General features: G+C 64.7%; 110 protein-coding genes, 1 tRNA gene and 2 pseudogenes (1 of these 113 only partly in view). 55 read left to right on the top strand and 58 right to left on the bottom strand.

Annotated elements, in window-relative coordinates; all coding sequences use genetic code 11:
- The 4 genes in view from P9273_RS25700 to P9273_RS25685 are tightly spaced (each overlapping or abutting the next) and all read right to left on the bottom strand, a layout consistent with a single transcriptional unit that may run on beyond the window.
- Positions 1 to 991 carry the 5' portion of an ABC transporter permease gene (locus P9273_RS25700; protein ID WP_278051287.1) on the bottom strand. The gene continues 146 nt to the left of window position 1, outside the view, so the window shows 991 of its 1137 coding nt (coding positions 1–991); the start codon lies at positions 989 to 991; the stop codon falls past the left edge of the window.
- The gene (locus P9273_RS25695) at positions 988 to 1908 is read right to left on the bottom strand and encodes an ABC transporter ATP-binding protein (protein WP_278051286.1); all 921 of its coding nucleotides are present in this window, start codon (positions 1906 to 1908) and stop codon (positions 988 to 990) included. Before P9273_RS25695 ends, P9273_RS25700 begins: the two co-directional genes overlap by 4 nt.
- The gene (locus tag P9273_RS25690; RefSeq protein ID WP_278051285.1) at positions 1905 to 2858 is read right to left on the bottom strand and encodes an HlyD family secretion protein; all 954 of its coding nucleotides are present in this window, start codon (positions 2856 to 2858) and stop codon (positions 1905 to 1907) included. Before P9273_RS25690 ends, P9273_RS25695 begins: the two co-directional genes overlap by 4 nt.
- Entirely contained in the window at positions 2855 to 3559 is a 705-nt protein-coding gene (locus P9273_RS25685) for a CerR family C-terminal domain-containing protein (protein ID WP_278051284.1), read from the bottom strand. The genes P9273_RS25690 and P9273_RS25685 overlap by 4 nt, the downstream gene beginning before the upstream one ends.
- Before the next feature lie 89 nt (positions 3560 to 3648).
- Here P9273_RS25685 and P9273_RS25680 point away from each other — a divergent pair, with 89 nt between their 5' ends.
- Entirely contained in the window at positions 3649 to 4122 is a 474-nt protein-coding gene (locus P9273_RS25680) for a CYTH domain-containing protein (protein WP_278051283.1), read from the top strand.
- Positions 4119 to 5051 carry a CHAD domain-containing protein gene (locus P9273_RS25675; RefSeq protein WP_278051282.1) on the top strand — a complete coding sequence of 311 codons (933 nt, stop codon included), beginning with the start codon at positions 4119 to 4121 and terminating at the stop codon, positions 5049 to 5051. The genes P9273_RS25680 and P9273_RS25675 overlap by 4 nt, the downstream gene beginning before the upstream one ends.
- A gap of 39 nt (positions 5052 to 5090) precedes the next feature.
- Here P9273_RS25675 and P9273_RS25670 read toward each other — a convergent pair whose 3' ends face one another.
- Positions 5091 to 5870, bottom strand: coding sequence for a helix-turn-helix domain-containing protein (locus P9273_RS25670; RefSeq protein WP_278051281.1), 780 nt, complete (start codon positions 5868 to 5870; stop codon positions 5091 to 5093).
- A 113-nt stretch (positions 5871 to 5983) separates the two neighbouring features.
- On the opposite strand from P9273_RS25670, the gene P9273_RS25665 reads away from it, so the two are divergent.
- Both P9273_RS25665 and P9273_RS25660 read left to right on the top strand, forming a co-directional pair.
- Complete coding sequence (locus tag P9273_RS25665) at positions 5984 to 6841, top strand: SMP-30/gluconolactonase/LRE family protein (RefSeq protein ID WP_278051280.1); 858 nt, start codon at positions 5984 to 5986, stop codon at positions 6839 to 6841.
- Between the two features lie 101 nt (positions 6842 to 6942).
- On the top strand, positions 6943 to 7869 hold the full coding sequence (locus tag P9273_RS25660; RefSeq protein WP_278051279.1) for a DMT family transporter: 927 nt from the start codon (positions 6943 to 6945) through the stop codon (positions 7867 to 7869).
- Between the two features lie 78 nt (positions 7870 to 7947).
- On the opposite strand, the pseudogene P9273_RS25655 reads toward P9273_RS25660, so the two are convergent.
- The 3 genes and pseudogenes from P9273_RS25655 to P9273_RS25645 form a co-directional block, all read right to left on the bottom strand.
- Positions 7948 to 8153: pseudogene (locus tag P9273_RS25655) on the bottom strand (helix-turn-helix domain-containing protein); the annotation flags it as partial.
- Positions 8154 to 8160: 7 nt separating this feature from the next.
- The gene (locus P9273_RS25650) at positions 8161 to 8862 is read right to left on the bottom strand and encodes a phosphatase PAP2 family protein (RefSeq protein WP_278051278.1); all 702 of its coding nucleotides are present in this window, start codon (positions 8860 to 8862) and stop codon (positions 8161 to 8163) included.
- 18 nt (positions 8863 to 8880) lie between these two features.
- Positions 8881 to 9219: a hypothetical protein gene (locus P9273_RS25645; protein ID WP_278051337.1), complete on the bottom strand. Its 339-nt coding sequence runs from the start codon at positions 9217 to 9219 to the stop codon at positions 8881 to 8883.
- A 243-nt stretch (positions 9220 to 9462) separates the two neighbouring features.
- On the opposite strand from P9273_RS25645, the gene P9273_RS25640 reads away from it, so the two are divergent.
- Positions 9463 to 11460 (top strand): PhoX family protein, encoded by a 1998-nt coding sequence (locus P9273_RS25640; RefSeq protein ID WP_278051277.1) that lies wholly within the window; start codon positions 9463 to 9465, stop codon positions 11458 to 11460.
- Positions 11461 to 11719: 259 nt separating this feature from the next.
- Here the strand turns inward: P9273_RS25640 and P9273_RS25635 are convergent, their stop codons facing one another.
- Positions 11720 to 12400: a GNAT family N-acetyltransferase gene (locus P9273_RS25635; RefSeq protein ID WP_278051276.1), complete on the bottom strand. Its 681-nt coding sequence runs from the start codon at positions 12398 to 12400 to the stop codon at positions 11720 to 11722.
- Complete coding sequence (locus tag P9273_RS25630; protein ID WP_041000121.1) at positions 12397 to 12888, bottom strand: MarR family winged helix-turn-helix transcriptional regulator; 492 nt, start codon at positions 12886 to 12888, stop codon at positions 12397 to 12399. Before P9273_RS25630 ends, P9273_RS25635 begins: the two co-directional genes overlap by 4 nt.
- A 235-nt stretch (positions 12889 to 13123) precedes the next feature.
- On the opposite strand from P9273_RS25630, the gene P9273_RS25625 reads away from it, so the two are divergent.
- Positions 13124 to 14161, top strand: a complete 1038-nt coding sequence (locus tag P9273_RS25625) for a phosphatidylglycerol lysyltransferase domain-containing protein (RefSeq protein ID WP_278051275.1) — start codon at positions 13124 to 13126, stop codon at positions 14159 to 14161.
- Positions 14162 to 14477: 316 nt separating this feature from the next.
- Here P9273_RS25625 and P9273_RS25620 read toward each other — a convergent pair whose 3' ends face one another.
- The 7 genes from P9273_RS25620 to P9273_RS25590 form a co-directional block, all read right to left on the bottom strand.
- The gene (locus P9273_RS25620; RefSeq protein ID WP_041000126.1) at positions 14478 to 15257 is read right to left on the bottom strand and encodes an ABC transporter permease; all 780 of its coding nucleotides are present in this window, start codon (positions 15255 to 15257) and stop codon (positions 14478 to 14480) included.
- Entirely contained in the window at positions 15254 to 16180 is a 927-nt protein-coding gene (locus tag P9273_RS25615) for an ABC transporter ATP-binding protein (protein ID WP_278051274.1), read from the bottom strand. The genes P9273_RS25620 and P9273_RS25615 overlap by 4 nt, the downstream gene beginning before the upstream one ends.
- Positions 16181 to 16479: 299 nt before the next feature.
- Positions 16480 to 18183: a phospholipase D-like domain-containing protein gene (locus P9273_RS25610; protein WP_278051273.1), complete on the bottom strand. Its 1704-nt coding sequence runs from the start codon at positions 18181 to 18183 to the stop codon at positions 16480 to 16482.
- 680 nt (positions 18184 to 18863) lie between these two features.
- Complete coding sequence (gene msrA, locus P9273_RS25605; protein WP_278051272.1) at positions 18864 to 19601, bottom strand: peptide-methionine (S)-S-oxide reductase MsrA; 738 nt, start codon at positions 19599 to 19601, stop codon at positions 18864 to 18866.
- Positions 19602 to 19958: 357 nt separating this feature from the next.
- The gene (locus P9273_RS25600; RefSeq protein WP_278051271.1) at positions 19959 to 20246 is read right to left on the bottom strand and encodes a hypothetical protein; all 288 of its coding nucleotides are present in this window, start codon (positions 20244 to 20246) and stop codon (positions 19959 to 19961) included.
- Positions 20247 to 20336: 90 nt separating this feature from the next.
- A complete protein-coding gene (locus tag P9273_RS25595; protein WP_278051270.1) occupies positions 20337 to 21023 on the bottom strand; it encodes a DUF1223 domain-containing protein in 687 nt (228 codons plus the stop codon).
- 202 nt (positions 21024 to 21225) lie between these two features.
- Positions 21226 to 22326 (bottom strand): TadE/TadG family type IV pilus assembly protein, encoded by a 1101-nt coding sequence (locus tag P9273_RS25590; RefSeq protein ID WP_278051269.1) that lies wholly within the window; start codon positions 22324 to 22326, stop codon positions 21226 to 21228.
- 356 nt (positions 22327 to 22682) lie between these two features.
- Here P9273_RS25590 and lepA point away from each other — a divergent pair, with 356 nt between their 5' ends.
- The 11 genes from lepA (at position 22683) to P9273_RS25535 (ending at position 34694) form a co-directional block, all read left to right on the top strand.
- Positions 22683 to 24488: a translation elongation factor 4 gene (lepA, locus tag P9273_RS25585; protein WP_127252994.1), complete on the top strand. Its 1806-nt coding sequence runs from the start codon at positions 22683 to 22685 to the stop codon at positions 24486 to 24488.
- A 65-nt stretch (positions 24489 to 24553) separates the two neighbouring features.
- Entirely contained in the window at positions 24554 to 24799 is a 246-nt protein-coding gene (locus P9273_RS25580) for a hypothetical protein (RefSeq protein ID WP_278051268.1), read from the top strand.
- A gap of 257 nt (positions 24800 to 25056) precedes the next feature.
- Complete coding sequence (locus P9273_RS25575; protein WP_278051267.1) at positions 25057 to 26862, top strand: RNA-directed DNA polymerase; 1806 nt, start codon at positions 25057 to 25059, stop codon at positions 26860 to 26862.
- Between the two features lie 97 nt (positions 26863 to 26959).
- The gene (locus P9273_RS25570; RefSeq protein ID WP_278051266.1) at positions 26960 to 27175 is read left to right on the top strand and encodes a hypothetical protein; all 216 of its coding nucleotides are present in this window, start codon (positions 26960 to 26962) and stop codon (positions 27173 to 27175) included.
- A 9-nt stretch (positions 27176 to 27184) separates the two neighbouring features.
- On the top strand, positions 27185 to 27691 hold the full coding sequence (locus P9273_RS25565) for a hypothetical protein (RefSeq protein ID WP_278051265.1): 507 nt from the start codon (positions 27185 to 27187) through the stop codon (positions 27689 to 27691).
- 237 nt (positions 27692 to 27928) lie between these two features.
- Positions 27929 to 28276, top strand: coding sequence for a hypothetical protein (locus P9273_RS25560; protein ID WP_278051264.1), 348 nt, complete (start codon positions 27929 to 27931; stop codon positions 28274 to 28276).
- Between the two features lie 125 nt (positions 28277 to 28401).
- Positions 28402 to 28773 carry an endonuclease domain-containing protein gene (locus tag P9273_RS25555; RefSeq protein WP_278051263.1) on the top strand — a complete coding sequence of 124 codons (372 nt, stop codon included), beginning with the start codon at positions 28402 to 28404 and terminating at the stop codon, positions 28771 to 28773.
- Between the two features lie 158 nt (positions 28774 to 28931).
- Complete coding sequence (locus P9273_RS25550; RefSeq protein ID WP_278051262.1) at positions 28932 to 29558, top strand: CDGSH iron-sulfur domain-containing protein; 627 nt, start codon at positions 28932 to 28934, stop codon at positions 29556 to 29558.
- A gap of 100 nt (positions 29559 to 29658) precedes the next feature.
- The gene (locus P9273_RS25545; RefSeq protein ID WP_278051261.1) at positions 29659 to 30033 is read left to right on the top strand and encodes an endonuclease domain-containing protein; all 375 of its coding nucleotides are present in this window, start codon (positions 29659 to 29661) and stop codon (positions 30031 to 30033) included.
- Positions 30034 to 30199: 166 nt separating this feature from the next.
- On the top strand, positions 30200 to 32221 hold the full coding sequence (locus P9273_RS25540) for a hydantoinase/oxoprolinase family protein (protein WP_278051260.1): 2022 nt from the start codon (positions 30200 to 30202) through the stop codon (positions 32219 to 32221).
- Between the two features lie 298 nt (positions 32222 to 32519).
- Positions 32520 to 34694, top strand: a complete 2175-nt coding sequence (locus P9273_RS25535) for a malate synthase G (RefSeq protein WP_278051259.1) — start codon at positions 32520 to 32522, stop codon at positions 34692 to 34694.
- Positions 34695 to 34867: 173 nt separating this feature from the next.
- Here the strand turns inward: P9273_RS25535 and P9273_RS25530 are convergent, their stop codons facing one another.
- The 6 genes from P9273_RS25530 to P9273_RS25505 all read right to left on the bottom strand — a co-directional run bounded on the left by P9273_RS25530 (position 34868) and on the right by P9273_RS25505 (position 40783).
- The gene (locus P9273_RS25530) at positions 34868 to 35383 is read right to left on the bottom strand and encodes a GNAT family N-acetyltransferase (protein WP_278051258.1); all 516 of its coding nucleotides are present in this window, start codon (positions 35381 to 35383) and stop codon (positions 34868 to 34870) included.
- Between the two features lie 88 nt (positions 35384 to 35471).
- On the bottom strand, positions 35472 to 37001 hold the full coding sequence (locus tag P9273_RS25525; RefSeq protein WP_278051257.1) for a YifB family Mg chelatase-like AAA ATPase: 1530 nt from the start codon (positions 36999 to 37001) through the stop codon (positions 35472 to 35474).
- Between the two features lie 128 nt (positions 37002 to 37129).
- Positions 37130 to 38080 carry a glycosyltransferase family 8 protein gene (locus P9273_RS25520; RefSeq protein WP_278051256.1) on the bottom strand — a complete coding sequence of 317 codons (951 nt, stop codon included), beginning with the start codon at positions 38078 to 38080 and terminating at the stop codon, positions 37130 to 37132.
- A 200-nt stretch (positions 38081 to 38280) separates the two neighbouring features.
- Entirely contained in the window at positions 38281 to 39222 is a 942-nt protein-coding gene (gshB, locus tag P9273_RS25515) for a glutathione synthase (protein ID WP_278051255.1), read from the bottom strand.
- Positions 39223 to 39301: 79 nt separating this feature from the next.
- Complete coding sequence (locus P9273_RS25510) at positions 39302 to 39676, bottom strand: GtrA family protein (protein WP_278051254.1); 375 nt, start codon at positions 39674 to 39676, stop codon at positions 39302 to 39304.
- A gap of 102 nt (positions 39677 to 39778) precedes the next feature.
- Positions 39779 to 40783: a glycosyltransferase gene (locus P9273_RS25505; RefSeq protein ID WP_278051253.1), complete on the bottom strand. Its 1005-nt coding sequence runs from the start codon at positions 40781 to 40783 to the stop codon at positions 39779 to 39781.
- A 129-nt stretch (positions 40784 to 40912) separates the two neighbouring features.
- Between P9273_RS25505 and P9273_RS25500 the strand changes: the two genes are divergently transcribed.
- From P9273_RS25500 to P9273_RS25470, 7 genes are all read left to right on the top strand, one after another.
- Complete coding sequence (locus P9273_RS25500; protein WP_278051252.1) at positions 40913 to 42712, top strand: GtrA family protein; 1800 nt, start codon at positions 40913 to 40915, stop codon at positions 42710 to 42712.
- A gap of 250 nt (positions 42713 to 42962) precedes the next feature.
- Positions 42963 to 44312 (top strand): putative bifunctional diguanylate cyclase/phosphodiesterase, encoded by a 1350-nt coding sequence (locus P9273_RS25495; RefSeq protein ID WP_278051336.1) that lies wholly within the window; start codon positions 42963 to 42965, stop codon positions 44310 to 44312.
- A gap of 152 nt (positions 44313 to 44464) precedes the next feature.
- Positions 44465 to 45232 (top strand): SDR family NAD(P)-dependent oxidoreductase, encoded by a 768-nt coding sequence (locus tag P9273_RS25490; RefSeq protein WP_278051251.1) that lies wholly within the window; start codon positions 44465 to 44467, stop codon positions 45230 to 45232.
- Positions 45229 to 46164 (top strand): 2-dehydro-3-deoxygalactonokinase, encoded by a 936-nt coding sequence (locus P9273_RS25485; protein ID WP_278051250.1) that lies wholly within the window; start codon positions 45229 to 45231, stop codon positions 46162 to 46164. Before P9273_RS25490 ends, P9273_RS25485 begins: the two co-directional genes overlap by 4 nt.
- A complete protein-coding gene (locus P9273_RS25480) occupies positions 46161 to 46796 on the top strand; it encodes a 2-dehydro-3-deoxy-6-phosphogalactonate aldolase (RefSeq protein ID WP_278051249.1) in 636 nt (211 codons plus the stop codon). The genes P9273_RS25485 and P9273_RS25480 overlap by 4 nt, the downstream gene beginning before the upstream one ends.
- 2 nt (positions 46797 to 46798) lie before the next feature.
- Positions 46799 to 47671: an SMP-30/gluconolactonase/LRE family protein gene (locus P9273_RS25475; RefSeq protein ID WP_442920260.1), complete on the top strand. Its 873-nt coding sequence runs from the start codon at positions 46799 to 46801 to the stop codon at positions 47669 to 47671.
- A 104-nt stretch (positions 47672 to 47775) separates the two neighbouring features.
- Positions 47776 to 48828: a D-alanine:D-lactate ligase-like protein gene (locus tag P9273_RS25470; protein ID WP_278051247.1), complete on the top strand. Its 1053-nt coding sequence runs from the start codon at positions 47776 to 47778 to the stop codon at positions 48826 to 48828.
- On the opposite strand, the gene P9273_RS25465 is transcribed toward P9273_RS25470, so the two are convergent.
- The 9 genes from P9273_RS25465 to P9273_RS25425 form a co-directional block, all read right to left on the bottom strand.
- Complete coding sequence (locus tag P9273_RS25465; RefSeq protein WP_040999368.1) at positions 48825 to 49112, bottom strand: DUF1330 domain-containing protein; 288 nt, start codon at positions 49110 to 49112, stop codon at positions 48825 to 48827. The two genes, P9273_RS25470 and P9273_RS25465, sit on opposite strands and share 4 nt — an antisense overlap.
- Before the next feature lie 33 nt (positions 49113 to 49145).
- The gene (pyrF, locus tag P9273_RS25460; RefSeq protein WP_278051246.1) at positions 49146 to 49856 is read right to left on the bottom strand and encodes an orotidine-5'-phosphate decarboxylase; all 711 of its coding nucleotides are present in this window, start codon (positions 49854 to 49856) and stop codon (positions 49146 to 49148) included.
- On the bottom strand, positions 49853 to 50449 hold the full coding sequence (locus P9273_RS25455) for an NADPH-dependent FMN reductase (RefSeq protein ID WP_278051245.1): 597 nt from the start codon (positions 50447 to 50449) through the stop codon (positions 49853 to 49855). Before P9273_RS25455 ends, pyrF begins: the two co-directional genes overlap by 4 nt.
- Before the next feature lie 118 nt (positions 50450 to 50567).
- Entirely contained in the window at positions 50568 to 51173 is a 606-nt protein-coding gene (gene pmtA, locus P9273_RS25450) for a phospholipid N-methyltransferase PmtA (RefSeq protein ID WP_040999362.1), read from the bottom strand.
- A gap of 142 nt (positions 51174 to 51315) precedes the next feature.
- On the bottom strand, positions 51316 to 52443 hold the full coding sequence (gene dnaJ / locus P9273_RS25445) for a molecular chaperone DnaJ (RefSeq protein WP_040999359.1): 1128 nt from the start codon (positions 52441 to 52443) through the stop codon (positions 51316 to 51318).
- Between the two features lie 201 nt (positions 52444 to 52644).
- On the bottom strand, positions 52645 to 54561 hold the full coding sequence (gene dnaK, locus P9273_RS25440; protein WP_040999357.1) for a molecular chaperone DnaK: 1917 nt from the start codon (positions 54559 to 54561) through the stop codon (positions 52645 to 52647).
- Between the two features lie 456 nt (positions 54562 to 55017).
- On the bottom strand, positions 55018 to 55986 hold the full coding sequence (locus P9273_RS25435) for a substrate-binding domain-containing protein (RefSeq protein WP_278051244.1): 969 nt from the start codon (positions 55984 to 55986) through the stop codon (positions 55018 to 55020).
- A gap of 18 nt (positions 55987 to 56004) precedes the next feature.
- Positions 56005 to 57255, bottom strand: coding sequence for an ABC transporter permease (locus P9273_RS25430; protein ID WP_278051335.1), 1251 nt, complete (start codon positions 57253 to 57255; stop codon positions 56005 to 56007).
- Positions 57256 to 57296: 41 nt separating this feature from the next.
- On the bottom strand, positions 57297 to 58892 hold the full coding sequence (locus P9273_RS25425) for a sugar ABC transporter ATP-binding protein (protein WP_278051243.1): 1596 nt from the start codon (positions 58890 to 58892) through the stop codon (positions 57297 to 57299).
- Positions 58893 to 59109: 217 nt separating this feature from the next.
- Here P9273_RS25425 and P9273_RS25420 point away from each other — a divergent pair, with 217 nt between their 5' ends.
- Positions 59110 to 60129 (top strand): LacI family DNA-binding transcriptional regulator, encoded by a 1020-nt coding sequence (locus P9273_RS25420; protein WP_278051242.1) that lies wholly within the window; start codon positions 59110 to 59112, stop codon positions 60127 to 60129.
- On the opposite strand, the gene P9273_RS25415 is transcribed toward P9273_RS25420, so the two are convergent.
- The 5 genes from P9273_RS25415 to P9273_RS25395 all read right to left on the bottom strand — a co-directional run bounded on the left by P9273_RS25415 (position 60119) and on the right by P9273_RS25395 (position 65231).
- Positions 60119 to 60919, bottom strand: coding sequence for an inositol monophosphatase family protein (locus P9273_RS25415; protein ID WP_278051241.1), 801 nt, complete (start codon positions 60917 to 60919; stop codon positions 60119 to 60121). The two genes, P9273_RS25420 and P9273_RS25415, sit on opposite strands and share 11 nt — an antisense overlap.
- 62 nt (positions 60920 to 60981) lie before the next feature.
- A complete protein-coding gene (locus P9273_RS25410; RefSeq protein ID WP_278051240.1) occupies positions 60982 to 61980 on the bottom strand; it encodes an LLM class flavin-dependent oxidoreductase in 999 nt (332 codons plus the stop codon).
- Positions 61981 to 61983: 3 nt separating this feature from the next.
- Positions 61984 to 62805: an arylamine N-acetyltransferase family protein gene (locus P9273_RS25405; protein WP_278051239.1), complete on the bottom strand. Its 822-nt coding sequence runs from the start codon at positions 62803 to 62805 to the stop codon at positions 61984 to 61986.
- An 89-nt stretch (positions 62806 to 62894) separates the two neighbouring features.
- Positions 62895 to 64064, bottom strand: a complete 1170-nt coding sequence (locus P9273_RS25400; RefSeq protein WP_278051238.1) for an AI-2E family transporter — start codon at positions 64062 to 64064, stop codon at positions 62895 to 62897.
- Between the two features lie 105 nt (positions 64065 to 64169).
- On the bottom strand, positions 64170 to 65231 hold the full coding sequence (locus P9273_RS25395; protein WP_278051237.1) for an LLM class flavin-dependent oxidoreductase: 1062 nt from the start codon (positions 65229 to 65231) through the stop codon (positions 64170 to 64172).
- Positions 65232 to 65465: 234 nt separating this feature from the next.
- Between P9273_RS25395 and P9273_RS25390 the strand changes: the two genes are divergently transcribed.
- On the top strand, positions 65466 to 65894 hold the full coding sequence (locus P9273_RS25390; RefSeq protein WP_040999338.1) for a DUF6481 family protein: 429 nt from the start codon (positions 65466 to 65468) through the stop codon (positions 65892 to 65894).
- 168 nt (positions 65895 to 66062) lie between these two features.
- Here the strand turns inward: P9273_RS25390 and sugE are convergent, their stop codons facing one another.
- Both sugE and P9273_RS25380 read right to left on the bottom strand, forming a co-directional pair.
- Positions 66063 to 66377 carry a quaternary ammonium compound efflux SMR transporter SugE gene (gene sugE, locus P9273_RS25385; protein ID WP_278051236.1) on the bottom strand — a complete coding sequence of 105 codons (315 nt, stop codon included), beginning with the start codon at positions 66375 to 66377 and terminating at the stop codon, positions 66063 to 66065.
- 196 nt (positions 66378 to 66573) lie between these two features.
- On the bottom strand, positions 66574 to 66699 hold the full coding sequence (locus P9273_RS25380; RefSeq protein ID WP_082953831.1) for a hypothetical protein: 126 nt from the start codon (positions 66697 to 66699) through the stop codon (positions 66574 to 66576).
- A 218-nt stretch (positions 66700 to 66917) separates the two neighbouring features.
- On the opposite strand from P9273_RS25380, the gene P9273_RS25375 reads away from it, so the two are divergent.
- Both P9273_RS25375 and P9273_RS25370 read left to right on the top strand, forming a co-directional pair.
- Positions 66918 to 67877, top strand: a complete 960-nt coding sequence (locus P9273_RS25375; protein ID WP_278051235.1) for a cation diffusion facilitator family transporter — start codon at positions 66918 to 66920, stop codon at positions 67875 to 67877.
- Between the two features lie 35 nt (positions 67878 to 67912).
- Entirely contained in the window at positions 67913 to 68317 is a 405-nt protein-coding gene (locus P9273_RS25370; RefSeq protein WP_040999333.1) for a GFA family protein, read from the top strand.
- A 126-nt stretch (positions 68318 to 68443) separates the two neighbouring features.
- Here P9273_RS25370 and P9273_RS25365 read toward each other — a convergent pair whose 3' ends face one another.
- Entirely contained in the window at positions 68444 to 68767 is a 324-nt protein-coding gene (locus P9273_RS25365; RefSeq protein WP_040999331.1) for a hypothetical protein, read from the bottom strand.
- A 179-nt stretch (positions 68768 to 68946) separates the two neighbouring features.
- Between P9273_RS25365 and mbfA the strand changes: the two genes are divergently transcribed.
- Complete coding sequence (gene mbfA, locus P9273_RS25360) at positions 68947 to 69930, top strand: iron exporter MbfA (RefSeq protein WP_278051234.1); 984 nt, start codon at positions 68947 to 68949, stop codon at positions 69928 to 69930.
- A 42-nt stretch (positions 69931 to 69972) separates the two neighbouring features.
- Here mbfA and P9273_RS25355 read toward each other — a convergent pair whose 3' ends face one another.
- Both P9273_RS25355 and P9273_RS25350 read right to left on the bottom strand, forming a co-directional pair.
- Positions 69973 to 70317: an antibiotic biosynthesis monooxygenase family protein gene (locus P9273_RS25355; RefSeq protein WP_278051233.1), complete on the bottom strand. Its 345-nt coding sequence runs from the start codon at positions 70315 to 70317 to the stop codon at positions 69973 to 69975.
- Positions 70314 to 70682 (bottom strand): NIPSNAP family protein, encoded by a 369-nt coding sequence (locus tag P9273_RS25350; protein ID WP_278051232.1) that lies wholly within the window; start codon positions 70680 to 70682, stop codon positions 70314 to 70316. Before P9273_RS25350 ends, P9273_RS25355 begins: the two co-directional genes overlap by 4 nt.
- Positions 70683 to 70851: 169 nt before the next feature.
- Between P9273_RS25350 and P9273_RS25345 the strand changes: the two genes are divergently transcribed.
- On the top strand, positions 70852 to 71526 hold the full coding sequence (locus P9273_RS25345) for an ArsR/SmtB family transcription factor (RefSeq protein WP_278051231.1): 675 nt from the start codon (positions 70852 to 70854) through the stop codon (positions 71524 to 71526).
- Positions 71527 to 71889: 363 nt separating this feature from the next.
- Here P9273_RS25345 and ligD read toward each other — a convergent pair whose 3' ends face one another.
- From ligD to P9273_RS25330, 3 genes are all read right to left on the bottom strand, one after another.
- Positions 71890 to 74394, bottom strand: coding sequence for a DNA ligase D (gene ligD, locus P9273_RS25340; RefSeq protein WP_278051230.1), 2505 nt, complete (start codon positions 74392 to 74394; stop codon positions 71890 to 71892).
- Positions 74395 to 74403: 9 nt separating this feature from the next.
- On the bottom strand, positions 74404 to 75264 hold the full coding sequence (ku, locus tag P9273_RS25335) for a non-homologous end joining protein Ku (RefSeq protein WP_278051229.1): 861 nt from the start codon (positions 75262 to 75264) through the stop codon (positions 74404 to 74406).
- Between the two features lie 105 nt (positions 75265 to 75369).
- A complete protein-coding gene (locus P9273_RS25330) occupies positions 75370 to 75876 on the bottom strand; it encodes a YciE/YciF ferroxidase family protein (protein WP_040986518.1) in 507 nt (168 codons plus the stop codon).
- Between the two features lie 396 nt (positions 75877 to 76272).
- Between P9273_RS25330 and P9273_RS25325 the strand changes: the two genes are divergently transcribed.
- Positions 76273 to 76419 (top strand): hypothetical protein, encoded by a 147-nt coding sequence (locus P9273_RS25325; RefSeq protein ID WP_108702809.1) that lies wholly within the window; start codon positions 76273 to 76275, stop codon positions 76417 to 76419.
- A gap of 178 nt (positions 76420 to 76597) precedes the next feature.
- Positions 76598 to 77044 (top strand): thiol-disulfide oxidoreductase DCC family protein, encoded by a 447-nt coding sequence (locus P9273_RS25320; protein WP_278051228.1) that lies wholly within the window; start codon positions 76598 to 76600, stop codon positions 77042 to 77044.
- 27 nt (positions 77045 to 77071) lie between these two features.
- Here P9273_RS25320 and P9273_RS25315 read toward each other — a convergent pair whose 3' ends face one another.
- The 3 genes and pseudogenes from P9273_RS25315 to P9273_RS25305 all read right to left on the bottom strand — a co-directional run bounded on the left by P9273_RS25315 (position 77072) and on the right by P9273_RS25305 (position 80731).
- Positions 77072 to 77449, bottom strand: coding sequence for a DUF1850 domain-containing protein (locus P9273_RS25315; RefSeq protein ID WP_040999312.1), 378 nt, complete (start codon positions 77447 to 77449; stop codon positions 77072 to 77074).
- Positions 77446 to 79543 (bottom strand): annotated as a pseudogene (locus P9273_RS25310) (TRAP transporter permease). The gene P9273_RS25315 and the pseudogene P9273_RS25310 overlap by 4 nt, the downstream one beginning before the upstream one ends.
- A 228-nt stretch (positions 79544 to 79771) precedes the next feature.
- A complete protein-coding gene (locus P9273_RS25305; protein ID WP_278051227.1) occupies positions 79772 to 80731 on the bottom strand; it encodes a TAXI family TRAP transporter solute-binding subunit in 960 nt (319 codons plus the stop codon).
- 304 nt (positions 80732 to 81035) lie between these two features.
- Here P9273_RS25305 and P9273_RS25300 point away from each other — a divergent pair, with 304 nt between their 5' ends.
- Together P9273_RS25300 and P9273_RS25295 are read left to right on the top strand one after the other, a co-directional pair.
- Positions 81036 to 81404 (top strand): YciI family protein, encoded by a 369-nt coding sequence (locus tag P9273_RS25300; protein ID WP_278051226.1) that lies wholly within the window; start codon positions 81036 to 81038, stop codon positions 81402 to 81404.
- A gap of 11 nt (positions 81405 to 81415) precedes the next feature.
- Positions 81416 to 82663 carry an RNA polymerase sigma factor gene (locus P9273_RS25295; protein WP_278051225.1) on the top strand — a complete coding sequence of 416 codons (1248 nt, stop codon included), beginning with the start codon at positions 81416 to 81418 and terminating at the stop codon, positions 82661 to 82663.
- Here the strand turns inward: P9273_RS25295 and P9273_RS25290 are convergent.
- The 6 genes from P9273_RS25290 to hrcA all read right to left on the bottom strand — a co-directional run bounded on the left by P9273_RS25290 (position 82660) and on the right by hrcA (position 88455).
- Entirely contained in the window at positions 82660 to 83289 is a 630-nt protein-coding gene (locus P9273_RS25290) for a glutathione S-transferase family protein (protein WP_278051224.1), read from the bottom strand. The genes P9273_RS25295 and P9273_RS25290 overlap by 4 nt on opposite strands.
- Before the next feature lie 109 nt (positions 83290 to 83398).
- The gene (cysK, locus tag P9273_RS25285; RefSeq protein ID WP_278051223.1) at positions 83399 to 84379 is read right to left on the bottom strand and encodes a cysteine synthase A; all 981 of its coding nucleotides are present in this window, start codon (positions 84377 to 84379) and stop codon (positions 83399 to 83401) included.
- Between the two features lie 324 nt (positions 84380 to 84703).
- Complete coding sequence (locus tag P9273_RS25280; protein ID WP_278051222.1) at positions 84704 to 85321, bottom strand: LysE family translocator; 618 nt, start codon at positions 85319 to 85321, stop codon at positions 84704 to 84706.
- 356 nt (positions 85322 to 85677) lie between these two features.
- Positions 85678 to 87018, bottom strand: a complete 1341-nt coding sequence (locus tag P9273_RS25275; RefSeq protein WP_278051221.1) for a PQQ-dependent sugar dehydrogenase — start codon at positions 87016 to 87018, stop codon at positions 85678 to 85680.
- 117 nt (positions 87019 to 87135) lie between these two features.
- The gene (locus P9273_RS25270; RefSeq protein WP_040999298.1) at positions 87136 to 87333 is read right to left on the bottom strand and encodes a hypothetical protein; all 198 of its coding nucleotides are present in this window, start codon (positions 87331 to 87333) and stop codon (positions 87136 to 87138) included.
- Between the two features lie 24 nt (positions 87334 to 87357).
- Entirely contained in the window at positions 87358 to 88455 is a 1098-nt protein-coding gene (hrcA, locus tag P9273_RS25265) for a heat-inducible transcriptional repressor HrcA (RefSeq protein WP_040999296.1), read from the bottom strand.
- A 156-nt stretch (positions 88456 to 88611) separates the two neighbouring features.
- On the opposite strand from hrcA, the gene rph reads away from it, so the two are divergent.
- From rph to P9273_RS25230, 7 genes are all read left to right on the top strand, one after another.
- Positions 88612 to 89328 carry a ribonuclease PH gene (gene rph / locus P9273_RS25260; protein ID WP_112098165.1) on the top strand — a complete coding sequence of 239 codons (717 nt, stop codon included), beginning with the start codon at positions 88612 to 88614 and terminating at the stop codon, positions 89326 to 89328.
- 6 nt (positions 89329 to 89334) lie between these two features.
- A complete protein-coding gene (locus P9273_RS25255; protein WP_278051220.1) occupies positions 89335 to 89745 on the top strand; it encodes a VOC family protein in 411 nt (136 codons plus the stop codon).
- The gene (gene rdgB, locus P9273_RS25250) at positions 89745 to 90416 is read left to right on the top strand and encodes an RdgB/HAM1 family non-canonical purine NTP pyrophosphatase (RefSeq protein ID WP_278051219.1); all 672 of its coding nucleotides are present in this window, start codon (positions 89745 to 89747) and stop codon (positions 90414 to 90416) included. Before P9273_RS25255 ends, rdgB begins: the two co-directional genes overlap by 1 nt.
- Entirely contained in the window at positions 90413 to 91585 is a 1173-nt protein-coding gene (hemW, locus tag P9273_RS25245) for a radical SAM family heme chaperone HemW (RefSeq protein ID WP_278051218.1), read from the top strand. Before rdgB ends, hemW begins: the two co-directional genes overlap by 4 nt.
- Before the next feature lie 175 nt (positions 91586 to 91760).
- The gene (locus P9273_RS25240) at positions 91761 to 91904 is read left to right on the top strand and encodes a hypothetical protein (RefSeq protein WP_278051217.1); all 144 of its coding nucleotides are present in this window, start codon (positions 91761 to 91763) and stop codon (positions 91902 to 91904) included.
- A 193-nt stretch (positions 91905 to 92097) separates the two neighbouring features.
- Positions 92098 to 93021 (top strand): 16S rRNA (cytidine(1402)-2'-O)-methyltransferase, encoded by a 924-nt coding sequence (gene rsmI / locus P9273_RS25235; protein ID WP_278051216.1) that lies wholly within the window; start codon positions 92098 to 92100, stop codon positions 93019 to 93021.
- 60 nt (positions 93022 to 93081) lie between these two features.
- Complete coding sequence (locus P9273_RS25230; RefSeq protein ID WP_278051215.1) at positions 93082 to 93459, top strand: YraN family protein; 378 nt, start codon at positions 93082 to 93084, stop codon at positions 93457 to 93459.
- A 230-nt stretch (positions 93460 to 93689) separates the two neighbouring features.
- On the opposite strand, the gene P9273_RS25225 is transcribed toward P9273_RS25230, so the two are convergent.
- The gene (locus P9273_RS25225; RefSeq protein ID WP_278051214.1) at positions 93690 to 94496 is read right to left on the bottom strand and encodes an undecaprenyl-diphosphate phosphatase; all 807 of its coding nucleotides are present in this window, start codon (positions 94494 to 94496) and stop codon (positions 93690 to 93692) included.
- A 320-nt stretch (positions 94497 to 94816) separates the two neighbouring features.
- On the opposite strand from P9273_RS25225, the gene P9273_RS25220 reads away from it, so the two are divergent.
- The 12 genes from P9273_RS25220 (at position 94817) to P9273_RS25165 (ending at position 106772) form a co-directional block, all read left to right on the top strand.
- Complete coding sequence (locus P9273_RS25220; protein ID WP_040986376.1) at positions 94817 to 95509, top strand: glutathione S-transferase family protein; 693 nt, start codon at positions 94817 to 94819, stop codon at positions 95507 to 95509.
- Positions 95490 to 96635: a tRNA epoxyqueuosine(34) reductase QueG gene (queG, locus tag P9273_RS25215; protein WP_278051213.1), complete on the top strand. Its 1146-nt coding sequence runs from the start codon at positions 95490 to 95492 to the stop codon at positions 96633 to 96635. The genes P9273_RS25220 and queG overlap by 20 nt, the downstream gene beginning before the upstream one ends.
- 13 nt (positions 96636 to 96648) lie before the next feature.
- The gene (locus P9273_RS25210) at positions 96649 to 97551 is read left to right on the top strand and encodes an SDR family oxidoreductase (RefSeq protein WP_278051212.1); all 903 of its coding nucleotides are present in this window, start codon (positions 96649 to 96651) and stop codon (positions 97549 to 97551) included.
- 143 nt (positions 97552 to 97694) lie between these two features.
- Entirely contained in the window at positions 97695 to 98777 is a 1083-nt protein-coding gene (mepA, locus tag P9273_RS25205) for a penicillin-insensitive murein endopeptidase (RefSeq protein WP_278051211.1), read from the top strand.
- An 88-nt stretch (positions 98778 to 98865) separates the two neighbouring features.
- The gene (locus P9273_RS25200) at positions 98866 to 99885 is read left to right on the top strand and encodes a glucokinase (RefSeq protein WP_278051210.1); all 1020 of its coding nucleotides are present in this window, start codon (positions 98866 to 98868) and stop codon (positions 99883 to 99885) included.
- 403 nt (positions 99886 to 100288) lie between these two features.
- On the top strand, positions 100289 to 102160 hold the full coding sequence (locus tag P9273_RS25195) for an ABC transporter ATP-binding protein (RefSeq protein WP_278051209.1): 1872 nt from the start codon (positions 100289 to 100291) through the stop codon (positions 102158 to 102160).
- Positions 102157 to 102978, top strand: a complete 822-nt coding sequence (gene dapB, locus P9273_RS25190) for a 4-hydroxy-tetrahydrodipicolinate reductase (protein ID WP_278051208.1) — start codon at positions 102157 to 102159, stop codon at positions 102976 to 102978. The genes P9273_RS25195 and dapB overlap by 4 nt, the downstream gene beginning before the upstream one ends.
- 79 nt (positions 102979 to 103057) lie before the next feature.
- Positions 103058 to 103678, top strand: a complete 621-nt coding sequence (locus P9273_RS25185) for a 2,3-bisphosphoglycerate-dependent phosphoglycerate mutase (protein WP_278051207.1) — start codon at positions 103058 to 103060, stop codon at positions 103676 to 103678.
- 80 nt (positions 103679 to 103758) lie between these two features.
- A tRNA-Leu gene (locus tag P9273_RS25180) sits at positions 103759 to 103843 on the top strand.
- Between the two features lie 95 nt (positions 103844 to 103938).
- Entirely contained in the window at positions 103939 to 104715 is a 777-nt protein-coding gene (locus P9273_RS25175; RefSeq protein WP_278051206.1) for a metallophosphoesterase family protein, read from the top strand.
- Between the two features lie 78 nt (positions 104716 to 104793).
- Complete coding sequence (locus P9273_RS25170) at positions 104794 to 106467, top strand: FAD-dependent oxidoreductase (RefSeq protein ID WP_278051205.1); 1674 nt, start codon at positions 104794 to 104796, stop codon at positions 106465 to 106467.
- Positions 106467 to 106772: a UBP-type zinc finger domain-containing protein gene (locus P9273_RS25165; protein WP_040999275.1), complete on the top strand. Its 306-nt coding sequence runs from the start codon at positions 106467 to 106469 to the stop codon at positions 106770 to 106772. Before P9273_RS25170 ends, P9273_RS25165 begins: the two co-directional genes overlap by 1 nt.
- Positions 106773 to 106797: 25 nt before the next feature.
- Here the strand turns inward: P9273_RS25165 and P9273_RS25160 are convergent, their stop codons facing one another.
- Positions 106798 to 106974 carry a hypothetical protein gene (locus P9273_RS25160; protein WP_128257851.1) on the bottom strand — a complete coding sequence of 59 codons (177 nt, stop codon included), beginning with the start codon at positions 106972 to 106974 and terminating at the stop codon, positions 106798 to 106800.
- A gap of 149 nt (positions 106975 to 107123) precedes the next feature.
- On the opposite strand from P9273_RS25160, the gene P9273_RS25155 reads away from it, so the two are divergent.
- Both P9273_RS25155 and P9273_RS25150 read left to right on the top strand, forming a co-directional pair.
- A complete protein-coding gene (locus tag P9273_RS25155; protein WP_278051204.1) occupies positions 107124 to 107417 on the top strand; it encodes a type II toxin-antitoxin system TacA family antitoxin in 294 nt (97 codons plus the stop codon).
- Positions 107414 to 107920 carry a GNAT family N-acetyltransferase gene (locus P9273_RS25150; protein ID WP_278051203.1) on the top strand — a complete coding sequence of 169 codons (507 nt, stop codon included), beginning with the start codon at positions 107414 to 107416 and terminating at the stop codon, positions 107918 to 107920. Before P9273_RS25155 ends, P9273_RS25150 begins: the two co-directional genes overlap by 4 nt.
- A 215-nt stretch (positions 107921 to 108135) precedes the next feature.
- On the opposite strand, the gene P9273_RS25145 is transcribed toward P9273_RS25150, so the two are convergent.
- Both P9273_RS25145 and P9273_RS25140 read right to left on the bottom strand, forming a co-directional pair.
- A complete protein-coding gene (locus tag P9273_RS25145; protein ID WP_278051202.1) occupies positions 108136 to 108957 on the bottom strand; it encodes a maleate cis-trans isomerase family protein in 822 nt (273 codons plus the stop codon).
- 42 nt (positions 108958 to 108999) lie between these two features.
- Complete coding sequence (locus tag P9273_RS25140; protein WP_278051201.1) at positions 109000 to 110241, bottom strand: D-amino acid dehydrogenase; 1242 nt, start codon at positions 110239 to 110241, stop codon at positions 109000 to 109002.
- Between the last annotated feature and the right edge of the window lie 291 nt (positions 110242 to 110532).

The following is a 110532-nucleotide window of genomic DNA, read 5'->3' as shown; positions in this document are numbered from 1 at the left end:
GCGGAAAGATCTCGCCAAGCGTCTGCGCCCAGCCCGGCATGCCGCGATAGGGGAACATGAAGCCCGACAGCATGATCGAGGGCAGGAAGAAGAAGAAGGTGAGCTGCAGCGCCTGCATCTGGGTGCGGGCGATCGTCGAGATCGTGTAGCCGAGCAGCACCAGCGACAGCACGAACACAAGCACGGTCGAGAGCAGCAGCGACAGCGACCCCATGAAGGGAATGGCAAACAGAAGCTTCGCCGCGGCCAGCACCACCACCACCTGCACGGCGCCCACCACAAGATAAGGCAGCACCTTGCCCAGCATGATCTCCAGCGGGCTCGACGGCATGGCCAGAAGATTTTCCATCGTGCCGCGCTCGGTCTCGCGCGTCAGCGCGATCGAGGTCATCATCACCATCGTCATCTGCAGGATGACGCCGAGCAGGCCGGGAACGATGTTGTATTGCGAGATGCCTTCGGGGTTGTAGCGCCGGTGGACGACGACATCGAGCTGGCCGCGCGCCGCCTCCTTGGCCGCTTCCTGCGTGCCCTGCGCCCGGAGCAGCGCCTGGCTGGCCACGGTGCTGAGCGTCGAGACGGCGCCGCTCGCCACCGCCGGATCGGTGGCGTCGGCCTCGATCAGGATCTGCGGATTGTCGCCGCGCTCGACGCGGCGCGCGAAATCGGCGGGAATGGTGACGACGAAAGAGACATCGCCGCGCGCCATAAGGAACTCGGCTTCCGCCGCACTTTGCGCGACATGGTCGAAGCGGTAGTAGCCGGTGGTCTGCAGCGCCGAGACCATTGCCCGCGTGTAGGGATCGCTGCTGGTCGCGACGAGTGCCGCCGGCAGGCTCTTCGGGTCGTTGTTGATCGCATAGCCGAACAGCACAAGCTGGATCAGCGGCACGCCCAGCATCATGGCGAAGGTGATGCGGTCGCGCCGCATCTGGATGAACTCCTTGATCAGCAGCGCGCCGAGCCTGGCGAAGGAAAAGACCGCGTTCATGCCATATTGTCCTTCGAGCCGGACATGAACTGGATGAAGACATCCTCGAGGCTGGTCTCGCCGGGCTTCACCGTGACGCCCTTGTGCTCCTTCTCGACATCGGCGAGCGCCTTTTCCAGCGCCGCCTTGTCGGAGCCGACGACATGCAGCGTCGCGCCGAACGGCGCCACCTGGTCGACGCCCGGGCGGCCCTGCAGCGCTTCGGCCACCTGGTCGAGCCGCGGCCCCTGCAAGACGAAAGTCGTCAGCCCGGCATTCTTCACCACCTCGTCCACCGTGCCGGTGGCAAGCATCTTGCCGTAGGAGATGTAGCTGATGCGGTGGCAGCGCTCGGCTTCGTCCATGTAATGGGTGGAGACGAGCACGGTCAGCCCGCCGCCGGCGAGGCGATGGATCTCGTCCCAGAACTCGCGCCGCGCCTTGGGATCGACGCCGGCCGTCGGCTCGTCGAGCAGAAGCAGCTTCGGCTTGTGCATGATGCAGGCCGCGAGCGCCAGCCGCTGCTTCCAGCCGCCGGAGAGCGTGCCGGCCAGCTGGTTGCGGCGGCTCGTCAGGCCGAGCTCCTGGAGCGTGCGCGAGACATATTCCTCGACCGGCTTCAGCTGATAGAGCCGCGCCACGAATTCGAGATTCTCGCCGATCGTCAGATCCTCGTAGAACGAGAATTTCTGCGTCATGTAGCCGACTTCGCGCTTGATCCTGAGCGCGTCGTTGCGGATGTCGAAGCCAAGCACGGTGCCGTCGCCCTCATCCGGCGTCAAAAGCCCGCACATGATGCGGATGGTTGTCGTCTTGCCCGAGCCGTTCGGCCCGAGGAAGCCGACGATCTCGCCTTCGGCCACCGTCATCGTCACGTGGTCGACGACGGTCTTGTCGCCGAAGCGTTTGACCAAGCCGCGAACGTCGATGACGTTCATTGCCCGATATCCGCGAGATCGACATCGACGATCTGGCCGGGCTGCAAGGGTCCCGCATCGCCCTCCGGCCGGGCCTCGACGAGATAGACCAGCTTCTGCCGGTTCTCGAGCGAGTAGATCACCGGCGGCGTGAATTCCGGATCGGGCGAGACATAGCTGACCCGCGCCTTCAGCCCCGCCCCGCAACCGTCGCAATGGACATTGAGCTCGGTCCCAACCTTGACCGACGAGAACGCGCTTTCCGGCACATAGACGCTGAGCTTCACGGCGCCGTCGGGCAGCATGGAGATCACCGGCGAGGTCGGTCCGGCCGTGTCGCCGGGGTTGCGGATGACGTCGTTGACGCGGCCGGGCGAGGGCGCCGTCAGCACCCGCTTCGACAGCCGCCACTCGGCCTGCTGCAAGGTCGACTGCGCCTGCTTGACCTGGTTGTCGGCGGCCTTGATGGTCTCGGGCCGCGCCGGCAGGTTGCCGACGGCGAGATTGGCCTCCGCCTGGCCGACCTGGGCATTGGCGGTCTCCAGCGAGGCGGACGCGGTGTCGTACTCGGCCTGGGTGCCGGTGCCGCGCTTATAGAGGTCGCTCGCGCGGTCATATTTGCGCTTGGCGTCTGCCGCCTGGGCCTTGGCCATGTCGACCTCGGCCTTGAGCACGGCGATCTCTTCGGGGCGCTTGCCGACCTGCAGGTCGGCAAGCTGCGCCTGGGCCTGCGCAAGGGCGGCTTTAGCCTGCGCCACTTCGATCCTGGCGTCGGCGTCTTCCAGCGTCGCCACAGCCGTGCCGCTCTCGACGCGGTCGCCGCGCTTGACCGTCACCGTCGCCACCTGGGCCACTTCGATCGGCGCCATCAGCACATATTCGCCTTCGACATAGCCGACGGCCAAAGGCGCGGCCGGCGCGCAGGCGCCGAACAGTTGAGCCGCGAGCGGCAGCGAACAGAGAAAGCTCATGATTTGCCCTTCTTGCCGGCGGTCGCGGCGCGCGCGGCCAGCATTGCCTCGAGATTGCCGGTAGCGACCGCCACCACCTTTGCCGCCTCCTTGTCGCCGATTTCGCGCCAACCCATGCGGCGCATGACCGCCTCGCGGCCGATGCGGAAATAGATGACCTGGCCGATCACGGTGAAGACCGTGAGCTTGGTCGCCTCACTCTCGGCCGGCTCGCCGGTCGCCTGCTCCCAGATCTGGCACAGCCGCCGGTGCGTCGGCTCGAACACGCCGGCATAGATGCGGTCGAGCGCAGCGGTCGGATGCGAGAGCTCGCGAAGTACGAATTGTACGATCTCGCCGGCCTGCGGACTGGCCACGACAAAACCCACCATCCGCTCCAGGGCTGCAAAGAGCTGTGCTCTCGCGGCTTCCGGGCTTGCCGGGGCGGCCGCCTGGGTTGCGCCCAGCGCCTGGCCGGCGATGCCCTGGATGGTTTCGACGATAAAGTCGGCGGCGGCGGCGCGCAGGCCCTCCTTGCCGCCAAAATGATAGGCGATCGAGCCGATATTGGCCTTGGCCTCGGCCGCGATCTCGCGCGTCGACGTGCCGTCGAAACCTTGCCGGCCGAACAGCTTGAGCGCCGCATGCACCAGCGCCGCGCGCGTTTGATCGGCGGTGGTGGCCTCGCGCTGCTGCCTTGTTACGCTTGGTTGCTTGCTCATGCCCGATCTTTAATCAATCGATTGATTAAAGTCAAATGGCCTTCAAGTCGGCTTGCCTTCTCGACCCCCACAGGCTTTAGTGCGCGGCCATGGGCAAGGAAGTCGAGCGTAAGTTCCTGGTCTCCAGTCCCGCCTGGCGCGACGAGGTCGAGGCGGAGGTCCGCATTCGCCAGTTCTATGTCGCCGCCCAGCCCGGCCGTACGGTGCGTGTGCGCATCAGCGACGGGCGCTCCGCCAAGCTGACGCTGAAGTTTGGCGACAGGGCGCGAGAGCGCGATGAATTCGAATATTCCATCCCGCTTGCCGAGGCCGAGGAATTGATGGCCTTTGCCGTAGGACGTGTCATCGAGAAGACACGCCACCATGTTAGACACCGCGGCTATCTCTATGAAGTCGATGTATTCGGCGGAAAGCTCGCGGGGTTGGTGATCGCTGAGCTGGAGACGCCGGAGGACGTACCTGACGAAATGCTGCCCGACTGGCTGGGTCGCGAGGTCACCGGCGAGTCGAGGTTCTACAACGCGTCGCTGGCCCTCGGGGGGATTCCGGAGATCGCCGCATGAGCTTCCGCATCGATCCGCGCTTGCCGCTGACCGGCGAGGTCAGGCGCATATTGGCCGACGAGATCGGCAAAGCAATCGGCCATCTCGAGGCAGCACACGAGAAGCCGGAGCAGGGGCTGCATAAATGCCGCAAGCGGCTGAAAAGCGTGCGCGCCTTGCTGCGCCTGGTTCGTTCCGGAGACGAACCGTTCTGCCAGACCGAGAACGAATGCTATAAGCAGGTCTCGGCGCTGCTGGCCGGCCCGCGCGAGTCGACTGCTTTGATCGAGACGATGGATCGCCTTGCCGATGCCTTTCCGGAACTATCCGCAGGCGGCGGTCTCGAGGCCGTGCGCGAACGGCTGGTGCTGCGCCAGCATGAGCTTCATGCCGGTCCTGGCCTCGACGCCGCCATCAATGCAGCGATAGCCGCGTGCCGGGAAGGACTGGAGCGCATCGACAGGCTCGCTCTGCCCGATCAGCCGGAGCTGGCCGCCGATATATTGGCCGACGGCGCCCGCGCCACCTTGCGGCGGGCGAAGAAAGCGCTCGACAAGGCGCAATCGCGCGGCGAGGATGAGGATTTTCACGACCTGCGCAAGGCGGCCAAGACGCATTCGATGCATCTGTCGCTGCTCGGCCATTTGTGGCCGACGCCGATCAAGGCGCGCCGCAAGGCGGTCGACAGGCTCGGCGAACAGCTCGGCGAATTGCACGACGTCTTCGTCATGCGCGCCCTGCTCGATGCCGAAGGCGAGCCGCTCGGCCCCGCCGACGAGACCGGGCTTCTGCGCAAGCTGTTGAAGCGCTCCGAAAAGATCCTGATCAAGGCCTGCCTTACCGATGCCGCCGAGCTGTTCGGCGATAGCCCGAAACGTTCGGCCAAAAGACTCGCCCGCAAGGCGCGCGACGATCTCGCCGGACCGCAGGAAGAAGCGAACGCGGCGTGACGCTTTTTCCTTCTCCCCTGTGGGAGAAGGAGGCGCCAGCTACGCCGGCAACACTCGCTTCTCCTTCGCCGCCCCCGCATCCCTCGGATGCGGACCGATCGGCATGATAGCGGGAAACGGCGTCGCGCCGAAGGCGAAGGTCCATTTGTAGCCGGTGAGCTGGTCCTCGGGCGTGGTATGCTGGTCGTGGTGGGCAAGCAGCCTGGCGCGTTCGGCGAGCTCGTCGGCCTCGCGCCGCAGCATCTCGGCCGTTTCCGGCCGCATCCGCCGGGAAAAGCTGATGAAGGTCGCGGCCTGTTCCATATGGCCGATCGCCCAGCCGATGAAGTTCTTGTTGGTCATCTCGAAATGCGGCTTCAGCGGTCCCTCGAAATCCCACTGGATCGGCGTGTCGACCAGTAGCCTTGCCGACAGGCCGCGCCCTAGCGCCACCAGCCCGAGTTCCTCGAGGTCGCGCAGATAGAGGAACATCGAGGCTTCGCTCAGGCCTTGCGAACGCATGATGCCTTCGGCCGTGAATTTCTCCGACAGCATGATGAAGACGAAGAGCAGCGCCGGCCGCGCCGCCAGCCTGCGCTCTATCTCCGGCGCGACGCGGTTGGCGGGGCTTGGCCCGCGGGTCATCGCGCCGAGTACGTTCTCCAGCTCGACATCGGCCGCGGCGCAGATCTCCATAAGCCGGTCGAGCTTGCAGTTCCTCTCATGGAAAATGCGCTTCACCGTCGGCTCGGAGATGCCCATGCGTTCGGCGAGCGTCCGATAGGTCAGGCCCTTGGCCTTCAGCGTCCGTTTCAGCGCCTCGAAGATCGGACCGTTCATGGAATGCACCTCGTTCGTGCGAATTCGTATCGAATTACGATACTAGCTCTGTTCCGGCTTCCCGGAAAGTATCGGAAACCCTAGCTCTTCGGCGTCATCCCAGGAGAGCACCTATGAAACATCTCGTCGCCTCGACCGCCTTCATCGCAATTGCCGCCGTCGTGTCCGCTGCGCAGGCCGGCGAACTCTGGCGCTCCACCGGCTTCGAGCAGCCGGAGTCGGCGCTTGTCGATGCCGCCCACAACCGCATCGTCGTATCCAACATCGTCGGCAATCCCGGCGCGGCGGACGGCAATGGCTACCTGTCGCTTCTGTCGATGGACGGCAAGGTCATCACCCGCCACTGGGTGGAGGGCATGGACGCGCCCAAGGGCCTGGCGATTTCGGGCGGCAAGCTCTACGCCGCCGACATCACCAAGGTGCGCGTCGTCGATCTCGCCAGCGGCAGGCTGGTCGAAACCATCGATGTGCCCGGCGCCGTATTCCTCAACGACATGACGCAGGACAGCGCCGGCAAGGTCTATGTCAGCGACATGCTGGCCGACGCGATCTACCGCATCGAGGGCGACAGGCCGGAACTGTTCGTCAAGGATGCGCTGCTCGCCTCGCCCAACGGCGTGTTCGCCGATGGCGACAGGCTGATCGTCGCCTCCTGGGGCAAGGGCATCAACAAGGCCGATTTCAGCACCGCCGAGCCCGGCGGCCTGCTGTCGGTCGACTTCGCCACCAGGAAGGTCTCGCCGCTGCCCGGCGCCCAACAATTCGCCGATCTCGACGGCGTCGTCGCCATCGGCGGCACCATCTTCGCCACGGCCTACATGACCGGCACGCTCTACAGCTACAAGGCCGGCGGCGCGCCGGAAGCAGTGGCGCAGTTCAAGCCGGGCAGCGCCGACATCGGCACGGACGGCAAGCACATCTTCGTGCCGCTGATGGGCGAAGGGGAGATCGTGGCGATTAAGATCGACTGAGAGCATCGTGAACGGCGCCGGTCGGGATTGGACCGGCATATCTGCGGCACTGCCATCTGGTCCTGCCGCTCACTCCGGATTATCCGGCTCCGATCCGTCACATGGGCGAAGCCGTGAAGACATCCAGCCTCAACGGCGCCGTTTCGCCGACGATCCCTGTGCTCATATGCGCGCTCGCTATTTTGCTGCTGTCCGGCATGGATGCGGCCATGAAGTCCCTGGCCATCGCGATCGGCGTCTATAACACGCTGCTGTGGCGCAGCGTGGTTGCCACAGTGGTCGCGGGCGCGGCCTGGTCGGCCGGGCCGCGCGTGAAGCCGAGGCTTCCGGTGCTGGGCCTGCATGCGCTGCGCGCCGCGATTGTCGGCGTCGTCCTGGTCTCGTTCTTCTGGGGCCTGGCCAGGCTGCCGCTCGCCGAGGCGATCGGGCTCAGCTTCGTCGCGCCGCTGTTCGCGCTTTTTCTTGCAGCGTTGTTGCTGGGCGAACGCATAAGGCGGCAGGCGGTCTGGGCGTCGCTAGCCGGAATGGTCGGCGTCGCGATCATATTGGCCGGCCAGTTCGGGGCGGCAGGTTATTCGCAAGATGCCCTGCTGGGCACGGCCGCGGTGCTCGTATCGACGGTGTTTTATGCCTACAATCTGATCCTCTCCCGGCAACAGGCGCTGCTGGCCAAGCCGGTCGAGATCATGCTGTTCCAGAACCTCTTCGTCGCAATCATGCTCGGTCTCGCCGCGCCCTGGCTCGCAGTTGCGCTGCCGAGCGATCTCTGGCTCCCCTTGGCCGGGGTGGCGCTGCTGTCGCTCGCCGGACAATTCCTGATGAGCTGGTCCTATGCCCGCGCCGAAGCGCAATATCTGATCCCGACCGAATACTCGGCCTTCATCTGGGCGATCGCGCTTGGCTGGCTCTTCTTCGGCGAGAAGGTAGCCTGGACCACGCTGGCGGGCGCATGCCTCATCGTCGCCGGCTGCCTGATCGCCGCGCGCGCCAATCCAAAGCTTGCCGAGCCGATCGAAGCGGCGGTGTGAGCAGGGCACGGCATCGGCCGGCAAATCCGGTCGCGGCGGTGCCGGTCCTGTTTCCCTATCGCAGTGGCGGCTCAGCGTTTGCGGGTTCTGCGCCGCGGCGGCCTTGAGGCGCACGCCATTGCCGCCGCACCCGCCGGCCTGGTTCTCGCCGATCAGCTCCACGCCCGCCTCGTCGAGCGCCTGGATGACCTGCATCAGCGTGTCGACGACGCCGTCGCCCGCTTCCATGCGCTGGATCGTCGCAGCGAGAGCCCGGCCCACTCGGCGAGTGTCGATGCCGGCAGCCATCGATCAGTCGCTGTCGGCCACGACTTTGCGCCGCTGCAGCAGGCGCGCCGCAAGCCAGCACAGCATGGCCCAGGCGAAGCCCGCGCACCAGCCGGCAAGCACATCGGACGGCCAGTGCACGCCGAGATAGACGCGGCTCGTGCCGACCAGCACGGTGGTGAGCACCGCAAGACCGAGCACGAAGACCTTCGTCCTGCGGTCCGGCAGGAATCGGGCCGCCAGCGAGCCGAGGGTCAGATAGGTCACGGCCGACAGCATCGCGTGGCCGCTCGGAAAGGACAGCGACGTCTCGTTGACGAGATGCGAGACGAGATCAGGCCGCGGCCGGTCGACCTCGAATTTGAGCAGGCTGGAGAGCACTTGCCCGCCTGCCACCGCCGCGAACATGAACAACGCTGTCGAGGATCTGCGGATCAACAGCAGATAAACGATGGTCGCGGTCGTGACCAGCACCAGCACAACGGTGCTGCCGAGCGCGGTGACGTCGCGCACCGCGCCTTCCAGCCAAAGCGGGCCGATCGGGCTGTCCGGCTGCCCGGCATGACGGAAAGCGAGCAGGATTTCCGTGTCGAAGGCGTGCGGGGTCGTGGCGCGCGCCATCTCCACGAGCTCCACCAGCCCCCACAGTCCACCGGCGATCACCAGCCCGGCAAGCAGCACGGGGAATTCCAACCTGTTGAGGAGCGCGTTGGCGATCGGTTTCATGCCAGCCTTTTGATCCCGCTACAGCCGCTGCATATAGGGCCCAAGCGTGATCAGCGCGACGGCGGCGATCGCCAGCACTATGCCGGTCGCTTGCAAGGCGTTGAGCCGTTCGCCGAAAAAGGCGAGCGCCACGACATTGACCGCGACGAGCTGGATCACCGCCGACAGGCTGAACGACACCGACATGCCGAATTCGCGCACCAGCCTCAGCATGATCAGATTGCCGGCCGTATAAAACGCCAGCGTCAGAAGCAGCTTGGCGAGGCTCGGCGCCAGCCCCCATTGCTTGGCCGCTATCGCCGCCAGCACGAACATCAGGGTCGAAATGCAGAGCTGCGCCAATCCCCAGAAACTCACCGCCGTCCCATCTTTCAAGCGCCGCCGCCGAGCCGGCCGCAGCCCTTGTTTCCGAAGCAGGCGAGGCCGTCAAGCCGATCGCCGTCGACCGCCGGCGTTTCGGGGGCCAAGCCAGCCAGCGGCTGCTCAGCCGGCAAATAGCCATTGCGATTCAATCACGGTAGTGTCACGAAAATGTGATCGGCGCGCTTTAGGGGTCGAAAGGTCGAAATCCCAGCCACCTCAAGAAGCCAGAGGAACACCATGACCGTGACCCCTGAGACCCGTTTCCGCACCAGCCAGCTCGAGGACAATGACGGCCCGCCCGTCAACCCGACCGACAACCGCACCATGGGCGAGATCATCGCCGCGCGTTTCTCGCGCCGCGGCTTCCTCATGGGTTCGCTGGCCGTCTCGGCCATCGCCGCCACCGTCAGCCCGCTGGCGCTCGTCGCCGCCGACGAGGCCCGCGCGGCAGAAGGCTCGGCCTTCAATTTCGACGAGCTCGAAGCCGGCATCGACGACAAGCACCATGTCGCCCCGGGCTATGACGCCGACGTGCTGTTGCGCTGGGGCGATCCGCTGTTTGCCGATTCGCCGGATTTCGATCCGCTGAAGCAATCGGCCGAGGCCCAGGCCAGGCAATTCGGCTACAACAACGACTATGTCGGCTATATCCCGATCGACGGCTCGGCCGAGCACGGCCTTTTGGTCGTCAACCACGAATACACCAACCCGCATCTGATGTTCCCGGGGATCGTTTCGATCGTCGAGAAGGACGGAAAGAAGAAGGCCGAGGTGGCGCCGCTCTCGAAGGAGCAGGTCGATGTCGAGATGGCCGCGCATGGCGGCACCATCGTCGAGATCCGCAAGCAAGGCGGCAAGTGGCAGGTGGTGCGCGACGGCAAGCTCAACCGCCGCATCATGTCCACCACCGAGATGGCGCTCTCCGGCCCGGTCGCTGGCCACGACCGCGTCAAGACCAATGCCGATCCATCCGGCACCAAAGTCATCGGCACGTTCAACAATTGCGCCGGCGGCGTCACGCCCTGGGGCACCTATGTGATGGCCGAGGAGAACATCCACGGCTATTTCTCGGGCGAATTGCCGGAAGGCCACAAGGAAGCGGCCAACTACAAGCGTCTCGGCATCCCGGAAGGCGCCTATGAATGGGGCGCGCATTACGACCGCTTCAACCTTGCCAAGGAGCCGAACGAGCCCAATCGCTTCGGCTGGATCGTCGAGGTCGACGTCAACGATCCAACCTCCACACCGAGGAAGCGCACCGCCATGGGCCGCTTCAAGCATGAGGGCGCCGAATCGATCGTCGCCAAGGACGGCCGCGTCGTCTTCTATCTCGGCGACGACGAACGCTTCGACTATATCTACAAATTCGTCACCGCCGGCACGTTCGACCCCAATGACCGTGCCGCGAACATGAACCTGCTCGACGACGGCACGCTGCACGTCGCGAAGTTCGCCGAGGACGGTTCGGTCGAATGGATGCCGATCGTGTTCGGGCAAGGCCCGCTGACGGCGGAGAACGGCTTTGCGTCCCAGGCCGACGTGCTGATCGAGACGCGGCGCGCCGCCGACCTGCTCGGCGCCACCAAGATGGATCGGCCGGAGGACATCCAGCCCAATGCCGGCAACGGCAAGGTCTATGTCATGCTGACCAACAATTCCAAGCGCAAAGCCGAGCAGGTCGACGCCGCCAATCCGCGCGCCGACAATGCCTTCGGCCATATCATCGAGATCGTCGAGGATGGCGGCGACTTCGCCGCCACCAAGGGTAAATGGGAAGTGCTGTTGAAATGCGGCGATCCGTCGGTCGCCGATGTCGGCGCCACCTTCTCGACCGCGACCACCGCCCATGGCTGGTTCGGCATGCCGGACAATTGCGCCGTCGATTCCGCCGGACGCCTGTGGGTCGCCACCGACGGCCAAGGCCCGAAGGCCACCGGCCGCACCGACGGCCTCTGGGCGGTCGATACCGAGGGCGCGGCACGGGCAACCTCGAAACTGTTCTTCCGGGTGCCGATCGGCGCCGAAATGTGCGGTCCGCTGTTTGCGCCCGACGACCAGACGGCTTTCGTCGCCGTCCAGCATCCGGGCGATGGCGGCGAGGACTGGGAAGGCTTTGGCCGCCCGTCCTATTACGAGGATCCGTCGACCCGCTGGCCGGATTTCAAGCCGGACATGCCGGTGCGGCCGTCCGTCGTTGCGATCACGAAGCAGGGCGGCGGCAAGATCGCGGTGTGATGCGCTGAGGTAGCGCAGACGTTGGGGATTGGCGGAAGGCTCCCCAACGTCGTCATTCCAGGGCGGAGCAGGAGCAAAGCTCCGTCGCGGAGACCCTGGGATCCATTCCGTTACCTCGGACGCAGGGTGCAGCGGCGCAGAATTCTGCACCGCCGCGGCGCTTTGAAGTCACGGCATGGATCCTCGGGTCTGTGCTGCGTCGCTACGCTCCTTGCTCCGCCCGTGGATGACGAAGCGATGGCCCACCGTAGCCCGGCACTCACTCCGCGCGTTGAACCATCGCCATGTTCATCACGCTTCTCAGACGGAAGCCGATGGACTCATAAAGCCTGATCGCCGCGACGTTGTTTTCATAGGCGTGCAGGTATGGAACCTCGCCGCGTGCCGCGATCCGGCCTGCCACGAACAGCGACAGCAGGCGGGCGAGGCCGGCGCCGCGGAAATCCGGATGCGTGCAGACGCCGCTGAGTTCCGAGTAGCCGGGCTGCTTCATGCGCTCGCCGGCCATCGCCCCCAGCCTGCCGTTTATCCTGATGCCCCAGAAATCGCCGAGGCTCAGCGCCTCCAGCGTGAAGGGGCCGGGCTTGGTGAGCGAGGCAAGCGCCAGCATCTCCTCGGCATTGTCTTTTGTCAGTTGCCGGACGCGCTCGTCGGACGCCGCCGGCATCGGCATTTCGGCAACCATCTGCACCAGCGTCGCCGTCGAGATCGCGGAAAGTTCCGGCGGCAAAACGATGTCATCCGCCTGGACCAGGACTGCGGTTTCGCCCGGCGGTAGAAGCCCCGCCAGCGCCCGCAGGCTGTCCGCATCGTCGCCGGCGGTGGCGGCGAAAGGAACGATCGACGGGCGATAGCGCCTGGCAAGGTCGCCGCCTTCGGCGAGAGCCTGGTGCCGCGTCGTAAGCGCGCTCCAGACAGGGCGGTCGAGGACATGTCTCATAAGGCGGCCACCTTGGCGTTTTCGGCGCGGCGGTGGAGCGGCGTCGCGGCCAGACGATCCTCGACGGCGGCAAGCTGGCTAAGCAGCGGGCCGGAAAGATCGGCGCACAGATCCGCCACGGCGTTCTCGATGCTTGGCCAGATGTCGCGCTTGGCCCGGTCGACCAGCCGCCTTCCGTCGCGGCTCAGCGAAACGATCCTGCGCCGCTGGTCGTCTTGCGAAGGGTTGACCTCGACCAGACCCAGTTCGGCAAGCAGCGCCACGCTGCGCGTCACGCCCGGCTGCGCGATGCCCAAGGATTGCGCCAGCTCGCCGACCGGCAGCGGCCCCAGCCTGTCCAGCGCGGCGAGCAGCGGGTACTGGCTCGACTGGATGCGCATATCCAGACGGTCGAGCACGCGCTGCGTGTCGGCCTGCAACTGCTCGCCTATGCGCTTCATCCGGCTGCCGAGGCAGAGAAAGCCGAGAGATCGGAGGATGTCTTCCATGGCTGGTTCACCATATATCTATAACTTGATATATAACATTGCATGAAAATGTCAAACCGGGCCTCGCGCACTCATGCTCGGCCGCCGATGGAAGAGACCGCAGCCTTTCGGCCGTTTGCCCTTCATTCGCCGCCAATTGCATCCTATATCGCGCTGATGCGACATGGCCGGCAGCGGTCGCCAGCGATTCGCGACCTGAGGGCGGCAGGTCATCACTTCTTGGCACGCGGAGCTCATGGCGTCCCTGCGCATCTATTTCGATAGGCTTCTCGACGCTGTGGCACCCAAGGTCCCGCGGCGCGACTTGACGGATGCCGAACGCCTGTCGCTGGTGCGCCGTTACGGCGATTTCTCGCTCGCCTATTCGACTGCCGTGCAGCAGAAACTTTCCTATTTCAGCGACGGCGACGGCTACATTGCCTTCGGCACCAAGATGAGCCACCATTTCGCGCTGGGCGATCCGGTGGTCGATCCGGCGGATCGCGCGGCCTATATCAAGCGCTTCGCCGAGGCCGCCGGTGGCCCGTGGTTCGTCCAGATCAGCGCCGACACGGCCAAAGTGCTCGCCGGCCTCGGTTACATGGTCAATCGCCTCGGCATCGACACCAGGCTGCTTTTGCCGGCACATGATTTTTCCGGCAAGCGCAACGAGACCGTGCGCTATTCCGAACGCTGGCTGATGAAGAAGGGTTTTGTCATCGCCGAGGACAGGGGCGACAGGCTGCAAGAGGAAATCATTCAGCTTTCCGCCGACTGGCGCAAGGAGCGCATCATCAAGCGCTGGGAGATGGGTTTCCTCAACCGCCGCTTTTCCGAAGAGCTCGGCGCCGACATGCGCCGCTTCCTCCTGCACAGCCCCGAAGGCCGGCTTCTCGCCATCCTCGACTTCGACCCGCTGTTTCGCGACGGCAAGGTCATCGGCTACACCACCGCCTTCAAGCGCAAGCAGACCGACGCGACGCCGCATGCCGAGATCGGCCTGACCAAATTCGCCGTCGACCGCTTCCGCGAGGAAGGCATCTCGCAGGTGACGCTCGGCCTTTCGCCGCTGTTCGGCATCGAGCCCAGCGGCTTTGCCGAATCGGGCTTCTGGCGTGGCGCCTTCCAGCGCGCCTACAACTCGCCCTGGGTCAACCGCTCGCGCTTCAACCTGCAGGGCCAGGCGGCCTTCAAGCGCCGCTTCCACGGCGTCGAGGAGCCGACCTATATCGCGTTCCGCAAAGGGACTTTCGTGGAGATGCTGGGGCTGCTGCGCCTGCTGAAGGCGATCTGACTAGGCGCTCTTTCCTCACCCAACTTCGTCTACGCTATGCACATGTTCTGTGACTGGCGTGACTGATCGACCTGAGGCTTGATTGCCACGTGGTTCCCCCAATCCGTCGCTGCTTCGCAGAGGGAAAAGGAAGGGCGCCTTTCCTACCCCGTCGATCGGGGAGAGAGGTGGCTCGGCGAAGCCGACACGGAGTGGGGATCGACCAGCGCTACAATAGACAAAGCATGCGCCAAGCCGCCATGCACGCTATCGCCAAAGACCAGGCGCTTGCAAATGTGTGCATGCCGTAGCCCACTTCGTGGGGCGAGGAACTCCGTCAGTTCCTCAACCGGTATCCCGTCTTGAAGATCCACGCCACGATCGCGATGCAGATGGCCAAAAACACCAGCGTCATGCCGAGGCTGACGCCGACGGAGACATCCGCCTTGCCGTAGAAGCTCCAGCGGAAGCCGCTGATCAGATAGACGACCGGGTTGAACAGCGTGATCGTCTTCCAGATGCCGGGCAGCATGTGGATCGAATAAAAGCTGCCGCCGAGGAAAGTGAGCGGCGTGACGATGAGCAGCGGCACCAGCTGCAGCTGCTCGAAGGTCTTTGCCCAGATGCCGATGATGAAGCCGAACAGGCTGAAGGTCACCGCCGTCAGCAGCAGGAAGGCCATCATCCAGAACGGGTGCTCGATCCTGAGCGGCACGAACAAAGCCGCGGTGGCCAGGATGATCAGGCCGAGCATGATCGACTTGGTCGCCGCACCCCCGACATAGGCGATGATGATTTCGAGATAGGAGACCGGCGCCGACAAAAGCTCATAGATCGAGCCGACGAATTTCGGGAAATAAATGGCGAAGGAGGCGTTGGAGATCGACTGCGTCAAGAGCGACAGCATCATCAGGCCGGGCACGATGAAGGCGCCATAGGCGATGCCGTCGATCTCGTTGATGCGCGAGCCGATGGCCGAGCCGAAGACGACGAAATAGAGCGATGTCGAGATAACCGGCGAGATGATGCTCTGCAGTACCGTGCGGAAGGCGCGCGCCATCTCCACCCGGTAGATCGCCCATACTGCACGAAAATTGGGGGCCGCGCGCAGGTTCATGGCTCTTGCCTCAGAAGATTGACGAAGATCTCCTCGAGCGAGCTGTTCTTGGTGTCGAGATCGCGGAACTGGACGCCGGCCGCCTCGAGGTCGCGGATCAGCGAGGCGACGCCTGGACGGTCGCTCTGGTTGTCGTAGGTGTAGGTGAGCTGGTTGCCGTCGTCCGACAGCTCCAATGAATAGCCGGAAAGCCCGTCCGGAACGGCCGACAGCGGCACGCGCAGCTCCAGCGTCATCTGCTTGCGGCCGAGCTTGCGCATCAGCTCGGCCTTGCCCTCGACCAGGATGATCTCGCCCTTGTTGATGACGCCGACGCGGTCGGCCATCGCCTCGGCTTCCTCGATATAATGCGTGGTGAGGATGATGGTGACGCCGTCCTCGCGCAAGCGCCTGACCATCCCCCACATGTCCTGGCGCAACTCCACGTCGACGCCGGCCGTCGGCTCGTCGAGGAACAAGACGCGCGGTTCGTGCGACAGCGCCTTGGCGATCATCAGCCGCCGCTTCATGCCGCCGGACAGTGTGATCGCCTTGGAATCCTTCTTCTCCCAGAGCGACAGGTCGCGCAGCACCTTCTCGACGAAGTCCTTGTTGGGCGCCTTGCCGAACAGGCCGCGGCTGTAGTTCACCGTCGCCCAGACCGTCTCGAAGGCGTCGATCGTCAACTCCTGCGGCACCAGCCCGATCAGGCTGCGCGCGGCGCGGTAGTCCTTGCCGATATCGTGGCCGTCCACCGTGACGCTGCCCGACGAGCGGTTGACGATGCCGCAGACGATCGAGATCAGCGTCGTCTTGCCGGCGCCGTTCGGCCCCAGCAGCGCGAAGATCTCGCCGCGCTCGATATCGAGATTGATTTCCTTCAGCGCCTTGAAGCCGGTGGCATAGGTTTTCGTGACACCGGAGATCGAGATGATGGACGACATGCTGAAATACGGCCGGCTGGAAAAGGTGACCTGATATAGGTCGGATGCCGCCCGGTGCAAGTGAATCGACACCGCTGCTGACAATTCTGGACGTGAGAGCGTCTTTCTATCCGTTTATGGGCAAACATGCCCGGTTCACCCTCCGAAGCTGCGGCGTAGTCGCTGCGGAGGACGGGCAGGCAATGAGGGGCGGCGCTAAACCTGTCGGGTAAGGCGATGGCTGCGCTTTTTCGGGGATGCCTATATCACAACCGCCGGCGCTGCCGGCACCTTCTCCCCGTGGAACGGGGAGAAGGAAATTAGGTCTCCGCCGTCCAAAAGGCGATTTCCTGCGCCTTGGTCCGAAGCTCGGTCTTCAGCCATTGATCGTCGTCGTCGAGATAGCTCCACGGCGTCTTGCCTTCAGCCCGCATCTCGCGGATGTAGGAGCGGTAGCGGTAGTGGCTATAGACCGACATCGCATAGGTGGCATAGGCGGCGGCGAGCTGCCTGTGGCCGCGCACGATTACAAGGTTCTCGTCGTTCTTCTCGCTCGCCGGCGCCGAGAAATTGTGGCTGCCGGTCACCACCACGCAGTCGCTCGAATGCGGGTCGGTCACCAGGATCTTCGAGTGCACGATGGCGTGGCCGATCTGCGACAGGAAGCTGCGCCGGGTGACCTCGGCGATCCACGGCCCGAGCGGCGCGTCGAGACCCTGCGGCTGCGCCACCGCGTAGCGGTCCGGCGTGAATTTCCGGCCGCTGCTCACCAGGTCGATGTCGAGGAAATTCTGCTCGGTACCACCCTCGTCCGCGCTGAGCGTCGAGACCACGCCGCGCACATACATGCCCTTTTCCCGGGCGCGCTGCCCGGCCAGCGTGTGCAGGCCCTGCTTGCCCGGCGTGAACATCAGGAAAAGCACCGCCTGCTTGGCGGAGGTGATGACGTCGCGCAGCGCCGCCATGTCGGCGCCGTTCGAGGTGCGGGTGAACCAAACCGTCGCCTTGACGGCCCCGACCGTGAAGGTCTTGGGCGCGTCGTTGTCGGCGATCAGCGCCGGCGTGAAATTGGCCGGGTCGGTCTTTGGCGGCGAGGCGTCCCTGAGCAGGTCCCAATGCTTGCGGAAATGCGCCGCCACCGCCGCGTCCTCGATCAGCAGGCCGTTGTTGACCTGCGTGCAGAGGCCCGTGGTGCTCCAGTTGGTGCTGCCGGTCCACACTTTCTTCGGCTCGCCGTCTTCCGACACGACGACGAACTTGTTGTGGCCGAGGCCTTTCGATTTCAGCATCCGGTCGATGGTGGCGATGCCGTGGTCGTTGAGGTTCTTGCGCGCGTCCTTGTTGCCGTCGCCTTTTTTGTCGGAGCCGTTGGAGAGGATGAGATGCAGCCGCGGCCCGAGCCCGATCAGCGCCGTCTCCAGCGTCGCGTCGCCAAGCTCGTAGAGCGCGGCATGCAATTCGTCGCCGGCGCCTTGCGTCAGCCCGATCATGCGCAGGCCGAGATCGCCTTCGAGGAAAGCGCGGAATTTCGCGTCGCCATTGGTCTGCAGGCTTTTCTTGAAGGCCGCCGGCGTGAGCTTGTTCTTCGCCATGTAGCGGGCGACGAATTGCGACAGCACCAGGCCGCGGTTGAAGTGGCAGGAGAAACCGCCGCCGGCGTCGGTGGCAAGCGTATGCCAATCCGTCCAGTCGCTCGACACCCCCTTGGTCAGCGGCTTGCCGGGTCCGGCGCTCACCATCGCAGTCACCCGGTAGCGCACGACATTGCCGACATCGGCGGCATGATCGGTCCAGTTGAAGCGCTGGAACGGCCAGACGTCCGACGGCCTGTGGTCGCCCGATTTCGGCTTGTCCTTGGTGAAGCCGACGCGGTTCTCCACCGGCTCGATCTTCTCGCTCGCGCCGGCCTTGCGGCCGCGCTCGAGCAGGAAGCCCCGGCATCCGGCGATGAAGTCGCTGGGCGCCCAGGCGACGAAAGCGTCGTCGCCATTGGTGTAGACGGAAACCTTTATGCTGACGGCCATTTGCCGTTCCTCCGCATCTGTCGTTGTTTCCAAAGCGCGCGGCCCGGCATGTCCGGCCCACCAATGCGGGCAACAGGAATCCGTACCGGAAGCAGGGCTCCGGCTCGGTTGAAACGAATTCTTCGAAAGGGTGACGGCGATGATTATGTGGCGGCAAAAGATTTGATGTCAATATTTAGCAGCGGCAAGTATAATTCTATGAACTGCTTCACACTGTGTTTTGTTTGCCAGCGAAATAGAGGTGGATGGTTGCGAAACACGTGCTCAAACGGCAGGCCGGCCCGGAGCATTCCAGGAAGTGCAAGCGGCTGGCTTGCCGTTTGCCGGTCGGCAGGATTTCACCGTTCCTCCGTGAAATCGGCGCAAACGCCGGGGATTGGCGGAGCCGCCCTGACCTCGTTATCCACGGGCGGAGCAAGGAGCGAAGCGACGCGCGCAGACCCGAGGATCCATGCCGTGACGTATGAGCGCTGTTGCGGTGCAGAATTCTGCTCCGCTGCGCTCTTTGATCAGGGTCACGGCATGGATTCCAGGGTCTCCGCGACGCCGCTTCGCGGCTGCTCCGCCCTGGAATGACGACGTTCGGGCGGCTCCGCCAATCGCCAAGGCATGTCACCTGCCGACCCAGATACACCTGCCGCTCGAGATTCCCCTGCATCAGGAAACCGGCCCGGCCTTCCTCAGCTCTTGCTGGAGGCCAGCACCAGCACCGGCTTCTCGCTGTAGAGCTTGGGGAACAGCGCCTTCAGATTCTCGATCTTGGGCAGGTCGTTGTAGACGATATAAGGATAGGTCGGGTTCAGCGTCAGAAAGTCCTGATGGTAATCCTCGGCCGGGTAGAAGGTCTTGCCGGTTTCGAGCGTGGTGACGATCGGCTTCGGAAACACCTTTGCCTTGTCGAGCTGGGCGATGTAGCTCTCGGCGATCTTCTTCTGCTCGTCATTCTCGGCGAAGATCGTCGAGCGATACTGGGTGCCCCGGTCCGGCCCCTGGTAGTTGAGCTGCGTCGGATTGTGCGCGACCGAGAAATAGACCTGCAGGAGCTGGCCATAGGTGACCTTCGACGGGTCGTAGGTGATCTCGACGGATTCGGCGTGGCCCGTGCGGCCGGTGCCGACAACCTCGTAGACGGCGTTCTCGGCGCTGCCGCCGGTATAGCCGGACACCGCCTTGCTGACGCCCTTGACATGCTGGAACACGCCCTGCACGCCCCAGAAGCAGCCGCCGGCGAAGATCGCCTTCTCGGTGCCGCTCGCCGCCTTCTCGTCCAAAGCCGGCGGCGGGATCACCACCGCGTCCTCGGCCGAGCGGGCCGGGCTCTGCCAGAAGACGGCCGCGGCCGCGCTGAGCACCAGGGCCGCCAGCGCGCCTTTGGCAAGGAATGGCCGCCGCGCGGCTCTCTTTTCAATGCCGGTCATGTTGGGTCTCCTTGTTGTTGCTTCACTATATACGAACGAAGCCGCCACGGGATTCTCACTTTGCCGTGCGGCGGCGTGTAACCGCCGATGGCGCTCCCCTCTCCGTCTCGGCTTCGCCGAGCCACCTCTCCCCCGCTTTGCGGGGGCGAGGAACCCAGGCTTGCGAAGGCCGCGCCCGTTGGCATTCCTCGCCCTCGGCGGCTGGCATTTCCTCGCCCTCGGCGGCTGGCATTTCCTCGCCCCCGGCAAAGCCGGGGGAGAGGTGGATCGGCGCGCAGCGCCGAGACGGAGAGGGGGCTGCGCCGCCCCATGCGATTGCCTCGTCCGCCGGCGACGCGAGCGGATCACAACCTCACCTCACTGAGCGGTGGTGTCCGCAGGCTTCATGGCATCCGTCGTCGCGGGCTTCATCGCGTCCGCCGGCTTCATCGCATCCGTTGCCGGCTTCATCGCCTCGGTGCTCATCGCGTCGGGCTTCATGGCATCGGCCGGTTTCATCGAATCCGTCGCCGGCTTCATGGCGTCGGTCGCCATCGCATTGGCGGGCTTCATCGCGCTGGTCGCGTCATCGGCGCGGGCGCCGGCGACGAAGACCGATGCGGTAAGCGCGACGGCCAGCGCCGGCAGCGTGAGGAATTTGGTCATGGGTCGTACTCCTTGGGTTATGGCGCGCGCGAATGCGGGCCTTGGTGAAGCGTTGCCGCATCCGTGCGGCCCCGCGCGAAAGGAAGAAAATCAGTTGGCGGCGGCGGCCAGGATCGGCCCGCCGCCTGGCGTTTGCACCAGCACCGCGGTGCTCAAGCCGCCGGTCGCCGACGGCAGCGGCAGCGTGGTCGCTTGGCCGTTCCAACTGCCGAGCTTGGTCAGCGCATGCACGACATTGGCATGCGGCAGCGTGCGGCCGGTGTTCTCGCCGCGCGCCACCGGCACCTCGACGACGCCTCTCTTGTAGCGCACCAGCCAGATGTCGGCGCCGCCGCCGGGCGCCTTGCCGGCGCCGATGCTGACCTTGCCTTGGCCGAGCGAAAGCTCCGGACCTTGCGTGCGGCCGCTGCTGGCGATCAGCTTCTGGATCTCGCCCGGCGCCGCCCCCACGCCGTCGCTTCTGCCGTTCACAACCACCTGCGGCGTGAACGGCCCGTCATGGCCGAGCGACGGCTCGTAGGTCACTTGGCGATCGGTGAATTCCTTGCGGCCGAACGTGTCCTTCCAGCCGAGATAGTCCCAATAGGTGACGTTGAACGACAGCGCCAGCACACCCGGCTGGTCCTTGACCTTGATCAGATTGGCGTTGGCCGGCGGGCAGGACGAGCAGCCCTGGCTGGTGAACAGCTCGACCACGGTCAGCGGCTCAGCGGAAGCGGCGCCGAGCGTGGCGGCAAGCATTGCGCCGGCGAGCAGGCTTGTCTTCAATCCGGTCATGGGAAGCAATCTCCGTAGCGGGTCATGCTCCGATTTCGCCGGGGTGGAGGGGTTCGTTACAGGCTCACCGGTTTGTGATCGGGTGGCTTGCTGTTCGGAGATTGGCGAAAGCGGCCGCGACGTCCGATCTCCCCCCTTGTGGGGGAGATCAGCAGCGGCGGCGCCGCGCGTTTTCCCCCACAAGGGGGAAGGAGAGGCGCCATCACTGCGTCAGCACCGTCTCCGACGGGCGCTGGTTGTAGTCGCATTTGCCTTGCACGGTGTAGAAGAAGTCGGCGTTGGAGACCGGAGCCGGCACCGCGTTGCCACCGTCTTCCCAGGCCTGGTAGCCGGTCTGGCCGCAGGGCACGGCGGTGAAGATGTCGACCTTCTGCCCGGTCGCCACTTCGGTCAAGTTGGTCGGGCTGGTGCCGATATAGAGCCGGTTCGACGTGGTCGGATCGTTGGACTTGAGCACCTTCGGATTGCCCGACGGCACGTCCATTTCGAGATAGAGCTGATCCATCTGGCTGACGTCGATCACCGCGCCCGCGCCGTTGGCCGGATAGAACGTGTCGACGCAATAATAGCTCGTGCCGTAATTGTCGGTCTGGATGACGGTGCCGGCGGGCACGGAGTTCTGCAGGCTCTTCAGCGTGCCGGTGGTGCAGACCTGTTTCTGCACCATCGTCGAGGTCGACCCGTTTATAGTGTTCACGACCGTGGTGCCGTAGCCTTTCGGATCGCCATAGCCATTATAGGTGTAGCCGATCGTCATCAGCTTCTGGGGGGTGGTCTGGCCGAATTTGGTGCCCCACAGCGTCATGGTCTTTGCCCAGTAGCCGGACACCTTCGTCACCTTGAAGGTGGTCTGCACCAGCGCCGGCGTCTTGCGCACCGAGGAGCCGACGCCGACCGGCACCGTGTTGATGCGGACGACCTGCATGAAGCTCGTCGGCATCGGGTAGCTTGCCGTGGCGGTGAAGGTCGCCGTGCCGGTCGCATCGACATTGACGCCGGTGAGCGTCGCCGTACCCTGGCCGCTATTGGCCGCATAGGCCTGCTGCAGCGCCGCCTGCCGGTCGGAGAAGCTTGTCGTGGTGGGCAGCGTGGTGACCGCAATGATCGCAGCATCGAGCGCGTTCTGCATGTCGCTGCGCGTCGTCACCGCCGAGGTGTAGTCGACCGAAAAGCCGACCGCCGCCACCAGCGGGATCGTCAGCAGCACCATCATCGGCATCATCGAGCCGTCGCGGCGGGCGAGAAATCGCCTCAACGCCCCGGCCACCGCGGCCGGACTGAACTTACGGGCAGAGCGGGACATTTCAGGGTCTTCGTCGTCTCAGGCAGCAAGCCTGTTTACCATCCGGGCGCGGAGCATGCGCGAGAGCGGTGCATGAATGCTTAAGCGGGTTTGAATATTTCGTGAGCGGGATGTGAAGGGGCGCGGCGCCTCCCCTTCCCCCTTGTGGGGGAAGGTGGATCGGCGCGATAGCGCCGAGACGGATGAGGGGTGTTCCAGCGGAGTGAGACGTTGGCGGACTCCGACTGGATAGGCGGCGCCGCCAAGCTGGAGCACCCCTCATCCGGCCGCTTCGCGGCCACCTTCTCCCACAAGGGGAGAAGGGGAGACTGCCCCGCCGCTTGCCCCTCAACCCCGCCCCTGCTAAAGCGCGCCGCATGACGACGCCGCTCGACCATATCCGCAATTTCTCCATCGTCGCCCATATCGACCATGGCAAATCCACGCTTGCCGACCGGCTGATCCAGCTCACCGGCGCACTGGAGGAGCGCGACATGAAGGAGCAGGTGCTGGACTCGATGGATATCGAGCGCGAGCGCGGCATCACCATCAAGGCCCAGACCGTGAGGCTCAACTACCGCGCCAAGAACGGCGAGGATTATGTGCTGAACCTCATCGACACGCCTGGACATGTCGACTTCGCCTATGAGGTGTCGCGTTCGCTGGCGGCCTGCGAGGGCTCGCTGCTGGTGGTGGACGCGAGCCAGGGCGTCGAGGCGCAGACGCTGGCAAACGTCTACCAGGCCATCGACAACAACCACGAGATCGTCGTGGTGCTGAACAAGGTCGACCTGCCTGCGGCCGAGCCCGAGCGCATCCGCGAACAGGTGGAGGAGGTGATCGGCCTCGACGCCTCCAACGCCGTGCTGATCTCGGCCAAGACCGGCCTTGGCGTGCCGGACGTGCTGGAGGCGATCGTCCATCAGCTGCCGCCGCCCCGCGAGGGCGACATCAACGCGCCCTTGAAGGCCATGCTGGTCGACAGCTGGTACGACGCCTATCTCGGCGTCATCGTCCTGGTGCGCATCATCGACGGCGTGATGAAGAAGGGCCAGACCATCCGCATGATGGGCACCGGCGCGAAATACCTCGTCGAGAGGACGGGCGTGTTCAAGCCGGCCCGCGTCAATGTCGACGAGCTCGGCCCCGGCGAGTTCGGCTTCTTCACCGGCTCGATCAAGGAAGTGGCCGACACCCGCGTCGGCGACACCATCACCGAGGACCGCCGCCCGACGCAAAAGGCCCTGCCCGGCTTCAAGCCGGCGCAGCCGGTGGTTTTCTGCGGCCTGTTCCCGGTCGACGCCGCCGATTTCGAGGATCTGCGCGCCGCCGTCGGCAAGCTGCGCCTCAACGACGCCAGCTTCTCCTACGAAATGGAGACCTCCGCCGCGCTCGGCTTCGGCTTCCGCTGCGGCTTCCTCGGGCTCTTGCATCTGGAGATCATCCAGGAGCGGCTGGAGCGCGAGTTCAACCTCGACCTCATCGCCACCGCGCCGTCGGTCGTCTACCGCATGAACCTCATCGACGGCACGGTGAAGGAGCTGCACAACCCGGCCGACATGCCCGACGTGGTCAAGATCGCCTCGATCGAGGAGCCGTGGATCCGCGCCACCATCCTCACCCCCGACGACTATCTCGGCGGCATCCTGAAACTCTGCCAGGACCGGCGCGGCATCCAGGCCGACCTTTCCTATGTCGGCAAGCGCGCCATGCTGACCTACGACCTGCCGCTCAACGAGGTGGTGTTCGATTTCTACGACCGGCTGAAGTCGATCTCCAAGGGCTACGCCTCCTTCGACTACCACCTGACCGACTATCGCGAGGGCGACCTGGTGAAGATGTCGATCCTGGTCAATGACGAGCCGGTCGACGCGCTCTCCATGCTGGTGCACCGCTCGGCCGCCGAAAAGCGCGGCCGCGCCATGTGCGAGAAGCTGAAGGAGCTGATCCCGCAGCATCTCTTCAAGATCCCGATCCAGGCCGCGATCGGCGGCCGCATCATCGCCCGCGAGACCGTCTCGGCGCTGCGCAAGGACGTCACCGCCAAATGCTACGGCGGCGACGTGACCCGCAAGCGCAAGCTGCTCGACAAGCAGAAAGAGGGCAAGAAGCGGATGCGCCAGTTCGGCAAGGTGGATATCCCCCAGGAGGCGTTTATCCAGGCGCTGAAGATGGGGGATTGAGCGATCCCACATAGCCGGTCGACCGACCAATCGACATTGATCTTGCGATAATCTCGGGGAGGGGAATGCGTATCTACCGGTTGACTTCCGATGGCCAAAAGTGGCCGCCGGCCCAAAAAGACGGCCTGTTCGTTCTCGGGGACCCTGAAGCACGAGAGATCAAACACCACAAAAAGAACGAGGTCCTTGTTCGAACGGAAGAAGAAGCAATTCGCCTGATCCTCAAAGGTTTCTCCATTCGGATTGAAACGAAGACACGGCCGTCCCTTGTTCGACGCAATATCTTCGTAGATGGAAAGCGAGTTAGCTGACACGCGAAACTTGACGCTGAGCGGATTCCAGTTCGGCAGTGCTACCTCCCCGGAGACGTTCATCCAAGCGCCGCTGCGAGGGGAGCGGGAGACCGGACCACTATATTCCGTCTTGGACACACTTCCGTCGGACACGGAATTTCTGGCACTTGTTGGCATCCCTCCCCCACGTCTAACAATCGATACGAGATAGACGTTGGCCGCCCTTTTGGTTAAATAGCACAATGACGTGGCCGACTCTTTCTTGGATAACCTGAGTGACTCAACACTCTCCGAAATACAGTCTGAGAGCCCAAGACATCTTAAGGTATCTCACGGCCAAGCGGCTAGAAGAGAAGTGGCGGAAGAAAACCAGGTATGACCTGAAGAGGCAGGTTTTCCCAGATCCAGTAGAATATCTCGACGTTCAGGCAAGCATAGACGCCGTAATTGCACGGATACGGTCGTCGATCCGCAGAGGGAATTTCGGCGTAAGTCAGCCCCGGCGCTACCATGTCGAAAAAACCCTCGGCCTGTGCCGCTTGATGGTTCAGACTTCCGTTGAGGCTGCGATCATACTCCAGTGCCTATCTGACAAGCTCTACAGCGACATAAAAAAACAATCTCCGTCTAAAAATGCGTTTTTCGAACCGCAAGATCACAGCTTTAAACCGACCGACGATCAGGAGTACGGCACGTTCAAGTCGTGGAAGAAGTTTCAAGAGAAGATATTGAACTTCCGAGACGAAAACAAATTTGTAGTGGTAACCGATATATCAAACTATTATGACTTCATCGATCTTGTGCAACTTAGGAACGTAATTACGTCCTTTGTAAAGGTTCATGAGTCGCTTTTTGACTTTTACCTCCACATAATTTCTGCACTCGCTTGGCGGCCAGATTTCATGCCTCCGCGCCAAATCGGTTTGCCGCAGATTGATCTCGACGCGCCAAGACTGCTCGCTCACTGCTATCTGTTTGAGTTGGATCGTTTCATGGAACAGCGCTCCCAAAAGAACTATGCGCGATTCATGGATGACATCGATGCCGGCGTGGACACGATCGAAGACGCAAAGAAGTTGCTTCGAGACACTGACCTAGTACTGCAGTCCCGTAGCCTAAGGTTGAATGCCGGTAAAACGCGAATCTTGACTGCCAAAGAAGCCTATTCGCATTTTAGAGTGCGGGACAACCGCTTCTTAGAACAGCTCGAGACGCGGCTGATTGCAATGACTGCGGACGGCGAATCTATCGAACCAAAGTTCAAAAAGTTGTCAGAGCTCTTCGAGCGATTTTACAAGAAAGGCTACTTTAAAATAGGGAATGGCGAAAAGATAATTAAGCGGGCGATTGGTATGTATAGTAAGTTTTCTGCAAGAGTTCCAGATATTTTGTTTGAGTATTTTATTTCCTTGCATCCCAATTTACGCGAACCGTCACTGCGGAACCTAGGTCTATGCGGGATAAGGAAAGTCGACTTCGACCGGATCAAGGGTGTATTCGAGAGAGGATTGGTCTGTGATGATTACTTTCGCTTAGTTCTAGCAAGGCGTCTGGTGGAGGCCAAAATAGAATACGATGGGACGGAAACAGAGTCACTAAAGGCGATTCTCGCTTATTTCCCCAAAGACGATTTCTGTTCTGTTTACGCAGCGATTTGGATTCTTTCTCGTTTCGGATCGGCCAAGACCATATTCAAATATCTTAAAGACACGGAGTTCATTTGGACGAATGATGAATCTCTATCGCGATTGGTGGGTGGAATGTGGCCGCGGCTTCGAGAAAATACGGACGAGGTATCGACCTATTACATCTATCTTACGGAACGATTGCTACCCAAAGGTGTAGAGCTGCTTGAGTTTCACAAGGATTTGGAAGGAGAGGCGCTCAAATACAAGCGTATCAGATCTGTTGTTGGAGCGAGAAACGACAGTGTTCCACTCAAATGCACACACGAAAAGATGTTGGTTCTCCGGTCTGTGCTGAGAAGCGCGTCGATTGCAGAGAGTGATAAGATGAAGCTCGCCAAGACACATTCGTACATCATGGCGGAGAGGAGCTATGCGACGGGAGGGATCATATAATCATATAACAGGATCGCGGACGTCGCACGTGTGACGTCCTCCTCTTCACCCCCAATCCACCGCGTTGTATTCTCTCCCCGGCTTGGGGAGTCATCACATGCGCTCCACCTCTAACACCGTCGCCGCGATCGGCCTCGCCATTGGCGGCGCACTGGGCATGGCGGTCACGTTCGTTGCCAGCGATGCGCTGCGCGAGACGCTGTGGACCATCCATGGCATAGTCGGCGCGGCGGCTCTGCTCGCCATGAAATACCGGCGGCTGCGGGATGACCTGGCCGCGGCCGGGGTCTTCACCGGCCCACCTACACGCTGAGCCGGCAACATGGCCGCGCCGCTCGAACTCCGCAACAGTGCGTCGGGAAAGATCCTGCCCGCCGTCGGGCCGTTCCTGATCGGCGGCATCTTCGGCTTCGGCGCGCTGCAGGGCGTCGCTTCCGGCGCGGATGGCGGGCATGTGCTGTGGATCGCGCTGCTCGGCGCCGCCTGCCTGGCGCTCGGCGTCTTCATCGCGCGCGGCGCCTTCGACACTTCGGTCAAGGTCGTGCTGGACAAGGATGGTTTCCGGGATCGCCGCGCCGGCGACGTGCTGGTGCCGTGGAGCAAGGTGAAAAGCGTGCGCCTCGCCGCCGGCGGCAAGGGCGCCGCGATGCTCAATTTCGAGCTCACCGAGGAGCCGCCCGACGCCATCCGCTATTCCTCCGCCAACGCCTTCGGCCTGATGCCCTTCGGCCGGAACATCGTGCATATGGAGATCTCCTCGCTCGACGTGCGGGGCCAGGACCTGGTGGACGCGGTGAAGACGTTTGCACCGCATGTGGTGGTGAGGTAGGGCGCGGCTCCCCCTTCTCCCCTTGTGGGAGAAGGTGTCGCCGAAGGCGACGGATGAGGGGTGTTCCAGCGGAGTGAGGCGGTGGCGATGCACACTTCTGTGGCGAACGCCCTTGCCAAGCTGGAGCACCCCTCATCCGTCTCGGCGCTGCGCGCCGAGCCACCTTCCCCCACAAGGGGGGAAGGGGAGGTCGCGCCTAGCCTCCACCCGTGCTCTACTCCTCCGGGGGACCTCGCCATGATTCGCGCTCTGCTCGCCTTCCTTCTCCTCACCGCGCCGGCCTTCGCCGCCGACATGTCGGTGTTCGTGCGCAACCAGCGCTCGGACGGCGTCGCGCTGGAGCTGTTCAGCCGCGACAGCCAAAAAGTCTGGCCGGGCGACGACAAGGTGTTCCTCATCCGGCCGAAGGCGCGGAAGTCCGTGCCGATCTCCTGCGAACCGGGCGAGCATATCTGCTGGGGCGCCTGGGTGAACGGCGACGATTCCATCACCGCCGGCGTCGGTCCCGACAACGACCAGCCCTGCGACACCTGCTGCTTCATCTGCACCGAGCATTCCACCGAGACGGTGGACCTGGCGGAGTAGCGTCTTCCCCCTTCTCCCCCTGTGGGAGAAGGGGGCTCGGCGCGCAGCGCCGAGACGGATGAGGGGTGTTCCAGCGAAGTGCGACGCCGGATGTTCAAGTCCACAACATCGGTTAATCTCGCGCTATGCCCCACCAGCCCGTAGCTCCAGCCAAACGGAATTTCGCCCGTTCGATGCGGCGCGAGCCGACTGAGGCGGAAGATCGCCTGTGGCAGGAGCTGCGCGGGCGCCGTCTGGATAACATCAAGTTCCGACGGCAGGCGCCGATCGGCCGCTTCGTGGCGGATTTCCTCTGCGCCGAGGCTCGGCTCATCGTCGAAATCGACGGCAGTCAGCATGCGGAGTCGCGCCACGACCAGGAACGCGACGCGGAATTGAAGGCGAGAGGATTTCGCGTGCTTCGGTTCTGGAACGACGACGTTCTGAAAGAACTCGATGCGGTGTGCGATACCATCATCGCTTATGTTCGGGATCAAAGTCTGCAGCCTTGGCGGTAGTGGTGCATCGGCCTCTTTGCCAAGCTGGAGCACCCCTCATCCGTCTCGGCGCTGAGCGCCGAGCCACCTTCCCCCACAAGGGGGAAGGGGGAGCTTGTCGCTTGACGCCCCTCTCACCGCCGCCCTAGCCTTGCTCAACCCACCAGGAGGAGAGCCCCATGGCAGGCACGGTCGAAAGCGAGAAGATCGACATTTCCTTCAGCGGCAAGCGCTGCATCCATTCGCGCAATTGCGTGCTCGGCAACCCGCATGTCTTCGTGCCCAACGCGCCGGGCGAATGGATCCACCCGGAGGCGGCGAGCGTCGAGAAGGTCGTGGCGCTGGCCGAAAACTGCCCGTCGGGCGCCATCACCTACAACCGCAAGGACGGCGGACCGCAGGAGAGGCCGCCCGTGGTCAACACCGTGCGGTTGCGGGAAAACGGCCCGCTGGCGGTGCATGCCGAGATCGTGCTGGGCGAGGAAACCTTCTTCCGCGCCACGCTCTGCCGCTGCGGCCTGTCGCAGAACAAGCCGTTCTGCGACAACAGCCACATCAAGGCCGGCTTCACCGCCACCGGCGAGCCGCCGCTGAAAGAAGCGCAGGTGCTGGAGGCGCGGGATGGGCCGCTGAAGGTGACGCCGACCAGCAACGGGCCGCTGAAGGTCGAAGGCAATCTCGAGATCGTCACCGGCACGGGGCATACGATCGCGCGCACCACCAAGGTCTTCCTCTGCCGCTGCGGGCATTCGGCGAACAAGCCGTTTTGTGATGGGTCACATAAAAGGGTGGGATTCGTGGGGTAGGCGTCGAAGCTGCCAATCTCCCCCCTCGTGGGGGAGATGTCCGGCAGGACAGAGGGGGGCGCCGTAGAGCGCGAACCTTAACAATCACCGAGCAATACAAATGCCCCATACACCGCTGCCGCCAAAACAGCGCGCCAACGCCAGATCAATGCGCAAGGTGATGACAGCAGCCGAGTTGAAGCTTTGGAACGAGCTTCGTGCCCATCGGTTGATGGGCCTAGGCTTCCGGCGCCAGTTTCCGATCGCCGGATATATCGTAGACTTCGCTTGTCCGCAGAAGAAGCTCGTCGTTGAGGTCGACGGGTCTCAGCACGGAGAAGCTGATGCCGTTGCAGGCGATGAGGCGCGGACAGCGCGACTGGAGAAAGAGGGCTGGACCGTTTTGCGATTCTGGAACGACGATGTCATTCGGGACATCGATAATGTTTGCCAGCATATCGTGATCGTGACCGGGCTCGGAAGTCCGTCCGAATAGCGCGACCAGGTCGGCGGGACAGCGCCCCCCTCTGCCCTGCCGGGCATCTCCCCCACGAGGGGGGAGATTGGCTAACCTCCTTGGCCCATCCCTCCCTTCTTTATCCGCCAGCCGGTATCGGCTAAGGGCTTCGCAACAAAGCCCTCGACCCCGGACTGCCTGCAAAATGACCGCCAAGCCTCACCCCCTCTTCCTCGGCATCGACACCGGCGGCACCTATACCGATGCGGTGCTGTGGTCGGAAGAGGGCGGCCCAAAGGGCAAGGTTCTGGCCAAGGCGAAGTCGCTGACCACGCGCCACGATCTCGCCGTCGGCATAGCCGGCGCGGTCGACGCGGTGCTGGAGAAATCCAGGAGCGATCCTGCCTCGATAAAGCTGGTCTCGATGTCGACGACCCTTGCCACCAATGCGCTGGTCGAGGGCCAGGGCGGGCGCGTGGCGCTGGTGATGATCGGCTTTTCCGAGGCCGACCTTGCCCGCGACGGGCTGAAGATGGCGTTGGGGACCGATCCGGTGGTGTTCTGCCCCGGCGGCCATGACGTGCACGGCAATGCCGCCAAGCTCGACCTTTCCAGCCTCGAGGCCTCACTTCCGGAACTGGGCGGCTCGGTGTCGGGCTTTGCCGTCTGCGCCTATTTCGCGACGCGCAACCCGGCGCATGAGCTCGCGGCCCGCGACCTGATCCGCGAGAAGGCCGGCCTGCCGGTCACCGCCAGCCACGAGCTTTCGGCCAAGCTCGGCGGGCCGCGCCGGGCGCTCACCACGCTGCTCAACGCCCGCCTGATCTCGATGATCGACCGGCTGGTCGCGGCGACCGAAGGGTTTCTGGCCAAGCGCGGCATTGCAGCACCGCTGATGGTGGTGCGCGGCGACGGCGCGCTGGTCTCGGCGGCCTTCGCCCGCCAGCGGCCGATCGAGACGATCCTCTCCGGCCCGGCCGCCAGCCTTGTCGGCGCCCGCCACATGACCGGGCTGGACGACGCCATGGTGTCGGATATCGGCGGCACCACGACGGACGTCGCCGTGCTCGATCAAGGCCGGCCGCGGCTCGATCCGGAAGGTGCCACCGTAGGCGGCTTCCGCACCATGGTGGAAGCGGTCGCGATGCGCACCTTCGGCCTCGGCGGCGACTCCGAAGTCACGCTGGAAGACGGGGCGCTCGAGCCGAAAATCCTGCTCGGGCCGCGCCGCCTGGTGCCGCTGGCGCTTTCCGGCATGGTGCATGGCGAGGCGGTGACGTCGGAGCTGGAACGGCAGCTGCGCGCCCCCAATCCCGGCCGCATGGACGGGCGCTTTGCCCTGCGCACCGGCGTGCCGGACCGGCTCGCGGCCGGCCTCACCGGTCCGGAAGCGAAGCTCTACGAGACGATCGGCGCCACGCCTCTGGCGCTCGACCGGCTGCTGTCGTCGAACGCGCAGAATGCCACGCTGAACCGGCTGGTCGCGCGCGGGCTGGTGCATATCTCGGGCTTCACGCCGTCGGACGCCGCCCATGTGCTGGGCAAACAATCGAACTGGGATGGCGCCACCGCTCGCCTTGGCGCCGAGCTTTTCGCCCGCCGCCGCGACGGCCGCGGCCAGACGATCGCGGCGACGCCGCAGGAGATTTCGCAGCGCGTGCTGACGACGCTGACCCGCTGGTCGGCCGAATATATCCTCGAAACCGCCTTCGCCGAGGACGGGCTGGACGGCGCGGCGACCGTTGCGCATGCGCTGGTGCAGCGCGCGGTCGACGCGCATCCCGGCATCGCCCGCTTCACCGTGGCGCTCGACCGCCCGGTCATCGGGCTGGGCGCCTCGGCGCCGCTGCATTATGCCGGCCTGCCGCCGCTGGTCGGCAATGGCTGCATCGTGCCGGAGGACACCGATGTCGCCAACGCGCTCGGCGCCGTGGTCGGCCAGGTGCGCGTCTCGGCCGAAGCCCGCGTCAGCCAGCCGAAGGAAGGCCTGTTCCGGCTGGCGTCGGGCCAGACGGTGCGCGACTTCACCGAGGAGGACAAGGCGATCGCAGCGGCCGAAGCCGATGTGCGCGCGATCGCGGCCGAGCGCGCGAAAGACGCCGGCACCGACAGCGCCGAGATCGACATCGCCACCGAGTTCAAGGTCTCGACCATCGAAGGCCAGCGCATGTTCATCGAGGCGCATGTGGTTGCCGTGGCGTCGGGGCGGCCGCGGATTGCGGTGTGAGGGCGCTTGGTTCCTCGCCCCCGCCAGAGGCGAGGGAGAGGTGTCCGCGAAGCGGACGGAGAGGGGGCCTTCATAGGGCGCTCCCCTCTCCGTCTCGGCTTCGCCGAGCCACCTCTCCCCACTTGGTGGGGCGAGGAACCTTGATCTTGAGGCGCCGCGCTCGTTCGCGCCCGACGCCAGTGTTAGAATTGGCGCCCGCCGCGCCTCCCTACACCCTAAGCTGAATTGACCCCGCAACCCCAAACATGTCAAAGGCCCCCGCTAACAAGGCCAAAGCCACCTATCTGGAGACGTGCAGATGACCGACCGCATCGAGATCGCCGGGTTGCGGATCGCCCGGGAGCTCCATGACTTTGTGGCCGGGGAGGCCACGCCCGGCACCGGCATCGACCCGGAGAAATTCTGGACCGGCTTTTCGGCCATCGTCCACAACCTCGCGCCGAAGAACCGCGCGCTGCTCGCCAAGCGCGACGCCATGCAGGAAAAGCTCGACGGCTGGTATCGCGAAAACGGCGCGCCGGTCGACATGGAGGCTTACAAGACTTTCCTGAAGGAGATCGGCTATCTGGTGCCGGAAGGGCCGGCCTTCAGCGTCTCGACCGAACATGTCGACCCCGAGATCGCCGTCGTCGCCGGGCCGCAGCTCGTCGTGCCGGTAATGAACGCGCGCTATGCGCTCAATGCCGCCAACGCCCGCTGGGGTTCGCTCTATGACGCGCTCTACGGCACCGACGCCATTCCCGAGACGGGCGGCGCAGAGAAGAGCAAAGGCTTCAATCCCGTGCGCGGCGCCAAGGTGATCGCCTGGGCGAAGGATTTCCTCGACCAGTCCGTGCCGCTCACCACCGGCAAATGGGCCGGCGTCAACGGACTGTCGGTGGCGAATGGCGCGCTGAAAGCTGGCGAGGGCGCCGGCGCCACGACGCTTGCCGATCCAAGGCAGTTCGTCGGCTATCGCGGCGATGCCGCCACGCCGGAAGCGGTGCTCCTGGTCAAGAACGGTCTCCACATCGAGATCGTCATCGACCGCGCCAACGAGATCGGCAAGACCGATCCGGCCGGCATCGCCGACGTCCTCCTCGAAGCCGCGTTGACCACCATCCAGGACTGCGAGGATTCGGTCGCCGCCGTCGACGCCGAGGACAAGGTCGTCGTCTACCGCAACTGGCTCGGCCTGATGAAGGGCGATCTCGCCGAAGAAATCACCAAGGGCGGCAAGACTTTCGTGCGCAAGCTCAACCCGGACCGCAGCTACACCTCGCGCGGCGGCGGCGCGCTTACGCTGCCCGGCCGCTCGCTGATGCTGGTGCGCAATGTCGGCCACCTGATGACCAATCCGGCGATCCTGGATCGTGACGGCAACGAGGTGCCGGAAGGCATCATGGACGCCGCGATCACCGCGCTGATCGCGCTGCATGATATCGGGCCGAACGGGCGGCGCGCCAACTCCCGCGCCGGCTCGATGTATGTGGTGAAGCCGAAGATGCACGGGCCGGAGGAGGTCGCCTTCGCCGTCGAGATTTTCGACCGCGTCGAGGCGCTGCTCGGCATGGCGAAGAACACCATCAAGATGGGCATCATGGACGAGGAGCGGCGCACCACCGTCAACCTCAAGGAGGCGATCCGCGCGGCGAAGGAACGCGTGGTGTTCATCAACACCGGCTTCCTCGACCGCACCGGCGACGAGATCCACACCTCGATGGAAGCCGGCCCGATGATCCGCAAGGGCGACATGAAGCAGGCCGCCTGGATCTCCGCCTATGAAGCCTGGAATGTCGACACCGGTCTCGAATGCGGGCTCGCCGGTCATGCCCAGATCGGCAAGGGCATGTGGGCGATGCCGGACCTGATGGCGGCGATGCTGGTTGAGAAGATCGCCCATCCCAAAGCCGGCGCCAACACCGCCTGGGTGCCCTCGCCGACGGCCGCGACCCTGCACGCCACGCATTATCACAAGGTCGATGTGCACGCCGTGCAGGCGGCGCTGAAGAGCCGGCCGAAGGCGAAGCTCGACGACATCCTGTCCGTGCCGGTAGCCGTGCGGCCGAACTGGACGCCGGACGAGATCCAGCGCGAGCTCGACAACAATGCGCAAGGGATACTCGGCTATGTCGTGCGCTGGATCGACCAGGGCGTCGGCTGCTCGAAAGTGCCTGATATCAACGATGTCGGCCTGATGGAGGACCGCGCCACGCTGCGCATCTCCTCGCAGCACATCGCCAACTGGCTGCGCCACAAGGTGTGCTCGGAGATCCAGGTCCGGGATTCGCTGCAGCGCATGGCGGCGATCGTCGATCGCCAGAATGTCGGCGACCCGTTCTACCGGCCGATGGCGCCGGACTTCGACAAGTCGATCGCCTTCCAGGCCGCCTGCGACCTGGTGTTCAAGGGGACAGTCCAGCCCAACGGCTACACCGAGCCGGTGCTGCATAAGCGGAGATTGGAGCTGAAGGCGAAGCTCGGCACGGCCTGAACGGACTGCCGGGAGGCGATTGCCCAAGGGCAAGTCTAGGAAAGGTGCGTAGTGGTTTCCGTCCGGAATTGCGTAGAAACAAATACTAGGGTCAGCGATTCCGAAAGCCGCTCCAGCGCCTCACGTCGGAGCAGGATCGGCATTGGGCCGGCCGCATGGCGGCAGTTCTCGTCTCATGCTCGCTGGACCGCGCGCGACATGAACACATCCGTGTGCCTGACCTGCTCCGGCGTTTCGCGGAAGGGCGGGCAGGGCCGGAAGCCGAACGATTCGTACACGGCAATGGCGCTCTTCATATAGAAGGTCGTGTGGATCAGCGCAGTGCGGCTTCGGCCCTTCGCGATTTCCGCCAATGCGGTTCCCATCAGCGCGCGGCCGATCCCCCGTCCGCGAAACGATGCGTCGACGAAGAACTTGTGAAGCTCCGTGGCATTGTCATCGAATGGGTCGAAGGCAAGGCAGCCGGCCGGCATACTGCCTAAGCGCGCGACAAAAGCCACGGCTGCCGGTGTGTTGAATTTCGCGGCCAACTCCTCGCCGCTGGTTTCGGGGTGAAAAATGGTCTTTACGTCTTCCGCCGAGACACCGTGGGGCAGCGCCGCTTCGGCATCCCATTCCGCGAGTTTGCGGTACAGCCCGGCCAGGATGTCAAAATCTTTAGCGCCGCGCGCCGGTGAAACGGAAATCATCCCCACGCCCCCGGTTGAATCCGCGCCATCATAGCATGCGCGGTCGCTTGGCGCGAAAACCGCGCGGCCTGGGCATTTCAATGAAGGTCTACGCCGCCTGCGCCATCCGCTCGGCACTCATGCGATAGGAAATCGCCTCGGCGAGGTGGATGCGGCCGACGGTCTCGCTGGCGTCGAGGTCGGCCAGCGTGCGCGCCACCTTCAACACGCGGTGATAGGCCCGCGCCGAAAAGCCAAGCTTTTCGCTGGCATCCTTGAGCAGCGTCAGGCCGGCGGCATCGGGCTTGGCGATCTCCTCGATGATCGAAGGCGGGCAGTGCGCGTTGGTGGTGGCGGCAGCACCCAGCCTTTCCAGCCGTTCGCGCTGCATGGCGCGCGCACGCGCCACGCGCTGCGCCACGGAAGCGCTCGTCTCCGCCTTGTCCGGCCGGATCAGGTCGCTCGCCGAGACCGCCGGCACCTCGATCCTGAGATCAATGCGGTCGAGTAGCGGGCCGGAAATGCGTGCCTGGTATTCGGTGCGGCAGCGATCGCCGCGCAGGCAGCGATAGCCGGGCTCGCCCGACATGCCGCAGCGGCACGGATTCATCGCCGCAACCAGCTGGATGCGCGCCGGATAGGTGACACGATGGTTGGCGCGCGCAATCATGCAGTCGCCGGTTTCCAGCGGCTGGCGCAGCGCATCCAGCGTCTGCGGCGCAAATTCGGGCAATTCGTCGAGGAACAACACGCCATTATGGGCGAGCGAGGCCTCGCCCGGACGCGCGCGCAGTCCGCCGCCCACCATCGCCGCCATCGAGGCGGAGTGATGCGGCGCGCGGAACGGCCGCCGGTCGGTCAGCTTGCCTTCGGCGAGCTCGCCGGCGACGGAGGCGATCATCGAGACTTCCAAGAGCTCCTTGGGCGCCAGCGGAGGCAGGATCGAAGGCAGGCGCTGCGCCAGCATCGACTTGCCCGCGCCGGGCGGCCCGACCATCAGCAGGTTATGGCCGCCGGCCGCCGCCACCTCGAGCGCCCGCTTGGCGCTTTCCTGGCCCTTGATGTCGGCGAGGTCGGGCAAGTCGCGCGCGGCGAGCTGGATGCCGGCTTCGGGGCGCGACAGCACCTGCGTGCCGCGAAAATGGTTGGCGATGGCGATCAGGCTGCGCGGCGCCAATATATCGAAATCCTCGCCGGCCCAGGCCGCCTCCGGTCCGCAGGCGAAGGGACAGATCAGGCCCTTGCTCTCCGCATTGGCGCCGATGGCCGCCGGCAGAGCGCCAGCCACGCCCGCGATGGTGCCGTCGAGCGACAATTCGCCCAGCACCACGTAACCGGCCAGCATGTCGCCGGGAATGGCGCCCAGCGCCGCCATCAGGCCGAGCGCGATCGGCAGGTCGTAATGGCTGCCTTCCTTGGGCAGATCGGCCGGCGCGAGGTTCACCGTCACCTTCTTCGAGGGCATCGACAGGCCGGATGCGTGGAGCGCGGCCTGCACGCGCTCCCGGCTCTCGGCCACCGCCTTGTCCGGCAGGCCGACGATCTGCATGCCGACCTTGCCCGGCCCGACCATCACCTGGACATCGACCGGCAAAGCCTCGATGCCCTGGAAAGCCACCGTGCGAACCCGCGCCACCATATGTCTCAAGCCCCCGATACCGGCTCGCATTGCCCTGCGATCACGCCGCGAGTGAAATCAGGCTAGACAACCACAGATTTTCGCTTTGAGCAAGAACATTACGAGAACACAAGCAACTGCGCATCTCGTTACGGCGCGACAGTCGAACCTTGCCGCGGTGACGGAGCCGTCGAGAACATCTTGGCCAAGCCTCGTAGATGGGGCTTTGTAAATCGGCGGCGGTAATAGTGGATTGCCAGGGCGGAGGACCAGTATTTTTTCCGCAACCCCATAAGGCCAAGGATCATCTTTCGCCTGCGGGCGGATTTCAGAACCAGTGTACCTGCCGGGATATCCAATCCCGACATGGTTCTGTAGAAATTGAAAACATCCGCAAAAGGCACGCGGCTGTAGCGCCAAGGCTTGGCCGATCCCGCATAATGAATCACCTTGGGAAGCCGCCGTTCGATTTCCACATACCGCTCTGAAAAGAAATTCCATTCCCTGCCCAGGAAAAGAACTCGACCGCGCACGACCGTATTCAAGGCTGTCTGGTCGAGGTATCGCGACTTGGCGGTCTCGCGAACCTTCGCAAAGATCCGGTCTGCAATACCTTCCTGGCGCCAGGCGACAAGATTCATAATCAGAACACCCGAATTTATATATTCATTCCGGGACATTTCGATGTCGTCGAGTTCCTCCTGCTCGACGAAGCCATCAATCACGCCGGCGACCAAATTGTCGCCCAAGTCCGCCGACCAGAGGCCGCCAAGATCGGATACCACCAGCGTATCCGCATCCATGTAGATGGCCTTATCGCAATCAGGCAGTATTTCGGGAATGAGTATTCGGGCATATGCGGCAGTCGTCAGCAGCTTGCCTCTTGTCGGCAGATCGGAAATCCGCCTGGCGTCTGCCTGGACGATCCGACAGTCAATTCCATTTCGTCCACAAAAGCGGCGAAGTTCTATCACGGCCGCCGGTTCTATTCCTGCGTCAATGACGACGAATTTCGCCTCGCGATTATGTATCCAAGCAGAAAAGACGAATAAAAACAGCCCCGGCACAAAGTTATTGTCGCTTGCAGTAACAATTATCATGAAACTGCGACTCCTGAAAAATGAGGAGCCAGGTCCTGCTGCGGTGGATAGAGCGCAAGAGCGTTCCCGGTCATAGGCAGCACGTTGGCAGCTCGCCCCTCAAATAGCTCATCGCCCACCGCAGGCGCGAGGTTCACCGTTATCTATTCGGCGACATCGACAGGCCCAATGCATGGAGCCGCCTGCGTCGTGTCGAAGGATTATCCCCGCTTCCCCTCCACGCAATCCCAGAACAGGCTGGCGATATCCGCGCCGCCGAAGCGCTGCACCTCACGCACACCGGTCGGCGAGGTGACGTTGATCTCGGTCATGTAGTCGCCGATCACGTCGATGCCGACGAGGATGAAGCCGCGTTGCTTCAGCGCCGGGCCGATGCGGGCGCAGATCTCGCGCTCGCGCTCCGTCAGCTCGGTCTTCTCGGCGCGGCCGCCGACATGCATGTTGGAGCGGGAATCGTGCTCGGCCGGCACGCGGTTGATGGCGCCCACCGGCTCGCCGTCGATCAGGATGATGCGCTTGTCGCCCTTGCGCACGTCCTTGAGATAGCGCTGGACAATATAGGGCTCGCGGAACAGCTGGCCGAACATCTCGAGCAGCGAGGCGAGGTTGCGGTCGGCTTCGTGCAGATGGAAGATGCCGGCGCCGCCATTGCCGTAGAGCGGCTTGACGATGATGTCGCCGAACTCCTTGCGGAACGCAGCCACCTCCTGGGGATCCTTGGTGATCAGCGTCTCCGGCATCAGGTCCGGGAATTCGGTGACGAAGATCTTTTCCGGGCTGTTGCGCACCCAGGCCGGATCGTTGACCACCAGCGTCTTCGGATGGATGCGCTCCAGAATATGCGTCGTGGTGATGTAGTTCATGTCGAAGGGCGGGTCCTGCCTCAGCAGCACCACGTCCATCTCGGACAGATCGGTTCGCACCTTCTCGCCGAGCGAATAGTGGTTGCCCTTCTCGTCGCGCACCTGCATCTCCTCGATGCGCGCAAACACCTTGCCATCCCGCATCGACAGCCGGTCGGGCGTGTAGTGGAAAAGCTTGTGGCCGCGCCGCTGCGCCTCCAGCGACAGCGCGAAGCTCGTGTCTCCGGCAATCGACACGGTGGAGACGTGGTCCATCTGGACGGCGATTTTCAGCGGCATCTCGGGTCTCCGGCGAACTCAGCCGCCGATATAAGGAAATCGGCGGCGTCTGCCAATCGTGCTTGCTTGGTGCAGAAGCTTAGCGGTCGAAGACCAGCCTGGAATAGCCGAGGAAGGACAGCGTCATCGCGACGATCGAAGCGATGGCGAGCGCCGCCAGCGGCGGCAGCGCCGGCAGCGCGAATAGGACGGCGCAGTAGACCAGGTAATTGACGATGCTGGTGGCGATGCCGACGCCGCCGTAACGGGCGCCTTCCTGCGCGATGCCCCGGCTCGAAGGCGCGAAGGTGAGATGGCGGTTCACCTGCCAGGTGATGCAGAGCGCGAAGCCGATCGACAGCACGCGCGCCGAGAGCGCGCCGAGCGGCGTCGCGGCAAGCAGCAGCCAGAGCGCCGCCGCGTCGGCGACGAAGCCGATGCCGCCGGCAAGGACGAAGCGGAAGAGACGCCCCACTATGCCGCCCCATAGATCGTGATGGCGTTTCGTTGAATCGCCCTCACGATCTAACTCTTTGTTGGAGCATGAAAACCGGTTCCCACTTTTCGGGACCATGCTCTAAGCAGCCCGAGGCGCCTTGCCCGGCTCGCTCTTCGGCAAGGCCTGCGCCGGCATCCCGCGCTCGGCCCAGCCGGACGAAATCGACAGGTAGAAGATGCGCTTCTGCTCGGCCCGGCCGCGCGACACGGAATCGAGAATGAAGCCCGTCATCATCGAGAGCATGGACAGAAGCAGCATGCCGATCGACAGCACCCAGGTCGGCATGCGCGGCACCAGCCCCGTCTCGGCGAATTCGATGAGCACGGGGATCATCAGGCCGATGCTGGCCGCCAGGAAGAACAGCGCGAAGGTGCCGAAGAAGCGCAGCGGCTGCGTCTCCTTCACCAGCATGGCGAACATCCACAGGATCCTGGCGCCGTCGCGGAAGGTCGACAGTTTGGACGACGAGCCCTCCGGGCGGCGGCCGTAATCGAGCGCCATCTCGCTCACCGGCAGCTTCAGCTGCGAGGCATGCACCGACATCTCGGTCTCGATCTCGAAGCCGCCGGAGACGGCGGGGAAACTCTTGACGAAGCGGCGCGAAAACACCCGGTAGCCGGAAAAGATGTCGGTGAAGTCGGTCCCGAACAGGCCCTTATAGAGGCGGTTGAAGACGCGGTTGCCGAAGGCGTGGCCGTTGCGGCCGGCATCGTCGGTGACGCCGCGCCTGGTGCCCACCACCATATCGGAGCGCTCCGTCTGCAGGATATTGATCAGCTGCGGCGCATCCTCCGGCGCGTAGGTGCCGTCGCCGTCGGCCATCACATAGATGTCGGCGTCGATGTCGGCGAACATGCGCCGCACCACATTGCCCTTGCCCTGGCGCGGCTCGCGCACGACGACGGCGCCGGCGGCGCGGGCTTTGAGCGCCGTGAGGTCCTTGGAATTGTTGTCGTAGACATAGATCGCGGCCGAAGGCAGCGTCTCGCGGAAGCGCCGCACCACCTCGCCGATCGTCAGCTCCTCATTGTAGCAAGGCAGGAGCACGGCAATGACCGGCTCATGGCGGACTGCATGCGGCATGTCTGTCTCCGAACGCCCGACCCAAGCCTCCGGCCGTGCTCATGCCGGCCCCCGTCGAGCCGCTTTACTATTTATTGAAGCCGTTAAGGCTAGGTTTAAACCGATCCTCTCCTTTCAAAGGCAACGGCAATGGGCACAGCCGAGAACGGCGCCGCCACCTGGAAGTCCGACCTCATGCTGGCGCTGCTGGTCGCCCTGTTTGCCTTCGCCGTCAACGCATGGGCCGGCTTTGGCCAACTGACCGATGCGGGCGGCGACAACGACAATCTGCTGCGCCTCGTCGAAGTCCGCGACCTGCTGGCAGGCCAGGGCTGGTTCGACCTGCACCAGTACCGGATGGGGCCGGAAGGCGGCTTCGTCATGCACTGGTCGCGGCTGGTCGACGCGCCGATCGTCGCCATAGCCCTCGCCGCCTCGGCGCTCACCGGCAGCAGGCCGCTTGGCGAGGACGTGGCGCAGGTGCTGTGGCCGGCGCTGCTCTTCTGGTCGACCTTGTTCTTCACCGCCCGCGCCGCGCGCAGCTTCGGCGGCGGCGGCGCGGTGCTGCCCGCCATCCTGATCGGCGCCGCCGGCTATTATTTCATCGGCATCTACGACCCCGGCGCGCTCGATCACCACAATGTCCAGCTGATGCTCACCATGGCGAGCCTCGCTTTGCTGCTCGAGGCGCCCGGGCGGCGCTGGGCCGCGCTGCTATCGGGCCTCTGCGCCGCGCTGACGCTCGCCGTCGGCATGGAAACCGTGCCTTACGTCGCCACCATCGGCCTCTGCGTGTCGCTGCTGTTTGTCATCGATCCAGCCGGCGAGCGGACGATCGCACGGGATTTCGGCCTCGGCTTCGCCGGAGTCGCGGCGCTTGTCTTCGTCACCACCGTTTCGCCTTCTGCATGGGGTGCGGCTCAGTGCGATGCCTTCTCGGTCGCGCAGTTCGTCGTTGCGGCCATAGCCGGCGTGGGGCTGGCGGCGATCATCTCCATCGAGCCGGCCACCGGCAGCTGGCGGCGCCGGCTGGGATCGCTCGCCGCGCTGGGTGTCGTCCTCGGCGTGATCGTGGCGGTGCTGTTCCCGCAATGCCTCTCCGCGCCCTACGCTTCGCTCGACCCGCGCCTCAAGGAACTGTGGCTCGACCATGTCGACGAGGCCCAGTCGCTGTTCACCCTGCTTGTCCGCGATCCGGCGCGTGTCGCAGCGCGTTACGCGACGCCGCTGGTCGCACTCATTCTTATGGCGCTGCATTTCCGCCGCGGCGGCTGGCGGCGGCAGGACAGCCTCGTCACGGCACTGCTCGCCGTCGCTTTCGCGGTCGGCGCCTGGCAGGTGCGCGCCACCACCTTCTCGATCGCCTTCGCGGTCATCCCGCTCGCGGCGTGGATCGCCAAATGGCGGGCGCGGGCCGAAACCAGCTCCTCGCTCGGCGTGGCGCTGCGCCTTGCGGCCGTCTGGCTGGTCTCGATCAACCCGGTCTGGACAGGCGTCGCCGCGGCCGCCTCGGTGGCGTTGGAAAAAGGCAAACCCGTCGCCGACGGCGCCACCACGGACAGGACCTGCGAGAAGAAGGCGACCTTCGCGCCGCTCGGCGGCATGACCGACACCACCGTGCTGACGATCTCCAATCTTGGAGCGCCGGTGCTGGCTTACAGCGGCCATCGCGTCTTCGCCGGACCCTATCACCGCAATGTCGCCGGTAACCTCCTGGCGCTGGACGCCTTTCTCGGCTCGGCCGATGATGCCCTTGCAATCGTCGAGGCGCACCGTGTCGGCCTCGTCGCCATCTGCCCCGGCAATGTCGAGACCATGATCCTGACCCAAAAGGCGCCGCAGGGCTTCCTGGCCGGCCTGCTGCGCGGCTCCGTGCCGGACTGGCTCGAGCCGGTCAGCGAGACCAAAGGCGGCCCGATCGAGCTCTATCGCGTAAAGCAAGCCGGCTAACGCTATGTCGCGAACGATACGAAACGGCCTTTGGACGCACTTGCTTGAACGAAGCTGCATTCCGGGAAAAGCCGGTTCGGCCTTTCCATTGGAAGTTATGAGCGAATAGCTGGGCTGGACCAGCGTTCTTGCCCGAAGCTGAACCGCCGGCGACGCAACCCTGGACGATAGAAAATCGATTTTCCGATACTTTTCCTAAACGCTTTGCTGCCAGTCTCCCCGAAAATACCCAGATCAGAACAGAGGCATGATGCAAACGACGTTTGCTACCGCTCAGTCAGGCAAGGAAAACACGGATCTGGCCTTCACGGATTCGTTGACCGGGCTCGGCAACCATCGTCGCTTTTTCGACAAGGTCGATCGCCTGATCAGCGAGCGCGCCGACGATCCCGCGCCGTTCACCGTCGGCATCCTCGACCTCGACGGCTTCAAGCCTATCAACGACCTGTTCGGCCACAAGGCCGGCGACGACATCCTCGTCCAGGTGGCGATGCGGCTGCGCGCCTCGATGGACGGCCACTCCACCGTCTGCCGCATCGGCGCCGACGAGTTCGCCTATCTTTATCCGATGGTGTTTTCGGAGGAGCAGGCGGCCGAGACGTCGCGCATGCTGATCGAGATCCTGTCGGCGCCCTATGATGTTGGCGAGCGCACCGCCAGGCTTTCGGCCTCGGTCGGGTGCTCGCTGTTTTATTCCGGCGACGAGACCACCGAGATCCTCCTCAACAAGGCCGAGACGGCGCTCTATCACGCCAAGCGTTCGGGCCGCGGCCGCGTCGTCGTCTACACCCGCGAGATGGAGGAAGCGGCCAAGCGCGTCACCCGCATCGAGCAGGCGTTGCGCCGCGCGGTGTCGGCCGGCGAGGTCGAGCCGCATTTCCAGCCGATCGTCGACTTGACCAGCCGCCGCACTATCGGCTTCGAGACGCTGGCGCGCTGGACCGACCGCGACCTCGGCGTCGTGCCGCCATCCGTCTTCATCCCGATCGCCGAGGAACGCGGCATCATCGGCCCGCTGTCACAGTTGGTGCTGCGCAAGGCGACCGAGGCGGCGCGCAGCTGGCCGAAGGACCTGTTCCTGTCCTTCAACCTGTCGCCCTCGCAGCTGGTCGATCAGAACACCGGCCTGCATATCCTGGCCATCCTCGACCGCACCGGCTTCGATCCGCGTCGGCTGGAGATCGAGATCACCGAGACCGGCCTGATGACCGATCCGGCCTCGGCCGAGAAGATCGTCGAGGACCTGCGCCGCGTCGGCATCCGCGTCTCGCTCGACGATTTCGGCACCGGCCAGTCGTCGCTCGGCCGCCTGCGCGAGTTCCATTTCGACAAGCTCAAGATCGACCGCGCTTTTGTCTCGTCGATTCTCGACGACCGGCCGTCGGAGCATATCATCCGCGCTATCCTCGCTATGTGCGAGGGGCTTGGCATGGAGGTCGTTGCCGAAGGCATCGAGGACGAGGCGCAGGCCGACCGTCTCGTCCAGTTCGGCTGCGCCGGCGGACAGGGCTATCTGTTCGGCAAGCCGGCCGATGCCGACGCCACGCTGGGCTATCTGCGCGATTCCTATCGCGGCGCGCTGCACGCCAAGGCGATCTGACCCGGCTTTTCGACGGTTCGGAAGACCGGCGGCCGCTATCGTGGCGACGCGCCGATCATTTGTCTGACATTTAGGCCGGAACTCCGACGTTTCTCCCTTGCTCCCGCGCTTTGTCTGGCTAGGATGCGCGCCGGCCAAAGGGAGAAGAGATCATGATGCCATCGGCACGTTTCGCCGACCTCGACGGCGCCTCGGTGCTGATCACCGGCGGCGGCTCCGGCATCGGCGCGGCGCTGACCGAAGGTTTCATGCAGCAGGGCGCGAAAGTCGCCTTCATCGACATAGCCGACAAGCCAAGCACCGCGCTTGCCGACCGGCTGGAGAAAGAGCTCGGCCGCCGCCCACTCTACCTCAAGGCCGACCTGCGCGACATCGAGGCGCTGCGCGGCGCCGCGGCAAAGGCGGCCGAGGCACATGGCGATGTGACGGTGCTGGTCAACAATGCCGCGCTCGACGACCGTCACGCCGTGGAAGACGTGACCGTCGAGTTCTGGGACAACAATCTTGCCATCAACCTGCGGCCGCATTTCTTCACCGCCCAGGCCGTGGCGCCCGGCATGAAGCGCGCCGGCGGCGGCTCGATCATCAATTTCACCTCCACCTCCTATCTGATCAACCACCCCGATATGCCGGCCTATACCGCAGCCAAAGCGGGTATCCTCGGCCTGACCAAGGGCCTCGCCGGCAAGCTGGGCGCCGATCGCATCCGCGTCAACGCGGTGGCGCCGGGCTGGGTCATCACCGAGCGCCAGCGCGAGCTCTGGGTCACCGACGAGGCGCTCGCCGCCCATGTCGCGAAGCAATGCATCAAGGACGTGATGCAGCCCGACGACATGGTCGGCACGGTGCTGTTCCTGGCATCGGATGCCTCGCGCATGCTCACCGCGCAGATGCTGATCGTCGATGGAGGCTTCCTGTGAGCGCGGCACCCGCGGTCGCCGCGCTCGACTGGGGCACGACGAGGCTCAGAGCCTGGCTGCTCGACGGCTCCGGCAAGGTGCTTGCCGAGCGGCGCGGCGACGACGGGCTGATCACCGCCCGCGAAAAAGGTTTTTCGAACGTGCTGGAAGGCCATCTTGGGGCCATGGGCGCGCCGGAGACGCTGCCCGTCATCATCTGCGGCATGGCCGGTTCCCGGCAGGGCTGGATCGAGGCGCCCTATGTCACCGTGCCGGCGCCGATCGGCGCCATCCTGCGCGGCGCCGCCCGCATAGAGGGCTCGCGCCGCGACATCCGCATCGTGCCCGGCCTGGCGCAGCGCCTGGCCGACGCGCCGGATGTCATGCGCGGCGAGGAGACCCAGCTTGCCGGCGCCGGTTTGCCGGCAAAGGGACGCCATCTCGTCTGCATGCCCGGCACGCATTCGAAATGGGTCGCGGTCGAGGACGGCGCGGTCGGAGGTTTCGGTACCTGGCCGACCGGCGAATTGTTTTCCGTGCTGGCCACGCACTCGATCCTGAAACATTCACTCGGCGAGCATCCCGCCCCGGTTGCCGCGGACAGCCCGTTCTTCAGGCGGTGGTGCGAACGAGCCCTGGGCGAAGGCGGCGATGTCACCTCGAAACTGTTTGCCATCCGCGCCGCCGGGCTTCTGCAGGATCTTAAGCCCGCCGATGCGGCGGCATGTCTATCAGGACTGCTGATCGGCGGCGAGATCGCTTCGGCAAGGCGCCGCTACGGTGCCAGCGAAGCGCCGGTCGTGCTGGTCGCCTCCGGCGCGCTGGCCATGCTTTATGGCGCGGCGCTTGGCATTGCCAACCTTGCCTTCCGCACGGTAGACGCCGATGAAGCGGTCCGCGCCGGTCTCGTCGAGGCCGCGCGCGAGATCGGCATGATTGGAGGCGCTTCATGAGCCAGACCGCACCCTTCCCGAAGCTCAAGCGTGGGCTTGTCGCCATCCTGCGCGGCCTGAAGCCATCGGAAGCCGTGGCGATCGGACGGGCGATCCACGACGCCGGCATCGAGGCGATCGAAGTGCCGCTCAATTCGCCGGAGCCGTTCGTTTCCATCGCCGATTTGGTCAAGGCGCTGCCCCAAAGCGCGCTGATCGGCGCCGGCACGGTGCTGACGGGGGCGGATGTCGACGCCTTGCACGAGGCCGGCGGCAGGTTGCTGGTCAGCCCCAACATCGATGCCGAGGTCATGGGCCGCGCCATGCATCACGGCATGGTGACGATGCCTGGCGTGTTTACGCCCACCGAAGCTTTTCAGGCGATCCGGTTAGGGGCCTCGGCGCTGAAATTCTTCCCGGCCAGCGTGCTGGGCGCCGGCGGCATTGCCGCCATCCGCGCCGTGTTGCCGGCAACGACGCTGATCGGCGCGGTCGGCGGCGTTTCCGACAAGGACTTTGCCGGCTACAAGGCGGTCGGCGTCAGCGTCTTCGGCTTGGGGTCCAGCCTCTACAAGCCGGGTGCAACGGTCGAGGAGGTGGCGCAGCGCGCCCGGGCCGCGGTCGCCGCCTGGGATGAAGCCTTCGGGGGATGACGATGGACGGCGTTTCGGTTTTTTCGGACCACATCTGCGAGCTCGGCGAAGGCCCGAGCTACGATCCCGCCACCGACACGCTGTTCTGGTTCGACATCGTCAACGGCAAGCTTCTGGAAAAGCCGCTCGCCGGCGCGTTGAAGATCCATGATCTCGGCGTCATGGCCAGCGCCATCGCCGTCATCGACGACGAGCGCCAGCTGATCGCCACCGAGACCGGCCTGCAGGTCAGGGACGTCAAGACCGGCAGACTGACGCTGCACACGCCGATCGAGGCCGACAATCCGCTGACGCGCTCCAACGATTCGCGCGTGCACCCCTGCGGCGCCTTGTGGACAGGCACGATGGGCAAGGGAGAGGAGAAGGGCGCCGGCTCGATCTACTGGTTCTTCAAGGGCGAGCTGCGCAGGCTGTTTTCCGACATCACCGTCTCGAATTCGATCTGCTTTTCCGAGGATGGGACGATCGCCTATTACACCGACACCGCGACCGGGCTGCTGATGCGCGTTGCCTGCGACCCCGCAACGGGACTGCCCAACGGCGAACCAAAGGTGTTCGTCGATCATCGCTCCTCGAAAGGCTATGTCGACGGCTCGGTCGTCGACCGCGACGGAGTGCTGTGGAACGCCGTCTGGGGCGGCAGGGCGGTGAAGGCCTATGCGCCGGACGGCACGCTGCTGCGCGAGATCGCCATGCCGGTGACGCAGGCTTCCTGCCCGGCCTTTGTCGGCGCCAAAGCCGACCGGCTGGCGGTCACCTCCGCCTGGAAAGGCAAGGACGAGAAGCAGCGCGCGCTCGATCCGCAGGCCGGCATGACTTTCCTGCTCGACATTCCGGTCAAAGGCCGCTTCGAGCCGCACGTGCTGATCGCTTAAGACCGTCCAGCACTATCAGGCAATCGCCCTGGCCCGGTCGGTTTCCCGCAAGCCGGCCGCTGCGGCCATGCGATGGTAGCGCCTGATTTCGCCCGGAGCATTCGATGCCGCAGCCGACGCTGGTCCTTGTCTACGAACCGGAAAAGCCCTGTTTCGACCGGCTCGTCGCACAGGGCTACCCGACAGAGCGCGCCATCGAGATTTCCTCCTATCTGGCGCAGTCGACCGACCTTAAGCCGGGATTTGGCCGGCTCGCCGCAGCTTGCGAAAAGCGCGGCCTCGCCTTCAAGCCCGTCGAACTCGACGACGCGGCGGTTGTGCTGGCAAAGGCCGATCCCGCAACGACGCTTGTCTGGACGCTGACGGACGGCATTGCTTATTTCCGTGGCGGCGCGGCACCAGCGCTCGCCCGCCTCAACGGCCTGCGCACCATCGGCTCCGACGATTCGCTTTTCGCGCTCTGCCAGGACAAGCTTCGTTCCGGCGCCGTGCTCGGCGCGCTGGGCCTGCCGGTGCCGGCAGCGGGCCTCGCGCGCAACGGCGAATGGCTGGCCGAGCCGCCCGCCTCGCCCAAGGGCTGGTTCGTCAAGCCGAACCGCCTCGGCGCCAAGATCGGCATCTGGCCGGATTCGCGCATCACCGATCTCGATCATGCGCTGGAGCTTAGCCGGCGGGTTTTTTCGCATTACCGCGACGATGTCGTCGTCCAGCCCTATGTCGCCGGCCGCAACGTGCGGGCGAGCTTCCTCGGATTGAAACCCGAAACCGGCGTCGAAGCTTTGGGCACCTTCTTCGTCGATTCCGGCGGCGATTTTCAGACCATGGCCGACTCGATGGCGCTTTACGGCGAAACCGGCCAAGCCGCGAAGAATACGGGCACCTATGTCGAGCCGGAACTTGAGGCCGTCGGCGCCAGTCAGCCGGAGGCGGACCGGAAAATCCGTGCCATCGTGCAGAAACTGATAAGCGGTCTCGGCCTGAAAGATGTCTTTTCCGTCGACTTCCGGGTCGAGGCCGACGACACGGTGCACCTCATCGAATTCGAAGTCTGCCCCGGCCTGCCCTGTTTCGATTTCCGCGACTATTGCCGCAAGCAGTGGGGCATGGAACTCGCCGATGCGATGGCCGAGGCGGCGGCCAACCGATTTTACCGTTAGATACCCTCGACCAGCACGATCTCGCCGTCGGCTACTTTCTGGCGGATGGCGACGGCGCGCTGGTACTCCGGCGAGTGGTAGCAGTCATGCGCCGCCGCAAGCGACTCGAACTCGATGATGACGTTGCGAGCGCGCCCCGGCCCTTCGGCCTTTTCATGCTCGCCGCCGCGCGCCAGGAACTTCGCGCCGAAGCGGTCGAAAGCCGGCTTCGCTGCGGCGACGTAATCCTTGTACCCCTCCGGATCGCGTACATCGACGCGGGCGACCCAATATCCCTTTGGCATGCTGTTCTCCTGTTTGTTTCGCGAATGAGGCTTTCAGGCGGATTGCATTTCGGCGAGGATCGCTTCGGCCGCGGCGCGACGGTCCGGCGCGGCGACGATCGGCCGGCCGACGACCAAGTGGCTGGAGCCGTTGCGGATCGCCTGGGCCGGCGTCACCACGCGTTTCTGGTCGCCATGGTCGCTGCCCGACGGCCGGATGCCCGGCGTCACCACCGCCATGTCGGGGCCGACGATGCGGCGCACCGCTTCGGCCTCTTCCGCCGAGCAGACGATGCCGCCCATGCCGGCATGCAGCGCCTGTTCGGAGCGCCTGAGCACCAGCGTGTGCGGGTCGTATTCATAGCCGGCGTCGATCACGTCCTGCTCGTCCATCGAGGTCAGCACCGTCACGCCGAGCAGACAGAGTTCGCTGCCCTTGGCCGCCTCGACAGCCGCTCTCATGGTTTTGGGATAGGCGTGCAGCGTCAGCATCGAGACACCCATCTTGACGATGTTCTCGACGCCCTTGGCCACCGTGTTGTCGATGTCGAGCAGCTTCATGTCGAGGAACACTTTGGTGCCGCCGCTGGCGAGCTCCCGCGCGAAGTCCAGTCCGCCGGCGAAGGCGAGCTGATAGCCGATCTTGTAGAAGGAAACGGCGCCTTCGAGCTCGCGCACCGTTCTTTCGGCCTCCTTCAGCGTCGGCAGGTCGAGCCCCACGATCAGCCTGTCTCGCATCGTATCGGCCTCCGCGAAATTGATCATGCCTCGATCCGGGTGGACAGCATGCGCGAGGTTTCGATCAGTGTGCGGCATAGGCGCTCCATCGATTGGTGTAGTCTGGCGTCCCTGAATTGTCCGTCCTCGGCGAAGGCTTCCCCGGCCCCGGAGACCGAGCATTCGGGCGTGATCACCTCCATCTGGCAACGCACCAGCACGGCGCGCAGATGGTTGATGCAACGTATGCCGGCGAACTTGCCTTCCGACGACGAGCAGAGCCCTACAGGCTTGCCGGCCAGCGGCCTGAAGGTGCGGCTGCCCTCGCGCCGTACCCGGCTCACCCAGTCGATCGCGTTCTTGAGCAATGGCGGGATCGAGCCGTTGTATTCGGGCGTCGCGATGAGCAACCCGTCATGCGCGGCGATCTGACGGGCGAGCTTGACGGCGTTCTCCGGGATGCCTTTTTCCTTTTCCAGGTCCTCGTCCATGATCGGCAGCGGATAGTCGCCGAGCGAGATGCGCGTCACCTCCGCGCCCTGCATGGCCAGTTCCTTCTGCGCCACATCGGCGGTCCGGCCGCTATAGGCGCCGCTGCGCACCGAGCCGGCGAAGACGAGGATTCGTGAGATTACTGCCATTGGCTCGCTTCGCTAGGGGAATAGGGGAGTATGGGAGTAGGGCAGTAGGGCGCGAGCGTGGAAGCTGAACCGTTCATCCCCTATTCCCCTACTGCCTTACTCCCCTACTCCCCTATCCCTAGTGCGCCGCGCGCCGGTAGATCCACAGCTGCGTCGGCGGGATGTTGCGGAAGATGAAATCGAAATGCTCGACCGTGTAGTCGCCGCGTCCGGCCGGGATCGGCGACAGCGGGCCGTAGGTCAGCTGCACGATCGGCCGTCCGGCGGGAATGCGGTCGAGCAGGCTTTCGATGTAGGCGATGCGCTGGGCGACCGGGAAATTGAGCAGCGGCACGCCGGAGACGACCGAATCGAACACCAGGTCGCGCTTGTCGCCGAGCGTGGCATCGAGATTGAAGGCGTCGCCCTCGATCACGTTGACTCCGGGATAGAGCCCGCGCAGATGGCGCACGAAGTCGGTCGAATATTCGACAGCGTAGAGGTTTTCGGGCTTCACGCCCTGGGCGAGGATGGCGCGGGTGATGACGCCGGTGCCGGGACCGACCTCAAGCACCGGCAAGCCCGATCTCGGATTGACGATCGACGCCATCTTGCGGGCGGTGATGGAACTGGTGGGAACGATCGAGCCGACCGTTTTCGGCTTGTCGATCCAGCCTTTGAAGAACTTCAGCTCGTCGTCGAATTTTTCGGCCAGCGCTTTGCGCAACCCGGGACTACGTGCCATCACGAGCTCTCCTCAATGCTCAGCCCCCGATCCGCTACTTAGCAGGTGGGTGGGACAAGGCAAGGCGTCAAGCTGGCATAAGGTGTTGACGACGCTTGGGAAGCGGTCCGCCCCTTCCGACGCCGTCCCGCGACCGTGACGATCAGTTTTCGCCGAACGACTCGAAGAAGTCCTTCATGCGCGCGAAGAAGCCGCTCGACTGGGGCGAGTTGTCCTTCGAGGAGAGCTGCTCGAACTCTTCCAAAAGCTCGCGCTGGCGGCGCGACAGGTTCTGCGGCGTCTCGACCGCCGTCTGGATATAGAGGTCGCCGACATTGGGCTGGCGCAGCACCGGCATGCCCTTGCCCTTCAAGCGGAACTGGCGGCCGTTCTGAGTGCCTTCCGGCACTTTCACCTTGGTCTGCGTGCCGTCCAGCGTGGTGACCTCGAAGGAGCCGCCAAGGGCGGCCGTCGTCATCGAGATCGGCACCTTGCAATAGAGATCGGCGCCGTCGCGCTGGAAAAATTCGTGCGGCTTGACCGCCAGGAAGATGTAGAGGTCGCCGGACGGTCCGCCGCGCAGGCCCGCCTCGCCCTCATTGGCAAGCCGGATACGTGTGCCGTCCTCGATGCCGGCCGGGATGTTGACCGACAGCGAGCGCTCCTCGGTGACGCGGCCCTGGCCGGCGCATTTCGGGCAGGGATCCTTGATCGTCTGGCCGCGGCCCTGACATTGCGGGCAAGTGCGCTCGATCGAGAAGAAGCCTTGCGTGGCGCGCACCTTGCCGTGGCCGTGGCACATGGCACAGGTCACCGGCTGCGTGCCGGGCTTGGCGCCGCTGCCGGAGCATTCCGAGCAGGATATGGAGGCCGGCACGCGGATCTGGGCCGTCTTGCCGGAAAAGGCCTCTTCCAGCGTGATTTCCATGTTGTAGCGCAGGTCGGCGCCGCGTTCGCGGCCGCCCGACGAACGGCGCTGCCGGCCGCCCATCATGTCGCCGAAGATGTCCTCGAAAATGTCGGCGAAGCCGCCGGCGCCGAAGCCGTGCGCGGCGCCGTTCATGCCGCCCTCGAAGGCGGCGTGGCCGAAGCGGTCATAGGCGGCGCGTTTCTGCGGGTCCTTCAGCGTCTCGTAGGCTTCGTTGATTTCCTTGAACTTGTGCTCGCAGGCACGATCGCCGGGGTTGCGGTCGGGATGGAACTGCATGGCGAGCTTGCGGAAAGCGCTCTTGAGTTCCTTGTCGTCGGCGCCTTTTTGCACGCCCAGCGTTTCGTAGAAATCAGCTTTCATTTTTTCCCGCTGTCCGGATGCTCAATGTCTTCAAGCATTGTTGGCAATTTTTGCCGGCATGGTCTTGGATTTAGGAGCGATGCTTCCCGGATGCTAGTACCAAGCCGGGCGGCTCCGGGTTTTTCCGTCATTTTTTCGGTTAGGGTTGCAAAAAAGCCCGGCTTTGCGCCGGGCTTTTGCACTTATTCGCCGTCAGCCGGCTCAGGCCGACTTCTTCTTCTCGTCGTCCTCGTCGATTTCCTCGAAGTCGGCGTCGACCACGTCCGAATCCTTGGCGGCATCCGCCTTGGCATCGGCTTCGGCCGCTTCCTTCTGCGAGGCCTCGTACATGGCCTGGCCGAGCTTCATCGACGCTTCGGCGAGCGCCTGCGACTTGGCTTCGATATCGGCCGGGTCGTCGCCCTCGGCGGCGGTCTTCAGCGCGGCGATCGCGTCGGAGATCGCGGTGCGGTCAGCCTCCGAGACCTTGTCGCCATAGTCCTTGAGCGACTTCTCGGACGAATGCACCAGTGCTTCGGCCTGGTTGCGGGCCTCGACGAGGGCACGACGCTTCTTGTCGGCCTCGGCATTGGCCTCGGCGTCCTTCACCATCTTCTCGATGTCGGCGTCGGACAGACCGCCCGAAGCCTGGATGCGGATCTGGTGCTCCTTGCCGGTGCCCTTGTCCTTGGCCGAGACGTTGACGATGCCGTTGGCGTCGATGTCGAAGGTGACCTCGATCTGCGGCACGCCGCGCGGAGCCGGCGGGATGCCGACCAGGTCGAACTGGCCAAGCAGCTTGTTGTCGGCCGCCATTTCGCGCTCGCCCTGGAAGACGCGTATCGTCACCGCAGACTGCGAATCCTCGGCGGTCGAGAAGGTCTGGCTCTTCTTGGTCGGGATCGTGGTGTTGCGCTCGATCAGTCGGGTGAACACGCCACCCAGCGTCTCGATGCCCAGCGACAGCGGCGTCACGTCGAGCAGCAGAACGTCCTTGACGTCGCCCTGCAGCACGCCGGCCTGGATGGCGGCGCCCAGTGCCACGACCTCATCCGGGTTGACACCCTTGTGCGGCTCCTTGCCGAAGAACTGCTTCACGATCTCCTGGATCTTGGGCATGCGGGTCATGCCGCCGACCAGGACCACCTCGTCGATCTCGCCCGCTTTCAGGCCGGCATCCTTGAGCGCCGCCTTGCAGGGGTCGATCGTGCGCTGCACGAGATCCTCGACCAGGCTTTCGAACTTCGCCCGGGTGAGCTTCATCGTCAGGTGCTTCGGGCCGCTGGCATCGGCGGTGATGAAGGGCAGGTTGATCTCGGTCTGAGTCGTCGACGACAGCTCGATCTTGGCCTTTTCGGCCGCTTCCTTCAGGCGCTGCAGCGCGAGCTTGTCGGCCTTGAGGTCGATGCCCTGTTCCTTCTTGAACTCGGCCGCAAGATATTCGACGAGCCGCATGTCGAAGTCCTCGCCGCCGAGGAAGGTGTCGCCGTTGGTCGACTTCACCTCGAAGACGCCGTCGCCGATCTCGAGCACCGAAATATCGAACGTGCCGCCGCCAAGGTCATAGACGGCGATGGTCTTGCCGTCCTTCTTTTCCAGGCCATAGGCAAGTGCGGCGGCCGTCGGCTCGTTGATGATGCGCAGCACCTCGAGGCCGGCGATCCGGCCGGCGTCCTTGGTCGCCTGGCGCTGGGCGTCGTTGAAATAGGCGGGAACGGTGATGACCGCCTTCTCGACCTTCTCGCCGAGATAGGCTTCCGCCGTTTCCTTCATCTTCTGCAGGATCATGGCCGAGATCTGGCTGGGCGACTGCTTCTTGCCGCCGGCCTCGACCCAGGCATCGCCATTGTCGCCCTTGACGATCTTGTAGGGGACAAGCTTCTTGTCCTTCTCCGTCACCGGGTCGTCATAGCGGCGGCCGATCAGGCGCTTGACCGCGAAGATGGTGTTTTCCGGATTGGTAACCGCCTGGCGCTTGGCCGGCTGGCCGACGAGACGTTCGCCGTCGCTCGAAATGGCGACGATGGAAGGCGTCGTGCGCGCGCCTTCAGCATTCTCGATCACCTTGGGATCCTTGCCGTCCATGATGGCGACACAGGAATTGGTGGTGCCGAGATCGATACCGATAACTTTTGCCATTGTTCTGGTCTCTCCTCTAAGCAGGCTCTCAGGACCCTTGAAAAAGGCGTTCCGACGAAAGCCCCTGTTCACAAGAAATCCCGTCACGTCCCCGCTTTACGGGGGCCGGACGGCTGGCGCGTATATAAGAACAGGCGATACGAGGCGCAAGCATTCTGCGCAAGCTGTTCATTGTCTCGGCGAGGCCAGGGAAGCGATGCGGCGCGCTTTGCTGCGCGATCGGCGCGAGCCCGCGCTATCGCGTTGTTCCCGCTGCCTTTTTTAGACCCGGCGTCGTTGGCGGCGCTTAGAACCGCCTCCCGGCGGGGGCAGGACTTGTCCGGGCGGGCGTGACTTTCGGTCGCGAAAGAGCGGAAAATCGGTGTTGCGGCGACGCTTCGCGCATCCGGCGGCAAGCTATGGGAGCGCGCTCGGGCAAACCCTGCCGGGCGCGTGGCCCGGCAGGGGATTGCGGGCTTAGAGCCCGTTGTCCTTCAGGATCTTGGCGGCGTTGTCCTTGGTGATCCTTTCCGTCGGCAGCGTGATGGTCTTCTCGACCTTCTCGCCGTTGAGGAACTTGATCGCCTGGCGCAGGCCCTCGGCGCCCGGCGTGACATAGGTGAAGGTCGCCGTCAGCTCGCCCTTGTTCACCATCTGCACGCCTTCGTTGGGCAGGCCGTCGATGCCAATGAACTTGATGTCTTTCTCGCGCCCGACATCCTTGGCCGCGAGATAGGCCCCGTAGGCCATCGGATCGTTGTGGCCGTAGACGAGGTCGATCTTCTCGTTGGTCTTCAGCGCGTTGGCCATGATGTTGTAGGCCTGGTCCTGCTTCCAGTCTCCCGACTGCTGGTCGAGCAGATATTTGATGCCCGGCTCCTTGTCGGTGAATTCATGGAAGCCGTCATGGCGGTCATGCGCCGGCTGCGTGCCCATGCCGCCCCAGATCTCGACGACGTTGCCGGAGGCCTTGCCCTTGCCGCCCAGGAGCTCGACGGCATATTCGCCGGCCGCCCGGCCGATCAGCTTGTTGTCGCCGCCGACGAACTGGGTGTAGTCCTTGGTGTCGACATTGCGGTCGAGCACGAAGACCGGGATCTTGGCGTCGATCGCCTGCTGCACGACGCCGGTGAGGCCGGCCGATTCCTTGGGCGACACCAGCAGCGCGTCGACTTCCTGGCGGATCAGGTTCTCGACATCGGCGACCTGCTTTTCGGTCTTGTCCTCGCCATCGGTGATGATCAGCTCGACTTCCGGGTGCTTGGCGGCTTCGGCGATGATGTCCTTGTTGAACTGGGCGCGCCAGGGCTCGATGGTGGTCACCTGCGAGAAGCCGATCTTCCACTTCTTGTCCTGGGCAAAGGCATCGTCGCTGGAAAAGAGAGCGGTCGTCGTCAGAAGTGCCGCCGCGAAGGTGGCAAGCTTCAGCATATCACGTCGTTTCATGGTCCTGTTTCCTCCGGATTATAGAGACGAGGTCTCCTGTGACGGCCGTTTTGCCGCGGCCGTTTCCTTTTGCGCCGTCCGTCCGCCGGGCAGGCGCAGATAGCTTAAGATGTCGCCGGCGTTGCGCTCCTGCACGAGCACGGTGCCGATGATGATCGCCCCCTTCAGCACCAGCTGAAGGTTCGAATTGATGTTGTGCAACTGCAGGATATTGGAGAGCAGCCCGAAGATCAGCACGCCGCAGAAGGTGCCGATCAGGCTGCCGCGCCCGCCCATCAGGCTGGTGCCGCCGATGACCACGGCGGCGATGGCGTCGAGCTCCAGCCCGGCGCCGGCGTCCGGCTTGCCTTGCCGGTATTGCGCCACGTAGAGCACCGCAGCAATGCCGGCGAGCAGGCCCGACACGGCATAAGTGGCGATCTTGACGCGCCCGGCAGCGATGCCCGAAAGCCTCGCCGCCTCCTCGTTGCCGCCGATGGCGTAGACATAGCGCCCGAAGGGCGTGAAGCGCAGCACCGCGCCGTAGATCACCACCGCGCCGAGGAAGAAGAGGCCCGGCATCGGCACGACGCCGAACACCGGCGAACGCAAGATCTCGAATTCGGCGGTGGCGTTGGAGCCGGTATAGACCGGCAGCACGGCGTTGTTCTGGCCGGCCGTCAGCCGCGCGATGCCGAGCGCCGTCACCATCATGGCAAGCGTCACGATGAAGGGCTGCAGGCGGCCGGCGACGATGATGAAGCCGTTGATGGTGCCGAACAGAAGGCCGACGCAGGGCGCCACCAGAAGCACGCCGAGCACGCCGAACTTGGTCCCGACCTGCGGCAGCAGGTACCACAGCGACAGGCAGCACAGCACCACGCCGACGACGCCCGGAATGACCAGTCCGCGCGCCTTGTCCAGCCGCATATCGCGGCGGGCTTCCGCGCCGGCGCGGGATTTCTCGATGTTGAGCAGGATGAAGCGCGTGGCAAGCGCGCCGAGGCAGAGAGCCACCAGCGCGGTCGTCGGCACGCCGAGCGCCGCCGACGGCGTGAGGCCCGGCACGGTGAGAAGCATGGCGCAGACCACCGAGCAGATAGCCATCAGCGAGCCGACGGAAAGATCGATGCCGCCGGTCAGGATCACCGCCGTCATGCCGGTGGCGATGAGACCGGTGGTCGACACCTGGCGCAGCACGTCGAGCAGATTGCCGTAGGACAGGAAGATGTTGTTGCCCTTGGAACTGATCGGCGAGCCGAACACGCCGATCAGGAAGATGGCGATCAGCCCCCACTAGAGCTTGGTGCGGGAGAGAAGGCTGATGAGGTTCATGCGGCAGGTCTCGTAGCCCGTCTTGATGTGGCAAGTCGCGGCGCGGCAAGCCGCATGATCGCCTCCTCGCTGGCCTCGGCGCGGGACAGGATTCCGCGCTGGCGGCCCTCCGCCATGACCAGGATGCGGTCGGCCAGATGCAGGAGCTCGGGCAGTTCCGAGCTGATCACGGCGATCGCCAGCCCGTCGCCGGCGAGCTTGAAGATGAGATCGTAGATTTCGCGCTTGGCGCCGACATCGATGCCGCGCGTCGGCTCGTCGAGCAGAAGCACGCGCGGCCGCGTCGCCAGCCATTTGCCGATCACCACCTTCTGCTGGTTGCCGCCCGACAGCGTGCCGGCGGCCTGCTCGATGCTTTCGCAGCGTATGCCAAGCGCGCCAACCGCCTCTCGCGCCAGGCCTTGTTCGCCCGAGCGCGAGCGCAAGCCGAAGCGGGCCAGCGCGCCGACCAGCGGCAGCGCGACATTGTCGGTGATCGAGGCCTTGAGATGCAGGCCTTGCGTCTTGCGGTCCTCGGTCACCAGGGCGATGCCGAGCCGGCGCGCCTCGCGCGGCGAGCCGATCTCGACCGGCACGCCGTCGAGCTTGATCTCGCCGCCGGTGCGGCCGTCGCTGGAGCCGAAGATCGCCTCCAGGATTTCGGTGCGGCCGGACCCAAGCAGCCCGCCTATGCCGAGGATCTCGCCGGCCGCAAGGTCGAAGCCGACGCCGTCGATCACCCTGCGCCAGCCATGCCGGTCGGGCTTGGACAGCGACAGGTCCCTGACCGACAGCACCACCTTGCCGCCGCTGCCGCGCTCGTGATCGGAGGACGCCAGAAGGTCGCGCCCGACCATGGCCGAGATGATGGCGTCTTCGTTCAGTGCCGCCATGTCCTGCGTCAACACATGGCGCCCGTCGCGCAGCACCGTCACCCGGCTTGCCAGATGCATGACCTCGTCGATGCGGTGCGAGATGTAGACGATCGCTACGCCGCTCGCGGCGAGCTGGCGGATGATGCGGAACAGCCGCTCGCACTCGGCCGACGACAGCGCCGAGGTCGGCTCGTCCATGATCAGGATGCGCGCCGATTTCGACAGCGCCTTGGCGATCTCCACCAGCTGCTGCTCGCCGACCCTCAGCGTGCCGACTCGCGCTTCCGGATCGAGCTCGATGCCGAGACGCTGCAGCAGCGCTTTTGCCGCGCGGCTGCTCGCCTTGCGGTCGACGACCAGCCCGGCGATCAGCTTTTCGCGGCCGAGGAAGATGTTGTCGGCGACGCTGAGCTCGGGGACGAGGTTGAGCTCCTGGTGGATGATGGCGATGCCGGCGTCCTCGGCGTCGCGGACACCGGTGAAATGAACCGTCTGCCCATCGAGGGCAACAGCTCCTTCGTAATCCGTGTAGACGCCCGAGAGGATCTTCATCAGCGTCGACTTGCCGGCGCCGTTCTCGCCCATCAGCGCATGCACCTCGCCGGGCCTGAGGTCGAGCTTCACATCGGACAGCGCGGTGATGCCGCCAAATCGCTTGGAAATGCCGGTCGCGCCCAGGACGACGGCTGGACCGTCGGCCGCCATGTTTTCCGTCGTGATGGGGCCAGCGCGCTGCATGGCAAAGGACGGCCTCCCTCCGTCGTCTTCGATTGACCGACGCTAATCTAAACGTTTCGAATGTGTCAAGCGCCTATCTGGCTGCTGAGGATTGATGCAATTCAATTCTTGCGAAAAATGCCGGGTTTACGTAGGTTTAGCCAAATAAGGGTGGCTAAACGTTTCGAAAATGACGGCGTCAGGACGGAAAAAACAGCGGAAATCCACGGCGCCGACCATGCTGCACGTAGCCGAGGCGGCGCGTGTGTCGGTCGCCACAGTGTCGGCATTGCTCAACGGCACGGCAACCGTCAGCCCCGAGCTGACCCAGCGCATCGAGCAGGCGATCCGCGATATCGGCTATAAGCGCAATGCCATCGCCCGCAGCCTGAAGATGGGCACTACGCGCACCATCGGCCTCACCGTGCCGCACATCACCAACCCGTTCTTCACCGATGTCGTCTCGGTCATCCAGCAGGCTTTCGACCGTGCCGGCTATGCCGTCATGCTATGCTGCACGGACGAGGACCTGAACACGCAGGACGAGCAGATCCGGCTTTTGCTCGACCGCATGGTCGACGGGCTGATCGTGGCGCGCGTCGGCGACGGCGGCATTCTGAAAGGCATCGTCGAGGACGCAAATGTGCCGGTGGTGCTGCTCGACCGCCTCTGCGAAGGCGTCGACACCGACGCGGTGGTGCTGGACAACCAGCGCGCCGTGTTCGACGCAGTCACCTATCTGATCCATCTTGGCCACCGGCGCATCGGCTACATCACCGGCACATCCGACATATCCCCCATGCATGACCGCATGATCGGCTACCGCGAGGCGCTGCAGGCGGCCGGCCTGCCGGTGACGGAGGAGCTCATACGCTCCGGCAATTTCCACGAGATCGACGGCTACAACGCGACCATGCAGCTCTTGTCACTGCACGACCGGCCGACCGCGATCTTCTCGGCCAACAATCCGATGGTGATCGGCACCATGAAGGCGATCCGCGATATCGGCCTCAGCTGCCCCGAGGACATTTCGGTCGCCTGTTTCGACGATTTTCCCTGGTCGGACGTGTTCGTGCCGCAGCTGACCACGGTGGCGCAGCCGGTGCAGGCGATCGGCGAGCAGGCGGCAAACCTCCTGCTCGACCGGCTGGCCGGCAACCGCGACGCGCCGCCGCGAAAGCTCGTGCTGAAGGGCCGGCTGATGATCCGCAATTCCTGCCGGCCGCTCGGCCCGGTCGCGCAGAGCGTCAGCGCGTAGGCAAGAAGGAACTCTCGCCAAGCAGTTGCAGCCTGGAGAAGATGTGCTTGCCGCCGGCGATCACTTGCGTGCCCTGGCTGACCACCGTTTTCGGATCGGCCTTGAGCACCCTGCCGCCGGCCTCCTCGACCAGCAGCATGCCGGCGAGACAGTCCCAGGGATTCATGTGCTCCTCGATATAGCCGAGCAGCCGGCCGGAAGCAGCATAGGCAAGCATCAGCGCGCCCGAGGCATTGCGGTAGAAGACGCCGCCCTCGGCCATGATCAGGCTGATAAGAATGACGACATTCTTGGTCGAGGCGCGGTTGGAAAGGCCGGTGCCGACGGCGCCCTCGGACAGCGAGGCCGCATCGCTGGCCTTGATCGGCTTGCCGTTGAGGAAGGCGCCGCCGCCCAGGCGGCCGTAGAACGTCTCGCCGGTCGAGGGTTCGTGGATGACCCCGACAATCGTCTCGCCATTCCTGGCGCAGGCGATCACCACGCACCAGGCGGGAATGCCGCGCACGAAATTGGCCGTGCCGTCGATCGGATCGATCACCCAGACATGACCGGTTGTTCCGGTGACCGCCGCATGCTCCTCGCCGACGATGCCGTCTTGCGGATAGGCCTCGGCGATCGCCGCGCGGATGAACAGCTCGACCTCGCGGTCGCCCTCGGACACCAGGTCCTGATGGCCCTTGCTCTCGACGGCCAGATTGTCGAGGTCGCGAAAATATTTGAGCCCCAGCTCGCCGGCGCGCCGCGCCAGGTCGATGGCGAAATGCATGCGGTTATCGAGGTCATGAGTCACAGCCAGCGCTCACGTTCGAGGAGGGCCCTTAGCAGACGAGCATATCAGAAGCCATGGCGCCGTCAGGCCGCCTTCGACATCGATTTGTGCACGTCGGCGAGGATCTCGAAGGACCGGACGCGCGCCGCGTGGTCGAAGCACTGCGCGGTTACCATCAATTCGTCGGCGCCGGTGCGGCGTATGAAGGCGTGGAGGCCCTGGCGCACCGTTTCCGGCGAGCCGACGACGGCGCAGGACAGCGCCTGGGCGAGCATGGTCTTCGCGACGGAATCGAGATCGCGGTCGTAATTCTCGACCGGCGGCGGCAACTGGCCGGGCCGGCCGCTGCGCAGATTGACGAAGGCCTGCTGCAGCGAGCTGAACAGCAGCCTCGCCTCGGCATCCGTGGGTGCTGCAAAGACATTCAGGCCGAGCATGACATAGGGCTTTTCGAGCTCGGCCGACGGCTGGAAGCGCGTGCGATAAACCTCCAGCGCATGGTCGAGCTCGGCCGGCGCGAAATGCGAGGCGAAGGCGTAGGGCAGGCCGAGAAGCGCGGCGAGCTGCGCGCCATAGAGGCTGGAGCCGAGAATCCAGACCGGCACGGTCTGGCCCTCGCCCGGAACGGCGCGGATGCGCTGGCCTTCCTCGGCCGGCTGGAAATAGCCCATCAGCTCGACCACGTCCTGCGGGAAATTGTCGGCGTTTTCGAGGTTGCGGCGCAGCGCCCGCGCGGTCAGCATGTCTGTGCCCGGCGCGCGGCCGAGGCCGAGGTCGATGCGGCCGGGGAAAAGAGCGGCCAGCGTGCCGAACTGCTCGGCGATCACCAGCGGCGCATGGTTGGGCAGCATGATGCCGCCGGCGCCGACGCGGATCGTCTTGGTGCCGCCGGCGACATGCGCGATCACGACGGATGTTGCCGCGCTGGCAATGCCCGGCATGTTGTGGTGTTCGGCGAGCCAATAGCGCCGGTAGCCCAGGCGCTCGGCATGGCGGGCGAGGTCGAGCGAATTGGCAAGCGACTGCGAGGCGGTGCTGCCTTGCGTGATCGGCGACAGGTCGAGAACCGAAAGGTCCGTCATGGGTCAGGTCTCCACGATGCGTTTTTCCCGCAGCCTCGCCTCGAAGGCGGCGCGGTCGGGAATGACGATGGCGAGCTGGTCCTCCAGCACGTCGGCGAGTTCGGCAGCCGTCGCGATCTCGCGCTGCTCGCTGCGGCCGCCGGCATGATGCGTCGACAGCCGGTTGTTGCGCAGCGCATAGCGCAGGTCGGGCAAGGCGAGCGCGGCGACCAGCGTCGACAGGAAATGCGAGCTTGGATGGGTCGAGAGGAAATGGCTGGCGACCCGGTAGTCGACCTCATAGGCCTCGCTCATGTCGAAGCGATAGAGCGTGCGCCAATCACCGCCGATCTCGGCCTGCAGGCGGAATTGTCCGCCGGTCTCGACAAGGCGGAAGGTTTCGTGCGGCGTCTGCTGCTCCAGCCCGGGTTGCAAAAGCAGCGGCGCCGTCAGCGTCAGGCCGCCGAAGCCGACATCGGCTATGTAAGTACTGCCGCCAAGTTCGATGCGAAGCAGCATATGGCTGCGCGCGGTGACGGCGTCATCCGGCTGGCCCCAAAGCACGCGGGCGGCAAGTCCGCCGACGGTGAAGCCCAGCGCGTCGAGCGCATGCATGAAGATCAGATTGTGCTCGAAGCAATAGCCGCCGCGGCCCTGGCGATAAATCTTGTCCTGCAGCGAAGCCACGTCGAGGCCGACCGAAACGCCCATCAAGGCGTCGATGTTCTCGAACGGGATCGCCCGCGGGTGCGCGGCGTGCAGCGCCTGGAGGGCGGCGAGCGAAGCGTCGGCCGGTCCGTCATAACCGATGCGGGCAAAATAGCCATCGAGATCGAAGTCGCTCATTCGGGAGACAGGTCCGGCTTGATCGGTCCGATATAGGCACTGGTCACCGGTGCCGCAAACGATGGCAGAGGTTTGAGATTGGGCCAGCCTCAGGCCGCGTGATTGTGGTTGTTCTCGGCCGACTCGTCGTCAACGACGGTCGTGTGCTGCGCCGCCAGGAAATTGCCGACCGGGGCCAGGCTTTCGAAATGGTCGCAAAAAACCTTGATGACGACCAGCAGCGGCACCGCCATCAGCGCGCCGACGAAGCCCCACAGCCAGGACCAGAAGGCGATGGCGATGAAGATCGCCACCGCATTGATCTCGAGGCGCCGCCCGACCACCGTAGGGGTCACGAACTGGCCTTCGACGATGTCGCACAACACCACGAAGGCCGGCGCCAGCAGCGCATAGGCGATCGTGTCGAAGCTGATCAGCGCGATGATCGCGACGATCAGGACGGTCATCAGCGCGCCGACATAGGGTAGGAAATTGAGCAATGCCGCCATCGCCCCCCAGACCAGTGGATTGGGCATGCCGAGCGCCCACAGGCCCAGCCCGATCACCGTGCCGAGACTGACATTGATGACGGAGACCGTGAGCAGATAGTGCGAAATCTCGCGCTCGACGTCATAGACGATGCGCAGCGCCCGCTTCTTCTGGCTCATGCTGGTGAAGGACTGGACGATTTTCTCATAGAACAGCGTGCCGGAGGCGAGCAGGAACAGCGACAGCACGAAGACGATGGTGATGGAGGTGCCGGCTTCCAGGATGTTGCTCGCCGCCGAGGACAGGATCCCGGACGGCGCCACCGCCACCCGCTGCACGCCCGGCTCCTGCGACGTCTCGGTCAGCCCCTCCAATTGATGCGCGAGATCCATCATCCGTTCGAGGGGTCGCCGGAACGGCGCCAGCCGTTCCGTCAGCTGTTGGCCGATCGAATAGGAGTTGTTGATGAGGTCGATGACCGGACCGCTGAGCAGATAGCCCGCGGCGGCGAAGATGAAGATCGACAGCAGCACCAGCAGCGTCGCCGAAATAACCTCCGAGATACCGCGCTTGCGCAGGAAACGCACGATCGGCGTCAGCGTCAGCGCCAGCAGGAAGGCCAGCACCACCGGCATGAAGAAGGCACGGGCGAAATAGAGCGCCGCGGTGGTCATCAGAATGAAGATCCCGATCACCAGCGACCGCATCAGGCGCATGTCCGCCCGCGCCTCGGCGCGCGTGTCAGCGCTTTCGGCAACCCTCGCGCCGGAAGCGATCGGTTCGGCTTTCATCGGTTCCCCTCAGGCACCGCGACCGGTGCAATCGACGGGGAAACGTGCTTGCCGCGCCAAGGTTCCGTTAGCCGGTGGTCACAGACGCCCTTGGTGTGCAGCTGCTCAGGCGGCCGGCGCCGGCGCGGCGGATGCCCCCTTAGCGGTCTCCTTGCGCACGATCGGCGCCACCCTGGTGCCGTAGAGCTCGATCGCCTTCATGATCTTGGCGTGCGGCATGGTGCCGATCGCCATCTGCAGCAGGAAGCGGTCATTGCCGAAGATCTTGTGCTGGGCGACGATCTTTTCCGCCACCGCTTCAGGATTGCCGACGAACAGCGCGCCGTTCGGCCCGCGCGCCTGGTCGAAATGGGCGCGCGAGGTCGGACCCCAGCCGCGCTCGCGGCCGATGCGGTTCATCACTTCGGCCTGCGGGCCGTGGAAATCGTCGGCCGCCTGCTCGATCGTCTCGGCGATGAAGCCGTGCACGTTGATGCTGGTGGCAAGCGAGGCCGGATCGATGCCGGCGCGCTTTGCCGCCTCGCGATAGATCTGGAACAGCGGCGCGAAACGGGCCGGCTCGCCGCCGATGATGGCAAGCGCCAGCGGCAGGCCTAGCACGCCGGCGCGAGCGGCCGATTGCGGCGTGCCGCCGATGGCGATCCAGATCGGCAGCTTTTCCTGCAACGGACGCGGATAGACGCCGCGGCCGTTGATCGGCGCGCGCAGCTTACCCTGCCACGTCACCTTCACCTGGTCGCGGATGGCCAAAAGCAGGTCGAGCTTTTCGGCGAAGAGCTCGTCATAGTCCTCGAGGTTATAGCCGAACAGCGGGAAGGATTCGATGAAGGAGCCGCGCCCGGCCATGATCTCGGCGCGGCCGCCGGACAGAAGATCGAGTGTCGCGAATTGCTGGAAGACGCGCACCGGATCGTCGGAGGAGAGCACGGTGACCGCGCTGGTGAGCTTGATGCGCTTCGTGCGCTCTGCCGCCGCGGCCAGCGCCACCACAGGTGCCGAGGCCGCGTAGTCGGGGCGGTGATGCTCGCCGAGGCCGAACACGTCGAGCCCGACCTGGTCGGCCAGCTCGATTTCCTCGATGAGATTGCGCAGCCGCTCATGCGGGCCGATGGCGCCGGGACCGGGCTCCGGGCTGACATCGGCGAAAGTATAAAGACCGAGTTCCATCTGGTTGCGTCCTAAAGGGCGTTCGTGTGGATGTTGCTTGTCGGCGCTAGAGGTAACGATCCGCCCTGCCACCCGCCAGACGCGCGATCTGTGAACAGTGCATCGCCCCATCGCCATGCCGTATCTCTGCGGCAACAAGCCCGGATTTTTCATGGCTGGCATACCGTTTTGGCGCTTGAACTCGCAGCTTTCGCGCGTATGTAAGCCTCGCAAATAGACTGCAGGGAAGTGCACTTGGCTATCTACAGGGAAAAAGACATTTTCGAGCGGCGCAACGCCGCGAACGAGGCAAAGAAGGCGCTGCTCGAGCGCTTCAAGGCAAGACCGGCGGCGGATGATCCGGCCGTGCTCGCCCGCCAGGCCGAACGCAAGGCAATCCTCGAGGCCCGCGCCATCCGCGAGGCTGAAAAGGCAAGACTGAAGCAGGAAAAGCTGGCGCGTGAAGCGGCCGAGAAGGCCGAGCGCGAGGCGATTGCCGAAGCGGCGCGTCTTGCGGCTGAAGCCGCGGCGGCCGAAGAGGCCAGGCGCCGCGAGGCCGAGGAAGCCGAGCGCATCGCGATCGAGCTCGCCGAGGAAGCGGCGCGCAAGGCCAAGCGTGACGCACGCTACGCCGCCCGCAAGGCGCGCGTCGGCAGGACGCCTCCGGGCTTCTCCGCCCGCTAAAGCAATTCCAGGAAAAGTGCGTAGCGGTTTTCCGTTCGGAATTGCGCAAAACCAAGACTTAGAGCGGTTCGGCGTGTGAACGTTGAACCGCTCTAAGTTCGGGTTCGTCGGAACAATAAGGTCAGGGTCGCCGAAAGCGGCCCTGAACGTGTTTGTGCCTGGAATTGTTCAGGCCACCAGTTTGAGGCCGACGATGCCGCAAACGATCAGGCCGATGCAGGCGAGCCGCACCGCGGTCGCCGGTTCGCCGAGCAGCCAGATGCCGAGCAGCGCCGTGCCGACGGTGCCGATGCCGGTCCACACCGCATAGGCGGTGCCGACGGGCAGCGTCTTCAGCGCCAGGCCGAGCAGGCCGAGGCTGACGATCATCGAGGCGATGGTGGGAAGGGTCGGCAGCGGCTTGGAGAAGCCGTCGGTGTATTTGAGGCCGATCGCCCAGCCGATCTCGAACAGGCCGGCGAAGAAAAGAAAGATCCAGGACATCTAAGCGCTCCGTCATTCCAGCATCGGTTGAGATGCTGGGTGTGGCGGGTCGTCCCGGCCGGTTCTTCGGGGAAGCGAGGTCGTCCTCGCCGCTTGGATATAGGGTGCCCCTGTTTCCCGATCAACAAAACGCCGGCAGCACGGCCATGCTGCCGGTTCAAGCGAGGATCGAGCGGGGCCGACCGAATCCGGCCGCTTACTTTTCCTTGATGCGCATCGCCTTGACCGGCGGCGCCTTCGGAGCCGGGGCCGCGGCGGGCTTCTTGGCATCCTTCTTCGGCTTGCGGGGTTCCTTGCCCGCCTTCATCGCACCTTTTGCCATGATTCGCTCCTCCGGTTTGTGGGCAATCCAAGTGAAACAAGAGAAATGCCGGACTGCAAGAGGCTGTGCCGCTTTGCGAAGCCGGCCGGCCGGCTGTCAACCGGTTTCCCTACGCTAGCCGGCTCAAGCGCATAGCTATTGCTTGAACTTCCGATTGCCTGGCGCATTGTCTGTGGAGTTTCAGTGTCCCCTGGGGCTGGGGCGCGTCGGGAGATCGGATGGCAGGACATAGCGGATCGAGACGGGTGATCTACGCCGCGCTCGCCGGCAACCTGGCGATCGCGCTCACCAAATTCGCGGCGGCAGCCTTCACCGGTTCGTCCGCCATGCTGTCGGAAGGTGTGCATTCGCTGGTCGACACCGGCAATGGCACGCTGCTCCTCTACGGCATGCATCGCGCCGCGCGGCCGCCCGACCGCACGCATCCGCTCGGCCATGGGCGGGAGCTCTATTTCTGGAGCTTCATCGTGGCACTTCTGGTGTTCGCGCTCGGCGCCGGCGTTTCCTTCTACGAGGGCGTCATTCACATCATGGCGCCCGAACCGGTCGTCAACGTCAAGGTCAACTACATCGTGCTTGGCCTCTCCTTCCTCTTCGAGGGCAGCTCATGGCTGGTCGCGCTGAAGGAGTTTCGGCAGCAGAAGGGCAAGCAGGGCTGGTTCCAGGCGGTGCGCCGCAGCAAGGACCCCAGCGTCTATACGGTGCTGTTCGAGGACAGCGCCGCGCTGCTTGGGCTCGTCGTCGCCTTCGCCGGCATCCTATCCGCCGAACTTCTCGAAATCCCTGAGCTCGACGGCGTCGGCTCGATCGGCATTTCAATCATCCTCGGGGCGACCGCGGTGTTCCTGGCGCGCGAGAGCAAGGGGCTGCTCATGGGCGAGCCCGCCTCCCCGGACGTGCAGCGCCAGGTCCTGGCGATCGCTCAGGATGATCCGGCGGTGCAGCGGGCGAACGGCATATTGAGCGTCCATATCGGTCCCGAGGAGATCGTCGCGGGCTTGAGCATCGAATTCGAGGATCATCTCACCGCGCCCGAGATCGAAGCCTGCGTCGAGCGCCTGGAAGCAAGGCTCAAGAAGGAAATGCCGCAAATCTCGAGGCTGTTCGTCAAGCCGCAGGCCACTGGCACATGGGAGCAGCGGCGCAAGGCCATGGCCGAGGCTTCGGACGAGAGTTAGGTTGAACGAAGCGAGGTTCGTGAGGAGAACGGCCAATGAAGATCGACGGCGGATGCCATTGCGGCGCGATCACCTATGAGGCGGAGGTCGATCCCGAGAAGACCTCGATCTGCCATTGCACGGATTGCCAGCAACTGACGGGAACGGCCTTTCGCGTGACCGTGGGGGCGTCAGAAGAGCACTACCGGATTACCAAGGGCACGCCGAAGGTCTATATCAAGACCGGATCCAGCGGCGCCAAGCGCGCGCAGGCCTTTTGCGGCGAATGCGGATCGCATCTCTATGCCACCTCGGTTGGCGATGGACCGAAAATCTATGGCATCAGGGTCGGCACAGCGCGCCAGCGCGAGGATCTCGTTCCGAGAAGACAGGTCTGGCACCGCTCGGCGCTGCATTGGCTGCCGGAATTCGAAGGCATGACGACGATCGAGGAGCAGTAGGGCCACATGCCGGGCGGGGCTGTCCTCAGACCTCGGGATTTAGCAAACGCCCGCCGTCGCTTTTGGCCGCCTTGCGGGGCTCACCTGCGCTCGCTCGACACCCTCACCAAGTGAAGGACCACCCCTTCACCCCAAGAGCGTCTTCGTCCTTTTGCTGCCGCCGAGCTTGCGCCAATTGTTGAAGCGGTGCGTGGCGGCGGCGAAGGAAATCTTCATCTGCTGGGCGACGGTGTAGCGCGACTTGCCCTCATCGAACATGCGGTAGCAGCACTCGACGCCTTCCTCGGTGAGCTTGCCGTCGGGCGTCTTGTTGTGCGGATTGGCGGGATCGAACTTTTCGATCTGCTGCTCGACCAGACCCTTGAGGCGCTGCAGGTCGGCCTCGATGCTGGCGATGAGATCAAGAACGGGCTTGGCATCGAATGCGTGCGGAGGCTTCTTGTCCGTCATTCGGTTGGTCTCCTTCAATTTCGGCTGATGCTGCCCATATAGGCAAACATTCGGCAATAATGAAGGGCGGCCCGGACGCGCTGGATCAACCATTCGCGAGCGCATCGACGGCACTGGCGATTGACGCCCGGCAGCCAAGATCCTAGTTTAGAACGATTCTAAACTAGAGTGATCCCATCATGCTTTCCCGTGTTTTCGGCTTCGGCCGCCGTTCCTTCGATTCGCTGTCGGAGCAGGAGATCCTGGCGCTGGCGATCTCGTCCGAGGAGGATGACGGGCGCATCTACCGCGCCTATGCCGATGGCCTGGCGGAAGACTTTCCGCGATCGGCAAAAGTGTTCGAGGCGATGGCCGAGGAGGAGGACGGCCACCGCGATTCGCTCATCGAGCTTTACCGCAAGCGCTTCGGCGAGCGCATCCCGCTGATTCGGCGGGAGCACGTCAAAGGCTATTTCGAGCGCAAGCCCGACTGGCTGGTGAAGCCGCTCGGCATCGAGCACGTGCGGCGGCAGGCCGAGGAAATGGAGCGGCAGGCCTATCGCTTCTATGTCGAGGCGGCCAAGCGCACTACCGACGCCTCGACGCGAAAGCTGCTCGACGATCTCGCCGTGGCCGAGCAAGGCCATGAGAGCTCGGCGCATGAACTGGAGCAGGAGCATGTGCCGGGCACGGTCAAGGTGGAGGAGGCGACGGCCGAGCAGCGCCAGTTCATCCTCACTTATGTGCAGCCCGGGCTGGCCGGGCTGATGGACGGGTCGGTGTCGACGCTGGCGCCGATCTTCGCCGCCGCCTTCGCCACCCATGCGACATTCCAGACTTTCCTCGTCGGCCTCGCCGCCTCGATCGGCGCCGGCATCTCGATGGGCTTCACCGAAGTCGCCTCCGACGACGGCAAGCTGTCCGGCCGCGGCTCGCCGGTGAAGCGCGGGCTGACCGTCGGCATCATGACGACGCTGGGCGGGCTCGGCCACGCGCTGCCCTATCTCATTCCCTACTTCTGGACGGCGACGATCGTCGCGGCGATCGTGGTGTTCTTCGAGCTCTGGGCGATCGCCTTCATCCAGAACCGCTACATGCAGACGCCCTTCTGGCGCGCCGCCTTCCAGGTGGTACTGGGCGGCGCGCTGGTCTTCGGCGCGGGCGTGCTGATCGGGAATGCGTAGCTCTTCTCCTTCTCCCCTTGTGGGAGAAGGGAGAGCCGCGCTTCACCCATTCACCGCCCTACTATCCGCCGGCGCTTCCGCCCTTTCCGTCAGCCCGTAGTCGCGCACCACATGGGCGATGCGCAGACGATAGCCGGCAAAGATGCCGCCGCGGCCGGCCTGCTGCGCCTGGCGGTGCTCCCCGGTGTTGCGCCAGGCCTTCACCGCTTCCTCGTCGCGCCAGAAGGACAGCGACAGCACGCGCTTCGGATCGGTCAGGCTCTGGAAGCGCTCGACCGAGATGAAGCCGTCGATGTTCTCGAGCAGCGGCTTGAGTTCGGCGGCGATGCCGAGATAGGCATCGCGCTTCCCTTCCGCCGGCTCAACCTCGAAGATGACAGCGATCATGCCTCTATTCCTTCCTTGACGGTCACGTCGGTGCGAAAAAGCTGCCTTGGACCATGCGGGCCGGACACCAGCTTCAGGAAGACGCGGTCTTCCTTGAGGATGAATTTCTCGCGCCGCGCGAACTCATAGTTTGCCTTGCCGACCGGGTCGGCGGCAAGCCGGGCGCGATAGGCTTCATAGGCCGCGAGGCTCTCGATGTTGTAGGCGGCGTAGGCCGTGGTGGCCGAGCCTTCATGCGGCGCGTAGTAGCCGATCAGTTCGGCGCCGCAGCGCGGAATGGCTTGGCCCCAAGCGCGCGCATATTGCTCGAAGGCCGCCTTGCCGAACGGGTCGATCTCGTAACGGATGAAGCAGGTTATGGTCATGTCGGTCTCCTGGCCGGTTGGGTTCCGCCATCGATGCTTCGACCGTGATCGAAACATCGCTTGCGCTTCTGTGCTAGGCATCCTCCTGTCAGGAGTGTTTGCCCGGACTGCTTGTGATGGCGCCAGAATAATGCTTTCCTGACGAGAATGCTTCGATGAGTATCGAACCATGCGTGAAGGACCCGATATCGCCCGCATCGCCAGCCTGGTCGGCGACCCTGCCCGCGCCAATATGCTGAACGCGCTGATGGGCGGCACGGCGCTGACGGCCTCGGAACTGGCGCTGGAAGCCGGCGTGTCGCTGCCCACCGCTTCCTCGCATCTGTCGAAGCTGATGGATGGCGGGCTGCTGACCTTGGCGAGCCAAGGCCGCCATCGCTATTACGGGCTTGCCAGCGCGCAGGTGGCCGGCATGATCGAAGCGATCATCGGCGTCGCCGAGGCGGTCGGTCCGAAACGGGTGCGCCCCGGTCCGCGCGATGCGGCCATGCGCGTTGCGCGGGTCTGCTACGACCACCTCGCCGGCGAGCAGGCGGTGGCGATGCTCGACCGGCTGTTCGACAGGAAGCTTTTGCTGCGCGAGGGCAATGAGATCAGGCTCACGTCAGCCGGCGCCTCGCATTTTTCCGCGCTCGGCATCGATACCCAAGCCAAGGCGCGGCGGCCGGTGTGCCGCGCCTGCCTCGACTGGAGCGTGCGGCGATCGCATCTCGCCGGCATGCTTGGCGCCGCCATCCTCGACAAGATCATCGCCGAAAACTGGGCGCGACGCGAAAAGGACAGCCGCGCCGTGGTGTTCTCGCCGAAGGGAAGGCAGGCGTTCGAGAGGGTGTTTCTCTCCTAGGCGGCCAATCTCTTTGTGCTGGCGGGACAGCACGGCAGCTTGGTGCATGCATTGTCCAATGTAGCACTGGTCGACCCCCACTCCGTATCGGCTTCGCCGAGCCACCTCCCCCGATTGAACGGGGTAGAGGAAAGGCGCCAAGTTTTTTGCCGTCAACGCTCGTCCAGTGCTCGCTTCCTTTCCCTCCGGAGGGGGGAAGGTGGCGCTGCGAAGCAGCGATGGATTGGGGAGCCACGTGGCAATCAAGCTAAGGCCTGATCAGTCACGCCCGTCACAAAGATACGGCGCACAGCGTAGACAAAGCGAGGACATGTCCGGCAGGGCAGGAGGGGGCGCGAAGGATCGCGACGCTCGTTGCGCTAGCTAACTCCGCTTCAATGCCTTCCCCAGTTTGAAGAACTCCTTCCACGGATCGGCCTTCTTCAACTGTGCCAGCGTCGTCTTATCGCCAAGCGGGAAGGCGTTCGGCGCGAGGCCCTTCTCGATCTCCGGCCAGGTCACCGGCATCGATATCGTGGCGCCCTTCTTGGCGCGCGAGGAATAGGGCGCGACGGTGGTCGCGCCGCGGCCATTGCGCAAATAGTCGACGAAGATCTTTCCGGTGCGCGCCTTCTTCGACAATGTCGCGGTGTAGCGGTCGGGCGCCGCCTGCTCCAGGGCGCGGGCAAAATCATGGGCGAAATCCTTGACCTCGTCCCACTCCGCCGAAGGCTTCAGCGGCACCAGCACGTGATAGCCTTTGCCGCCGGAGGTCTTGACCAGGTTGGGCAGCGACAATTCGTCGAGCTGCTTGTGGATGTCGAGCGCGGCCTCGCGCACGCGGCTGACGTCGATGCCTTCGTCCGGATCGAGGTCGAAGATGATCTGGTCCGGCTTTTCCAGCTCATCGATCGTCGAGCCCCAGATGTGGACCTCGACCACCCCGTACTGGACCAGTGCCGCAAGCCCGTCGAAATCCTTGATGTAGAGGATCTCCTCGCCATCGGTCGGATCCTTCATCCTGGCGATCTTGTCGCTCATGCCTGGCGATGCGTGTTTCTGGAAGAAACGCTGGCCGTGAATGCCGTCCGGCGCCCGCACCAGGCTTAACGGCCGGTTGACGACGAATTCCTCCATGCGCGGCCAGACCAGCGCATAGTGATCGAGCAGGTCCCGTTTCGAAACCTTCTCGTCGGGCCATAGCAGCTTGTCGGGATGCGAGAGTTTTATCGAGGTCTTGGCCGTTCCGGCCGATTTTGGCGCGGTCTTACCGCTTGCCGCTTTCACTTCGCTCTCGGCCTTGCCGGCTTGCTTCGGCTGTTCCTGCACAACTTCCTCCGCCGGCTTGTCCTCGCGCAGTCCCTGGAACGAGGCGTGGCGGATTATACGGTCGGATGTCCAGCTGCGGAACTCCACCTCGCCGACAAGTTCGGGCTTGACGAAGGTGAGACCCTTGCCCTTGGGCACGGCGGCCGAGAAGGGCGATGTGTCCGTCTCGAGGCTGTCGAGCTTCTTTTTCAAATCCGTCATCACCTTGCCGGAAAAGCCGGTGCCGACGCGGCCGGCATAGTGCAGCTTGCCGCCTTCGTTGAAGCCGACGAGCAGCGAGCGCACGCCCCGCCCCGTCTTGTCCGAGGGCAGATAGCCGCCGATGACGAATTCCTGCCTGAGCGTGCATTTCGACTTGATCCAGGTCAGTCCCCGCCCGCTGCGATACGGCGCGTCGGCGCGCTTCGACACCACGCCTTCAAGGCCCATGCGGCAGACATGCTGCAGCATCACCTTGCCGGGCTCGTGGAAATGATCGCTGAAGCGCAGCGCCGAATCCTCAGGTTGCTTGCCCAACAGTTCAGCCAGCGCCTGTTTGCGCTCGACCAGCGGCTCGCGGCGCAAATCCTCGCTGTCGAGGCGCATCAGATCGAAGACATAATAGATGAAGCGGTCGGCGCGGCGGGCCGACAGGTCCGCCTGCAGCATCGGGAAGGACGACACGCCGCTGTCGGCCAGCACCACGACCTCGCCATCGATGATGGCGTCGCGGCATTTCAATTTGGCCAGCGCCGCGGTGACCGGCCCCTCGAACTTCTCCGTCCAGTCAAGGCCGGCGCGGGTGAGCAGCCTGACCTCGCTGCCTTCGATCTGCGCCTGCATGCGGTAGCCGTCGAACTTCACTTCGTGCAGCCAGTCGTCGCCGGACGGCGCGTTCTTCTCCAGCGTCGCCAATTGCGGTTCGATGAATTCGAGGCGCCTGGCCTGCCCGGCCTTGGTTTTGGCCGGCCTGTTCGACTGCCAGACCTTCGGCTTCTCGCCCTTGGCGGTCTTGCCCTCGCCGATCTCCTCGATGGTCAGTCCGGACTTCACCGATTTCGGCTCCTCCTTGAGAATATCCCCGCCCGGCCGGGCGGCGGCATCGCTGGACTTGATCAACAGCCAGTTGTCGCGCTTCTCGCCGGGGCGGGGCTTCAGCCTGACCAGATGCCAGCGGCCGTTGAGCTTGTGGCCTTCGAGTTCGAAGTCGATATGGCCCTTCTTCATGCCCTTGGCCGGATCGCTATCCGGCGTCCATCTGCCTTCGTCCCAGACCAGGACCGAACCGCCGCCATATTGGCCTTTCGGAATGGTGCCCTCGAAGGAGGCATAGTCGATCGGATGATCCTCGACATGCACAGCCAGCCGCTTTTCATGCGGATCGAGGCTCGGGCCCCGCGTCACCGCCCAGCTCCATAGGACGCCGTCATGCTCAAGGCGGAAATCGTAGTGAAGCCGCGTCGCTGCATGCTTCTGGACGACGAAGATGCCGCCGCCCTGCTTGCCGCGCTTCACCTTGCCGGCCGGCTCCGCGGTTTTCTTGAAATCGCGTTTGGCGTGATACTGTTCGAGGCTGGCCATTGCGGGCTCCTACGCGGACTTGCGCTTCGGCGCGGCCTTGGCCTTCGCCCGTTTGGCCGGCGCCTTGGACGAGGCTTTGCCGGCTTTGTCGTCATCCGCGTTGAGGCTCTTCTTCAGCGCGTCGAACAGATTGACCACATTGGATGGTTTCGGCGATGCCTTGGCCTTTGGCGCCTTTCCGCCAGCCTTCTTGGAGCGGACCAGCTCAAGCAGCGATTCCTCGTACCTGTCCCTGAACTTGGCCGGATCGAACTTCGCCTTCTTCCTGTCGATGATATGCTCGGCCAGCTCGACCATCTCGCCGTCCAGCTTTACGGACTGGATATCGGCGAAGACTCCGGACGCATCGCGCACCGTATCGCCATAGCGCAGCGTCGTCAGCAGCATGCCTTTGCCGAACGGCTCGATCACCGCCGGGCGCTCGCGCTGATAAAGCACGATGCGGGCGAGGCCGGCCATCTTCTTCTCGGCAAGGGCATCGCGAATGACGGCGAAAGCCTCCTCCGACACCTTGTCAGCCGGCGAAACATAGTAGGGCGTGTCGAGATAGACCTGGTCGATCGAGGATTTGTCGACGAAACCGTCGAGGTCGAGCGTGTGCGAGGACTCGATCTGGACCGCCTCGATGTCCTCGTCCTCGATGCGGATGAATTCGTCCTTGCCGATTTCGAAGCCCCTGACCTCCTCATCCTCTTCCAGCGGCTTGCCGCTTTTCTGGTCGACATAGACACGCCGGACCCGGTTGCCGGTCTTGCGGTTGAGGATGTGGAAGGACACCTTTTCGGCGTGGGTTACGACGTTGCTCAGTTCGATGGCGCAGGTGACCAGTGAAAGCTTGAGATAACCGCTCCAGGCGGGGCGCGGCGCCATGACGAACTCCTTGAGGCATCGGGACAAACCGAAACGGCCGGAACGCCGCTTCGGTTCCCGGACATGAAGGCCGACGCACGGCGCACCGGCCTTACACGAGCCCTGCTACTCGGCCGCCTGCAGGTTGACCTTGCTTTCGGCGATCTCGGTGAGCTTGCGGTCGGTCGCCTCTTCTTCCTTAAGGTTCTTGGCCAGCACGTTGGCGCAGTCGCTGCGGCCGAGCTGCTTGGCCCAGGCGATCAGCGTGCCGTAGCGCGTTATCTCATAATGCTCGACGGCCTGCGCGGAGGCGATCAGCGCGGCATCGAGGACCTCCTTGTCCTCGACGTCGCCGCTGACTTCATCGGCCTCTTCGAGGATGCCGTCGATGGCCGGGCAGTTGACGGTCTTGGCCTTCACGCCGTGCAGTTCGAACACCTGCTCGACCCGTTCGATATGACCCTTGGTCTGGGTGAGATGCTTCTCGAAGCCGGCTTTCAGTTGCGGATCGGTCGCCTTGTCGATCATCTTCGGCAGCGATTTCTCGATCTGCTTCTCGGCATAGTAGATGTCGCGCAGCGTGTGGATGAAGAGATCGTCCAGCGTCTTGATATCTTTCGAAAAGAAGCCCATGGCGGTTTACCTTTCCTGTTTCGCTTTGTGTGGAAGTTGCGCGGCGGGCAGCCGTCAACACGGCGGGGTTCACCCGACCTTGCAGGGTCAACGTCGCCTTTCGTGACAGGTTCCTGGCCGCCCGGGCGTGCGAAGGGAAATTTCCGGTCGTCGGGCAAAGATGAAACAGAAGCGCCGCCAAGCGACATCGGAACGAAACATATGTGATGCAAAAGTCACATGGAGCGGAAAGGCGACGAAAGGCACCGAAACACCGCGAATCAGCCGCAATCCGGCCATGATGCAACGACTTTCGGACCAGAAATTAACATCGCGTTCACCGACTATTCACGCCTCGACGCTATGCTCTCGAACAATTCGGACGGGACATCCGAAAGCGGGACAGGGACAGGTAAAATGAACTTCTGGAATCATATCGCCGGCTACGCCGCCGCCATTCGCGAATTCGTCGCGCCGACCTACCGGCCGGAGCGCTACTACATGCGCGGCCCGGGTCCGGCCTGCGCGCGCCGCGGCAACTCGCTGGGCGTCAGCGCGAACTGACATGACCCGCCTGCGCGCCCACCACAGCCGCATCTGCCGGCCGGCCGCCGACCAGCGCGCCACCACTTATCGCGCCGAGCGCCTCGTGCTCGCCGCCGACTGGCGTGGGACAACGCCCCGACTTTGACGCCGCCGCCGGCTGGCTTAGTGTCTAAAGGCACAAGCAGCCGGGGCCGCCATGACCGACCTGCCCGAACGTCCCACCTTGCCGCGCCAGGCCTATGACGAGCGCCAACCGCTGATCGTCTTCGACGGCGTCTGCGTGTTCTGCTCGGGCTTCGTCCAGCTCATCCTCAGGCTCGACCGGGAAAAGCGCTTCCGCTTCGCCACGGCGCAGTCCCCGCTCGGCGAGGCGCTGTTTCGCAGGCATGGCCTGCCGACCGACGATTACGACAGCAACCTCGCCATCATCGACGGCGCGGCCTTCACCAAGCTCGACAGCTTCGTCGCGGTCATGGCCGCGCTCGGCTGGCCGTGGCGCGCGGCGAAGGCGCTGCTCATCCTGCCGCGGCCTCTGCGCGACTGGCTCTACGACCGCGTCGCCAGGAACCGCTACGCGCTGTTCGGCCGGAAGGGCAGTTGCGAGATACCTTCGGCCGAGTTGCGGGAGCGGCTGATCGGCTGACGGCGGGGTGGCCGGGCTGATCGTGCGCTACCGCGGCTGGCTCGAGCCGGCGCATGGTTCGAGCACGGTGGGTTCGCCGGCCGTCTCGCCCAGTTCCCGGCAGCCCGAGGCCGTGCACAGCGTCCAGCCTTTCCCGGTGGCGCCGGACGCCGCGAGCACGAGACGCGGCTGGGGTCCGATCCGCGGCACATAGATCCACCAGCCGTCCCGCAGCACCGCGCCCTCGGGCGGCTCCATGCCGGCGCCGGAGCCCTTGACCCGCGCCTGCACCAACTGCAGTCCGGCCGGCGACACTTTCCAATCCTCCTGCCAGCGTATCCGTTCCACCGAATGCGTCCAGGAGAGCGTGAAGGCGGCGACGGCGAGCGTCACCGTCTTGCCGGCGGCGAGGATGCACAGGCTCATGCGGCGCCGGCCGTGGGCATCCGGCGGGCACGCCAGCAGTGCCAGGCGATCCACGCCAGCCCCAGCACCCAGCCGGTCTCGTCGGTGAGCGGCAATGCGGCCACCAGGAGCAGGCCGGCGCAGAAAGCGATCAGGCGCTCCCACAAGGCCATGCGGCGGGCGAGGAAGCCAACGGCTGCGGCGCCCCAGAGCACAATGCCCGTGCAGGCCTTGACGACGATATAGGCGACCTCGACGGGATAGCCGAACGAGGCGGCGATCGGGCCGGCGTCCTGCAGCATCAGCGCCGGCGTGTAGACGGCCATGAACGGCACGACGAACCCGGCAATGGCGAGCTTGGTCGCCTGGATGCCGATTTTGAATCCGCTTTCCTTCGCCATGGGCGCGGCGGCGAAGGCGGCAAGCGCCACCGGCGGGGTGAGATCCGCCATGATGCCGAAATAGAAGACGAACATGTGGCTCACCACCAGCGGCACGCCGAGCGACAGCAGCGCCGGGCCGGCAAGCGAGGAGGTGATGATGTAGTTCGGGATCGTCGGAATGCCCATGCCGAGAACCAGGCAGGTGAGCATGGTCAGCACCAGCGACAGGAACAGATTGTTCTCGCCGATGGAGATGATCCAGCCGATGAAGGTGGAAGCGATGCCGGTGAGCGTCAGTGTGCCGATGACGATGCCGACGATGGCGCAGGCGATGCCGACGGGGAGCGCGTTCTTTGCCCCTTCGGCAAGCGAGTCGACGCAGATGCGCAGCGTCTCGCGCCCGCCCTTGAAGGCAAGGCAGGCGACGACGAGCGCCGCGATGACGAGACCCAGCACGTTGACGCCGAAGCGCAAGAAGGACGCGGCGGCAAGCCCGAGCGCCAGCCAGAAGACGAAGCGAAAGGCGAGCGGTCCGATCAACGCCGCCAGCGGCGTGCCGAGGATGAGCACGATGGTCAGCGCGAGGCCCATCGTGCCGGCGAAGATCGGCGTGTAGCCGGCAAACAGCAGGTAGACCAGCACGGCGAGCGGCAGCACGAGCGGCCAGTGCTTTCGCACGGCTTCCCACGGATTGGGAAGCTCGGCCTTGGCCATGCCGCGCAGGCCGGCTTTGCCGGCCTCCAGATGCACCTGCCAGAAGCAGGCGCCGAAATAGAGCAGCGCCGGGATGATCGCCGCCTTGACGACCTCGGCGTAAGGGATGTTCAGCGTCTCGGCCATGATGAAGGCGACGGCGCCCATCACCGGCGGCATGATCTGGCCGCCCATCGAGGAGGTCGCCTCGACCGCGCCGGCAAAGGCGGAGCGGAAGCCGAAGCGCTTCATCAGCGGAATGGTGAATTGTCCGCTGGCGACGACGTTGGCGACGCCCGAACCGGAGATGGTGCCCATCAGCGCGGAGGACAGCACGCAGACCTGGGCCGGGCCGCCGCGCCATGACCCGACGAGGCCGAGCGCGAAATCGTTGAACAGCGCGATCATGCCTGCACGTTCGAGGAAGGCGGCAAAGACGACGAAGATGAAGATATAGGCGGCCGAGACATAGACGGGCGTGCCGTATATGCCTTCAGTGCCGTAGGCGAACGTGTCCACCAGCTGCGCGAAATCATAGCCGCGATGGATGAAGGGCGGCGGCAAATGATTGCCGACGAAGCAAATAGGCGAGGAAGATGAAGGCGGTGATCGCGAGCGGCAGGCCCATCAGCCGCCGCGCCGCCTCGAAGACCAGCACCACCAGAGCCGAGCCGACGATCAGGTCCGGCGTGGTGAGGAAGCCGGAGCGGCGGATGAGATCGGCATAGAAGACCCAGTTGTAGAGGCCGGTCGCGAAGCCCAGCACGCCGAGCGTCCAGAATGCGGTTTTCGCGGCCAGGCCGGTGGCGCGCAAGTTGGCGATCAGGGCGAAACCGAGCAGCAGCAGGAAGCCGACATGCATGGCCCGCACCACCTGGCTGGGCAGGCTGCCATAGGCGGCGATGTAGATCTGGAAAACGGAGAAAGCGACCGCGATGAGGAAGGCCGCCTTGCCGGCGAGGCCTCCGCCGAAGCCGGGCGGCAGCCCTTCGACCTGTTCTTCGGCGACGGGAGAAAGAACGGTCGGGGTCTCGGTCATTGGCGGGTTCCTGGCGGGCAATACCGTCTCCGTTGGTGGGAGGCAAACCGCGTATGGCGCTCCCCCTCACCCAACCTCCGCTTCGCTCGGCTGACCTCTCCCCGAGGGGAGAGGAGGCGGTCGGCGTTGGCGCCGGTCTCTTCTCCCGGCGGGGAGAAGGTGGCCGCGAAGCGGCCGGATGAGGGGCTGGCGCTGCGCTATGCGATAGCCCTTCCTCGATGGTGAGGCCTACTTGAGCAGACCCTTCTCCCTGTAATATTTCTCCGCGCCGGGATGCAGCGCCACCGGCATGCCGTCCAGCGCCTTGGCCGGATCGATCGCCTTGGCGGCGGCATGGGCGGCGGTCAGCTGGTCAAGATGCTCGAACAAGAGCTTGGTTATCTGATAGGCGGTGTCGTCGGAGACGTCGGCGCGGGTGATGAGGAAATTGCCGACCGCGGCGGTCGCGACGTCTTCCGTCTGGCCTTCATAGGTGCCTTTCGGGATGACCACGGACAGATAGGGCGCCCCAATCTTGGCGACCTCCTCGGCCGGCACGGCGACGACGTTGATCGGAACCGAGGTCGCGAGATCGCGGATGGAGGCGACGCCGAGGCCCGCCGACTGCAAGGTGGCGTCGAGCTGGCGGTTCTTGATCAGCTCGACCGACTCGGCGAAGGGCAGGTATTCGACCCGCCCGAGATCCTCGTATTTCAACCCCGCCGCGGCGAAGATGGCGCGCGCGTTGAGCTCGGTGCCGGAGGCGGGCGCGCCGACGGACAGGCTCTTGCCCTTGAGGTCGGCGAGCGTCTTGATGCCGGAGTCCTGGCTGGCGACGATCTGGATGTAATTGGGATAGATCGCGGCAATGCCGCGCAATTTGTCGAGCTTGCCCGGGAAGCCGGCCTCGGTGTTGCCTTCGGCCGCCATCTTGACCGAATCGCCGAGCGCAAAGGCGATCTCGCCTTTGCCCTGCTGCAGGAGGTTGAGGTTCTCGACCGAAGCCTTGGTCGCCTGAACCTGCGTGCGCGAGCCCTCAATGCCCTTGCCGTAAATCTCCGAGAGGGCGACCCCGAGCGGATAGTAGACGCCCGATGTGCCGCCGGTGAGCACATTGATGAACTCCTGCGCCCCGGCCGACACGATGCCGAGGCCGAGCGACAGTGCCAAGGCGCCGGCGGCAACAAATTTCGTCCTGAAATCGAGCATATGGTTTCTCCTCCTGAAACGGTCGCGCCGCCTCCCCGACGCGAAGCTCGTGAGTTTAGACGGGAGGAGCCAAATGCCAACCCGCAATTGCAAACCTTTCTGTTTGATCATGATCCTTTCCAAAAACCGGAATCCACTTTTTGGGATCATGATCTGGACGAACGGTTGAGCGGCGGCGAAGGCGCCGGCTTGCGCTCGACTGCCTTGGGGAGGAAAGATTTTTCCGACGCCTGTCGAAATCGGCCGATGCCGCACGACATAGGTCGGCACGCGACGATGCGGCCTTCAGAAACGGGAGAAGACCATGCGATACATGCTTTTGATCTATAATGACGAAGCCGCGATGGCGAACGCGCCAAAAGAGCAGACCCAGCAGACCCTCGCCGCTTACGGTGCCTATACCGAGGCGCTGAAGAAATCCGGCGCGTATATCGCCGGCGAGCGGCTGCGCCCGACCCAGGCGGCCACGTCGGTCCGGCTCACCGGCGGCAAGACCAATGTGCTCGACGGCCCCTATGCCGACACCAAGGAGCAGTTGGCGGGCTTCTACATGATCGAGGCGGCCGATATCGACACGGCCATCGAATGGGGTGCGCGCTGTCCCGCGTCCAGCACCGGCACGGTCGAGGTGCGGCCGATCTGGGAAATGGCCGAGTATATAGCCGCCGCATAGCGAAGCCTGTGATGGATGATCGCTCGGAAATCGCGCGGGCGGCGGCCGAAGCGGCCGCCCGGCGCAGCTACGGCAAGCTGGTCGCCTGGCTGGCGGCGCGCACACGCGATGTCGCCGGCGCCGAGGACGCGCTGGCCGACGCCTTCGCCGCCGCCCTCGAAAGCTGGCCGCGGACCGGCGTGCCGGCGCAGCCGGAAGCGTGGCTGCTCACGGTGGCGCGCCGGCGCGACGTGGACGCCGTGCGGCGGCGGCTGACCGGCGAGGCGGCGCGCGATCACCTGAAGCTGATCGCCGAAGAGATGGAGGCGCGCATGAAGGGCGAGGAGCTGCCCGACGACCGGTTGCGGCTGATGTTCGCCTGCGCCCACCCGGCGATCGAGGCAAGCGTGCGCGCGCCGCTGATCCTGCAGACGATCCTCGGCTTCGACGCCGCGACGATCGCCTCGGCATTCCTGATTTCGCCGGCGACGATGGGCCAGCGGCTGGTGCGGGCCAAGGCGCGCATCCGCGAGACCGGGATACCGTTTCGCGTGCCGGAGCAGGCGGAGCTGAGCGAACGGCTGGATGCGGTGCTTGAGGCGATCTACGCCACTTTCGCCGAAGGCTGGTCGGATCCGACCGGCACCGATACCAGGCGGCGCAACCTCGCCACCGAAGGCATCTGGCTCGGACGGCTGGTCGCCTCGCTCATGCCGGGTGAGCCGGAGGCGCTCGGGCTGCTGGCGCTGATGCTGTTCGCCGAGGCGCGCCGCTCGGCAAGGCGCGGCCCTGAAGGAGACTTCGTTCCTTTGGCCGAGCAGGACAGCGCGCTCTGGGACGATCGCCTGATCGACGAGGCGGAAGCGCTTCTCGTGCGCGCCGCGCAAAAGGGCGTCATCGGCCGCTACCAGCTCGAAGCCGCCGTGCAGTCCGCCCATACAGCGCGCCGGCGTGGCAGCGGCACCGACTGGACGGCGATCCGACAGCTTTACGATGCGCTGCAAGCCGTCGTCGGCTCGCCGGTGGTGGCGATCAACCGCGCGGTGGCGATCGCCGAAACCGAGGGCGCCCCGGCCGGATTGGCGGCCCTTTACGTGCTGGGCGAAGACAAAAGACTGCAGGACTACCAGCCCTATTGGGCCGCCCGCGCCGGGCTGTTGGCAAGGCTCGGCAACATCAAGCAAGCGGCAGAGTCCTACGACCGGGCGATCGGCCTCGAGCGCGACGCCGCGCTGCGGCGTTTCCTGCAGGGCGAGAAGGCGAAGCTTATCAGGGATTAGCTTTCGGGCCACATCTCGTGCGAGGCGTTCAACTTTTGCATCAGCTCGTTCTCACGCAGCCTCGCCCACAGGCGCTCGACGTTGGGCCAGGCGCTGCGGGCTTTCTCGGCCTCAGGATGCCAGGCCACAAGCATGACGAGGTAGATGTCGGCAAGCGACAGCGTGTCGCCGGCCATCCAGTCGCGGCCGGCCAGCGCCCGGTCGAGAATGGCAAAGCCGCGATGCATTTCCTCGACCGCCGCCTGCTTCACCGCCTGCACACCTTCGCCATCGGCGGTGTAGCGGTGCGCATAATAGAGCCGCAGCACCGCCGGATAGAGCACCGACGACATGAAGGCCATCCAGCGCAGGAAATCGGCGCGGGCGGGCGAGCCCGCTTGCGGCGCAAGACGCGCTTCAGGGTGACACTCGGCAAGCAGGATGCAGATTGCCGCGGATTCGGTCAGCGAATGACCGTCCGGCAGCGTCAGCACCGGCACCTGGTTCAGCGGGCTGATGGCAAGGAAGGCCGGATCGGGCGGATCTTTCTTCGGCACATCGATCTTTTCGAAGGGCACGCCGGCCATGGCGAGCGCCGCCTCGACGACGAAGCCGCCGCTGTTGGGGCGCGTGTAGAGCTTGTACATGAAATTCTCCCGCCGGCCGATTGGGGCCGGTGGGGATATGAGCCGGAAGCGGCGCTTGCCTCAAGCCGCCGACGAAGGCCAGCGCCGCCTTTTCAGCGGTCCAGTCTGTTCAGGCCCCCAGCCCGTCGAACAGGATGGTCGAGAGATAGCGCTCGGCGAAGGAGGGGATGACGACGACGAGGTTCTTGCCCTTGTTCTCCGGCCGCGAGCCGATGACGATGGCCGCCTGGAGCGCGGCGCCCGAAGAGATGCCGACCGGCACGCCTTCGAGCCGGGCGACAAGGCGGGCGTTGGCGACAGAATCCTCGTTCGAGACCCTGACGACCTCGTCGTAAATTGAGGTGTCGAGGATTTTCGGCGCGAAGCCGGCGCCGATGCCCTGGATCTTGTGCGGGCCGGGCTGACCGCCCGACAGAACCGGCGAGGCTTCCGGCTCGACCGCGACGACATGCAGCGAAGGCTTGCGCTTTTTCAGCACCTGGCCAACGCCGGTGATGGTGCCGCCGGTGCCGATGCCGGCAACGAAGATATCGACCTCGCCATTGGTGTCGTTCCAGATCTCCTCGGCCGTGGTGCGGCGATGGATTTCGGGATTGGCGGGATTCTCGAACTGCTGCGGGATGATGGCGTTGGGCAGCGTCGCGGCGAGTTCGTCGGCCTTGGCGATGGCGCCTTTCATGCCTTTCGGGCCTTCGGTCAGCACCAGCTCGGCGCCGAGCAGCGCCAGCATCTTACGGCGCTCGACCGACATCGTCTCCGGCATGGTGAGGATCAGCTTGTAACCCTTGGCGGCGGCGGCGAAGGCGAGCGCGATGCCGGTGTTGCCGGAGGTCGGCTCGATCAGCGTGGTCTTGCCGGGCGAAATCTTGCCGGCCTCCTCCAGCGCCTCGATCATGGCGACGCCGATACGGTCCTTGACCGAAGCGATCGGGTTGAAGAATTCGAGCTTGGCCAGAAGGGTGGCGCCGATACCCTTCTCCCTGGCGAATTTGTCCAGCCTGACCAACGGCGTGTCGCCAATCGTCTCCGTGATCGAATTGAAGATGCGGCCGCGGCCGGGGACGCGCGCGGAGGTGACGGGCTTGTTCATTGGTTCGCTCCCAAGGCAATGGCACAGGCTGACAGAATAGGGCTTTCAGCCGCGCAAGATAGGCCGAGGCTGGAAAATATCCGAGTGGGGCGGCTGCTCAAAAGCGTCCGCGACCGGAAATGCATTTTCCGCCACGACGCGTTTCAGGAATGGTTTGGCTGAAATCAAAGCGATCACGCACCAAGGTGGGTTGAGATTCAGGTCAGGCCGAGCCGAGAAGGGTGGATTCCGAGAACCGGAGCGGAGCGTACTTGAAGTACGTGAGCACCGGAAGCGCAGGAAGCCTTCCTTCACAGGCCGGCCTCACCTGAATATCAATACACCTTATTGGCGGGCCGCGATGGCGGCAGCCGCCCCCATCATGAAACCGGCGGCGGTGCGGTTCAGCGCCTTCAGCGCGCGCGGCGATTTCAGGAACCAGCGCGCCTTGGCGGCCAGCGCCAGGTAAGGCACCAGCACCACGAACAGAACGACCACGGTAAGCGCCGCAAGGATGGCGTAGTCAGCGAGCGTGATCGTCTTTACGTCGACGATGGTCGGCGTGATGGCGAGGTAGAAGATCATCGTCTTGGGATTGCCCAGCGTCACCGTCAGCCCGGCGATGAAGCTCGACACCAGCCCGCCCTTGGCCTTCCGCGCCTCGACGGTTTCGGGCGTGATGCCGCTGGTCCAGAAGCGCCAGGCGAGGAAGGCGAGATAGGCGACGCCGGCCCATTTGATGGCGAGGAAGACCACGCCGAAGGTCTGGGCGACGAAGGCGAGCCCGAGCACCACGGCGGTGAGATAGGTGAGATCGCCGAGCATCAGGCCGAACGACATGGCGAGCGAGGAGCGGAAGCCGGAGCCGAGCGCGCGGGCGACCAGCGCCGTCACGCCGGGACCCGGAATGGCGGCGGCGACGCCGAGGGCTGCGCTGTAAGCGAGGAATCCGGTGAGTGTCATGGTTCTGGGGCCTGGCGTATGATCCTGAAGGGATCGATGAGGTGCGCGGCTTCTACCATGATACCGGGTGGAGGGTAATTCCCTCAGGGCGGGATTTGTTGCGCCAGCTCGGCCGGGAGGTAGTTCCGGCACGGTGTTTGGCCGGTCGCGCCGGCGGGCGCGCCTTGGAGATTGGCCGAGCCGGCCGAGCCTCGTCATTCTAGGGTCTGCGCGCGTCGCTTCGCTCCTTGCTCCGCCCTAGAATGACGAGGTGGGGAGGCTTCAGCCAATCGCCAGCGTTTGCCCTGATTTCATGGAATGAGCGGGAATGTCTTGTCTTTCGACGACGGCAACTTTCAAGGCCCTCTGTCGAACAACTACCCACCATAAGTAATGCGCCAGATCGTGCCGTTGCCGTCCTCGGTCAGGATCAGCGCGCCATCCGTGGCCACGGCGACGCCAACCGGCCGGCCCCAGACCGCGTCGTCGGCTATGACGAAGCCGGTGGCGAAGTCCTCATATTCGCCGGTCGGCTTGCCGTCCTTGAATCTCAGCCGCACCACTTTATAGCCGGTGCGGACATTGCGGTTCCATGAACCATGCAAGGTGACAAAAGCATCGCCCTTGTACTCGGCGGGGAAGTTGCCGCCTTCGTAGAAGGCGATGTTGAGCGGCGCCGAATGCGCCTGGATCAGCACATCCGGAACGGTGACCTTGCCGGCGAGATCGGGGCGCACTCCCTCGTGGCGCGGGTCCTCATTGTCGCCGATGTAATACCAGGGCCAGCCATAGAAGGCGCCTTCCTTCACCGCGGTCGCATATTCGAAGGGGGTGTTGTCGCCGAGCTCGTCGCGCTCGTTGACGACGCACCATAGCGCCCCTGTCGCTGGCTGCACGGTCATGCCGGAACAGTTGCGCAGGCCGGTGGCGATCGTCCTGCGGTTGCTGCCGTCGGGGTCGAAGGCCAGCACGTCGGCACGGCCCTGTTCCGAGCCCCAGGCCTCGCCCAGCGGCTGCGATTTTGCCCATTCCTCGACACCGCCCTTCGGCCTGGCGCCGATATCCTCGGCGATGTTGGAGCCGGAGCCGACCGACAGATAGAGCGTCTTGCCGTCGGGCGAGAAGGCGATGTCGCGCGTCCAATGGTGGCTGGCGGGAACCTTGGCGACGATGGTCTCCGGCTTGCCGGACGCTTCCAGGTCGCCGTCGCGATAGGAGAAGCGGACGACGCTGTTGCTGTTGGCGACATAGACCCATTGCGGCTTGTCGCCCGGCGGGTAGAAGGCGATGCCGTAGGGCCGGGTCAGGCCCTTGGCGAAGATCGACTTCTGCGCGGGCTTCGCGCTGCCTTCGGCCAAACGATAGACGCGGACCTGGTTCGCCCGGCTGTCGGCGACGAAGAGGTCGCCATTCGGCGCCACGCGCACGACGCGGGGATTTTCGATGCCGGAAGCGATCAGCTCGGCGGAGAAACCGGGCGGAAGCTTTGGCTTCGCATCCTCGGGGCGGTCAGTCACGCCGCCGCCATTGGAGGCCGATTCCGTCACATCGGGTTTCGGCAAATCCTCAGGTTTCAGCAGCCGGCGCACGCCCGGACGGTCGGCCTTCCAGTCGCCGAAGGCCTTTTCGCCGCGGAGCAAGGGGCGATTGTCCTGCTGTGCAAAGGCACCCGTCGCAAAAACCAGCGCGAGGCCCGCAAGGCCGGCGATCCGCATCATGATGTCCTCCGTCGTCTGCCAACGCGCCTTACTCGATCAGGCGCCCAGAGACAGGACATATCGGGCAAACGACCGAAAAGAGAAGCTTGCGCATGCGGATTTGTCGGAACGTCGGGCTCAAGCCTCTTCGGCATCCAGATCGTCGTCGAGCCTCTTTTCCAACTCGACGAGGTCGGCCGGCAAGGGAAGGCCCATGGCGCGCATTTCCTGCAATTTCTCGCGCAGCTGCTCCTGGATCTCGTGCTCGTCTCCGGGCTGGTTGATCATTTCCTGAAGCAGGAGGTCGATCTGGGCCTTGATTGCTTCCAGTGCCATCTTTCTTGCCCTCCTTCCGGAATGCTATCTGAGCATGCGCGAAATCAGCTGCGCCGTATAGTCGACCATCGGCACGATGCGGGCGTAATTCAGGCGCGTCGGGCCGATAACGCCAAGCGCGCCGACGACGCGGGCGTCCTTGTCGCGATAGGGAGCGACGACCAGCGACGAGCCGGACAGGGAAAACAGCTTGTTCTCCGAGCCGATGAAGATGCGCACGCCCGGCCCTTCCTCGGCGAGGTCGAGCAATTGCAGCAGCCCGTCCTGCGTTTCGAGATCCTCGAACAAATGGCGCAGCAATTCGAGATCCGCCTGGGCGGTGACGTTTTCGAGCAGGTTGGCGCGGCCGCGCACGATGAGACGCGCCGGCAGGCCGCTTTCGGCGCCGGCCCAGACCGCAAGGCCCTTTTCGACCAGATCCTGCGACAGCGTGTCGAGGGCCGCCCTGGTCTCTTCCTTGATGCGGGCAATCTCGGTCCGCGCCTCGGCAAGCGTGCGGCCCCTGATATGGGCGTTGAGGAAATTGGAAGCCTCATGCAGCTGCGAGACGGTAATGCCGGCCGGCAGGTCGACGACGCGGTTCTCGACATCGCCGCTCTGCGACACCAGCACGGCGAGCGCCTTGGTGGGCTCCAGCTGGATGAATTCGATGTGCTTCAGCGCCACTTCGTTCTTGGCGGCAAGCACCAGGCCGGCGCCGCGCGACATGCCGGACAGCATTTGGCTGGCCTCGGTCAGCATATGCTCCAGCGTGGCGCCCGACCCCGAGGCGCGCACCTGCGCCTCGATGACGCGACGCTCCTCGTCGGTCAGGTCGCCGAGCTCCATGAAGGCATCGACGAAGAAACGCAGGCCGGTCTGCGTCGGCAGCCGCCCGGCCGAGACGTGCGGCGCGTAGATCAGCCCCAGATGCTCGAGGTCGCTCATCACGTTGCGGATGGTGGCCGGCGACAGCGACGAGGGCAGGATGCGCGACAGGCTGCGAGAGCCGACCGGCTCGCCGTCGCGCAGATAGGAATCGACGATCCGCCGGAAAATATCGCGCGAGCGCATGTCGAGTGATTGAAGGACGGGCGACTGAAGCCCGGGATTCTGGGACGTCGGATCGACTGGTTTGTTCATTCCGGCGAGAAACCTCCTGTCGAAAAGATATAGACTTAAGCCACGGCGGCGCAACCCGGTGCCGCGTTCGCGGTTCCCGGCCGTTTTCCTTTGCGCCATGCCGCGCATGCGTCTACAAGCCGCCGACGAATCCGGGAAAGAACAGAAAGAGCCTCGATGCGCCCCTCCAAACGCCAAGCCGATGAAATGCGCGCCATCTCCTTCGAGCGCGGCGTGTCCAAGCATGCCGAAGGCTCGTGCCTGGTGAAGTTCGGCGACACGCATGTGCTGTGCACGGCGAGCCTTGAGGAAAAAGTGCCGGCCTGGATGCGCAATTCCGGCAAGGGCTGGGTGACGGCCGAATATGGCATGCTGCCGCGCTCGACCGGCGAACGCATGCGGCGCGAGGCCTCCGCCGGCAAGCAGGGCGGCCGCACGCTGGAGATCCAGCGGCTGATCGGCCGGAGCTTGCGCGCCGTGGTCGATCTGCAGGCGCTGGGCGAACAGCAGATCACCGTCGACTGCGACGTCATCCAGGCGGATGGCGGCACCCGCACCGCCTCCATCACCGGCGGCTGGGTTGCGCTTTACGATTGCCTGCGCTGGATGGAAGCGCGCCAGATGGTGAGCGTTTCCAAGGTGCTGAAAGACCATGTCGCGGCGATCTCCTGCGGCATCCATGACGGCCAGCCGGTCATCGACCTCGATTATCTGGAGGATTCCTCGGCCGGCACCGACGCCAATTTCGTCATGACCGGCAAGGGCGGCATCGTCGAGATCCAAGGCACAGCCGAGGGCGAGCCCTTCTCCGAGGAGCAGTTCGCGGCGTTGATGGGCTTGGCCAAGAAGGGCATTTCGCGGCTGGTGAGCCTGCAGCAGATGGCGGTGGCGTAGGTTTCCATGAAGCCCTCCGCGATCCTTGAATCAGCCCTCTACGTCACGGACCTACACGCCGCGGAAGCCTTCTACCGCGACATTATCGGCCTCGAGGCGCTGGGCAAGGTCGAGGGACGTCACGTCTTTTTCCGCTGCGGCGACGGCGTGCTGCTTCTCTTCAACGCCGAGGCGACGAAAATCCCGCCGGCGCCTGACGCGAGGCTGAAGGTGCCGCCGCACGGCACGGCCGGGGAGGGGCATCTCTGCTTTGCGGCGAGCGCCGATGAGATCGCTGCGTGGCGCAAGCATCTCGCCGCCAACAACATCGCCATCGAAAGCGATTTCGAATGGCCGCAGGGCGGGCACTCTATCTATATCCGCGACCCGTCGGGCAATTCGATCGAGTTCGCCGAGCCAAGGATCTGGGGTTTCTGATGCATTCCTTTCATTCCCTTGGGGAGAAGAAGATCGTCGTCGCCAGCCATAACGAAGGCAAGCTGCGCGAATTCGCCGACCTGATGGCGCCGTTCGGCTTCGAGGCGAAATCGGCCAAGGAATATGGCCTGGCCGAGCCGGACGAGACCGGCACCACCTTCGAGGAGAATGCCTATATCAAGGCCTATGCGGCGGCCAAGGCGACCGGTCTGCCGGCGCTGTCGGACGATTCCGGGCTCTGCGTCGACGCGCTCGGCGGCGCGCCCGGCGTCTACACCGCCAACTGGGCCGAGAGGCCGGACGGCAGCAGGGATTTCGGCATGGCGATGCAGAAGACGGAAAACGCGCTGCAGGAAGCCCGCGCGACCGAACCTTCGCAGCGCAGCGGACGCTTCGTCGCCGTCATTTGCCTCGCCTTCCCGGATGGCGAGGCGGAATATTATCGCGGCGAGGCCGAAGGCAGGCTGGTATGGCCGCCGCGCGGCGCGCTCGGCTTCGGCTACGATCCGGTGTTTTTGCCCAACGGCTTCGACAAGACCTTTGGCGAGATGAGCGCGGAGGAAAAGCATGGCTGGAAGCCCGGCCAAGCGACGGCGCTGTCGCACCGCGCCCGCGCCTTCCAGAAATTCGCGCAGGCGCGCCTGGATTTGGCCAGATTAGGATCGGCATGAGCGCGGTGACGATACCGCTCGACCGCAGCCCCGGCTTCGGCGTCTATATCCACTGGCCGTTCTGCGCGGCCAAGTGCCCTTATTGCGACTTCAACAGCCATGTTCGCCACCAGCCGGTCGACCAGGAGCGTTTTGCCCGCGCCATCGAGACGGAACTCAAGACCATGCGGGGCCGCACCGGGCCGCGCGAGGTGACCAGCATCTTCCTCGGCGGTGGCACGCCATCGCTGATGAAGCCGGAAACGGTGGGCGCGGTGCTGGAGGCGGTGGCGAAGAACTGGACGGTGCCGGCCGGCATCGAGGTGACGCTGGAGGCGAACCCGTCCTCGGTCGAGGCCGAGCGTTTCCGCGGCTATCGCGCCGCCGGGGTCAACCGCGTCTCGCTTGGCGTGCAGGCGCTGAACGACAAGGATCTGCGCTTCCTCGGCCGGCTGCACAATGTCGAGGAGGCGCTGCACGCCATCGGCCTCGCACGGGACATATTTCCCCGCCTCTCCTTCGACCTGATCTATGCGCGGCCCGGCCAGACGCCGGAGGCGTGGGAAGCGGAGCTGGAGCAGGCGATCGGCTATGCCGTCGACCACCTGTCGCTCTACCAGCTCACCATCGAGGAGGGCACGCCCTTCCACGCGCTATACGCGGCGCGGAAATTCACGCTGCCCGACAACGACCATGCGGCCGATCTCTACGCGCTGACGCAGGAGGTGACGGCGGCGCATGGCCTGCCGGCCTATGAGATTTCCAACCACGCGCGGCCGGGCGCCGAGAGCCGGCACAACCTCACCTATTGGCGCTATGGCGAATATGTCGGCGTCGGCCCGGGCGCGCATGGCCGTTTCGTCGAGAACGGCCGCCGCACGGTGACGATCGCGGAAAGGATGCCAGAGACCTGGGCCAATCTGGTCGAAGCCAAGGGCCATGGCGTCACCGGCGGCGAGATCCTGACGCGGGCGGAAGAGGCCGACGAATTCCTGCTGATGGGCTTGCGGCTCGCCGAAGGCATCGACCTGCAGCGCTACGAGGCGCTCTCGGGGCGCGGCCTTTCGAGCGCACGGCTTTCGGTGCTGCAGGAGGAAGGGCTGGTGGCGCCGGTCGGCAACGCAAGGCTGCGCGCCACGACCGCCGGCATGATCGTCCTGGATGCCGTCGTCGCCGATCTGGCAAGGTGAGCTCGTGCCTTCGTCATTCTCGGGCTCGACCCGAGAATCTATGCCGTGATCTACGCGAAGGGCGCAGCGGAGCAGTATCTGCGCCGATGGTGGCGCTTCGATGTAACGGCATGGATTCCAGGGTCTGCGCGCGTCGCTTCGCTCCTTGCTGCGCCCTGGAATGACGAGGCGCGAGATGGCGAAGGTCGCGAATTATTCAGGCGTCGTGCTTCTGACGGTGCTTGCCGCGCTGCTTCTCGCCATGCGCCTCGTCGTGGCGGACAGGCTTCGCATCGGCCTTGTCGCGGCGTGCGCCGGGTTGGGCGGCGATGGTGTGTGAATGGATGCCCTCGCGGGCGGTCTTGCTTTCAAGCCGGCTTATGAAAATGTCGAAGCGATTGGGCATCGTTCGGTCCTGCCTCCTCCCGGGGAATCAGGGGTTAAATTCGCCGTTGCGGGTTTCGTTCCGCACTGTGGCGAAGGCATGGCGATTTCCTTAACCCGACCTCACGTTTTGCAACGAAGCGTCAGCCATGCGAAACAGGGTTGGCTATGAGGGGCATCCGGTGACCGGCGACAAACGCAGCTATCTGATCGGGCAGAGCGAGATCGCGGCGCGGGCGCTCCAGCCGGCGCTCTATCTGGTGGCGACGCCGATCGGCAATCTGGCCGATATCACGCTGCGCGCGCTGGAGACGCTGGCCGGCGCCGACATCGTCGCCTGCGAGGACACGCGCGTCTCGCGCGTGCTGCTCGAACGCTATGGCATCCGCCGCCGCACCACCGCCTATCATGAGCACAATGCGCAAGAAGCCGGGCCGAAGCTGATCGAGGCGCTGGCGGCCGGACAGAGCGTGGCGCTGATCTCGGATGCCGGCACGCCGCTGGTCTCCGATCCCGGCTACCGGCTGGTCGGCGAAGCGCTGGAGCGCGGCATCCGCGTCGTGCCGATCCCAGGACCTTCGGCGGCGCTCGCCGCGCTGACCGCTTCCGGCTTGCCCTCCGATGCCTTCCTGTTTGCCGGCTTTCTACCCGTGAAGACCGGGCAGCGGCTGACCAAGCTGGAGACGTTCAAGGCGGTGCCGGCGACGCTGATCTTCTTCGAATCGCCCAGACGGCTGGCCGAGACGCTTGGCGCCATGGTCGAGGCGCTCGGCGGCGGTCGCCAGGCGGCGATCGGCCGCGAGCTGACCAAGGCCTTCGAGGAGATGCGAACTGGAACGCTGGCGGAGCTCGCCGACCATTATGCGGCCGCCGACACCCCGAAAGGCGAGATCGTCATCTGCGTCGGCCCGCCCGAAGCGGCGGAAGATCAGCCGGGCGACATCGACCGGCTGCTTTTGTCGCTCGCCGCCGAAATGCCGGCCTCCAAGGCTGCGGCGGAAGCGGCGAAGATGACCGGCGGGCAGAAACAGGCGCTCTACCGACGGCTGATCGAGCTCAAGGACAGACCATGATCCCGAAAAGTGGACACCGGTTTGTGGGAAAGATCATGGTCAAACAAAGAGACGCCGGCGATGGCTGAACGCACGGTCGTCCATCGGCGCAAGGCCTACCAGCGCGGCCATCGCGGCGAATGGCTGGCGGCGTTGGCGCTGATGCTCAAAGGCTACCGCATCCTTGCCCGCCGCCACCGCACCAGGCTCGGCGAGATCGACCTGATCGCCAGGCGCGGCGACCTGGTGCTGTTCGTCGAAGTCGAGGCGCGGCGCACGCTGATCGAGGCGATGGAAGCGATCGGCCGCGAATCGGAGCGCCGCATCGAGGGCGCCGCGGATCTGTGGCTGTCGCGGCAGCCGGATTATGGCCGGCTTTCGATGCGTTTCGACATGGTGGCGGTGCTGCCCTGGCGCTGGCCGGTGCATGTCGAGAACGCGTTTTATGGGAGGAATTGAGGTCTGCTCAACGGCGATAGGCTGGCGGGACAGCGCCCCCCTCTGGCCTGCCGGCCATCTCCCCCACTTGGGGGGAGATCAGATGTCGCCGCCGCTTTCGCCAATCGCCAACATTGCAAGAAGAGTGCCGCGGGCGAAACTGCCAATCTCCCCCCTTGTGGGGGAGATGCCCGGCAGGGCAGAGGGGGGCGCGAAGGAACTCGACGAAGCAGTAAGAGAGCGACCTCAGCTCACCCCCAAACCATCAGCGCCAACAGTCCAACGGTCCCCACCAAAAGCCGCCACCAGCCGAACAGCGCGTAGCCTTTGCGCGAGACGTAGTCGAGCAGGAAGCGCACGACGATCAGCGCGGCGACGAAGGCGGCGATGAAGCCCACCGCGATGATCGGCAGGTCGGCCGAGGTCAGCACATTGCGGTTCTTGAAGAGATCGAAAGCGAAGGCGCCGACCATGGTGGGCATGGCGAGGAAGAAGGAGAATTCCGCCGCCGCCCGCTTGTCGACGCCCATCAGCAGCGCGCCGACGATCGTAGAGCCCGAGCGCGAGGTGCCGGGGATGAGCGACAGGCACTGGAAGAGGCCGATCTTGAGATAAACGCTCAACGGGAAGCGCTCGACATCGTGATGGACCGGCTTGAAGTTGATGCGGTCGACGACGAGCAGCACCACGCCGCCGATGATCAGCATGATGCAGATCAGCCTGGGCGATTCGAACAGGATGGTCTTGATGAAATCATGCGCCAGCGCGCCGATGACCGCGGCGGGCAGGAAGGCAATCAGGATGCCGATGACGAAATGCCGGGTCTGCGGATCGGTGGGCAGCTTGACCAGCATATGCCAGAGCTTGCTGAAATAGACGCTGAGGATCGCCAGGATCGCGCCGAGCTGGATCAGGATCTCGAAGGCCTTGCCGGTGGAATGGAAGCCCAGGAAATGGCCGGCAAGCAGGATGTGGCCGGTCGACGACACCGGAATGAACTCGGTCAGGCCCTCCAGCAGCCCAAGCAGCAGCGCTTCGACGATGGTCTGGCTTTCCATGGCAACCTCTGCTTTCGGATGGCGGCTAAGGGAAGGGTTTGCTTGTAATGGGGCGGAAGTGCCCCTATAGGTCGCAACACCATGACAGTCCCTGGAATCGGGCGGCCAAGACTTACCGGCGCTGACACCGATTCGCCAGTGTGGCAATCCGGAATTCGCCGCACTCGGAGCAGCGCAATGAGCGAATTCCGGATTCTGAGCCACACTGTCAACTTCGAGTTCTAGTGTGGTTTTGGATTTGAAGTTCCTGGACGCTGATGCCATTGAGGGTACAGGAACTTCAAATCCACCACACTAGTGCGCCCTATCATCGCGGAACCATGCTGACGCTTTTCCATCATCCCATGTTCGCCACCTGCCGGTTCGTCCGCCTCGCTTTCGGCGAGTATGGCGAGGAGCTGGCGCTGATCGAGGAGAAGCCGTGGACGCGGCGCAAGGAGTTCCTGGCGCTGAACCCGGCCGGCACGCTGCCGATCCTGCTGGCCGAAGGCGACGTGCCGATCGTCGGCGCCATGGTGATCGCCGAATATCTCGACGAGACGCGCGGCGTGCTGAAGCGCGACAAAAGACTGTTCGCCGAGGACCCGATGCAGCGCGCCGAAATCCGCCGGCTGACCGACTGGTATCTGGCGAAGGCCGAAAGCGAGGTGACCCGGCATCTGGTGCGCGAGCGCGTGCTGAAGCCTGTCATGCCGGAAACCGCCGGCGGCGGCTCACCGGACTCGGCGGCGATCCGCGCCGCCCGCGCCAACATTCGCCAGCACATGAAATACACCAATTGGCTCGCCGGCACGCGCCATTGGCTCGCCGGCAACAAGGTGACCTATGCCGACCTCGCCGCGGCGGCGACGCTTTCGGTGCTCGATTATCTCGGCGAGATCGACTGGCGCGAACATGGCGCCGCGCGCGAGTGGTACACGCGGGTGAAATCACGGCCGTCGTTCCGGCCGCTGCTCTCCGACCGGGTGCGCGGCCTTTCGCCGGTATCGCATTATGCGGACCTCGACTTCTGAAAGACTGCGCGCGCTGATCGACGCGGAGGCGCGCCGCGCCGGCTTCGAGGCGGTCGCGGTGACCCGGCCGGACGCGATCCCGTTGGCGCCGGCAAGGCTCGCCGAATTCGTCTCGGACGGTTTCCATGGCTCGATGGAGTGGATCGCCGAGACGCTTGAGCGCCGGGCCGAACCCTCGACGCTGTGGCCGGAGGTGCGCTCGATCATCGTGCTCGCCATGAATTACGGCCCGGACCGCGATCCGCGCGATGTCCTCGCCAAGCCCGACCGCGGCGCGATCTCGGTCTACGCGCAAAACCGCGACTATCACGACGTGATGAAGGGCCGGCTGAAGGAGATCGCCGGCAAGATCGTCGCGCGCGCCGGCGGCGACGTGAAGGTGTTCGTCGACACCGCGCCGGTGATGGAAAAGCCGCTGGCTGAAGCGGCCGGGCTCGGCTGGCAGGGCAAGCACACCAATCTGGTCAGCCGCGCGCATGGCTCGTGGCTGTTCCTCGGCACGATCTTCACCACGGCCGAGCTGGAGCCGGACAAAGCGGAGATCGACCATTGCGGCTCGTGCCGCGCCTGCCTCGACGTCTGCCCGACCGGTGCTTTCCCGGCGCCCTACCGGCTCGATGCGCGGCGCTGCATCTCCTACCTCACCATCGAGAACAAGGGGCCGATCCCGCACGAATTCCGCCAAAAGATCGGCAACCGCATCTATGGCTGCGACGACTGCCTGGCCGCCTGCCCGTGGAACAAGTTCGCCAGCGCGGCATCCGAGGTGAAGCTTGCCGCGCGGGACGATCTGCGCGAACCGCCGCTGTCGGAACTGCTCGCGCTCGACGAGGCAGGCTTTCGCTCATTCTTCTCGGGCTCGCCGATCAAGCGCATCGGCCGCGACCGTTTTATCCGCAATGTGCTGATCGCCGCCGGCAATTCGAGCGACGCTTCGCTGACGCCCATTGTGCGTCGCCTGCTCCATGACGGCTCGCCGCTGGTGCGGGGTGCGGCAATCTGGGCTCTGTCGCGACTGCTCTCCGACCGCGAATTTGGCGACCTCGCCGCTAGCGCTTCGAAGACCGAAACGGATGCGGCGGTCCGCGAGGAATGGTTGGCGGCTTTGGCCGTGAAGGCCGATTGATGGAGGTTCATCGATGAGCGAAAGACGCTTCTTCATCTTCGGCGCCGGCTATTCGGCCAAAGCTTTCGCGCGGGCCAACGCCCAACATGCGCCGGTCTCCGGCACGACCCGGGCGCCGGAGAAGTTCGAGGCGCTGCGGTCGGCCGGCATCGAGCCCGTGCAATTCAACGGCGCGCTGTCGCCCGAGCTCAGCGATGCGCTCGCCAAGACCACGCATCTCATCGTCTCGGTCGCTCCCGACGAGGCCGGCGATCCGGTGCTCAACGCCGCCGGCGATGCGCTTCGGGGAAAGATGCCGGCGCTGGAGTGGATCGGCTATCTCTCGACCGTCGGCGTCTATGGCGACCATGGCGGCGCCTGGGTCGACGAGACCAGCGACTGCCGGCCGGTGTCGAAGCGCTCGACGATGCGGGTGGCGGCCGAACAGGAATGGCTGACGCTTGGCCGAGAGACCGGCAAACCGGTGGCGATCCTGCGGCTTTCCGGCATTTATGGGCCGGGTCGCAACGCGCTGGCCAATCTCGACGACGGCACCGCAAGGCGGCTGGTCAAGCCGGGCCAGGTGTTCAACCGCATCCACTGCGACGACATCGCCGGCGCGCTCTGGTATCTCGCCGACAACAACCTCGGCGGGATCTTCAACGTCACCGACGACGAGCCGGCGCCGCCGCAGGATGTCGTCGCCTATGCCGCCAAGCTGATGGGGGTCGCGCCGCCGCCGGAAATTCCCTTCGAGACTGCCCAACTTTCGCCCATGGCGCGGTCTTTCTATGGCGAGAACAAGCGCGTCGCGAATCAGGCAATCAAGGCGGCCGGCTACCGCTTCCGGTTCCCCAATTACCGGGTGGCGCTGGAGCGGATGTGGGCCGAGGGCAACTGGCGGGACGGCGAGCCGCGCAGCCCGATGAGAGGATGATGCCGAAAGTGTGAAGGGGTGTTCGGACGACACCGTCTTCCAACGCTTTGATCGATGCGGGACGGGCGGCGTGTTATGATTCGTTCCTGACCGGGCCGCTTGGCCACGCGGCAAAGGGATAGACTGGAGAGGGACCCAGCCTGATGAATTTGCGATCGCTGCCCGACCGCAAGCCGTTCCTGACCGCCGCCCTGGCGCTTGTGGCGCTCGCCGCGCTGGCGGCGGCGGCCATTTCGGCCGAACCCCGCGCGAAGGAGCTGTTCGGCGCCCGGAAACTGCCGGCCGTGGCGCCTGCCCAATCCTTCGGCTTCTACTCGAAAGGCTGCTTCACCGGCGGCGTGGCGCTGCCGATGGACGGCCCGACCTGGGAGGTGATGCGCCCCTCGCGCAACCGGCGCTGGGGCCATCCGGCGATGATCGCGCTGATCGAGAAGCTTTCGCGCGATGCCCAGGCGGATGGCTGGCCGGGGCTTCTGGTCGGCGACATCTCGCAGCCGCGCGGCGGACCGATGATGACCGGCCATGCCTCGCACCAGATCGGGCTCGACGCCGACATCTGGCTGACGCCGATGCCGAGGCGGCCGCTGACCATCGCGCAGCGCGAGACCATGAGCGCGACGCTGATGGTCAACGAGAAGACGCATCTGGTGAAGGACGCGCTGTGGACGCCCGCGCACACCAGGCTTTTGAGACGCGCGGCGAGCTACCCTGAGGTCGAGCGCATCCTGGTCAATCCCGGCATCAAGAAGAAGCTCTGCGACACCGTCACCGGCGACCGCTCCTGGCTGCGCAAGATCCGCCCGTTCTGGGGCCACGACTATCATTTCCACATGCGCATAGGCTGCCAGCCGGGCTCGCCCTTCTGCAAGGGGCAGGAAGCGACGCCGAACGACGATGGCTGCGGCAAGCCGCTGGCCTGGTGGTTCACCGAGGAGCCTTGGCGGCCGAACAAGAACCCGGACGCCCCCAAGGCGCGCGACCTGATGACGATGGCCAATCTGCCCAAGCAATGCCAGGACGTGGTCAATGCACCGGACGCACCCTCGTTGGAGGCAGTGACCTATCACGGCGGCAGCGCCGCCGCGGTCGGGGTGGCCGAACCGCAGCCGACCGAACCGGCGCAAACGATCTCCAGCGGCGACGCCGTGATCCCGGCGGCCGCCAGCGCTTTCGCGCCGACGCCAAAGATCGGCATTCCGCTGCCGAGGCCGAGACCCGGGAACTGAGGCCCAAGCGGGCTTCCCCTTTGCGGGGTCATGCGCTAGTCAATCGATTGAAATGGCGCACGGCGCCGCAACGAGGACGATCAAGAGCATGGCAGGCGAAGACGAGAAGGGGCTGCGGTTTCCGGTCCTGATCGGCGACATTGGCGGCACCAATGCGCGCTTCTCGATCGTGCTCGACGCCAATTCGGAAGCGACCGAGCCGCATATCGTCCAGACCGCCAACTTCAAGACCATCGACGAGGCGATCCAGGCGGCGGTGCTCGACCGTTCGTCCATCCAGCCGAATTCGGCGATGCTGGCGATCGCCGGGCCGGTCGACGGCGACGAGATTCCGCTCACCAACTGCCCATGGGTGGTGAAGCCGCGGCAGATGCTCGCCAATCTGGATTTGAGCGAGGTCGTCGTGCTCAACGATTTCGAGGCGCAGGCGCTGGCCGTGGTGGCGCTCGGCGAAGAGCATATGGAAAAGATCGGCGGCGGCACGCCGGAACCCCATGCGAGCCGCGTCGTGCTCGGCCCCGGCACCGGTCTTGGCGTCGCCGGGCTGATTTACGCGCTCAACCACTGGATCCCGGTGCCGGGCGAGGGCGGGCATATGGATATCGGCCCGCGCACGCCGCGCGATTTCGACGTGTTCCCGCATATCGACAAGCTGGAAGGCCGCATCTCCGGCGAGCAGATCCTGTGCGGACGCGGGCTGGTCAATGTCTACCGCGCCGTGGCCAGGACGGACGGCAAGCCGATGCCCTTCACGACGCCGACCGAGATCACCGCGGCCGCACTCGCCAGAACCGACGCGGTGGCCGAAGAGGCGCTGAAGCTGTTCGTCACCTGCCTCGGCCGCACCGCGGGCGACCTGGCGCTGGTGTTCATGGGCCGCGGCGGCGTGTTCCTCACCGGCGGCATCGCGCAGAAGATCGTGCCGGCGCTGAAGGAAGGCAATTTCCGCGCCGCCTTCGAGGACAAGGCGCCGCACAGCGCCCTGATGCGCGAAATGCCCGTATATGTCATCACCCATCCGCTGGCGGCGCTGCTCGGGCTCGCCGCGTACGCCAGGACGCCGTCGCTTTTCGGCGTCAACACGGCGGGGCGGCATTGGAGGGTGTGAAGCCGCTCAGTCGTCTGGACAGGGCCAATGTCGGCGGTCTGGATGTCGGCCAGCTTCGTCATTCCAGGACGAAGCAGGAGCGAAGCTCCGTCGCGGAGACCCCGGAATCCATGCCGTGACCTAAGCCGTGGAACGCAGCGGAGCAGAATTCTGCGCCGCTGCAGCGCTCGCAAGTCACGGAATGGATCCCTCAGGTCTACGCCGCGTCGCTTCGCTCCTTGCTCCGCCCGTGGATGACGAAGCCACGGGCGTTTCAGCTGATCGCCAACCTGTGCGCTTTGGGTCGGGACCCCAGGCTGTCCCGGGCCGCGACGAAGTTTCGCCATAGGCAAGCCGTAGCCGGGACGCTAAGAGGGTGCCGGAACGCAGCCCTGTCCGACGAGAACAACGAAGCGCCCCTGATTTGACCGTCCAAACGTCCCTCAAACTGAAAGTCCAGCCCGCCGAGGTCAGCGCGGTGCTGCGCCGCATCCTGGCTGAAAACGGCAAGGAATATCGCTGGACCTATGTCGTTGCCGTCACCTGCCTGCTGATTGTTTCCGGCACCACCGCCTTCACGGCGTGGATCATGGCCCCGATGATCAACCAGATCTTCTACGAACGACGCAGCGACATGATCGTCTGGATCTGCGCCGGTTTCATGGCCGCGTCCCTGCTGCGCGGCTTCGCCGGCTACGGCCAGGCCGTGGCGCTGGCCAGGATCGGCAACAATCTGGTCGCCCGCTACCAGAAACGCAGCTTCGACCATCTGATGAAGCTCGGCGTCGAGTTCTTCAACGAGACCCGTTCCGGCCGGCTGGCGGCGCAGGTCAACGAGAATGTCGGCGGCATTCGCGACCTGCTGTCGCTGACGCTGACCTCCATCAGCCGCGACGCGGTCTCGCTCGTCGCCCTTGTCGGCGTGATGATCTACCAGGATCCGGTGCTGTCGCTCAGCTCGCTGCTGATCGGGCCGCCGCTGATCTGGGCCGTCATCTACATCACCCGCCGGCTGCGGCGGATCAACCGCGAATCCGTGCTGATCAACTCGCGGCTGAACGGATCGGTGCAGGAGGCCACGCAAGGCATCGCCATCGTCAAGGCCTTCACCCTGGAGGACGAGCTAGCGCGGCGCATCGGCATCATGGCAGACACGGCCGAGCAGCGTAACAACAAGATCGCCCGCGTCTCGGAGCGGCTGTCGCCGATTTCCGAGATTTTGGGCGGCCTCGCCATCACCGCCGTGCTGGCCTATTCCGGCTATCGGGCGCTGGTGCTGGGACAGCCGCCGGGTGCGGTGTTTTCCTTCATCACCGCGCTGATCATGGCCTACGACCCGGCCAGACGCCTGGCGCGCACGCAGGTCGGCATGGAACGCGCCCTGGTCAACGCCCGCATGATCTACGAGCTGCTCGACCTCGAGCCGAAGCAGGGCGACGCGCCCGACGCGGTCGAGGCGAAGGTCACCAGCGGCGAGGTGCGCTTCAACAATGTGACCTTCGGCTACAATCCCGACACGCCGGTGCTGAGGGACCTGAGCTTCACCGCCGCGGCCGGCAAGGTCACGGCCGTCGTCGGCGCCTCTGGCGCCGGCAAGTCGACGATGGTGGCGCTGCTGCAGCGCTTCTACGACGTCGACAAGGGCTCGATCGAGGTCGACGGCCAGGATATCGCCAAGGTGACCAAGCATTCGCTGCGCCAATCGATCGCCTATGTGGCGCAGGCGCCTTATCTCTTCGAAGGCACGATCCGCGACAACATCCGCTTCGGCCGGCTGTCGGCCACCGACGCCGAGATCGAGCAGGCGGCGAAACTGGCGGCGGCCGACGAGTTCATCCGCCAGCAGCCGCAAGGCTACGACACGCCGGTCGGCGAAGGCGGCTCGACCCTTTCCGGCGGCCAGCGCCAGCGCGTCTCGATCGCGCGCGCCATCGTTCGCCAGGCGCCGATCCTCTTGCTCGACGAGGCGACCTCGGCGCTCGACAACGAGGCGGAGGCGCGCGTCCAGGAAGCGCTGGCCCATGTGATGGAAGGGCGCACGACCATCGTGATCGCGCACCGGCTTTCGACGGTGGTCAATGCCGACCACATCATCGTGCTGGAAGAGGGTAGGCTGGTCGAGGAAGGCACGCATGCGACGCTGATGGCCGACCCGCACAGCGTCTATGCCCGCTTCCACCGGATCCAGGGCAAGAAGGGCCTGGGGCTTGTCGACGACGTTAAGGCAAGCCAGACTTCGGCCCAAACTCCGGCGCCGCGCAGCCGCGCCAAGAAAACCGTCAGGAGAAGCGCATGAGTGAAGCCGGCGATATGGGCCTGGTGGTGGTGGGCGCCGCCGGCCGCATGGGCCAGACGCTGATCCGCGCCATCCACACCATGCCCGGCGCGCGCGTCGCCGCCGCGATCGAGCGGCCGGACTCCCCTCATCTCGGCAAGGATGCCGGCGAGCTTGCCGGCATCGGCGTCATCAACGTGCCGATCGTCGACGATCCGCTGCCGGCCTTCGCCAAGGCCGACGGCGTGCTCGATTTCACCGCGCCCGCGGCAAGCGTCGAATTCGCCGGTTATGCCGCGCAGGCGCGCATCGTCCATGTCATCGGCACCACCGGCTGCTCGGCCGAGGACAATGCGAAGATCGCCGCCGCCGCGCGCCATGCGACGATCGTCAAATCCGGCAATATGAGCCTCGGCGTCAACCTTCTGGCGGTGCTGGTCGAGCAGGCGGCGAAGGCGCTCGATCCGGAGGATTTCGACATCGAGATTCTGGAGATGCACCACCGCCACAAGGTCGACGCGCCATCCGGCACGGCGCTGCTGCTCGGCGAAGCGGCGGCGAAGGGGCGCGGCATCAATCTCGCCGACAACAGCGTGCGGGTGCGTGACGGCCATACCGGCGTGCGCAAGGCCGGCTCGATCGGCTTCGCCACGCTGCGCGGCGGCTCCGTCGTCGGCGATCACAGCGTGATCCTTGCCGGCACCGGCGAGCGCATCACGCTGTCCCACCACGCCGAGGACCGGGCGATCTTCGCGCGCGGCGCGGTGAAGGCGGCGCTTTGGGCCCGCGGCAAGAAGCCCGGCCTCTATTCCATGCGGGATGTGCTCGGATTGTCCTGACACAAGCCTGAAGTATTTCCTTCTTACGCAGTTCCGGACGAAACCGTTGGAACTGCTCAACCCCCAAAGAGGAGCTGACATGTCGGGAACTCTCGTGCTCGTGCGCCACGGCCAGAGCGAATGGAACCTGAAGAACCTGTTCACCGGCTGGCGCGACGTCGACCTGACCGAGCAGGGCACGGCGGAAGCGCTCGCGGCCGGCGAGAAGCTCAAGGCGCGCGGCCTGAAATTCGACATCGCCTACACCTCCGCCCTGAAGCGGGCGCAGAAGACCTGCCAGCACATCCTCGACATCGTCGGCCAGAGCGACCTGAAGACTATCCGCGACCAGGCGCTCAACGAGCGCGACTATGGCGACCTCTCCGGCCTCAACAAGGACGACGCGCGCAAGAAATGGGGCGAGGAGCAGGTGCATATCTGGCGCCGCTCCTACGACGTGTCGCCGCCCGGCGGCGAAAGCCTGAAGGACACCGGCGCGCGCGTGTGGCCCTATTACCTGCACGAGGTGCAGCCGCATGTGCTGCGTGGCGAGACCGTGCTGGTCGCCGCGCACGGCAATTCGCTGCGCGCGCTGATCATGGCGCTGGACGGCAAGTCGGGCGAGGAGATCGTCAAGCTCGAGCTCGGCACCGGCGTGCCGGTGATCTACAAGCTCAATGCCGATTCCACCGTGGCGAAGAAGGACGTGCTGGAAGGGTGAGGCCGTTGGGCCAGCCAAGGCGACCCACGAAAAAAGCGCGTTGACACATATCGTTTGCCCGCTTACATGAGCGCCCACCAGCCCAGATGGCGGAATTGGTAGACGCGCACGGTTCAGGTCCGTGTTCCGCAAGGAGTGGAGGTTCGAGTCCTCTTCTGGGCACCAATCATTTTGGGTCGCTTAGATCGGCCCTTTCAAAAAGCCCGCGAAAGCGGGCTTTTTGCGTTGCGATAAGGCCGTGATCAATCGAGAATGTCAAAGTGCGAATTCTCGCTTGCTCCGATATCCATAACAATGTCGAGGCCGTGCGAAAGCTGCGATCTCGGGAAGCAAATGTCTATGACGCCGTGATCGTCGCGGGTGATCTAGGAAGCAATGCCGCGCAAGAAATATTCGACGTCCTCGGCAGCTTCGGCTGCCCCGTTCTTTTCGTGTTTGGCAATTGGGATCGCAAGCTTTCGCACCAACAGGATTTCGGCGGGCAATGTCATCACTTGCATCTTTCTCCCTTTCGGCTGGGCGGTTTCAGCGTAATAGGGGAATCGATCGATGGGATAGATCCAGCCTGGGAAGCCCTCCGCGCTGAAATCGAAGCGAAATCTCCGTCAGAATTGGGCGCTGCGCGAACCGCGTTCAGAGAGCATCAACGACGCCTCCTGGTGAAGATTGCCGCTGACGAAGGTTTTGATCGCACGATCATTGTATCGCATTACCGCCTTACCAGGACGAAGGACTACCTCCCGAACGTGCCGCTCTTTCTGTTCGGCCACAATCACGGCTTCGCGGACAAGACGTGGTTTGGATCACGTTTCGTCAATGTGAGTGCCCTCGATAACAAAGTGACAGTCGTGCCGCATGGCCTGGACCGTCATTCCCCTCAAGACTATCGTTTTATCAATGACGGCAGCTATGTGGTGATCACGCACGATCACACCAAAGAATTCGTCGTCGAGCCGCGCCGCTTTGATCCAGACTTCACGGGCTGGAGACGGATCGAGAAAGAATTCTACTCCGGTGCGCCCGAAGTTCCTCAGTAAGCCGGTCACCTCCCCTTCCGGCCAGTCCCCCGAACAAACCGCTTCAAACCGGTCCGCCCCGGCGCTACGGTCAGCGCCATGGCCCCTTCCGTCAGCCCGACCATCGCCGCCCGGCGCGACCAGATGTTCCCCGTGCTCGCCGATGCGGATATCGAGCGCATGCGCCGTTTCGGCGAGGCACGCTCCTATGCCGCCGGCGAGCAAATCGTGATGGCCGGCACGGTTTCGCCAGGCGTGATCCTCATCCTGTCGGGCAAGGTCGACATCACCCAGGCCAGCGGGCTCGGCCGGCCTGAGCCGATCATCACCTACCGCCCCGGCAATTTCGTCGGCGAGCTGGCGCAGTTGTCGAACCGGCCGTCGCTGGTCAATGCCGAGGCGAACGGGCCGGTCGAGGCGATCGTTATCCCCTCGCAGCGGCTGCGCGATCTGATGGTGCAGGAGGCCAATCTCGGCGAGCGCGTCATGCGGGCGCTGATCCTGCGCCGTGTCGGCCTGCTCGAAAGCGGCGCCGGCGGGCCGGTCGTCATCGGGCCGTCCGGCAATGGCGACGTGCTGCGGCTGCAGGATTTCCTGCGGCGCAGCGGACTTCCCCATCGTGCTCTCGATTCCGACACCGACCCTTGCGCCATGACGCTGACCGAGCGGTTCCATGTCGACCCGCACCATCTGCCGATCGTGCTCTGCCCCAACGGCAAGCTGATGCACAATCCGGGCGAGACCGAGCTTGCCCGCTGCGTCGGCCTGCTGCGGCCGATCGATGCCGAAAAAATCTATGACGTGGCGATCGTCGGCGCCGGGCCGGCGGGGCTGGCGGCGGCGGTCTATGCGGCCTCCGAAGGGCTTTCGACCATCGTGCTCGACTGCCGCGCCTTCGGCGGGCAGGCGGGCGCTTCGGCGCGGATCGAAAACTATCTCGGCTTCCCGACCGGCATCACCGGCATGGCGCTGATGGCGCGCGCCTATAACCAGGCGCAGAAATTCGGCGTCGAGATGGTCATTCCCGACGAGGCGAAGCTGCTTGACGACGCCGGCGACGGCGCCCGCTACCGGCTGGCCATCGGCGACGGCGAGAGCGTGCGCTCCCGCGCGGTGGTGATCGCCAGCGGCGCGCGCTACCGCCGTCTCGATATCGCGAACCTGGCGCAATTCGAGGGCACATCGGTGCATTACTGGGCCTCGCCGATCGAGGCCAGGCTTTGCCGCGACCAGGAGGTGGCGCTGGTCGGCGCCGGCAATTCGGCCGGACAGGCGGCCGTGTATCTCGCGAGCCAAGTGCGCAAGGTGACGCTCTTGGCGCGGCGAGGCAGCCTCCACGCCACCATGTCGCGCTATCTTGTCGAGCGCATCGCAGCGCAGCCCAATATCGAGGTGCTGACCGAGACAGAGGTACTGGCGCTGGAGGGCCATGACGGCAAGCTCGAAGCGCTGCGCTGGCGCAACCGGGCGACCGGCGAGGAGACGAGGCGCGCCATCCGCCATCTCTTCCTGTTCATCGGCGCCGACCCGAACACCGACTGGCTGGCGAATTGCAATGTGGCGCTCGACGCCAAGGGTTTCGTGCGCACCGGACCGGACGTGGCGCCGGACCATGGCTTGATGGAAACGAGCCGCGGCGGCGTGTTCGCCATCGGCGACGTGCGCTGCGGCTCGACCAAGCGGGTCGCGGCCGCCGTCGGCGAGGGGGCGCAGGTAGTCGCGGCACTGCATGCCTATCTGGCGCAAAATGGTGAAGCGGCGAGGAGAGCGTGATGGATGAATGCAGGCATACGAAGGACATCAAAAAGGTCACGCCGAGCGCGCTGGGCTGCGAGGAATGCCTGAAGAGCGGTTCCTGGTGGGTGCATCTGAGGCTCTGCCGCATCTGCGGCCATGTCGGCTGCTGTGACGACTCGCCCAACCGCCACGCGACAAAGCATTTCCATGCCACGCAGCATCCGATCATCGAAGGCTACGATCCGCCGGAAGGCTGGGGCTGGTGCTTCGTCGACGAGGTTTTTGTCGATCTCGAGGGCGATACCACGCCGCAGAACGGACCGATCCCGAAGTTTGCCTGAGGCAAGCCGACCGGGCGACGTTTCTTCAGCGTACCGAGCCCGTCACGGTCGGATCGACGGCGTCGGGCACGGATTTGCGCTCATTGCCGGCAAAGATGCCGATGAGGAGAAGGCTGAGCACAACCGGCACAAACAGGATGGCGACGCGCGCCTGCACGTAAAAGATGGCACGCCATTCGTTTCGCTTTTCGTCGTTCATCATGCTCGCTCTGTCTGCGCCTCCCGGCGAGGGGACATAGAGACGAAGCGTTAAACATCTCCTTCCGATTCCGTTAACGGGCGGATTTTGGCTCAACCACCAGCCCGTAGGCAGGTAATGACAGCGTCATTACGACCTGCTACTATCAAACCATGAAACACGAATCTCCAGACGAGGCTTCCAAGAGGAGCACGCTCAATATCCGCATCAAACCGGAGGAGCGCGGCCTGATTGACGAGGCTGCGCGCGCACTTGGCAAGACCAGGACGGACTTCATCCTCGATGCCGCCCGGCGCATGGCCGAGGACACGTTGCTTAACCGGACGCTCATCAAAGTCTCGCCAGAGGCTTATGCGGAATTTCTAGCCTTGCTCGATGCGCCAGCCAAACCCAACGAACGGCTCGCCAAGCTGATGAACGCACCTCTGCCTTGGAAGAACAAGTGACGTTCCGGCCCCCGGTGCCGCTGGACCGCAGCCACGACCTATCCCCATTCTCATCCGGCGTTCCGGTTCTCGATGATTGGCTCAAGCGTCGGGCGTTGGCCAATCAGGATAGCGGCGCGACGAGGACTTTCGTTGTCAGCCTGGATACAAGGATCGTTGCATACTACGCGCTCACCTCCGGCAGCGTCATTGCGAGCCAAGCGCCGGGCCGTTTCCGCCGCAACATGCCAGATCCAATTCCGGTTGCCATTCTTGCGCGGCTCGCAATTGATACCTCCTACCAGCGCAGTGGTCTTGGGCGTGCGCTGGTGCAAGATGCTTCCCGCCGAGTGATGAATGCGGCGCAGTCGCTTGGCATTCGCGGCGTCTTGGTTCACGCGATCTCTGACGAAGCGCAAACCTTCTATACGAAGCTGGGGTTCAGCCCCTCGCCTTTGAACCCTATGACACTGATGGTTTCGCTGGCCGATTTGCGTCAGACGATTGCCGAACCGAATATCTGACCGTATCAAACCACCAGCGTCCAAACGCCCGCCGCAGAAACGCGCGCCGTTTCCCCGCACCGGCTCGCATGCGCCGTCACCGCTCTCTCGGCCGGCCAGGCAAGAACGCGGCCGATACCCCTGCGCGGGGGCGGGCAGCGACATCATCGGCTTCCTCGCGATCAATACGCGCGAAGCGGAGTCCCCATCTCGAAGCCGGTATAGTCACCCGCCGCTTAAACAGCTTTCAGCGCAAACAACCGGCCGCCGGCCGGCACGACATCGTCGATGCCGGCAAGGCGCAGGCAGTGCCAGGCCATGGCGTGATTGGAAGAGGTGACGGGAATGCCGATGCGCCGTTCCAGCTCCGCCACCGCCTCGGCGACGCGCAGGCTGGTGCAGGAAATGAAGATCGCGTCCACCCCCGGCACTTGAGCCATGCGCTCGGCCGCCGCCTCGATCGAGGCGAGCGAGATGCGGGCGGCCTCGCGGTCGTCGCGGCGGTCGAATGTGGCGACGGCTGATATGTCGAGGCCGCGGCCGGTGAAGTAGCGGACCAGACCCTGGTTGATCTCGGGCGCGTAAGGGGTGAGCAGCCCGATGCCCCTGGCGCCCAATGCCTTGAAGGCGGCCAAGGCGCCGGTGACCGGCGTGGTGCAGGCGACGCCCGGCCTGGCCTTCCTGATCTCGGCGAAGACGGCCTCCTCGCCGAGCGTCATGGTGGCCGAGGTGCAGCCGAAGCCGACGACGTCCAGCGGAATGCTTGGCAGGATGAGGTCGACGGTGGGCGCGATGCGCGGGCCGATGGCGCGCAAAGTGTCGGGCGTGATGTCGTTGTCGTTGAAGAGGCGCGCCTCGTAGAAGGCGACGCCCGGAATGCGGATCAGGGCGCGGAACTCGTGCTCCAGCGTCTGGTCGGTGGCGAGGATCGCGAGACCGATCGCCGCGCGCGAGGCGAGGCCGCCGTCGATCTCGGATGGCAGCACGCCCAAGTCAACAGGCTTGCGATCGACAGGTCCCGAAGATTGAGGGCGGGTAGCGGCCGCGCTGACAGACATGGCATTCCCTTTCCTGGTCGATCCCGTTCGGGGATCATGCTCTCAATTCAAAAGTCCATCCATGGAAATCGCCGGCTTGCGGCCGGCGATCAGGTCGGCGGTGATGCGGGCCGAGCCGTGCGACATGGTCCAGCCGATATGGCCGTGCCCGGTGTTGAGATAGAGATTGCGCAAGCGCCGCCGGCCGAATTCGGGCAGGTTGTTGGGCGTCATCGGCCTGAGGCCCGCCCACATCTCGGCGCGGTCATAATCCGCGCCTTCGGGATAGAGCTCTTCGGTCACGCCCTTCATGAAGGCGAAATCGGCCGGCTTGTGGCTGGTGTCGTAGCCGGCGAATTCGGCTGTCGCGGTGACGCGCAGCCGGTCGCCGAAGCGCGAGACGGCGACCAGATTGTGCTCGTCGATCGCGGCGATGGTCGGCGGCCGCGGCCGGTTGCCGATCGGAATGGTCAGCGAATAGCCCTTGATCGGATAGATCGGCAGGCTGATGCCGACGGTCTTCGCGATCAGCGGGCTGTAGGAGCCGAGCGCCAGCACATAGACATCGCCCTTGACCGCGCCCGTGTCGGTCGTCACCTGCGCGACGCCGTCCCCGGAGGTCTCAATGCCGGTGATGGTCGTGCCGGTGCGGATCTCGCCGCCGCGCTCGACCACCTTGGCGGCAAGCGCGCGGGTGAACTTCGCCGGGTCGCCGGTCTCGTCGGTCGGGCAATGGATGCCGCCGGCGATCTTTTCCCTGGCGGAAGCCAGCGCCGGATCGAGCGCGACGATGGCGTCGCGGTCGATCACCTTGATCAGCTGGCCGTCGGATTCCAACAGCTTCATATGCTCGACGCCTTTGTCGAGCGCCTGCTGGCTGCGATAGAAATAGAGAATGCCGCGATCGTTGCGATCGTACTCGATCGCCTCGTCGGCGACGACCTCTTGCAGCACGGATTGCGAATAGGCGGCGAGCCGGTGCTTGAGCAGCGTGTTGCGCCTCGCCTTCTCGGCCGTGCATTCCATCAGGAACAGAAAGGACCAGCTGTAGAGCCGGGGATCGGCCGACAGCTTGAAGCGCAGCGCCTGGTCCTTCAGCACCAGCGATTTCAGAAGGATCATCGGCGCCCTGGGCGACGACCAGACGAAGGAATGCCCCGGCGCGATCATGCCGGCATTGCCCCAGCTGGTCTCGGCGGCAACCTGGGACTGGCGCTCGAGGATGACGACCTCATGCCCGTCCTTCTGCAGCTGGTAAGCCGTGGTGACGCCGACCACGCCGCCACCCAACACGATCACGCGCATGGCGCCTCCCGAGATCGCAAGTTGGCTCACTGTAAAGTGTAAGCTGCAGTCTGCAATGGCACACACGCAGAGATGTCGGCGGGACAGCGCCCCCCTCTGGCCTGCCGGCCATCTCTCCCACTTGGGGGGAGCTCAGATGTCACGCCGGCTTTCGCCAATCGCCAACATCGCAGAGATGAGCGGGACACTGGAAATGCCAATCTCCCCCTCGTGGGCAGGGCTATCGCATATGGGTCAGGGCGTGGATTAGATAGTCATCATTCCAGGCGCATTTCTTGATGCGATGGCTGA

The sequence above is a fragment of the Mesorhizobium sp. WSM4935 genome, assembly GCF_029625735.1.
Lineage (GTDB): Bacteria > Pseudomonadota > Alphaproteobacteria > Rhizobiales > Rhizobiaceae > Mesorhizobium.
The sequence above is the reverse complement of the archived record's forward strand: the minus strand, read 5'-3'. Positions and strand labels throughout refer to the sequence as shown.

Excerpts from the sequence above, each read along its gene's own strand:
- P9273_RS25590 (WP_278051269.1), bottom strand. The coding sequence starts at position 22,326 with ATGTCCCGCTCTGCCCGTAAGTTCAGTCCGGCCGCGGTGGCCGGGGCG.
- P9273_RS25595 (WP_278051270.1), bottom strand. The coding sequence starts at position 21,023 with ATGACCGGATTGAAGACAAGCCTGCTCGCCGGCGCAATGCTTGCCGCC.
- ligD (WP_278051230.1), bottom strand. The coding sequence starts at position 74,394 with ATGGCCAGCCTCGAACAGTATCACGCCAAACGCGATTTCAAGAAAACC.
- P9273_RS25420 (WP_278051242.1), top strand. The coding sequence starts at position 59,110 with ATGCTGCACGTAGCCGAGGCGGCGCGTGTGTCGGTCGCCACAGTGTCG.
- P9273_RS25405 (WP_278051239.1), bottom strand. The coding sequence starts at position 62,805 with ATGAGCGACTTCGATCTCGATGGCTATTTTGCCCGCATCGGTTATGAC.
- P9273_RS25140 (WP_278051201.1), bottom strand. The coding sequence starts at position 110,241 with ATGCGCGTGATCGTGTTGGGTGGCGGCGTGGTCGGCGTCACCACGGCT.
- P9273_RS25320 (WP_278051228.1), top strand. The coding sequence starts at position 76,598 with ATGACCGACCTGCCCGAACGTCCCACCTTGCCGCGCCAGGCCTATGAC.
- P9273_RS25470 (WP_278051247.1), top strand. The coding sequence starts at position 47,776 with ATGCCGCAGCCGACGCTGGTCCTTGTCTACGAACCGGAAAAGCCCTGT.
- P9273_RS25535 (WP_278051259.1), top strand. The coding sequence starts at position 32,520 with ATGACCGACCGCATCGAGATCGCCGGGTTGCGGATCGCCCGGGAGCTC.
- sugE (WP_278051236.1), bottom strand. The coding sequence starts at position 66,377 with ATGTCCTGGATCTTTCTTTTCTTCGCCGGCCTGTTCGAGATCGGCTGG.
- P9273_RS25640 (WP_278051277.1), top strand. The coding sequence starts at position 9,463 with ATGACCGTGACCCCTGAGACCCGTTTCCGCACCAGCCAGCTCGAGGAC.
- mepA (WP_278051211.1), top strand. The coding sequence starts at position 97,695 with ATGAATTTGCGATCGCTGCCCGACCGCAAGCCGTTCCTGACCGCCGCC.
- P9273_RS25650 (WP_278051278.1), bottom strand. The coding sequence starts at position 8,862 with ATGAAACCGATCGCCAACGCGCTCCTCAACAGGTTGGAATTCCCCGTG.
- P9273_RS25380 (WP_082953831.1), bottom strand. The coding sequence starts at position 66,699 with ATGGCAAAAGGTGCGATGAAGGCGGGCAAGGAACCCCGCAAGCCGAAG.
- P9273_RS25620 (WP_041000126.1), bottom strand. The coding sequence starts at position 15,257 with ATGAACCTGCGCGCGGCCCCCAATTTTCGTGCAGTATGGGCGATCTAC.
- P9273_RS25170 (WP_278051205.1), top strand. The coding sequence starts at position 104,794 with ATGGCCCCTTCCGTCAGCCCGACCATCGCCGCCCGGCGCGACCAGATG.
- P9273_RS25370 (WP_040999333.1), top strand. The coding sequence starts at position 67,913 with ATGAAGATCGACGGCGGATGCCATTGCGGCGCGATCACCTATGAGGCG.
- P9273_RS25530 (WP_278051258.1), bottom strand. The coding sequence starts at position 35,383 with ATGATTTCCGTTTCACCGGCGCGCGGCGCTAAAGATTTTGACATCCTG.
- P9273_RS25675 (WP_278051282.1), top strand. The coding sequence starts at position 4,119 with ATGAGCTTCCGCATCGATCCGCGCTTGCCGCTGACCGGCGAGGTCAGG.
- hrcA (WP_040999296.1), bottom strand. The coding sequence starts at position 88,455 with ATGAACAAACCAGTCGATCCGACGTCCCAGAATCCCGGGCTTCAGTCG.
- P9273_RS25670 (WP_278051281.1), bottom strand. The coding sequence starts at position 5,870 with ATGAACGGTCCGATCTTCGAGGCGCTGAAACGGACGCTGAAGGCCAAG.
- P9273_RS25660 (WP_278051279.1), top strand. The coding sequence starts at position 6,943 with ATGGGCGAAGCCGTGAAGACATCCAGCCTCAACGGCGCCGTTTCGCCG.
- P9273_RS25330 (WP_040986518.1), bottom strand. The coding sequence starts at position 75,876 with ATGGGCTTCTTTTCGAAAGATATCAAGACGCTGGACGATCTCTTCATC.
- P9273_RS25615 (WP_278051274.1), bottom strand. The coding sequence starts at position 16,180 with ATGTCGTCCATCATCTCGATCTCCGGTGTCACGAAAACCTATGCCACC.
- hemW (WP_278051218.1), top strand. The coding sequence starts at position 90,413 with ATGAGCGCGGTGACGATACCGCTCGACCGCAGCCCCGGCTTCGGCGTC.
- P9273_RS25350 (WP_278051232.1), bottom strand. The coding sequence starts at position 70,682 with ATGACCATAACCTGCTTCATCCGTTACGAGATCGACCCGTTCGGCAAG.
- P9273_RS25400 (WP_278051238.1), bottom strand. The coding sequence starts at position 64,064 with ATGAAAGCCGAACCGATCGCTTCCGGCGCGAGGGTTGCCGAAAGCGCT.
- pmtA (WP_040999362.1), bottom strand. The coding sequence starts at position 51,173 with ATGGCACGTAGTCCCGGGTTGCGCAAAGCGCTGGCCGAAAAATTCGAC.
- lepA (WP_127252994.1), top strand. The coding sequence starts at position 22,683 with ATGACGACGCCGCTCGACCATATCCGCAATTTCTCCATCGTCGCCCAT.
- P9273_RS25600 (WP_278051271.1), bottom strand. The coding sequence starts at position 20,246 with ATGACCAAATTCCTCACGCTGCCGGCGCTGGCCGTCGCGCTTACCGCA.
- P9273_RS25200 (WP_278051210.1), top strand. The coding sequence starts at position 98,866 with ATGGCAGGCGAAGACGAGAAGGGGCTGCGGTTTCCGGTCCTGATCGGC.
- P9273_RS25520 (WP_278051256.1), bottom strand. The coding sequence starts at position 38,080 with ATGATAATTGTTACTGCAAGCGACAATAACTTTGTGCCGGGGCTGTTT.
- P9273_RS25355 (WP_278051233.1), bottom strand. The coding sequence starts at position 70,317 with ATGATCGCTGTCATCTTCGAGGTTGAGCCGGCGGAAGGGAAGCGCGAT.
- pyrF (WP_278051246.1), bottom strand. The coding sequence starts at position 49,856 with ATGATCAATTTCGCGGAGGCCGATACGATGCGAGACAGGCTGATCGTG.
- P9273_RS25580 (WP_278051268.1), top strand. The coding sequence starts at position 24,554 with ATGCGTATCTACCGGTTGACTTCCGATGGCCAAAAGTGGCCGCCGGCC.
- P9273_RS25230 (WP_278051215.1), top strand. The coding sequence starts at position 93,082 with ATGGCTGAACGCACGGTCGTCCATCGGCGCAAGGCCTACCAGCGCGGC.
- P9273_RS25300 (WP_278051226.1), top strand. The coding sequence starts at position 81,036 with ATGCGATACATGCTTTTGATCTATAATGACGAAGCCGCGATGGCGAAC.
- P9273_RS25275 (WP_278051221.1), bottom strand. The coding sequence starts at position 87,018 with ATGATGCGGATCGCCGGCCTTGCGGGCCTCGCGCTGGTTTTTGCGACG.
- P9273_RS25220 (WP_040986376.1), top strand. The coding sequence starts at position 94,817 with ATGCTGACGCTTTTCCATCATCCCATGTTCGCCACCTGCCGGTTCGTC.
- P9273_RS25210 (WP_278051212.1), top strand. The coding sequence starts at position 96,649 with ATGAGCGAAAGACGCTTCTTCATCTTCGGCGCCGGCTATTCGGCCAAA.
- P9273_RS25565 (WP_278051265.1), top strand. The coding sequence starts at position 27,185 with ATGGCCGCGCCGCTCGAACTCCGCAACAGTGCGTCGGGAAAGATCCTG.
- P9273_RS25480 (WP_278051249.1), top strand. The coding sequence starts at position 46,161 with ATGAGCCAGACCGCACCCTTCCCGAAGCTCAAGCGTGGGCTTGTCGCC.
- P9273_RS25160 (WP_128257851.1), bottom strand. The coding sequence starts at position 106,974 with ATGATGAACGACGAAAAGCGAAACGAATGGCGTGCCATCTTTTACGTG.
- P9273_RS25690 (WP_278051285.1), bottom strand. The coding sequence starts at position 2,858 with ATGAGCTTTCTCTGTTCGCTGCCGCTCGCGGCTCAACTGTTCGGCGCC.
- P9273_RS25155 (WP_278051204.1), top strand. The coding sequence starts at position 107,124 with ATGAAACACGAATCTCCAGACGAGGCTTCCAAGAGGAGCACGCTCAAT.
- P9273_RS25270 (WP_040999298.1), bottom strand. The coding sequence starts at position 87,333 with ATGGCACTGGAAGCAATCAAGGCCCAGATCGACCTCCTGCTTCAGGAA.
- P9273_RS25630 (WP_041000121.1), bottom strand. The coding sequence starts at position 12,888 with ATGGAAGACATCCTCCGATCTCTCGGCTTTCTCTGCCTCGGCAGCCGG.
- P9273_RS25240 (WP_278051217.1), top strand. The coding sequence starts at position 91,761 with ATGGCGAAGGTCGCGAATTATTCAGGCGTCGTGCTTCTGACGGTGCTT.
- P9273_RS25540 (WP_278051260.1), top strand. The coding sequence starts at position 30,200 with ATGACCGCCAAGCCTCACCCCCTCTTCCTCGGCATCGACACCGGCGGC.
- P9273_RS25255 (WP_278051220.1), top strand. The coding sequence starts at position 89,335 with ATGAAGCCCTCCGCGATCCTTGAATCAGCCCTCTACGTCACGGACCTA.
- P9273_RS25165 (WP_040999275.1), top strand. The coding sequence starts at position 106,467 with ATGGATGAATGCAGGCATACGAAGGACATCAAAAAGGTCACGCCGAGC.
- P9273_RS25290 (WP_278051224.1), bottom strand. The coding sequence starts at position 83,289 with ATGTACAAGCTCTACACGCGCCCCAACAGCGGCGGCTTCGTCGTCGAG.
- P9273_RS25410 (WP_278051240.1), bottom strand. The coding sequence starts at position 61,980 with ATGACGGACCTTTCGGTTCTCGACCTGTCGCCGATCACGCAAGGCAGC.
- P9273_RS25665 (WP_278051280.1), top strand. The coding sequence starts at position 5,984 with ATGAAACATCTCGTCGCCTCGACCGCCTTCATCGCAATTGCCGCCGTC.
- P9273_RS25545 (WP_278051261.1), top strand. The coding sequence starts at position 29,659 with ATGCCCCATACACCGCTGCCGCCAAAACAGCGCGCCAACGCCAGATCA.
- cysK (WP_278051223.1), bottom strand. The coding sequence starts at position 84,379 with ATGAACAAGCCCGTCACCTCCGCGCGCGTCCCCGGCCGCGGCCGCATC.
- P9273_RS25475 (WP_442920260.1), top strand. The coding sequence starts at position 46,799 with ATGGACGGCGTTTCGGTTTTTTCGGACCACATCTGCGAGCTCGGCGAA.
- mbfA (WP_278051234.1), top strand. The coding sequence starts at position 68,947 with ATGCTTTCCCGTGTTTTCGGCTTCGGCCGCCGTTCCTTCGATTCGCTG.
- P9273_RS25500 (WP_278051252.1), top strand. The coding sequence starts at position 40,913 with ATGGGCACAGCCGAGAACGGCGCCGCCACCTGGAAGTCCGACCTCATG.
- P9273_RS25280 (WP_278051222.1), bottom strand. The coding sequence starts at position 85,321 with ATGACACTCACCGGATTCCTCGCTTACAGCGCAGCCCTCGGCGTCGCC.
- P9273_RS25345 (WP_278051231.1), top strand. The coding sequence starts at position 70,852 with ATGCGTGAAGGACCCGATATCGCCCGCATCGCCAGCCTGGTCGGCGAC.
- P9273_RS25695 (WP_278051286.1), bottom strand. The coding sequence starts at position 1,908 with ATGAACGTCATCGACGTTCGCGGCTTGGTCAAACGCTTCGGCGACAAG.
- queG (WP_278051213.1), top strand. The coding sequence starts at position 95,490 with ATGCGGACCTCGACTTCTGAAAGACTGCGCGCGCTGATCGACGCGGAG.
- P9273_RS25455 (WP_278051245.1), bottom strand. The coding sequence starts at position 50,449 with ATGGCAGTAATCTCACGAATCCTCGTCTTCGCCGGCTCGGTGCGCAGC.
- P9273_RS25425 (WP_278051243.1), bottom strand. The coding sequence starts at position 58,892 with ATGCAGCGCGCTGGCCCCATCACGACGGAAAACATGGCGGCCGACGGT.
- P9273_RS25680 (WP_278051283.1), top strand. The coding sequence starts at position 3,649 with ATGGGCAAGGAAGTCGAGCGTAAGTTCCTGGTCTCCAGTCCCGCCTGG.
- P9273_RS25305 (WP_278051227.1), bottom strand. The coding sequence starts at position 80,731 with ATGCTCGATTTCAGGACGAAATTTGTTGCCGCCGGCGCCTTGGCACTG.
- rsmI (WP_278051216.1), top strand. The coding sequence starts at position 92,098 with ATGCGAAACAGGGTTGGCTATGAGGGGCATCCGGTGACCGGCGACAAA.
- P9273_RS25495 (WP_278051336.1), top strand. The coding sequence starts at position 42,963 with ATGCAAACGACGTTTGCTACCGCTCAGTCAGGCAAGGAAAACACGGAT.
- dnaK (WP_040999357.1), bottom strand. The coding sequence starts at position 54,561 with ATGGCAAAAGTTATCGGTATCGATCTCGGCACCACCAATTCCTGTGTC.
- P9273_RS25315 (WP_040999312.1), bottom strand. The coding sequence starts at position 77,449 with ATGAGCCTGTGCATCCTCGCCGCCGGCAAGACGGTGACGCTCGCCGTC.
- dapB (WP_278051208.1), top strand. The coding sequence starts at position 102,157 with ATGAGTGAAGCCGGCGATATGGGCCTGGTGGTGGTGGGCGCCGCCGGC.
- P9273_RS25145 (WP_278051202.1), bottom strand. The coding sequence starts at position 108,957 with ATGTCTGTCAGCGCGGCCGCTACCCGCCCTCAATCTTCGGGACCTGTC.
- P9273_RS25375 (WP_278051235.1), top strand. The coding sequence starts at position 66,918 with ATGGCAGGACATAGCGGATCGAGACGGGTGATCTACGCCGCGCTCGCC.
- P9273_RS25395 (WP_278051237.1), bottom strand. The coding sequence starts at position 65,231 with ATGGAACTCGGTCTTTATACTTTCGCCGATGTCAGCCCGGAGCCCGGT.
- P9273_RS25685 (WP_278051284.1), bottom strand. The coding sequence starts at position 3,559 with ATGAGCAAGCAACCAAGCGTAACAAGGCAGCAGCGCGAGGCCACCACC.
- P9273_RS25185 (WP_278051207.1), top strand. The coding sequence starts at position 103,058 with ATGTCGGGAACTCTCGTGCTCGTGCGCCACGGCCAGAGCGAATGGAAC.
- P9273_RS25560 (WP_278051264.1), top strand. The coding sequence starts at position 27,929 with ATGATTCGCGCTCTGCTCGCCTTCCTTCTCCTCACCGCGCCGGCCTTC.
- P9273_RS25625 (WP_278051275.1), top strand. The coding sequence starts at position 13,124 with ATGGCGTCCCTGCGCATCTATTTCGATAGGCTTCTCGACGCTGTGGCA.
- P9273_RS25435 (WP_278051244.1), bottom strand. The coding sequence starts at position 55,986 with ATGAAACGACGTGATATGCTGAAGCTTGCCACCTTCGCGGCGGCACTT.
- P9273_RS25635 (WP_278051276.1), bottom strand. The coding sequence starts at position 12,400 with ATGAGACATGTCCTCGACCGCCCTGTCTGGAGCGCGCTTACGACGCGG.
- dnaJ (WP_040999359.1), bottom strand. The coding sequence starts at position 52,443 with ATGAAAGCTGATTTCTACGAAACGCTGGGCGTGCAAAAAGGCGCCGAC.
- P9273_RS25505 (WP_278051253.1), bottom strand. The coding sequence starts at position 40,783 with ATGCCGCATGCAGTCCGCCATGAGCCGGTCATTGCCGTGCTCCTGCCT.
- P9273_RS25365 (WP_040999331.1), bottom strand. The coding sequence starts at position 68,767 with ATGACGGACAAGAAGCCTCCGCACGCATTCGATGCCAAGCCCGTTCTT.
- rdgB (WP_278051219.1), top strand. The coding sequence starts at position 89,745 with ATGCATTCCTTTCATTCCCTTGGGGAGAAGAAGATCGTCGTCGCCAGC.
- P9273_RS25555 (WP_278051263.1), top strand. The coding sequence starts at position 28,402 with ATGCCCCACCAGCCCGTAGCTCCAGCCAAACGGAATTTCGCCCGTTCG.
- P9273_RS25610 (WP_278051273.1), bottom strand. The coding sequence starts at position 18,183 with ATGGCCGTCAGCATAAAGGTTTCCGTCTACACCAATGGCGACGACGCT.
- ku (WP_278051229.1), bottom strand. The coding sequence starts at position 75,264 with ATGGCGCCGCGCCCCGCCTGGAGCGGTTATCTCAAGCTTTCACTGGTC.
- P9273_RS25570 (WP_278051266.1), top strand. The coding sequence starts at position 26,960 with ATGCGCTCCACCTCTAACACCGTCGCCGCGATCGGCCTCGCCATTGGC.
- rph (WP_112098165.1), top strand. The coding sequence starts at position 88,612 with ATGCGCCCCTCCAAACGCCAAGCCGATGAAATGCGCGCCATCTCCTTC.
- P9273_RS25490 (WP_278051251.1), top strand. The coding sequence starts at position 44,465 with ATGATGCCATCGGCACGTTTCGCCGACCTCGACGGCGCCTCGGTGCTG.
- P9273_RS25465 (WP_040999368.1), bottom strand. The coding sequence starts at position 49,112 with ATGCCAAAGGGATATTGGGTCGCCCGCGTCGATGTACGCGATCCGGAG.
- gshB (WP_278051255.1), bottom strand. The coding sequence starts at position 39,222 with ATGCCGCTGAAAATCGCCGTCCAGATGGACCACGTCTCCACCGTGTCG.
- P9273_RS25525 (WP_278051257.1), bottom strand. The coding sequence starts at position 37,001 with ATGGTGGCGCGGGTTCGCACGGTGGCTTTCCAGGGCATCGAGGCTTTG.
- P9273_RS25225 (WP_278051214.1), bottom strand. The coding sequence starts at position 94,496 with ATGGAAAGCCAGACCATCGTCGAAGCGCTGCTGCTTGGGCTGCTGGAG.
- P9273_RS25550 (WP_278051262.1), top strand. The coding sequence starts at position 28,932 with ATGGCAGGCACGGTCGAAAGCGAGAAGATCGACATTTCCTTCAGCGGC.
- msrA (WP_278051272.1), bottom strand. The coding sequence starts at position 19,601 with ATGACCGGCATTGAAAAGAGAGCCGCGCGGCGGCCATTCCTTGCCAAA.
- P9273_RS25325 (WP_108702809.1), top strand. The coding sequence starts at position 76,273 with ATGAACTTCTGGAATCATATCGCCGGCTACGCCGCCGCCATTCGCGAA.
- P9273_RS25295 (WP_278051225.1), top strand. The coding sequence starts at position 81,416 with ATGGATGATCGCTCGGAAATCGCGCGGGCGGCGGCCGAAGCGGCCGCC.